Consider the following 85,090-nt stretch of genomic DNA (forward strand, 5'->3'; position numbering starts at 1 on the left):
TGTTCCGGCTTGCCCCGGCTCGTCCCGTTCCGGCTTGCCCCGGCTCGTCCCGTTCCGGCTTGCCCCGGCTCGTCCCGTTCCGGCTTGCCCCGGCTCGTCCCGTTCCGGCTTGCCCCGGCTCGTCCCGTTCCGGCCTGCCCCGGCTCGCCCCGCCTCGCCCCCCGCCCGCGTCACCCCGGGCGATTCCCGGTCGTGCCTGCGCCTGGCTGCGCGAAGCGCAGGAGTGCGCCGCCGACGCCTTTTGTGGATGTTGGGCGGGGGAGCCGGCTCTGGGCGGCTTGGTGGCCCGAGGTCTGTGACGGCGGTCCGCGGCGGCGGTGGCAGATAGAACGTTCGTTCTCCCGGCACTGTGTCGTGGGCGTGCGGCGGGGAATGTCAGAGGGGCCGGGCAGAATGTTCGGCGATGGCAGGTAAGGGGACGCGCAGCGAGCGGGAGCCGGCGGAGCGGCTGCCCGTGGCACGTGTCTGTGTGGATGTGGCGCTGCCGCATCTGGATCGGCCGTTCGACTATCTGGTGTCGGCTACCGATGACGAGGCGGCGCAGCCCGGTGTGCGGGTCAAGGTGCGGTTCGCCGGGCAGCTGGTGAGTGGGTTCCTGCTGGAGCGGGTGGAGAGCTCGGAGCACGGCGGGAAACTGGCCTACCTGGAGAAGGTGGTGTCGCCCGAGCAGGTGCTCGACCCCGAGGTGGCCCGGCTGGCGCGGGCGGTGGCGGATCGTTATGCCGGAAATCTGTCTGATGTGCTGCGGCTTGCGGTGCCGCCCCGGCATGCGCGGGTGGAGTCGCAGACCGTGGCGCCAGGGCGAGAGGACGCTGAGGCGGGTCCCGAGGAGGGGGTCCGGGCCGGCGTCGATGCGGGGATCCGGGCCGGCTCTGGGGACGGGGTTCGGGTCGGCTCCGGGGACGGGATTCAGGCGGGCTCCGGGGACGGGGTTCAGGCGGGCGTCGAGGAGGGGGTCCAGGCCGGGCCCGAGGCGGGGGTTCGGGGCGGCTCCGAGGCGGGGGTTCGGGGCGGCTCCGAGGCGGGGGTTCGGGGCGGGGCTGAGGCGGGGGTTCGGGGCGGGGCTGAGGTTGGGGGGTGGGACTCCTATGAGGCGGGGACCGCGTTTCTGCGGGCGATCGAGGAGGGGCGGCCCGCTCGGGGTGTCTGGTCGGCGCTGCCGGGGGAGGAGTGGCCTCGGCGGATTGCTGAGGCGGCGGCTGCCGCGGTGCGCGGGGGGCGGGGCGTTGTCGTCGTCGTTGCTGACGCGCGGGATCTGGGGCGGGTGGACCGGGCGCTGGGGGAGGTGCTGGGGGAGGGCCGTCATGTCGCTCTGAACGCGGCTCTGGGGCCCGCCGAGCGATATCGGCGGTTTCTGGCCGCCAGCCGTCACCGGGTGCCGGTGGTGGTGGGGACCCGGGCGGCGATGTGGGCGCCGGTGCCCAAGGTCGGGCTGGTGATGATCTGGGACGACGGTGACGACCTGCACGCTGAGCCGCGCTCGCCGTACCCGCATGCCCGCGACGTGCTGCTGACACGGGCGCAGCTGGCCGATTGCGCGGCGCTGGTGGGTGGGTTCGCGCGGACCGGTGAGGCGCAGCTGCTGCTGGAGACCGGGTGGGCCCGGGAGATCGTGGCGGCGCGGGTGACGTTGCGGCGGCGGGCGCCGGCCATCGCGCCGACCGGGGACGATCCGCAGCTGGCGCGGGACCCGGGTGCGGTGAGTGCGCGGCTGCCGAGTCTGGCGTGGCAGGCGGCGCGGCAGGCGCTGCAGGCCGGTGCCCCGGTGCTGGTGCAGGTGCCGCGACGGGGCTATCTGCCGTCGGTGGCGTGTGCTGAGTGCCGCACTCCGGCGCGGTGTCCGCACTGTTCGGGGCCGCTGGGCCTGCAGGGCGCCCGGGACGTCCCGATTTGTCACTGGTGCGGCCGAGCGAGTGCCGCGTACACATGCCCTGCCTGTGGCGAACGCAGGCTGCGCGCCTCGGTGACCGGGGCCAAACGCACGGCTGAGGAGCTCGGGCGGGCGTTCGCCGGTGTGCCGGTGCGCACATCCGGCCGGGACGAGATCTTGGACACGGTTCCGGCGGAGGCTGCACTGGTGGTGGCGACGCCGGGGGCCGAGCCGGTCGCCGAGGGTGGGTTTGGCGCGGTGCTGCTGCTCGACACGTGGGCGCTGCTGAGCCGGGCCGACCTGCGCGCCGCCGAGGAGACGATGCGCCGCTGGCTGAACGCCGCCGCGCTGGCCCGGAGCGCGCCCGACGGTGGCCGGGTGATCGTGGTCGCGGACGGCGGGCTGGCGCCGGTGCAGGCGCTGCTGCGCTGGGATCCCGGCTGGTTCGCCGCTCGTGAGCTGGCCGAACGCCGCGAACTCGGGTTCCCGCCGGCCGCGCGGATGGCGAGCGTCACCGGGCAGGCCGCCGCCGTCGCCGAGCTGTTGTCGCTGGCCCGGCTGCCGGACGGGGTGGAGGTGCTCGGCCCGGTGCCGGCCGCCGACGAGCAGGAGCGGATGCTGTTGCGAGTGTCGCGTTCCGGCGCTCACGCCCTGGCCAAGGCGCTGCATGAGGCCGCCGGGGTGCGCAGCGCGCGCAAGGCCCCGCTGACCGTGCGTGTCCAAGTGGATCCGGCCGACCTTTTCTGAGGATCGGCACTCCGTAAACTGGTCGTGTGCCGTTCACCAGAGTCAGGAGTACCACCGCGTGACCGTCCAGCCCATCCGTCTGTTCGGCGACCCGGTTCTGCGTACGCCCGCCGATTCCGTCACCGACTTCGACAAGGAACTGCGCAACCTCGTCAAGGATCTGATCGAGACCATGCAGGACGAGGGCGGCGCCGGACTCGCCGCGCCGCAGCTCGGCGTCGGTCTGCGGGTCTTCACGTTCGACGTGGACGACGTGGTCGGGCACATCGTGAACCCGACGCTCTCCTTCCCGGACGACGAGGAGCAGGACGGGCCGGAGGGCTGTCTCTCCATCCCCGGCATCTACATCGACACGAAACGCCGGCAGAACGTCGTCGCCAACGGCTTCAACGAGCACGGCGACCCGATCCAGCTGGTCGGCACGGGTCTGATGGCGCGCTGTGTGCAGCACGAGACCGACCACCTGGACGGGGTGCTCTTCCTGGACCGGCTGGACGCCGCCGCCCGCAAGGACGCGATGAAGCAGATCCGCACCGCGGAGTGGTACGACGCTGCCAAGCCGCCCACCGTCAAGGAGAGCCCGCACGGCCGGGGCATCTTCGGGCTGGGCCGGTGAGGGCATGCGCCTGATCTTCGCCGGTACACCCGCGGTTGCCGTGCCGAGCCTGGACGCGATCGCCGCCTCCGGGCACGAGCTGGTGGCCGTCGTGACCCGCCCGGACGCCCCGGCCGGTCGCGGGCGCCGGCTGGTCCGCTCGCCCGCCGGGGCGTGGGCCGACGAGCGCGGCATCGAGGTGCTCACCCCGGAGAAGCCGCGCGACCCCGAGTTCCAGGAGCGGCTGCGCGAGCTCGCGCCCGACTGTGTGCCCGTGGTCGCGTACGGTGCTCTGGTCCCGCCCGCGGCGCTGGAGATCCCGAAACACGGCTGGGTGAACCTGCACTTCTCGCTGCTGCCCGCCTGGCGTGGTGCCGCACCCGTGCAGCACGCCGTCCTGCACGGCGACGAGGTGACCGGCGCCAGCGTCTTCGAGCTGGAGGCGGGGCTGGACACCGGACCGGTCTACGGCACGCTCACCGATCAGATCCGGTTCAACGACACGTCCGGCGACCTCCTCGACCGGCTCGCCGTCGAGGGCGCGGGCCTGCTCGTGGCGGTGCTCGACGCGATCGAGGCGGGCACCGCGCGGGCGCACACGCAGCCGGCCGACGGTGTCACGTTCGCGCCGAAACTGACCGTCGACGACGCCCGGGTCCGGTGGGACGATCCGGCGTTCGCGGTGGACCGGCGGATCCGAGCCTGCACCCCGGCGCCGGGCGCGTGGACGACGTTGCGTGACGAGCGGCTCAAGCTGGGCCCGGTGCGGCCGGTGGCGAACGCGCCGCAGCTGAAGCCGGGCGAGCTGCTCGTGGAGCGCAAGCAGGTGCTGGCCGGCACGGCGACCACCCCGGTGCAGCTGGGTGAGGTGCGTGCGGCGGGAAAGAAACCGATGTCGGCGACCGACTGGGCGCGTGGCATGCGGATCGAGGCTGGGGAGAAGCTTTCTTGACTGAGCACAGGGCCTCGCGGCCGCACGGTGGCCGGCCGAGCCGGCCGAGCGGCCCGGGACACCCCCGCGACGGGCGGAGTGGGCGGGCTCCGCGGGGCGGTCGCCCGCCGTCGGATCCGGCACGGCAGGCGGCGTACGAGGCGATCGCCGCGGTGCATCGCGATGACGCGTACGCGAACCTCGTCCTCGGCGACATCCTGGGCGGGATGGGTCTGAGCGGCCGGGACGCGGCGTTCGCGACCGAGCTGACGTACGGGACGCTGCGTGCACTCGGCACCCTCGACCTGATCGTCGGGGCGGCCGCCGGTCGGGAGGTGGCGCGGATCGACCCGCCGGCCCGGGACGCGCTGCGCCTCGGGGCGTACCAGTTGCTCTACACCCGGGTGCCCGCGCACGCCGCGGTGAACCAGACGGTCGACCTGGTCCGTTCGGTGGCGCCGGGCGCGGCCGGGTTCGCCAACGCGGTGATGCGGACGATCTCCGAGACGCCGCTGGACGCGTGGCTGACGCGGGTGGCGCCGGACTACGAGACCGACGCGGTCGGCAACCTGGCCGTGGTCCACCACCACCCCGAATGGGTGATTCGCGCGTTCTCCGAGGCGCTCGGCGGCGACCTGGAGGACACCGCCCGGCTGCTGATCGAGGACAACCAGCCGCCCGTCGTGCACCTGTGCGCGCGACCGGGCCGGGCCGAGGCCGTGGACCTGGCCGACGAGGTGGACGGCGTGCCCGGCGCGTTCTCGCCGTACGCCGTCTATCTGAACGGCGGCGCGCCGCGCGATCTGGCCGCGATCCGGCAGGGTCGCGCACACGTGCAGGACGAGGGCTCGCAGCTGGTGGCGGCCGCGCTGCTGGCCGCGCCGATCGAGGGCCGGGACACCCGCTGGCTGGACCTGTGCGCCGGGCCGGGCGGCAAGACCGGCCTCATGGGTGCGATCGCCGCGGGCCGTGGCGCCGAGGTGACCGCGGTCGAGGTGGCCGAGCACCGGGCCCGGCTGGTCGAGCAGGCCACCGAGGGGATGCCGGTGACGGTGTTCCCGATGGACGGCCGGTCCGTCGGCCGCGACCCGGACCTGCCGGAGGAGTCCTTCGACCGGGTGCTCGTCGACGCGCCCTGCACCGGCCTGGGCTCGCTGCGGCGGCGCCCCGAGTCGCGCTGGCGCCGGACGCCGGCCGACCTGCCGCCGCTGACCCGCCTGCAGCGCGAGCTGCTGGTCGCGGCGCTGCGCGCGGTACGGCCGGGCGGTGTGGTGGCGTATGTGACGTGTTCCCCGCACATGGTGGAGACGCAGGTGACGGTCAGCGAGGGGTCCCGGCGCAGCGGCGTCGAGGTGGACTTCGTGGACGCCCGCCCGCTGCTGCCGCCGGGCATGCCGGGGCTGGGCCCGGGTCCGACGGTGCAGCTGTGGCCGCACCGCCACGGCACCGACGCCATGTTCCTGGCGGTGTTGCGCCGCACCAGCTGAGTCGATCCGGCTGGCGTTCACACAGGTTCCGTCCCCTGCCCACTTGCGCGAATGCCAGCCGGCTCTGGTCGGCCGGCGGTGAGGCAGGTCTGGTGGGGTGGAGGGCTGCGTGGGCGCCGGCCGGGTTCGGTGGCTGGCGGTGAGGCCGGTTTGGTGGGGCCGGGGCTGTGTGGGTGCCGGCCGGGTGTGTACCTCGTCTCGGGTTCGCGGGACAGGTCATAGACTCGCAGCGTGGAACGATCGCCGATCATCGCGCCGAGCATCCTCGCCTCCGACTTCTCGCGGCTTGCGGAGGAGGTGCACGCCATCGAGGGGTCAGCCGACTGGGTGCACGTGGATGTCATGGACAACCACTTCGTGCCTAATCTGACGCTCGGGCTGCCGATCGTGCAGAGCCTGCGGAAGGCGACCACGATCCCGTTCGACGTGCATCTGATGATCACGGACCCGCAGCGGTGGGCGCCGGGTTACGCGGAGGCGGGCGCCTACAACGTCACGTTCCACGCGGAGGCCTGCGACGACCCGGTGGCGCTCGCCAAGACGCTGCGTGCCGCCGGTTCCAAGGCCGGCCTGGCGATCGACCGGGACACCCCCGTCGAGCCGTACCTGGAGCTCCTGCCCTATGTCGACACGATCCTGATCATGACGATCAAGGCCGGTTTCGGCGGGCAGGCCTTCATGCCGGAGATGCTCGGCAAGGTGCGTGACGTGCGCCGCCGGATCTCGGTCAACGAGCTGGAGGTACGGGTCGAGGTGGACGGCGGCATCGCGGCGGACACCATCGAGCAGGCCGCCGAGGCGGGCGCCGACGCGTTCGTCGCGGGCACCGCTGTCTACGGCGCCGCCGACCCGGCCGAGGCGATCCGGAACCTGCGGGCGCTCGCTGCGGCGAAAATGGGGGTGGCGTGAGACGGTCTCGCGGGACCATCATCGAGATTCATGACACGGCGTAGTCCAGGAAGGTGCGATGAGCACGGCTGAGTCGCGACCCGAGATCGACCCTCTGGAGCTGGAACCGGAGACCGGCCCCGACCTGATCATGGTGGTCGACGACGACAAGGACATAGCCGGCTTCGTCGAGTTCAACCTCAAGATCGAGGGGTTCGAGGTGATCCGGGCCGGCAACGGCCAGGAGGCGCTCGACCTCATGGAGACGCACCGGCCCGACCTGGCGATCGTCGACTGGATGATGCCGCGGATGGACGGGGTCGAGCTGATCCGGCAGTTGCGCGCGGAGCCGCTGACGTCGGCGCTGCCGGTGATCATGTTGACCGCCAAGTCGATGACCGCGGACAAGGTCTACGGTCTGAAGGCGGGTGCCGACGACTACCTGGTCAAGCCGTTCGACACGTCCGAGCTGATCACCCGGGTCACCACCACGCTGCGCCGCAACAAGGAGTTCCGCGAGGTGTCGCCGCTGACCGGGCTGCCCGGCAACGCCCGGGTCCGCCGGGAGATCGGCGACCGGATGCGCGGTGGCGGCGAATACTCGGTGGGTTACATCGACATCGACCGGTTCAAGAGCGTCAACGACGTGTACGGGTTCGACCGCGGCGACGAGTTCATCCAGGCTCTGGCCCGGAGCCTGCAGCGGGCCGCCGGCGAGACCGGCAAACCGTCGATCTTCCTGGGCCACATCGGCGGCGACGACTTCGTGTTCATCTGCGCGCCGGAGCAGGTGCTGCCGCTGACCAAGCGGACTGTCACCGACTTCGAGCAGGTCGCCGACCGGCTGTATGAGTCGAAGGACGCGCAACGCGGCTACATCGAGGTGCCGGACCGGCGCGGCAACAAGCAGAAGGCCGCGCTGGTGACGCTCTCCATCGGGGTGGCGCAGACGACCGCGGACGGGCGGCGGTTCACCGACCCTCGGGTGGTGATCGCGGTGGCCTCGGAGATGAAGAAGGTCGCGAAGTCGCAGCCTGGTTCTTACGTGGCGATCGACCGGCGCCGGAGCGACTCCGAGTAGATGGACTACCGGGGGTACCTGGTCGACGTCTTCGGCACGCTGATCGAGGACGATGAGTCCCGCGTTCTGGCCGCCTGCAAACACATTTCGGAAATGTCAGAAATGTCGTTGGAGGCGGTGGTCGAGGACTGGGAGAACAGGATCTGGGCGGCGGCCGAGGAGGCGCACGGCCCCCGGTTCCGCTCGCTCGCCGAACTGACCGTCCGGAGTGTCGCGGAGACCGCGGCGCACTTCGGTGTGCGGATGGACGCGCGGGCGGTGTGGGCGCAGGGGCGAACGGCGCGTGCGTTCGAGGACGGCCTGCGGTTCCTGGAGACTGTCGACGCTCCGGTCTGCCTCGTGTCCGACGTGGACCGCGGAGATCTGGAACGGGTGCTGCTCCACCACCGGATCGTGGTGGAGGGTGTGGTGACGAGCGAGGACGCACGTGCCTACAAGCCGAGGCCCGAGCCGTTCCTGATGGCGCTGAACAAGCTCGGGATGGACCCCGGCGACGTCCTCCACGTCGGCGACTCCGTCGACGCCGACCTGGCCGGCGCCACCGCCCTTGAGATCGACACCGCCTTCGTCGACCGCCGGGGCCGCGGCCTTCCGGCCGGCGTCACCGCCACCTACGTGGTGCGGTCCCTGGATGAGTTGGCGTAGGCCGGCACATACTGCTGACCGGTCAGCCCCTGGATCCGGGAGATCAGTTCATCGGTCAGAGCGCGGATCGAAGCCGGCGCGCTGTCCGCGGCCGGCGGATCGATGGCCGGGCCGAAGGTGATGGAGACCGGTCGCAGGAGTGGGCCGCCCGGGGAGGTGCCGCGGATGCCGACCGGGACCAGTGGCACGCCGACCTGTGCGGCCAGGCGGACCGCGCCGGTGCGGCCGCGGTAGAGGCGGCCGTCCGGCGAGCGGGTTCCCTCCGGGAAGACGGCGACCAGGCCGCCGGCGCGGAGGATCGGGGCCGCTGCGTCGAAGGCGGTCAGGACGGCGCGGCCGCCGGCTCGCTCGACCGGGATGGCGCCCAGGCCGGTGACGATGCGGCGGGTGAGGGCGCCGCGTGGTCCGGTGGCGCGGAAGTACTCCGCCTTCGCCCAGAAGGCAATGTGGCGTGGCGTGGTGACGCCGAGGAAGAGCTGGTCGCCGACGGAGAGGTGGTTCGGGCAGAGGATGGCGCCGCCGGACGGCAGGTGTTCCAGCCCGCTGACGGCAGGCCGCCAGATCGTCCGGACCAGGGCGCCGAGCGTGTGGTTGGTGAACTCGTACAGGGTCATCCGGTGCCTCCCAGGTGGGCGTCGAGGATGGCGGCCAGGAACGGGGCGGGGTCGGAGGCGCCGGTGGCCAGCTGCAGCGTGCCCCAGTTGCGAAGCTGGGCCATGCCGTGCAGGGCGGACCAGAGCGCGCCGGCGGTCACCTCGGGCGCCCGGGGCAGGTCCGGCCGTGCCTCGGAGACCAGGTCCACCAGCAGCCGGAACAGTGGCAGGCTGGACTCGCGCAGGCCCAGGTATCCGCTCTGCAGCAGGTCGTGGCGGAACATCAGCTCGAACATGCTCCGGTTGGCGTCGGCGAAGCGCACATACGCCCCGGCCAGCGCGGTGATCCGCGCACGAGGCTCGGCGGGGCAGAGCGCCAGGGCGCCGGTGATCTCCCGGGACAGGTCGGCGAACCCCGAGCGGGCGATCGCGGAGAGCAGCGAGAGGTGGGTGGGGAAGTAGCGGCGCGGTGCGCCGTGCGAGACGCCGGCGCGGCGGGCGATCTCGCGCAAGGACAGGGACCCGGCATTTTCGGTACGCAGAAGCTCCGCACCCACGCGGACGAGCCGAGCCCGTAAGTCGTCGTCAGTGGGCATAGACACTGTCTACCAGCCCAGCGTAGACAGTGTCTACCCGGCCGGGTGTGGCAGGGTGCGGATATGGATGTCGACGCTCTGCGGGCGATCACGCCCGGCTGCAAGCACCGGATCCACCTCAACAACGCCGGCGCGGCCCTGATGTCGCAGCCCACCCTCGACGCGATGACCGCGCACCTGCGGGCCGAGGCCGAGGGCGGTGGTTACGAGGCGGCGGACGCGGCCCGTGACCGGATCGGCGACGCCTATGCGGCGCTGGCCGACCTGCTCGGCGGCCGGCCCGACGAGATCGCCCTCTTCGACAACGCGAGCCATGCCTGGCAGGCGGCTTTCTACTCGCTGCCGCTGAGTGCGGGCGACCGGATCCTGACCAGCCGTGCCGAGTACGGCAGCAACGTCCTCGCCTACCTCCAGGCCGCGCGGCGGACCGGGGCAGAGGTGGTGGTCGTCCCGAACGACGAGGACGGCCAGATCGACACCGCCGAGCTCGCGCGGCTGATCGACGACCGGACCCGCCTGATCGGCCTCACCCACGTGCCCACCTCCGGCGGCCTGGTCAACCCGGCGGCCGAGGTGGGCCGGATCGCGCGGGCGGCCGGCGTGCCGTACCTGCTGGACGCCACCCAGTCGGCGGGCCAGTTCCCGGTGGACGTCGAGGAGATCGGGTGCGACGCGCTCTGCGGCACCGGGCGCAAGTTCCTGCGTGGCCCGCGCGGCACCGGCTTCCTCTGGATCCGGGAGTCGTTCCTGGACAGTCTCGATCCGCACGTCGCCGAGATCCGGTCGGCTACGTGGGACGGCGCTCGGGGCTTCACGTGGGTGAAAGGCGCGCGGCGCTTCGAGACGTGGGAGAACAGCTATGTCAACACGATCGGGCTCGCGGTCGCCGTACGCCAAGCGCTTGATCTTGGTCTTGAAGAGATCGGAAAGCGAGCCTTCCAGCTCGGTGCCCGGCTGCGTGCCCTGCTCGACGACATCCCCGGTGTCACCACGCACGACCTGGGAAGCACGCGGTGCGCGATCGTGACCGCGAAGCTGGACGGGGTGGACTCGGCGGACGTGGTGACCAGGCTGGCTGCGGCCGGCGTCAACGTGACGGCGACCGAGCCGCTGGACAACCAGTTCGACAACGAGTTCCGCGACGTGCATCCGATGGTCCGGTTCTCGCCGCACTACTACAACACCGACGACGAGCTGGAGTACGCCGCCGCGCTGGTCCGGGATGTGAAGTAGCTCGCCTGGGAGATGGCAAATCCGCCGTCTCGTGCAAGACTCGGGGTTGACCCACCACGCGCTGGCGGGACTCGGTGAAATTCCGAACCGGCGGTGATCCGACGCGTTGCGTCGGTAAGCCCGCGACCCGGACGCCTTCCACAGGCGGACGGTGGACCTGGTGAGACTCCAGGGCCGACGGTTGATCAGGCGGTCGCCTGATCAGACAGTCCGGATGGGAGACAGCGCGCGGAATCGGACGGGTCGTGCCCTCGTGGCGCGATTCTCGCCGGGGTGCGCGAAGCGTACCCTGCTGTCCGATTCCCGGCGTTATCTCCCGAACCCTCCGCGCGTGATCGTGCCGCGCGAGAGGAAGAGCACCGATGGTGACCGAGGACGAGGCGATGCGCCGCGCGATCGCGCTGGCCGGCCGTGGCCTCGGCACGACCAGCCCCAACCCGGTCGTCGGCTGCCTCCTGCTCTCCGCGGACGGCGAGGTGGTCGGTGAGGGTTTCCACGCCTATGCGGGCGGGCCGCACGCCGAGATCGTCGCCCTGGCGCAGGCCGGTGAGCGGGCCCGCGGCGGTGTCTGCGTGGTCACCCTGGAGCCGTGCAACCACACCGGGCGCACCGGTCCGTGCTCGGAGGCGCTGATCGGGGCCGGGGTGCGCCGCGTGGTGATCGCGGTCGACGACCCGACGCCGGTCGCGGCCGGCGGGGCGGCCACGTTGCGGGCCGCGGGGATCCAGGTGGCCACGGGGGTACGCCGGGCGGAGGCCGAACTCGGCAACGTCGCCTGGCTGACCGCCGTGCGGCGGGGCCGCCCCTATGTGACCTGGAAGTTCGCGGCGACCCTCGACGGGCGATCGGCCGCCGCCGACAGCACGAGCCAGTGGATCTCGTCGGCCGAGTCGCGCACCGACGTGCACGTCCTGCGCAGCACGGTGGACGCGATCGTGGTGGGCGTCGGCACGGTCCTCGCCGACGACCCGCAACTCACTGTCCGGGACCTGCGCGACGGCACTCTCGCGATCAAACAACCGCTCCGCGTGGTGGTCGACTCGTTTGCCCGTACCCCCGAAAACGCCCGCGTGCGCGACGCGGCCGCACCCACCTGGATCGTCACCGCGGCCGCCGCCGGCGCCGGACCGGACGGCCGCGTCGATCTGAACGCGCTGCTCACCGGGCTGTATGCGCGAGGCGTGCGCAACGTCCTGCTGGAGGGCGGCCCGACGCTGGCCGGCGCGTTCCTGGAGGCCGGCCTGGTCGACCGGGTGATCGGTTACATCGCGCCCAAACTGCTCGGCGCCGGCCGCGCCGCACTGATCGAGGCCGGCGTGGGAACGATCGCCGACGCGATCGAGCTGGACCTGACCGACATCGCGCAGATCGGCGGAGACCTGCGTTTCACAGCATCCCTGAAGAACAACAAGGAGAGCTGAATGTTCACGGGCATCGTGGAAGAGCTCGGCGAGGTCGTCCGCCTCACCGGGGGCAGCGAGGATTCGGCGGTCATCGCGGTGCGCGGGCCGCTGGTCACCTCGGACGCGAAGGACGGTGACTCGATCTCGGTCAACGGCGTCTGTCTCACCGTGATCGACAACGTGGACGGCGTCTTCACCGCGGACGTGATGGGGGAGACGCTGCGCCGCTCCTCACTCGGTGTGCTCCGGACCGGCAGCAACGTGAACCTGGAGCGCGCCGCCACCGTCGGCAGCCGGCTCGGCGGTCACCTGGTGCAGGGTCACGTCGACGGCGTCGGCAAGGTCGTCGGCCGCGAACCGGCCGACCAGTGGGAGGTGGTCACCTTCTCGCTTCCCGCCGAACTCGCGAAATACGTGGTGGAGAAGGGTTCGATCACCGTGGACGGGGTGTCGCTGACCGTCATGGCGGTCACCGCGGACACCTTCTCGGTCGGGATGATCCCGGCCACCTCCAAGCACACCGTGCTGGGCAGCAAGGACATCGGCGAGCCGGTCAACCTCGAGGTGGACGTGATCGCCAAGTACGTCGAGAAGATGCTGGGGAGCCGCAATGTCTGAGAGCATCGAGCGCGCGATCGCCGAGATCAAGGCTGGCCGGCCGGTGATCGTGGTGGACGACGAGGACCGCGAGAACGAGGGAGACCTGATCTTCGCGGCCGAGCACGCCACGCCGGAGCTGGTCGCGTTCATGGTTCGCTACACGTCCGGGTACATCTGCGTGCCGATCACGGAGGACGAGGCCGACCGCCTCGACCTGCCTCCGATGTACCACACCAATCAGGACCAGCGGGGGACCGCGTACGCGGTGGCCGTCGACGCCCGGACCGGGGTCAGCACCGGCATCTCCGCCGCCGACCGCGCCCGGACGATCCGTCTGCTCGCCTCCGCCGACACGCAGCCGGGCGACCTGTCCCGCCCGGGACACGTCGTGCCGCTGCGGGCGAAGAAGGGCGGCGTGCTGCGCCGGCCGGGTCACACCGAGGCCGCCATCGACCTGGCCGAGCTGGCGGGTCTCCGCCCGGCCGGGGTCCTCTGCGAGATGGTCAACGACGACGGCACCATGCAGCGCCGCCCGGACCTGGAGAAGTTCGCCGCCGAGCACGACCTCGTGCTGATCACGATCGCTGAGCTGGTCACCTACCTGCGCGAGAGCCAGGAGCGCCGCCAGGTGCAGCGGGTCGTGGAGACCGCCCTGCCGACCGAGCACGGCGTCTTCACCGCCGTCGGCTACCGCACCGAGGCGGACAGCGGCGAGCACGTCGCGCTGGTCTACGGCGACCTCGGCGACGGCGAGGACGTGCTGGTCCGGGTGCACTCCGAGTGCCTGACCGGAGACGTCTTCGGCTCCAAGCGCTGCGACTGCGGCCCGCAGCTCGACGCGGCTCTGGAACGGGTCGCGGCGGCCGGGCGCGGGGTGGTGCTCTACATGCGCGGGCACGAGGGTCGCGGTATCGGGCTGCTGCACAAGCTTCAGGCGTACCAGCTGCAGGACCGCGGGTTCGACACGGTCGACGCGAACCTGGAGCTGGGTCTGCCGGCCGACGCCCGTGACTACGGCACCGGCGCGCAGATCCTCTACGACCTGGGCGTGCGGTCCATGCGGCTGCTGACGAACAATCCGGCCAAGAGGGCCGGGCTGGAGGGGTACGGGCTGCGCGTCACCGGCCGGGAGTCGCTGCCGGTCCGGCTGCACCCGGAGAACGTCCGGTACCTGCGGACGAAGCGGGACCGGATGGGTCACCTCTTCGAGGCGTTGGGCTGACCAAGTCCCCATTTCAGGGGAAAATAACGAAAAAGGGGGACTTACATGGCCGGCTTCGGTGATCCGCACATGCAGACCGTCGACGCGGCCGGGCTCACGCTCGGCATCGTCGGCTCCCGCTGGCACAACGACCTGGTCGAGCACATGATCGACCGGGCGAAGGCGGCGGCCGAGGCCTGCGGTGTCCGGGAGGTGTTCGTGGCCCGCGTGGCCGGGTCCGTCGAACTTCCGGTGGTCGCGCAGGCGATGGCCCGCAAGTACGACGCGGTGGTCGCCCTGGGTGTTGTGATCAAGGGCGAGACACAGCACTTCGAGTACGTGTGCGACGCCGTCACCAGCGGCCTCACCCGCGTGTCGCTGGACGAGAGCACGCCCGTCGCCCACGGCGTGCTCACCGTGCAGAGCCTCGGGCAGGCCCGGGACCGGGCCGGTCTGGAGGACTCGATCGAGGACAAGGGCTGGCAGAGCGCGGTCGCTGTGCTGGACGCGGCCCTGGCTCTCCGCGAGGTCGAGAAGGCGTAGGGGAATCGTCGTACCCCGGGTCTACGCTCCCGGGCATGCTCAGCATCGACACCGATCCCACCGGCGGCGCGTGGGAGTCGCCCACCGACGGGCTCCGGCTCGGCCCGGCGCCGGAACCCGGCTGGTGGGCCACCCTGCGCGCCCAGCACGAGCGCACCGGATGGTGGCCGCTGCTGCTCGGCGCCCTTTCCGAGCGTGACCCCGGCCGGCCCTGGCGCGACCCCGGCGACCTGCACCCCGGGCAGATCAAGTCCCGGCCGGAGGATCACTATCCCGGCGCGCTCCTCGGCGGCTGGGCCGGTGACGACTGGTCCGGGCTGGCCAGTCCCGGGATCCTCCAGGAGGATCCCGGTGAGCGCGCCGATCGGCTCGCCGACGAGATTCTGGCCCAGCGCTGCCTCGCCCTGCCGCGCATCGGCCTGATCCGCTCCGGCCGCGGCGCCGACACGATCACGGACGTCGCGTGGACCGGCCCCACCAACTTCGAGAACGACACCGCCAAGATCTCGGCCGTGCTGCGGAACTGGGAGGACCGGTTCGGCGCGCGGCTGATCGGGGTCGGCTTCGATGTTCTCTACCTCTCCGTCGCCGCGCCGCCCGTCGATGCCGGGCACGCCCTGGCCGTGGCCGCCGAGCACTACGCGTTCTGCCCCGACAACGTCGACCAGGGCTCCGGCGACCTGGAGGAATATGCGTCGGACCTCCTGGACGCCCCGGTCTGGAGCTTCTGGTGGGACTGACCCGGGACCGTACGATGTGGACATGAAGGGACGGATTCTCCGCGACCTGACCCTGTCCGATCTCACCATGGTCGGCCCGTTGATTCTGGCGGTGCCGGCCTTCGCGCGGGCCGCGTGGGCGGATGACGCCCTTGCCCGCTGGGCGTGGATCGCCGTTGGCGTGACCATGCTGGTCGTGTGCGGGACCTATCTGATCTGGGCCTGGCGGCGCCGGCATCAGCTTCAGGAGGAGACCCAGCGGTAGATCTGGCCGTCCCGCAGCTCGTGCTCAGCGGCCGGCGCGGGTGGAGGGCCCGCGGCGAGGCGGGCGAAGACGTTGTTGCGGCCGCGGATGGTTCGGCCACCCTCGGTCCAATGCAGGTAGGGATGCAGCAGCTGAATCAGGGCTGCCCGGTCGTCTCGCTCCGCCGCCGCCAGCACCTCCGCCACGATGTCCACGATCCACCCCTCGTCATCGCGCCGCCGCACCGGCGGGAGCTGTCAACGTCCACAATCCGCCGGTTGCCCGGCGCTCTCCTAGATCTTGGGCGCCCAGACCGCTCCGGACCGGTTGCGGTGGTCAAGGTTGCGTGGCGGTGCTGGATCTTGGGCGTTCGGGCCGTCCAGCGGTGGCTTCGGCGCCCACGATCCTGCCGAGCGGGGCGCGAAAGGGGGCGGGGAGGTGCGGAGGGTGCGGCGTGGAGGTGAGTGTGCGGACGCGAGGGGTGGACACCGGGTGGGGAATGCGGGGTGTGCGACCTGTGGGGTGTGGGTGGGCCGCCGGCTGGAGGGCCGGCGGCCCGGGAGGTCAGGCGCCGCGGAGGACGGCTCCGAAGCGGGAGGCGGTGACGGCCACGGCGGCGTCGCGGGCGGCGATCGTCTCCTCGGAGGTCAGGGTGCGGTCCGGGGCGCGGAACGTCAGCTTGTAGGCCAGCGAGCGTTTGCCCTCGCCGAGTTGCGACGACTCGTACACGTCGAACAGGGCGACCGATTCCAGTAGAGATCCGGCGCCCTCCGAGAGCGCCGCCTGCACCTCGGCCGCGGGGACCGTCGCGGGAAGGACCAGCGCCACGTCGATCAGGGCCGGCGGGAACGTGGAGATCCGGGGCGCGTCGACGACCGGGACGGACGGGAGCGCGTCGAGGTTCAGTTCGGCGGCGGCGGTTCGCTTCGGGAGATCGAAGGCGGCGATCACGGCCGGGTGGAGCTCGCCCGCGTGGCCGGTGACCTGGCCGTCGACCAGGATCTCGGCGCAGCGGCCCGGGTGCCACGGGGCGTGTTCGGTTGCGCGTACGGTAATCCGGTCTTCGGGAATTCCCGCCGCGGAAAGCGTGACGCGCGCCGCCTCGATGGCGTCCGCCCAGCTCGCGGGACGGCCCTCGCCCCACCACCCGGCCGGCTCGACGTCGCCGGCCAGCACCACCGCGAGATGCCACGGCTGCGCCGGGACGATCGTGTTCGCCGCGGCCCACTCGTCGTCGGTGGGACGCCGGTCGACGCCCAGAACCGGCGGCGCGGCAGCGGTCAGGTGCGGCAGGAACACCGTGCCGGTCTCGAAGAGCGCGACGTCACGGCGTCCCCGGCCCAGGTTGCGCTTGAGCGTGCCGAGCAGCGGCGCGAGGAGGCTGGTCCGCAGCAGCGGCTCCTCCTCGGAGAGCGGGTTGGTGAGACGCACCGCGCTGCGCCGAGGGTCCGAAGGCGGCAGGCCGAGGTCGTCGGCGACGGACGGGGCGACGAAGGGGTACGAGAGGACCTCGACGTATCCGTTCTCGGCGAGGGCCCGGCCGATCGACCGGCGGCGCTTCTGTGCCGCGGTGAGCCCGTTGCTGCTGCCGGCGGGCGGTAGCACGCTCGGGATGTCGTTGTAGCCGCCGAGCCGCGCCACCTCCTCGACCAGGTCGATCGGGGCGAGCAGGTCGGGACGCCAGCTGGGCGGCACCACGGTCTCGCCGTCGACCGAACAACCGATCTTGGCGAGGAGGGAAGCCACCCGGGCCGGTGAGTAGGGCAGCCCGATGATCCGCGAGGGCAGGTCAGAGGGCAGCGTGATCGGCGCGGGCGGGACCACGTGGTTGATGTCCAGAACCCGCTCGTCGACGGTGCCGCCGGCGTGCTCGACCAGGATCTGGACCGCGCGCTCCAGGGCCGGCAGCGCGGCCTGCGGGTCCACGCCGCGCTCCCAGCGCTTGGCGGCCTCGGAGAACAGCCGGTGCCGCCGCGCGGTGCGGCCGACCATGATCGGGTCCCAGTGCGCGGCCTCCAGGAGCACGTCCACCGTGCCCGGCTGCCACTCGCTGGTCTCGCCGCCCATCACCGCCGCGAGGGAGATCGGCCCGGTCTCGTCGCAGATCACCATGTCCTCGGCGTCGAGCACGCGGGCCACGCCGTCCAGGGTGGTCAGTTTCTCGCCGGGGTGGGCGCGGCGCACCACGAGGCCACCGCGGAGCCGGTCCAGGTCGAAGACGTGCATCGGCTGGCCGTACTCGAGCATCAGGTAGTTCGTGATGTCGACCGGCAGCGAGATGGTCCGGATGCCGGCCGCGACGAGCCGCCGCTGCATCCACTCGGGAGAGGCCGCGGCGGGGTCGATGCCACGGACGACGCGGGCAGCGAACCGGTCACAGCCGACGGTGTCCTCCACCGTCACATCCCAGGGATCCCCGCCTGACAAGTCCGAAATAACCGGAATAACGGGATCGGTGAACGGCACGTCGAAGTGCACGGCGAGCTCCCGGGCGATGCCCCGGACACTCATCTCGTAGCCCCGGTCCGGGGTGATCTCGACCTCGATCAGCACGTCGTCGAGCCCGACGACGGGACGAGCGTCCTCACCAGGTGTCCCCGAGGGGAGCACGATGATCCCCGCGTGGTCACCCGAGAGCCCGAGCTCGGCGGCCGAGCAGATCATGCCGTTCGAGTTGTGACCGTACGTCTTCCGCGCCCCGATCTTGAACCCGCCCGGCAGCTCGCCCCCGGGCAGGATCACCACGACCAGGTCGCCCTCGGCGAAGTTCGTCGCACCACAGACGATCTCCTGCGGAGCGTCACGGCCGACGTCCACCGTGCAGAACCGGATCGGCTTCTTGAACCCGGTCAGCTCCTCGATCGTCAGCACCCGGCCGACCACCAGGTCACCGAGGACCGTGGCGGCCTGGTCGACGATGCCCTCGACCTCCATGCCGAGGTTGGTCAGCGCCGTGTCCAGCTCCGAAGCGGTGATCCCCGCGGGCAGCTCGACGTACTCGCGCAGCCACGACAGTGACGTCTTCATCGCTTCAGGACTCCATTCCGAAGTTCGTGGTGAACCGCACGTCGCCCTCGACCATGTCGCGCATGTCGGAGACGCCGTTGCGGAACATCAGGGTCCGCTCGACGCCCATGCCGAATGCGAAGCCCGAGTAGCGCGCGGGGTCGATGCCGCAGGCGACCAGCACCCGCGGGTTGACCATGCCGCAGCCGCCCCACTCGACCCAGCGCGGGCCGTCGCGGTGCTGGGCGAACCACACGTCGAACTCGGCGGACGGCTCGGTGAACGGGAAGTAGTGGGGACGCCAGCGGGTCCGCGCGTCCGGCCCGAACATCGCCTTGGCGAAGTGGTCCAGGGTGCCGCGCAGGTGGGCCATCGTGATGCCCTCGTCGATGACCAGGCCCTCGATCTGGTGGAAGACTGGGCTGTGGGTGGCGTCGAGTTCGTCGGTCCGGTACGCCCGGCCGGGGCTCACCACGTAGATGGGCGGCTGCCGGTCGAGCATCGTGCGCACCTGGCCGGGCGACGTGTGCGTGCGCATGACCAGCCCGGGTACGTCCACGAAGAACGTGTCCGAGGAGCCGCGCACCGGGTTGTCCGGCCCGATGTTGAGCGCGTCGAAGTTGGCCCACTCCAGCTCCAGCTGGGGACCGTCGACGATGTCGTAGCCCATGCCGATGAACACGTCGCCCATGTGCTCCATGAGCGTGGTCAGCGGGTGCCGGGCGCCGCGCGGGCGGCGGGACCACGGCATGGTGACGTCGACGCGCTCCTCGACCAGGACACGGGCGGCGCGGTCGGCCGTGAGCTCCGCCTGACGGGCGTCGTAGGCGGCCTGCACGGCCTGCCGGGCGACGTTGACCCGTTTGCCGGCGTCGGACTTGGCGGCCGGCGGCAGCGAGCCGATCTCGCGGCGGGCCAGCGAGACGGGCGAGCGGTCACCCAGGTGCGCCGGTTTCAGGACGAAGAGGGCGTCGAGGTCACCGGCAGCGGCGAACGCCTTCTCGGCGTCGGCCACGGCGGCTTCGAGAGCCTCGGGCGCGAGCAGGGCGGCCTGCTTCGGATCGTACGGATCGTTGCGGTAGGACATGGTCGGGCTTACTCCCTAACACCGGATGGCCATCGGGCAGTCTACGGAGGCACGGCTGGGCCGTAGCCCGCCGGTCAGGGAGTTGCGCGCAGAAGTGTCAGATCCGCGGCCCGCGACCAGCGGGCCGTATAAACAGGTGACCTGACATGCGGCCCAGCATACCGTCAGCGCTGGGCGCGGGCCGACGCATATAGGCACACCGCGGCGGCCGCGGCCAGGTTGAGGCTCTCCGCTCCGCCGTAGATCGGGACACGTACGCGCCGATCAGCCGCTTCCAGCGCGGAGGAAGGCAGTCCGTGGGCCTCCGAGCCGAAGAGCCAGGCGGTCGGTTCGGCGAGGAGACCGCCGTCGAGCAGCGAGTCCACGTCGTCCTCGCCGGTGCCGCTGGTGGCGAGGACCTGCAGGCCGTTGTCGCGCAGGAGGTCGAGGACGGACAGTGAGGCGCGGACCACGTCGACATGGAACAGTGAGCCGGCTGAGGCGCGTACACATTTGCCGTTGTAGGGATCCACGGCGTCGCCGGCAAAGATCACCGCGCTCGCACCCGCCGCGTCGGCCGTGCGCAGCACGGTGCCGGCGTTACCCGGATCCCGGATCTCCGCCACCACCGCGACCAGCCGCGGGCTTTTCGCCAGCGCGTCGCCGAGCGGCACGTCGATCTGCTCGCAGAGCGCCACCAGTCCCTGCGGGTGGACGGTCTCGGCGAGCGCCGCGAGGGCGTCGTCGGTGATCGGCGAGACCTCCGGAGCCTGCGTGGCGAGGTCGGCGTAGCGGTCCAGCGCGGCGCCGGTGCCGAACAGTTCCAGCACCGCGCCGGCGGCGAGCGCCTCGCGAACGGCCTGCGGCCCTTCGGCGAGGAAGCGGCCACTCTGATCGCGATCCTTACGGCGTTGCAGGCGCCGGGCCGCGACGATTCTGGGGGTACGAGGTGTGAACATCAGCTCCGACTCCGCGAAAAGCGAACGCCCCCCGGCTCGTGCCGGGAGGCGTCCGTGAACGTGCTACGCGATATCAGGCAGCCTGAGCGGCGGCGCCGCCGGTGCCCTCGGCCGCGACAGCCGCGCGGGCGATCTCGACGATGCCCGCGAAGGCGGCCGGGTCGTTGACCGCGAGGTCGGCCAGGATCTTGCGGTCGACCTCCACCTCAGCCAGCTTCAGGCCCTGGATGAGGCGGTTGTAGGTCATGCCGTTGGCCCGGGAGGCCGCGTTGATACGCGTGATCCACAGCTGGCGGAAGTCGCCCTTGCGGTCACGGCGGTCGCGGTACGAGTACTGCATCGAGTGCAGCACCTGCTCCTTGGCCTTGCGGTACAGGCGGGAACGCTGGCCGCGGTAGCCGCTCGCGGTCTCGAGCAGGGTGCGGCGCTTCTTCTGGGCGTTTACCGCCCGCTTGACGCGTGCCATTTCAAGTACTCCTTAGGGGAACTGGTCAGGCGCGCGTCAGCGGCCCAGAAGCTTCTTCACTCGCGGGGTGTCGGCCTTGGCCACGGTGACCGTGCCGGTCATCCGGCGGGTGACGTGGGAGCTCTTGTGCTCCAGCAGGTGACGCTTGCCGGCCTGCTCGCGCACGATCTTGCCCTTGCCGGTGACCTTCACCCGCTTACCCATGCCGGTGTGGCTCTTCATCTTCGGCACTTGACGCCTCTTTCTGATCTTTTCCCCGCGACCGGGGGGACGCGGGGAAAAAGCTGTCTACTCTGCTGCGGTGTTCTCGGCTACTGGGGCCGGGGCCTCGGCAACGTCGCCTTCACGCGGTTCCCGCGGCGGGCGTGCGTTGGCGGCGACCGTCGCTGCCGCCGCGGCCTTCGTGGCCCGGTGCGGAGCGAGCACCATGATCATGTTCCGGCCGTCCTGCTTCGGGCTGGCCTCGACGAAACCGAGTTCGGAGATCTCCTCGCTGAGTCGTCGCAGAAGCCGGAACCCCAGCTCGGGGCGGCTCTGCTCGCGACCGCGGAACATGATCGTCACCTTGACCTTGTCGCCCGCCTTGAGGAACCGCACCACGTGACCCTTCTTGGTCTCGTAGTCGTGCGGATCGATCTTCGGGCGGAGCTTCATCTCCTTGATGACGGTCTGCTGCTGGTTGCGCCGAGCTTCGCGGGCCTTGAGTGCGCTCTCGTACTTGAACTTGCCGAAGTCCATGAGCTTGCACACCGGCGGCCGCGCCATCGGAGCAACCTCGACCAGGTCCAGATCGACGTCCGCGGCCAGCTGGAGAGCACGCTCGAGCGGCACGATGCCGACCTGCTCACCCTCCGGACCGACCAGGCGGACCTCACGAGCCCGGATCTGTTCGTTCACGCGTGGTTCGACGCTGATGGGGCCTCCTCAGAACGTTTCCCTCACCCGCCAGGCGGCGGGTGATGCCAATGTCGGTCGGCCCCGAGTGTCCCGCCGGCCAGGGGCCGTGGGACGCCGGGAAAGCAGAAGGCCCCGGCATGCCGGGGCCCGCTCGACCGGTCATCGGCGCCCAGGAGGACGCACGCCCAGCAACAGCTGGGGAGACCGGACCCGGACGCAAATGCGACTCGGGTGGGAACCTAGCGGGCTCCTCTTTCGCGCCGGCGCAGAGCGCAGGCGTGGTCGACTGCCCGCAAGTCTATCAGGCGTCGTGAGCGGCCGAATGCAAGGCCCTGAGCGTACGGACTCCGTCCACCGCATAGTCCTTGTCGACCGCCTGCAACGCGTGGATCGCCACCTGCTCGTCGTCGTGCAGCTCGAGGTGGGCCCACGCCGAGTTGCGGTCGAACCGGACCGCGCGCACCACCGACCAGGGCAGGTCGTAACCACCCACCACGTTGCGGATGTGCACGCCCGCCTCGTCGGCGTCCACGCGCGGGCGGCAGAACGCCAGGATGCCGAGGCCGAGCAGGACACCCAGCCCGATCATGGCGATCTGGTCGCCGCGCTGGAAGCTCATCCGGGCGTCCTGGAAGCCGGCGTTGCCCTGGAGGCCGAAGCTGAGCACGGTGAACAGAACGGCGACGGCCACCGCGGCCGGTATCGCCACGGCACGGATCTTCTTGGGCCGGAACGTCATGATCACAACCTGCAGTTGGCGATGTCGGTAACCAGGATCGCACGGGCGCCGAGCTCGTACAGCTCGTCCATGACGCGGTGCACGCTGCTGCGCTGGACCATGGCCTGCACGGCCACCCAGCCCTCGCGGTGCAGCGGGGAGACGGTCGGGGACTCGATGCCGGGAGTGAGGCTGGTGGCCTGGTCGAGCAGGTCGGCGCGTACGTCGTACGCAAGCATGACGAAATTGCGCGCGACAAGAACGCCCTGCAGGCGCCGCAGCAGCTGGGAAGCGCCGTTAGGCGCCTCTTCCCCCCGCCCGATCAGGATCGCCGAGGACCGCATGATCGGCTCGCCGATCGTGATGAGACCCGCCTGGCGCAGCGTCGCGCCGGTCTCCACGACGTCGGCGATGAGGTCGGCGACACCGAGCCGGACCGCGTTCTCCACCGCGCCGTCGAGCCGGACCACATCGGCCTTGAGCTCGTTCTCGTTCAGGTAGCGACTCACCACACCGGGGTACGCGGTGGCGATCCGCCGCCCGCCGATCTCCTCCGCGGACGTCAGCGTCCCGGCCGGAGCGGCCCAGCGGAAGGTGGCGCCGCCGAAGTTCAGGTCGAGCAGCTCGTTGGCCGGCACCCCGGAGTCGACCAGCAGATCCCGGCCGGTGATGCCGAGGTCGAGATCGCCGGAGCCGACGTACGTCGCGATGTCGCGCGGCCGCAGGTAGAAGAACTCCACGTTGTTGGCTTCGTCACGGCAGATCAGATCTTTGGGGTCGGTGCGCTGGCGGTAACCGGCATCTCGCAACATCTGTGAAGCGGGACCGGACAGGGTGCCTTTGTTCGGAATGGCGATGCGCAGCATCGGACGTGCTCCTTCGATCGAGAAACGGGTCGGGGGCGCACGTCACAGATGTCGGTAGACGTCCTTCAACTCGAGCCCGGTCGCGATCATCAGCACCTGAGCCTGGTAGAGCAGCTGGGAGATCTCCTCGGCGGCGCGCTCGGGGCCTTCGTGCTCGGCCGCCATCCACGACTCGGCCGCCTCCTCGACGACCTTCTTGCCGATGAAGTGGACTCCGCGTTCGAGCGCCTCGACGGTGCCCGAACCGGGTGTCTGTTCCGCCGCCTTGCGTTGCAACTCGGCAAACAGTTCTTCGAACGTCTTCACGAGCAACGATTGTGGCAGCTCATCACGTCTTGACGACGAACGCCCCCAGCGGTTGGGACGTCTTCTAAGCTGCCCGGCATGGTCAGCCGATTCACCCCCGTGGCGCTGGGCGGCGTCGCGATGCTCTTCGCCGCCGTCACCGCCTGCTCTCCCGTCGAGGACGACACCACCACCGCGGGCACGTCCGCATCGGCCTCCGCCGACGCCTGTGCGCCCGGCCAGCTCGCCACGAAGACGGCGGGCAAGCTCACGATCGGAACCGACAACCCGGCGTACGAGCCATGGTTCAGCGACAACAAGCCCGACAACGGCAAGGGCTTCGAGTCCGCGGTCGCGTACGCGGTGGCGGAACGGCTCGGCTACCAGACCGCCAACGTGGTCTGGACCTCGGTGACCTTCAACAACGCGATCGCGCCGGGCCCCAAGGCGTTCGACGTGGACATCAACCAGTTCTCGATCACCGACGAGCGCAAGGCCGCGGTCGACTTCTCCTCGCCGTACTACCTGGTGCGGCAGACGGTGATCACCACCAAGGGCTCCAAGATCGAGGGTAAGAAGACGCTGGCGGAGCTTGCGGACGCCAAGCTCGGCGCCCAGGTCGGCACCACCAGCTACCAGGCGATCACCGACGTGATCAAGCCCACCGCCAAGCCGTCGGTGTTCAACAACAACGACGACGCCAAGAAGGCGCTGGAGAACGGCACCGTCGACGGCATCGTGGTGGACCTGCCGACCGCGTTCTACATGACCGCGGCCGAGCTGAAGGACGGCCTGATCGTCGGGCAGCTGCCGCAGGTCGGTGTTCCCGAGCAGTTCGGCCTCGTGCTGGACAAGGGCTCGCCGCTGACCGGCTGCGTCAGCAAGGCGGTCGACCAGCTGCGCCAGGACGGCACCCTCGCCGTGCTGGAGAAGACCTGGCTCGCCGACACCGCCGGTGCCCCCGAACTGCAGTGAGCCACGTTCCATCAGCGCGGCAACAGGAGCGGATCGCCTACCGGCGCCGGCAGGCGGTCCGTTCCGTTCTCCTCGCGGCACTCTCCACGGCGGTCGTCGGGACCGCGCTCACCGTTCTGATCACCGGCGCGCCCGGCTGGGAGCGGGTCAAGTCGTCGTTCTTCGACGCCGAGGTGGCCCGTAAGTACCTGCCGGACATCCTGGACGGACTCTGGCTCAACGTCCGCCTTCTGGTGGTCTGCGCTTCGCTGGCGCTCGCGCTGGGACTTCTGGTTGCGGTCCTGCGCACGTTGCGCGGTCCGGTCTTTTTTCCGGTACGCGCAATCGCGACCGGTTACACCTATTCGTTCCGTGGGCTGCCGCTGATCATCGTGATCTACCTGTTCGCCTTCGGCATTCCCGGTCTCCGCCTGCAGGGCACGCCCGACGTCCTGGTCCTCGGCGCCGCCGCGATCACCATCACGTACGGCGCCTACCTGGCCGAGGTGTTCCGCGCGGGCATCGAGTCGGTGCATCCCAGCCAGATCGCCGCCGCCCGCTCGCTGGGTCTGACCTACCGGCAGGCGATGCGCCACGTGGTGCTGCCTCAGGCGGTCCGCCGGGTCGCGCCGCCCCTGCTCAACGACACCGTGGCGCTGCAGAAGGACGTCGGCCTGATCTCCCTGGCCGGCCCGATCGACGCCATCCGGGCCGCGCAGATCGGGGTCGCCCAGGAGGCCAACTTCACCCCGTACGTGGTGGCCGGCGTGCTGTTCGTCCTGCTCGCCCTGCCGCTGATCGCCGTCACCGACTGGGTGACGCTGCGCGCGGCCCGCCGCCAGAACGCGGGGTCCTGACCATGGTCCTGTCCGTTGCGAACGTCCGGAAGGCGTTCGGCGACCACGTCATCCTCGACGACCTCACGCTGGACGTGGCCGAGCACGAGGTGGTCGCTCTGATCGGCGCGTCCGGCTCGGGCAAGTCGACGCTGCTGCGCTGCGTGAACCTCCTCGAGCAGATCGACGACGGCACGATCCACCTGGACGGTGCGGAGATCACCGATCCGCGTACCGATCCGGACCAGGTCCGGCGGCGGATCGGGATCGTCTTCCAGGCGTACAACCTGTTCCCGCACATGACCGTTCTGGACAACATCACGCTCGCGCCGGTGCGGGTACACAAGCGGCCCGCCGCCTCTTCAAAAGAGCAGGCGATGACCTGGCTGGAGCGAGTGGGTCTGGCGGAGAAGGCGAACGCCTATCCGGACCGGCTGTCCGGCGGTCAGCAGCAGCGGGTGGCGATCGTCCGGGCACTGGTCAACAGCCCCCGCCTGCTCCTGCTGGACGAGGTGACCTCGGCCCTCGACCCGGAGCTGGTCGGCGAGGTGCTCACGATGATCCGTGACCTCAAGGGCGAGGGCATGACGATGGTGCTGGCCACCCACGAGATGGGTTTCGCCAAGCAGGTCGCCGACCGGGTGGCGTTCCTGGACGGCGGCCGGGTCCTGGAGCAGGGGCCGCCGGCGCAGGTGCTCGGTGACCCCACCGAGGCGCGTACCCGTCAGTTCCTGGCCCGGATCATCGAGGCCGGGCGGCTCTGATTCACAGCCAGCCGATCTCCTTGGCGCGGATCGCCAACTCGAAGCGGGAGCCCGCGCCGAGCCGGGTCATCAGGTCGGCCACGGTGCGCCGGACCGTGCGCACCGACTGGCCGATCTGCCGTGCCACCGCCTCGTCCTTCGCGCCGGTGGCCAGCAGCCGCAGCACCGTCCGCTCGGCGTCGGTGCAGCCGTCCTCTCCCACGCCGGGCGGCCGCAACTCGTCACCGCGCTCCCAGTACGACTCGAAGAGCGCGACCAGCGCCGCCACCGCACCCGCGTGACGGATCAGCAGGCCGCCGTCGCTGCCCGCGTCCGGGCGGCGGGGCACGATGGCGGTGGTCGCGTCCACCGCGATCAGCCGCATCGGCAGCGAGGGCGCCAGCCGGACCTCACCACCGGCGGCGACCAGGGCGTCCGCGTACTCCCGGGCGCCCTCGGCGTGCATCGCCGACGCGGAGTAGACCGTCCGCATGCGCACGCCACGTTCCAGCACCGCGAAGTCGAGGGGCTTGCTGGCGGCCTTGGCGGCGGCCGGGTTGCCCGCCCGCGGTGAGAAGGCGACCACCTCGACGCGTGCCGAGACGGCCAGCTCCTCCAGCCGCCGCCGTACGGCCGGCAGGTCGTCGAGCTGCTCCGCGATCGGTGCCGGGTCGGCGGCCACCTCCGCCTCGCCGGCCACATAGCCGGTCAGCACCTGGGAGAGCGTGCTGTAACCCTGCTGCAGGAAGGCCTGCCGTTCGGCGAGCATCTGCTGCTCGCGTGCCATCAGCTGCTGCATGGCCAGCACCGGGCTCGCGGCGACCAGGCTGCCGTTCTCGCTCGGCCGCCGGTGCAGCAGAGCCAGGTCCACCATCCGGTCCAGCAGGCGGCGGGCCTCGTCACGCGACCGGCCGACGCGGGTGGCGAACTCGTCGAGGTCCAGGCCGGGCTCGCGGAGCAGCAACGCATACGAAGTGGCGATCTCGTCCTCGACCGTGGCTGCTCCCTCCCCCGAAACGAACAGCATCGAGCAGCGTACCCGAGGGATCACCCACAGTGGATTAACGCACGCTGAGACATCGCTGGATGGCAGGGAAGTGCCATGGCAGTTTGTGCAGGCCCGCGCCCTACTGACAGCGCCTCGTCCATGCCGGATGGTGAATGCATCGCCGCGAACGACGCGGCCACCGAACCGGGGGACACACCATCATGAGCCGCACCGACCTTGCCCGACTGGCCGGATTCTTCCTGCTGTTGCCCGCCGCCCTGGGCGCCGTGACCCTGAGCACGGGCGACGGGATCGAGCCCGTTCCCGCGCCCACTCTCACCCCCACGACCGGGACGACGTTCGAGGGCGAGGGCGACCCGGGCACCTTCGAGTGGGGCGGCAAGCCGAACTGAAGCCCCGGTCATGTACGCCGTTGAGCTGAGCTTCTCCGGCCGGGAGACAGAGATCGACCGGGAGCTCAGCCGGGCGGCCGAGACCATCGGCTTCCCCGTCCAGCACATCACCACCTCAGGCCCGCTCACCGCCGTCGTGTTCCTCACCGCGGCGGACCGGGCGGAGGCCGAGACCACCACGCACCTATTGGGCGTCGCCGTTCTGGCGCAGGTCCCCGGGCTGCTGACATACCGCTTCACCATCTGGCCCTCGCAGTAAATCCCGCACGCCGTCACCCGGCCGTCTGGTCGGGCGATGACCCCTGCCCTCTTCCGGGCGAAAAATCATTGGAAAGGACCGAAAATGAGTACGAAGTCCCGCCTCCTCTCGGCGGTACTCACACTGGCCGCGGGCGTGACGCTGGCGGTCGCCCCGGCCGCCTCGGCGACGGCGGCTCCGGCCACCCCGTCGTTCCCGGCTGCGATTGACGACTACGCCAAGAACGTGGCGCAGAGCACCTGTGACCCGACGGCCAAGCCTGGGGCGCTCGCCCTTCGCGACCTGTTCAACGACGCCTACGGCGACCACGACGGCTGGATCGGCCGGGAGTGCAGCGCCGTCGGTGTCAGCGAGCACAAGGAGGGTCGCGCCCTCGACTACATGCTGAACGTCAACGACACCGGGCAGCGGGCGATCGCCGACGACATCAACAACTGGCTGCTGGCCACCGACCGTCACGGCAACAAGCACGCCAACATGCGCCGGCTCGGTGTCATGTACATCATCTGGAACCGCCGGATCATCTCGGCCGAGCGGATCAACGAGGGCTGGCGGCCGTACACCGAGTCGAATCCGCACACCGACCACATCCACATCAGTCTCAGCTGGGCCGGCGCTTACCAGCAGACCAGTTGGTGGACGGGCGCGGCGCGGACCAACCCCGACCTCAACGGTGACGGTTTCTCGGACCTGTGGGCGCTGAACACCAGCGACATCCAGCTGGTCTACCCGAACAAGGCCGACCGGACCGGCACGTTCTGGTCGTCGCGTGAGCGTGGCAACGCCGGGTTCCGCCTTGCGGACCTCGGTGATGTCGACGGCAACGGCAGTGCAGACCTCTACGCGGTCACCAACGACCACGATCAGCTCTGGTATCCGAACAAGGGCGGCAACGCCATGGAGTTCTGGTCCGCCCGCAACAACGGTCCGGCACCTGGCTTCCGGCTCATGACCCTCGGCGACCTCAACGCGGACGGGTTCGCCGACATCGTCGCCGTCTACCAGAGCAACGAACTCGTCCTCTACATGAACAAGGCAGACGGCTCGGGCACCTTCTACTCGGCCAAGCAGATCGGTATCGCACCCGGCTTCAAGCTCATGGACCTGGGTGACTTCACCGGCGACGGCTATGCCGACCTTTACGCGGTGACCACCGAGGGGCAGCAACTGTCCTATGTCAACCGTGGCGCCGGAGGCAACGACGTCGACCGGTTCTGGTCGAGTCGTGAGCTCGGTTACGCCAACTTCCGGGCGGCGCAGCTCGGCAACCTCGACGGCGACAAGTACGCGGATCTGTACGGCATCACCGGCGACGGGACCAACCAGCAGATCGTCTACATGAACCGCGCGACCAAGGGCAACGACACCGCGCGCTTCTGGTCCGGCACCGGCATCGGCGCCGCTCCCGGCATCAAGATCCCGGCACTGTGACCACCGGCCCCGAGAGGACATCCGTCATGCGACTACGCACCCTTCTCGCCTCGGCCGTTCTGGCCACCACCGCCGCGATCGGCGGCCTGACCACTCCCGCCTACGCCGCGACGTTCGCCCCTTGCGTCGCGGGCGGCCCGACAGCCGCGGATGCCAGTCTGGCCAGCTCGCTCAACCCGACCCTGACCGCGAAGATGCGTAACCACCTCAACGACTACCGGATCTCCTGCGCCCGGCGGGTCGTCGAGACCGTGCAGATCCGCGGGCTCGACAAGCGGGCGGCGGTCATCGCCGTCACCACAACCATCGTCGAGACGTCGATCCAGAACTACTCGTCGATGGAGGACCACGACAGCCTGGGCCTGTTCCAGCAGCGGGCGAGCTGGGGCAGCGCGGCCGACCGGATCGACCCGCCCTGGGCGACCAACAAGTTCCTCGACAAGATGCTGGCGCTCTACCCGAACAACGCGTGGATGCAGGGGAGCATCGGCCCGATCTGCCAGGCCGTGCAGGTCTCCGCGTATCCGGACCGCTACCAGGTGGAGGCCGCGGACGCCCAGCGCATCGTGGACGCCCTCTGGGGTTCCGGCCGTCGCGCGCCGGATCTGAACGGTGACGGTTACTCGGACCTGTGGGCGCTGAACACCAGCGACATCCAGCTGGTCTACCCGAACAAGGCCGACGGCTCGGGCACGTTCTGGTCATCGCGTGAGCGCGGCAACGCCGGTTTCCGCCTCGCTGACCTCGGTGACGTCGACGGCAACGGCAGCGCTGATCTTTACGCGGTGACCAACGATCACGATCAGCTCTGGTATCCGAACAGGGGCGGCAACGGGATGGAGTTCTGGTCCGCACGTGACAACGGGCCGGCGCCCGGGTTCAGGCTGATGAGCCTGGGCGATCTCAACGCGGACGGGTTCGCCGACATCGTGGCGGTGTATCAGACCAACGAGCTGGTCCTGTACATGAACAGGGCCGACGGCAGTGGCACGTTCTGGTCCGCGAAGAAGATCGGTATCGCGCCCGGGTTCAGGATGATGGACCTCGGTGACCTGACCGGTGACGGTTACGCCGACCTCTACGCCGTGACCAACGACGGTCAGCAACTGTCCTATGTCAACCGTGGTGGCGACGGCAACGACGTCGACCGGTTCTGGTCCGGTCGTGAGCTCGGTTACGCCAACTTCCGGGCCGCTCAGCTGGGCAATCTCGACGGCGACAAGTACGCCGATCTGTACGGCATCACCGGCGACGGCACGAACCAGCAGATCGTCTACATGAACCGCGCGACCAAGGGCACGGACACCGCGCGCTTCTGGTCCGGCAATGCCATCGGCGCCGCCCCCGGCATCAAGATCCCGTCCCTCTGAAGCACCAAGCCGTGAAATGACGGTGGCCGGCCCTGGCTCGGGGCCGGCCACCGTCAGAGCAGCGCCCGGTGCCCAAGATCTGATGCCGCCGGATGCCGCGAACCGCGCCCCCGCGCTAGTCCATGGTGTGGCCGCCGTTCACGGTGATCCGCTCGCCGGTCACGAAGCGCGCGGCATCCGACGCCACAAAAGCCACCACGTCCGCGATGTCCCCCGGCGTTCCGATTCGCCCAAGGGGGACTTCAGCGACATATCCGGATATGTCGGCAGCACCGTGTCGCTCAACCGGCACCCATCCCGGCGCCACCACGTTGACCGTCACGCCATGACGCCCCAGTTCACGGGCCCACGTCCGAGCCAACCCGATCTGCGCCCCCTTGGCCGCGTTATAGGCGGACGCACCAGGAAGCGCCCGCTCGAACGAATCAGACCCGATGTGGATGAACCGTCCCGACCCCAGCGCCTTCATCCCCGGCAGAACCGCCGCCAGCAGCAACGTAGGACTCTTCACGAAGAACGAGAGCTGATCGAGGTGCTGCTGCCACGACACCTCCTCAGCCGCCACCAACGGCTGCGGTCCCGTCGCGTTGGCCACCACGACCTGCACGGGACCGAGTTGGGCGGTTGCGGCGGCGACGAGTTCCCGTACAGATGTCTCGTCCGTGATGTCGGCGCGCAGAGCCGCAGCCTTCCCGCCCGCCTGGATGATCTCCTCGGCGACGCGCGCAGCGCCGTCGGCGTCTCCCCGATAGTTGACCGCAACCGGCCATCCGTCCGCAGCCAGCCGCCTCGCGATGTGCGCGCCGAGACCGCGCGACGCCCCGGTGACCAGAGCACTCCCCAAGATTGTCACGAGGCCAAGATTGTCACGAGGCCAAGGGCGTCACGAGGGTAGGAGTAGCACGTCCGCGATCACGGCCCCGTCGTCAGTCAGGCGGACGGCGGCCGGGCTGTCATAAACCACCAGAACCCGATCATCCCCGATCATGCTGAGTCCTTCGGCGTGGTCGTCGCCCTCGCCATAGGTCAGCTCCAGCTCCCGGGTGATCATCTTGTCGCGGACGATCGACGGGATCTCCGCGCGGCAGGCGTCGTGCCACCGGTAGATGCGCACCGGGCCGTCCAGGTCCATCGTCGGGCCGGCCAGTACCAGCAGGTCGTCGCCGTGCGGGCAGAGGTCGCGCACGCCGAGGCCGTGCAGGTCGAGTACGTGCTTGCGATACCGCCGCCCGTCCTCGAACGGACGCAGCTTGAGGCGTCCCGGCTCGTCCTCGTCCACGTAGGGGCGCAGCTCCAGCACGAACGCCCATCCGCGCAGCACCGGTCCGCGCAGGCCCAGGTAGACCCGGTCGCCGCTGACCGCGATGCCCTCGATGTCGAGGCCGTTGTCCTTGCCGGGGATGGGCAGGAACGGTCCGAGGTGCTCGTCGTCGCGCAGCAGCCGGCGCAGGTCGTCGCGTCCGCTCAGTGCCGCCGCCTGGTGCCGCTGGCCGTCGTCGCCGGTCACCTCGCGTACCGGGGTGGGCACGCCGTCCACGTCGGCGATCGGGAGGCGTACCAGAATCTGGCGGTTGGCCTGCCCCTCCACGCGCGCGAGGCGGCGCAGCGCCTTCTGGCCCTCGTGCCGGTCCTTGATCTGCTTGCGGCGCAGGCTGTGCGAGCCGATCGCCCAGAGGAACCGGCCGTTGCGTGCCAGGCCCTCGACGTCGGCCTCCTCGTCGGCGTCGACGCCGGGCAGGTCGACGAAATCGGCCAGCCGGAAGCGTGCCTCGTCGCCGAACTCGGTGGGCCGGTCCGGGTCGTCGGCGATCAGCCGCTCGACGGTGGAGGTCTCGTCGCCGGCGATCCAGAGCGCACGCCCGTCGAGCCGGATCGCGGAGAGGTTGGTGTGTGTTGCCGCCGCCTGCGAGTCGTCCGAGAATCGCAGCCGCACCGTGTAGTCGACCGTCATGGTCATGATGGTTTCACCGGCAAGCCACCTCCGGTCCGGATTGCCGGACGGACCGGTTGCCCGACCCGCCCGGCAGTACCATCCGATACTCCGATTGCTATCCGCGGGAGATGTACAGCCGGTGGCCGGTGGGGACGTATCCGACGCGTTCGTACACCCGCCAGGAGTCGTCGCCGCCGGCCTCCAGCCAGGCGATCTCCACCCCGCGACGGAAGAGCCGGTCGGTGATGCTCGCGGTGATCGCTGCGGCCAGGCCACGGCGGCGGAACGGTTCGCGTACCCCGATGCCGCCCACCTCGCTCACCTGATCATTCGGCGCCATCGCCTGTGCTCCGCCGACGCATTCCCGGGCGGCTGTCAGTGCCGCCAGCGCGATGCCGCCGCGTTCCTGCGTGCGGCGGACGCGAGCCACGTCGGACTCACTCGCCTGCGGCGGCTCACCGAAGGCTTCGTTGAGTGCCACGACCAGGTCGGCCCGGTCCGGGTCCGTGGCGGGTTCCGCCAGGTGCAATTCCGGGGGTACGGGGAAAGCGCACAGTTTTTCCGGTGTGCTGACCAGGTACTGGTGACGGGCCTCGACGGTGAAACCGGCCGCGATGAGCTCGTCCTCGAGCCCGGGTGAGCCGCTGGTCACGTACTCGAGGCGCGGTTTGCGGCCGGCCTGGGTGAACGCCGTGATCAGGGCACGGACGTCCGCAGCGGTGATCTTCTCGCCGGGCAGTGGTGAGGCGTAGTTGATGAAGGGGCTGTCGGAGTCCGGGTCGAGGCCGATCACAAACGGACCGCTCTCGACGACCTGCGGCCTGTTGCGGAGGTTGGACACGACGTAGCGCTGGATGCGCAGATCCATGGTGAAGTGAGCCTTTTCGAGAAAAAGTGAACAGGAAAGCGTCAGCTGCGGCCGAAGGGCCGGGCGGCAATCACAGGCGTCACTCTTTCGAAAAGCTCTGTTCCAGGAGTCAGCAGCGTAGCACTCAGCCGGGTAGCGGCGCGGCCGCCGGGCTGCGGTTGCCGGCCCTGTCGACGGCACGCACGCCGAACAGGACGTTGTCCTTGGAGATGTCGACGGTGACCGTGGTGACGTTGCCGACCTTGATGACGTGCTCCCAGTCGGGCGCGGTGGTCTCGCGCCACACCACCTCGTATCCGGCGAGGTCGGGCTCGGCGCCGGCCTGCCAGCGCAGGGTCGTCTCGTTGGTGAGCTGGGTGGTGTCGATGACGACGCCGCGCGGGGTGCCGGGTGCCTGCGACAGGGACCAGAGGGTGGCGGCGTTGACCCTGGCCACGCGGGCGATGTACGGGAAGTCGCAGAACTCGACGAGGTCGCCGTACTGCACGCCGTCGACGACGCGGACGTCCTGGTGCTCGTGCGCGAAGTTCTCCCGGGGCTCGGTGAACCGGGCGGCGGGGTAGCCGCGCAGCAGGAACGAGATGTGGTCGCTGCCGCGCAGGTAGCGGTCGCGGCGCCAGACGACACGTACGTCCATGCCGGTCTGCGGGTTCTCCGCGACCTCCTCCACGAACCGGCCCAGCTGGCGCGAGGGTCCGTCGTTCTCGCCGCCGACGCTGCGCCGGGTGTTGGCCTGCGCGGCGGTCTCCGAGGTGGGCACGCCCTCGACGAACAGCCGCACGGTGCGCGGGTCGGGCCTGGTGCCGTCGCCGGGATCGCCGGTGCCGACGATGTCGTTGCTGAACATGGCCTGGATGTCGGTGTTCGCGTCCCGGTAGGCCTGTGCCATGTGATCCGACCCGTACAGCCCCTGCTCCTCGCCGGCGACCGCGGCGAAGACCAGCGTGGCGTCGGGCTGCCGGGTGGCCAGCACGCGGGCCAGCTCCATGACCACGGCGACACCGGACGCGTCGTCGTCGGCGCCGGGGGCGTCGCTCGTGGCGTCCAGCACGTCGGTGGCACGGGAGTCGTAGTGGCCGGTGACGACGTAGACCCGCTCCGGGGTGACGCTGCCGCGCAGGGTGGCGATCACGTTGGTGATGGTGGTCGGCACCGGGATCCGCGGCGAGACGGGCTGCACGAACGACTGCAGCTCGACGGTCATCCGGCCGCCGGACGCGGCGGCGTATGACTGGAGCTCCTGGAAGATCCAGTCGCGGGCGGCGCCGATGCCGCGGACGGGGTCGGTCTGTGAGGAGAGCGTGTGTCGCGTACCGAATGAGGCCAGCTTGCGCACGACGGCCTCGACCCGGTCCGCGTCGATCTCCCGGAGGATGGCCCGCAGATCCGCACCCGGCGGGCGCTTGCGCGGGCCGGCCGCCTGCGCGGCCCGCGCAGGCGCGGCCAAGGGTGCCGCGGCAGCCACCGCAGCGGTGGCAGTGAGGAACGCACGCCGTCCAGCCATGGACCGCAGTCTATGTCACGGGATCCCGTTGAGGTACCGCTGAATCGTCGGCCCGATCCAGGCGACCGCCGCCTCGCGGTCGAGGCCGACGACCGGCGGCAGCTTGAGGATGAAGCGGCACAGCGCGAACCCGAGGATCTGCGTGGCCAGCAGCCCGGACCGGGCCGGCGCCTCGGCCGGGTCGGGCGCGACGCGGGCGACCAGCGGGCCGATCTGACCGGCGAAGATGGCGTGGATCCGCTCGGTCGCGGCCTGCTGGGTGACCGCCGCGCGCAGCAGGGCGATCAGCGTCTCGTCGCCCTCCCAGCGGTCCATGAAGTGGCCGGCCAGGACCGCACCCAGCCGGTCGGCGGGTGTGCCGCTGAGGTCGGGCAGGCGCAGGTCGAACTCGGCCGCCGCGGCGAACAGCTTCTCCTTGTTGCCGTAGTAGCGCATGACCATCGACGGGTCGATGTTCGCGTCGGCGGCGATCGCGCGGATGGTGGCGCGCTCGAATCCGTCGCTGGCGAAGCGCTCGCGGGCGGCGGCCAGGATCGCGGCGCGGGTGTGGTCGGAGCGTCTCATGCCAACAAGTGTAGGCCAACAGGTGTTGACTTCGATCTCCCGGTCGTTCTATGGTTTTGCCAACAAGCGTTGGCATTCACTCTCATCACTGAGGAGTCGTCATGGAGACCACTGTCGCGATCATCGGAGCCGGACCCACCGGGCTGCTTCTGGCCGGGGACCTGGCGCAGGCGGGCGTCGCGGTGACGCTCTACGAGCGCCGCTCCGGATCGTCGAATCTCACCCGCGCGTTCGGCGTCCACGCGCGGACCTTGGAGCTGCTGGACGCCCGCGGGCTGGCCGACCGGGTCGTCGCCACCGGGCAGCGGGTCGAGCGGCTGCGGCTGTTCGACCGGATCCGGGTGGACCTGAGCCGGCTGCCGTCGCGGTTCCCGTACCTGTTGATCACCCCGCAGTACCAGGTGGAGCAGGCCCTCGAGGAGCGCGCGGTCGCGCTCGGCGCCCGCATCGTCCGCGGTGCCGAACTCACCGGGCTCTCCCAGGACGCCGACCGGGTGACGCTGGAGTTCGGCGAGACCCGGGAGACGGCGTCCTGGGTGGTCGGCACCGACGGTGTGCACAGCGCGGTCCGGGGTGCTCTCGGGCTGCCCTTCCCCGGCCGCCAGGTGCTCACCTCGATCATGCTGGCCGACGTGCGGCTGGACCAGCCGCCGGAGGACGTGCTCGCGGTCAACGCCGTGGGGGACGCATTCGCGATGGTCGCGCCCTTCGGCGACGGGTGGTACAGGGTCTTCGCCTGGGACCGGCGCAAGCAGGTGGACGACCGGACCCCGGTCACGGTCGACGAGATCCGGGACGTGGTGCGGCGTGTGCACGGCACCGACTTCGGACTCTCCGAGTCGCGCTGGGTCTCGCGGTTCCACAGCGACGAGCGGCAGGCGCCCCGCTACCGCGTGGGGCGGGTCTTCCTGGCCGGGGACGCGGCACACGTCCACTCGCCGGCCGGCGGGCAGGGCATGAACACCGGCCTGCAGGACGCGGCGAACCTGTCCTGGAAGCTGGCGGCCGTCGCGCGCGGGTGGGCAGCGGCGTCGTTGCTGGAGACGTATGAGGCGGAGCGGCACCCGGTCGGCAGGATGGTGCTGCGTTCCAGCGGCACGCTGATCCGGATGGCGATGGTCCGGTCCCGGGCCGGGCGTGCGGTGCGCAACGCGGTGGGATCGGTGCTGATGGCGCTGCCGCCGGTGCGCAACCGGGCCGCCGGGATGATCTCCGGAGTGGGGATCTCCTACCCGTCGGCACCCCGTGCCGCCGACCAGGACGGGCGCCTGGCCGTGGCGTTGCGGGCCGGGAAGTACGTTCTGGTGGGTGAGCCGGTCGAGGGATACGAGGATCGCCTGGTCGTGCTCTCCCCGGCCGCGCCGACCGGCCAGGCCGAATTGATCCGGCCCGACGGCTACGTCGCATGGCGGGGACCGGCTTCGCGGGCCGCCTCGGTGCTGCCCCGGTTTTTGTCGGTGGGGGCCGCTAGGGTTTCGCCGTCCTGATCGAGCGAGGTCCCCTGGAGTTCGTTGTGTACCCGTCGGCGTGGAGTAAGCATGTGTTGCCGCGCCGGGCCGATGCCCGGGCCGTCCCGCCGGCCGGCCCGGATCGGCTCCGGGAGGCCGCCGAGAAGATCGAGCAGCACCGCGAGGGCGTCGAGGCCTGCCTGGCCAACCCCGGCACCGACCCCGCCCTCGTCGCCGCCGTCCGCGCCGGGTCGCCGCTCGGTGCGGCCGTGGAGGCGGTGGCGCTGCTCGGCAAGCGCGGCTGGCGCAACCCGTCGTGGCTCGAGGAGGCGCTGGCGGACACCTGGACGGCAGCACATGGGCCGGTCTTCGCCGCGGCCGCCTGCGCCGAGCTGTCCGAGCTGGCGCTCGGCGACTTCACCCGGCACCGTTCGATCATCCGGCGCGGCCACGCGGACGTCGAGAGCTTCGCTCTCGGGCTCGCCGTCCTGCTGCGGCCGCTGATCGTCTCCTCGGACTCCTACGACGAGATCGTCGCCGCCCTGGCCGTTCTGCGAGGCACCGGGCTCGTGCAGCGGGCCGTCATCTCGGTCATGGTGCCCGACGAGCGGGAGTGGGCCGAGGAGGTCTGCGCCGAGGCCGTCGCGGCACGGCGGGACGAGGCCTTCAACGGGCTCCTGCTCACGGTGGTGACCTCGGCGGACACCGCGCTCGCGCTGGCCGGGACGATCTCGCCGTGGTGGGTCGTGGAGCAGCCGGGCCTGCTCCACACGTTCGCCGCCGGTGCCGGGGCGGCCGCCGTGCCCGCGATCGAGCACTGGCTGGACCACGACTACATCGACGTGGAGACGAAGCAGAGGCTCTACGGGATTCTCGCCGGCATCCCGGCCGACGAGGCTGTGACCGCGCTGGTGGCCCGGCTCGACGAACCGCGCGTGCCGGGCGCCGTGATGGAGGCGGCCGGACATGACCCGGAGCGCGCCGTCCGGGTGCTCGCCGCGGCCGAGGGTGACCTGGCGGCCCGGATGCTGCGGACGCACCTGGCCAGCCATCCGTCGCTCTGGGACCACTCGCCTCGCGCCGCATCGGTGGCGGCTGAGTTCCGTCCCGATCCCGCCGGGGAGGCTCGTTCACTGCCGCCGATTCTTGCCACTCCGCCATGGACACGTGCCCGCAAGTCCCGCAAGCCTCTGGTGGCGACGGTGCCGGCGTGCGAGGAGGAGGCCGCCCTGGTGTGGGCGCCGGGGGAGCGGGAGGCGTGGATCAGTTCGCAGCAGGAGCGGTGGGGCGGGTCCGGGTGGCCCGACTGGCAGCAGACCGCCCGCATGGTCAACACCCGGCGAGTCAGTGTGTATGCCGAGGTCAGCTTCTTCTTGAGCGCTCCCGATGAGGTGGCCCGGCCGCTGATCGGCGGCTGGCGCCCGGAATATCTGTGGTGGGCCGGGGACTGGGGCAAGGGTGTGCTCGCCCGCTTCGAGACGGCCGCACTGCCCCTGCTTCTGCGGATCGTCCGGCAGGCGCCCGCGCAGATGGCGCCGGTGCTGGTGCCGGTCGCGTCACCCGAGGTGGCGCTGATGATGGCCGACTGGGCACAGCGCCTCAAGACGGTGCGGCCGGTGGCCATGGCCTGGTTCGCCCGGCATCCGGCCCTGGCCGCGCGGGCCCTGATTCCGGTGGCCGTGGGAAAGCGCGGGCCCGCGCGTGAGGCGGCCGAGCAGGCTCTGCGCCTGATCGATGCCGCCGTGGTGCGTGAGGCCGGTTCTCTCGCTGCTCCGGCGGTCGACGAGATCCTCTCCGTGGATCCGCTGACGGTGCTGCCCCGGACGCTGCCCGTGCCGCCGGGCTGGGCGAACCCGCTCCTGCTTCCGCGGGTCCGGCTCACCGGCGGCCGAGGTCACCTGCCGGTGTCCGCGGTGCGCGATCTGATCACGATGCTCGCGCTGTCCCGGCTGGATCGGCCGTACCCCGGGGTGGCCCTGGTCGCCGCCGAGTGCGAGCCGGGCGACCTCGCCGAGTTCGCGTGGGCGCTGTTCGACGAGTGGCGGTTCGCCGGGAGCCCCGCCAAGCAGAACTGGGCACTCGACGCGCTCGGCCTGCTCGGCGACGACGGCACGGTGCGGCGGCTCGCGCCGGTGATCCGCGCCTGGCCGGGCGAGGGCGGCCACGCCCGCGCGGTGACCGGGATCAACGTGCTCGCCGAGATCGGCACCGACGTGGCGCTGATGTACCTGAACGGCATCGCGCGGAAGGTCAAGTTCAAGGGCCTGAAGGAGCGCGCCGAGCAGAAGATCGCGGAGCTGGCGGCGGGACTCGGCCTGACCACCGAGGAACTGGCCGACCGTCTCGTGCCCGACCTGGGCCTGGACAGCTCCGGCGGGCTCACCCTCGGTGCGTATCGGGTGGGCTTCGACGAGCAGCTCAAGCCGTACGTGGAGGACGCGTCGGGCAAGCGCCTCAAGACCGTGCCGAAGGGGTTGCCGGAGTTCGCCGCGCTGAAGAAGGACGTGCGAGTGATCGCCGCCGACCAGATCGAGCGGCTCGAACACGCGATGGTCACCGGGCGGCGCTGGCGGGTGGCGGACTTCCGGCGGTTCCTCGTCGAGCACCCGCTGCTCTGGCACCTCGTGCGGCGGCTGGTCTGGATCAGTGGTGCCGGTGCGTTTCGGCTCGCGGAGGACCGTACCTTTGCCGACGTGCGCGACGAGCCGCTGAGCCCGGGTGACGACGATCTTGTCGGTGTGGCTCATCCGATTCAGCTGGGTGATCAACTGGCGGACTGGGCCGAGCTTTTCGCCGACTACGAGATTCTTCAGCCGTTCCCGCAGCTCGGCCGGAAGGTGTTCCGGCACGGCGACGTCGAGGTCGTGGGCGCCGTGGTGCCGACCGGCAGGCTCATCGGGCTGGAGCGCCGCGGGTGGAGCCGGGACGGCTCGGGTGACGGCGGCGTGCAGTGCGAGCTGGAGCGGCAGACTTCCGCCGGCTTGATCACCCTCGAGTTCGAGCCCGGCGTCGTGTTCGGCGCGTTCGACCCCGACACGCTGCAGAAGGTGAATGCGGTGTCCCGGCTCGACGGGTTGGATCCGATCACAGTTTCCGAAGTACTGCGCGAGCTCTCCGAGGTGATCCAGTGACCGATGTCCTGACCGGCGCGGCTGTGCAGCGGCCACCCGCCGAGGTCCGCTACGCCGGCGAGCTGACCCGGCTGCGCGCCTCCGACGAGGGCGCGCCCCGGCCGCCGGGCTGGGCGCTGAGCCTGCGTGCCGCCCGCGCCTTCATCGTCGGCGACGACGCGCTCGGGGTCACCCGCAAGTTCGTCGGCGACCCGTCGCTGATCGACCGGGCACTGGTCAGCCTCGCCACGAGCCGTGGACTGCTGCTGGTCGGCGAGCCCGGCACGGCCAAGTCGCTGCTCTCCGAGCTGCTCGCGGCGGCGGTCAGCGGCGACTCGACGCTGACCATCCAGGGCGGTGCCGCCACCACCGAGGACCAGATCAAGTACTCGTGGAACTACGCCCTCCTGGTCGCCGAGGGACCGAGCGAGCGCTCGCTCGTCCCGGCGCCCCTGCTGTGTGGCATGGCACAGGGCCGGACCGTGCGGTTCGAGGAGATCACCCGCTGCCCGCTCGAGGTTCAGGACTGCCTGCTCTCGCCGCTCTCCGACCGGGTCATGGCGGTGCCGGAGCTGCCCGGTGACGCCGGCATGGTGTTCGCCCGGGACGGTTTCAACATCATCGCCACGGCGAACACCCGTGACCGCGGCGTCAACGACATGAGCTCGGCCCTCAAGCGGCGGTTCAACTTCGAGACGGTCTTCCCGATCGCCGACTTCGACACCGAGCTGGCACTGGTCGAGTCCGAGGCCACCGCGCTGCTCGAGCGGTCGGGCGTGGCGGCGCCACCGCGGCGGGACGTGCTGGAGGTGCTGGTCACGACGTTCCGCGAGCTGCGCGACGGCCGGACCGCGCGGGGCGACGAGATGGAGCGGCTCTCCGCGGTGATGAGCACGGCGGAGGCGGTGTCGGTCGCGCACGCGGTCGGGCTGCGCGGGTGGTTCCTGAACGGGACGGCGGGCACCGCAGCCGACCTGGTCTCCTGCCTGGCCGGTACGGCGGCCAAGGACAACGCGGACGACCTGGCCAAGCTGCGGCGCTATCTGGAGCAGCAGACCTCTTGGCGCACCGGTGAGCAGTGGCGGGCGTTCCGGGACGCGCGGCGGGAACTGCCCGGCGGATGAACCTGACGGTCATCGGGGTCCGGCACCACAGTCCGGCCTGCGCGCGGCTCGCCTCGGCGGTGATCGCTGAGCTGCGCCCGGCGTACGTGCTGGTCGAGGGTCCGTCCGAGATGAACGACCGGATCGGCGAGCTGCTGCTCGGGCACGAGCTGCCGGTGGCGGTGTTCACCAGCTACGCGGACGGGGATCGGCGGCACGCGTCGTGGGCGCCGTTCTGTGCGTACTCGCCGGAGTGGGTGGCGATGCACGCGGGCCGGGAGGCCGGGGCGGAGCTGCGGTTCATCGACCTGCCGGCGTGGCACGAGGCGTTCGCGGACCGCAGCAACCGGTACGCGGACGCCGAACAGCGATATGCGGAAGCGGTTGAGCGGCTGTGCGCGGCGTTCGGGGTGGACAACACGGACGCGCTCTGGGACCACGTCGTCGAGATCTCCTCGCCGTCGCCGGCTTCGTTCTCGTCGCCGGCGTCTTCCTCGTCGTCGGCGTCATCCTCGTCGTCGGCTCTCGCGGGGCGGCTCGAGGCGTACTTCGACGTGATCCGGGGCGACGCTGCGGCGGGGGCTTCGGACGCGGCTCGGGAGGCGTACATGGCCCGCTGGATCCGTGCCGCCTGCGCGGACGCGGGGGAGCGGCCCGTGGTCGCGGTGGTCGGCGGCTTCCACCGGCCGGCGCTGGTCCGCCTGGCCGCGTCCGGGAGCACCGACTGGCCCGAGGTGCCGCGGCCTCCCGACGGCGCGACCGCCGGCAGCTATCTCGTGCCCTACTCGTTCCGGCGTCTGGACGCCTTCGGCGGATACCAGTCCGGGATGCCGTCGCCGGAGTACTACCAGCGGCTCTGGGAGGACGGCCCGGCGGCGGCCGCGCGCTACCTGATCACGGCGGTCGCCGGCCGTCTCCGCGGTCGCGGCCAGCCGGTCTCCACGGCCGACCTGATCGCCGCGCGGGCCAGTGCGGAGGCGCTCGCCCGGCTGCGCGGGCACGAGCACCTGTCCCGGGTCGACGTGCTGGACGGACTGGCGGCCGCGCTGGTCAACGAGGCATTGGACGTGCCGCTGCCCTGGTCGGTGCGAGGTTCGATCACGGCCGGGCAGCACCCGGCCGTGGTGGAGATGACCGCCGCGCTCAGCGGGGAACGGGTCGGCTGGCTGCACCCGGACACGCCGCTGCCGCCGCTCGTGCACTCGGTCACCGCGGACCTGGAACGTCACGGGCTGGACCGCTCCGGCGAGCATGACCTCGCCCTGCTCGAACCGGCGGGCCGGGAGCGCAGCCGCGTGCTGCACCGGTTGCGGGTCCTCGGCGTACCCGGATATCACCGGGCAGCCGGCCCCCGCGCCGGACTCGACCCGGTCCTGACCGAACGCTGGGCCGTCCACGACCACGAGCACCGCCTCGTCGCCCTGATCGAGGCGGGCGGGTACGGCGGGACGCTCTCCTCGGCCGCCGCGGCCCTCCTGGCCGAGCGCATCGAGGCGGCGGCCGGTGACCTCGGCGCGCTCGCCGACGCGCTGTTCGACTCCGCGCTCTGCGGCGTGACCGACCTCGTGGGCGACGTACCGGAACGCCTCGCCCGCGGGGTCGCCGCCGGCACCGACCTGGAAGGCCTGGGCCGGGTGCTGTCGGTGACCCTCGCGCTGTGGCGCCACGACCGCATGCTGGGCGTCTCGGGCAGCCCCGCCCTCGCCGGCGTCGTGGCGGCGGCGACCCATCGGATCCTGTGGCTTGCCGACGGCTGGCACGGCGCCGGTGCACCCGCCGACCTGGGCCGGATCCGAGCCGTCGTCGCTGTCCGGGACTCCGCCCTGCACGCACGCGGGGCCGGCGTCGACCGCGCGACGGTGGCCGAGGTCGCCGGCCGGATCTCCGCCGATCGAGCCGCACCACCCGACCTGCGCGGCGCTTTCTACGGCCTCACCCGAATCCTCGCCGAACAGGCCCCCACCCCGCCGGACCCGCCCGCTTCGCCGTCCTCGGCCGCGCCGGGTCGGTCCGCTTCGCTGGATTCCTCCCCCTCGTTGGCCGCGCCCTCCCCGCCCCTGGCCGCGGCGGGTCGGTCCGCTTCGCTGGATTCCTTCCCTTCGTTGGCCGCGCCCTCCCCGCCCCTGGCCGCGGCGGGTCCGTCCGCTTCGCTCGATTCCTCCCCTTCGTTGGCCGCGCTCTCCCCGCCCCTGGCCGCGGCGGGTCCGTCCGCTACGCCGGATTCCTCCCCTTCGTTGGCCGCGCCTTCCCCACCCCTGGTCGAGCCGGGTGTGGCGGTTCGGGGGGCGTTCGCGGCGGGGACGGCGGGGGACTGGCTGTCCGGGCTCTTCGCGGTTGCGCGGGAGGGGGTGCTCGCGCCCGGCGGCATCCTCGGGCTGCTGGACGAGCTCGTCGTCGGACTGGGTGCGGAGGAGTTCCTGCTGGCGCTGCCCGCGCTGCGGCAGGCGTTCGAGTTCTTTCCGCCGAGGGAGCGGGAGACCATCGCCGAGCAGCTCCTGGCCCGGCGCGGTCTTGCCGGTTCGGCGCGGGATCTGCTGCGGGCCACCGTGGCACCCGAGGTCGTGGCGGCCGGGTTCGCCCTGGACGAGGCGATCGAGGAACGTCTGGCGAGGGCCGGGCTGATCGAAGCGGGGGACAGCGCATGACCGACCCGGGACTGGAACGCTGGCGCCTGATCCTCGGCGAGCCCTCCGCGGGTGCCCTGGGTGGCCTCAGCGGGGACGCGGCCGAGCGGGACGCCGCGCTCGACTGGCTCTACGGCCGCGACGAGGGACTCGCCCGGCGCGACATCCGGCGGCACGGCGGCCGCGGCCCGTCCCAGCTGACCACGGTCGACTGGCTGGACGGGATCACCCGGCTGTTCCCGAAGGAGACCGTGGAGCGGCTCCAGCGCGACGCCGTCGAACGCTACGAGGTCAACGACATCGTCACCGACCCGGCCGTGCTGGAACGGGTCGAGCCGAACCCGTCGTTGCTGCGGGCGGTGCTGCGTACCAAGCACCTGATGAACCCCGAGGTCCTGCGCCTGGCGCGGCGCATCGTCGACGCGGTCGTCCGTGACCTGGTGGCCCGGCTCGCCACCGAGGTGCGGCAGAGCTTCTCCGGCGCGCGGGCCCGGCGGTCCACCCGCTTCAAGCAGGCCCGGGACTTCGACGCGCGGCGCACCATCCGGGCCAACCTGGGCCGGTACAACCCGGAGGACCAGCGGATCTACGTCGAGACGCCGTACTTCCTGTCCCGCTCCCGCCGGCACCTGGCCCAGTGGCAGGTGATCCTGCTGGTGGACCAGTCCGGCTCGATGGTCTCCTCGGTGATCCACTCAGCCGTCACCGCCGCCTGCCTGTGGGGCCTGCCCGGCGTCAAGACGCACCTGATCGCCTTCGACACCGCGGTCGTCGACCTCACCAGCGACGTCAGCGACCCCGTCGAACTGCTCATGAAGACCCAGCTGGGCGGCGGCACCGACATCGCCCGAGCCGTCCGCTACGCCGCGCAGCTCGTGGAACAGCCCCGGCGCGCGATCGTCGCCGTCGTCAGCGATTTCTTCGAGGGCGGCTCGGTCAACGACCTGGTCCGCTCCGTCGGCGCCCTGGTCGACCAGGGAACCATCGTGCTGGGCCTGGCCGCCCTCGACGAACAGGCCGACCCCGCCTACGACCGCGACTGCGCCCAGAAACTGGCCGACGCCGGCGCCACCATGGGCGCCATGACCCCCGGCGAACTGGCCGCCTTCGTAGCCGAACGAGTGGGCCGATGACCCCGCCGAGCGCTGCTTCCGCGCCGGGCGCTGCTTCCGCGCCGGGCGCTGCTTCCGCGCCGGGCGCTGCTTCCGCGCCGGGCGCTGCCTCCCTGCCGGCGCGGGCGGATCTGCTGGCGCTCGATGCCGACGCGCTGACCGCCCTGACCAACCGGGGCCTGGTCAAGCGCGCCGCCCGGGAGACCGACCGGGAGCCGCCACGGCTGTCGGGTGGTGCGGACGCGACCGTGGTCGCCGACTTCAGTGACGGAGTCCGGACGGAGCTGCCCCTCGGTGGGCTCGACCGGGCCGGCTGTTCCTGCGGCGCGGTCACCGTCTGCCGGCATGTGATCGGGCTGGTCTTCGCCTATCAGACGGGCATGGCGCCGGCGGCCGAGACCGAGGGCTCCGGTGACGCTGTCTCAGATCCACCCGTCGACCTCCTTCCTGCCGCGCCGGCTGGATCCCCCGGCGCCGCACCTCTCGGGCCGGATGGGGAGGAGGGCGCGGCCGGCTCCTGGTCACCGGGGGAGTTCAGTGACGAGGAGCTGGCGGCGCGGATCGGAGCGCGGCTGGTGGAGGCGGCTCGGCGGACGGCGCGGGCCGGGTACACGGCGCGGGTGCGGCGTGGCGTGACGCCGGTGGTCGAGTTGGCGTCGGCGAGCGTGCGGTTCCTGGTGCCGCGGGACCTCGGTTATGTGCACACAGACGCGCGCGCCGGCGTACGCGATGATGTTGTTGCTCTTGCGGTTTGGGCGTTTCGGGCCGCTGATGAGAGTGACCCCGACGCTGCCGAATGTGTTGTCGACGTCGGTGGTTCCCGGACTGAGCCGACGCGGGACGGCACCGGGCTGGAAGCGGTGGTCGAATTCGCCGGTGAGGTGCTGCGGGCCGGGGTGGTGCACGCCGGTGAAGGGCTGGCTGCCGCGGCGGCGGGACAGCTCAGTGGCCTGGAGAGGGCCGGGCTGCGGTGGCCGCTGGATGCGACGGCTGAGCTCGCCGATCAGCTGGGGGCCTATCGGGAGCGCAGTGCGCGCTATGCGCCGGAGACCGTTGCGGACCTGATCGCTGAGCTGTTCGCCAGGCACCGTGCGGCTGCGGCCGGGGGCGGCAACGGGGCGCGGGCCAGGGTGCTCGGTTCCGGCGAGGCGGCGGAGACGCCGTTGAGGAGGGTACGGCTGGACGGCCTCGGAGCCCGGGTCACCGCAGTCGACAACCAGCGCCGCGTCGAGATCTTCCACGCGCACGCGACGACGGGTGTCGTGCTCGTCTCCCACCGGCACTGGACGACCCAGGATGACGGTGCCGCGCTGGCCCGGCGCCGGTCGGGTGGTGCGACTGTCGGTGCGCTCGCCGGCGGTGTGCTGGTGACGGAGTCGGCCGTGCGCAGTGCCAGCCGTGTCGTTCGTGTCACTACGAGCCGGATCTCCCAGTCGACGGTCACGCTCACCGACAGTTCCTGGGAGAACCTGCCGCCCACGCTGTTGACACACGACTACGCCGAACTCGCCGGCGAACTGGACCGCATGCCCCCGCGCCCTGTTCGCGCCCGGGTCCGAGCCGAACTCGTCCGGGTCCTGGCCGTGGCCGAGGTCGGCGACATCGACTACTCGCCCGGATCCCAGCGTCTCACCGTGGAGATCCGCGACGCTCAGGGGCGCGCGGCGCTGGTGACGGCCACGCACGCCGCCGTCGCCCCGGGTCGCCTCGATGCGGTGGCGGCTGCTTTCGGTGGTCATCGGGGCGCAGTCAGGTATGTGGCCGGCAGCGTCCACCGGTCCGGCGGCATCCTGGTCATCGACCCCTGTGCGATCGCGGCCGACGGTCCCCCGATAGTCCCGGATCTGGCGGATCCGGGCTCGCTGCCGTCGCTGATCGCCGCGGCGTCCGTGCCCGGGTCGTGCACCGGTGATCTCGAGGACGGGGTTGGCACTGATCCGCTCGTCGACGCGGTGGGTGCGGCTCGGGAGGTGCTCGCGGAGTTCGCGCACTCGGGTCTGGCGCACCTGCCGCCGGCGGCGGTCGGGCGGTTGCGGCGGGCGCGGCAGGCGCTCGCGGAGGTCGGTCTGCACCGGGTGGCGGCTGCGTTGGACGGGCTTGCCGCTCAGCTCGGTCCTGACCCGGGAACGAAGGCGGTGATTGCTTGGGTCGACGCCTACCTGCGGGTGGGCCTGGCGGCAGAGCTCCTGTGATGGTCTGCGGCCGGGCTCTGTAAGGCGTGGGGGCAGAGCCGGTCAGTTCGTGTTTACGGCGGTTTCCACGCCGGTTTCGTGGCGGCCCAGGAATACGGGGTCGCGCTGGGAGAGGACGTCGGCGGCGGCTTTGACGGCTGCGCCCTGTTCGCGGAGTTCGCCGCGGAGCCAGACGGTGCGGTAGACGCGTACCGAGTCGTCGCCCACGCCGGTGGCGTCGATGCCGAGGGTCCGGCAGAGGGCTACGGCTCGGGGGAGGTGGAAGTTCTGGGTGACGACGATGGCCCTGTCGACGCCGAAGACGCGGTGGGCCCGCGAGCACGAGTCGTACGTGTCGAAGCCGGCGTGGTCGAGGACCACGCGTTCGGAGGGTACGCCGTGATCGACCAGCCAGCGGAGCATCGCGCCGGGCTCGTTGTAGCGCCATTCTCCGTGGTCGCCGGAGACCAGGATCGCCTTGATCTTTCCGGCTTCGAGGAGTTGGCGGGCGACCTCGAGGCGGGCGGCCAGGAACGGGGAGGGGCTGCCGTTCGGGTCGACCTGGGCGCCGAGGACCAGGGCCACGGGGGCGGGCGGTACCGAGTCGAGGTCGTGGACGTGACCGGCGGCGGTTTCGCGTACCCAATGATCTGAACCGGCCATGATCAGAACCGTGAGTGTCGCGCCCAGCGCGACCGACGTCGCCAGCCGGTTGATCACGGTGCGGAGAGAGGGAAGCTTCGGCACCGGCCCGAGGATGGCAGATTCGGTCAATGCGGCAGCATGACCCGGTGATCGAAAAAGACACGCTGATTCGTTGGGCTCTCGCCGCGCAGGACGCCCGGGTGTGGCGCCGGCCGGATGCGGTTGTGGTGGCTTGCCCGGACTTGTCGCATTGGGACCGGCTGGTGATGGGCGGCGATCCGGCGGCGCTGGCGGAGCTTGTCGGCGAGGTGCTGCCGGAGGTGGGTGGGAACTTCCGCCCGTTCGGGGATGAGGAGCTGGTCGCTGACGTGGTCGGGCGGGTTCCGGGGTTGGCGGTCAGCGCACGGTTCGCGTGGATGGAGACGCTGGAGCCGGTTGGTGCGGGAGTGCGGGGTGGGGTGTCGGCGGAGTGGCTGGGGGAGGACTCCTGGCCCGAGGTGAGTGCGCTGCTAGAGGAATCATTTCCGGACTCCTATGCGAAGCCGGGTGGTGCGGGGGTGCGCCGGTGGGCGGGGATCCGGGATGAGGGCGGGCGGTTGGTGGCGGTGCTCGCCGAGGCCTGGTCCACCGAGGAGATCGGGTTTCTGGCCGGGGTGACCACTCGGCCTGAGGTACGGGGGCGCGGGCTGGGGGCCGAATTGTGTGCTTTCGCGACCGATGAGCTACTCGGGAGCCGGGAGCGGGTGGCGCTGATCGTGGACTACTGGAATGTGGCGGCTGTCGCGACATATCGGAAGTTGGGGTTCAGCACCCGGCCGGTCGCCGCCGCCCGCCAACGCTGACCGGCGCGCACCGGCGAAGGGAGCACGATGCCGGGATGGGGCGGCGCGGGCCGGGACGAGGCGCGGGCCGGCAGGGGCGCGGGCCGGCGCACCGGGAGGAGCGTGCGGGCCGGCGCGGGGTCAGGGGAGTTGGGCGTCGGCCCAGGATTGCCAGGCGTCGAGCCAGTGGAGTTTGGCGGCGTTCAGGGATTCGATGCGGGCGTGTTCGCCCGGGCGTAGGCCCTGGCGGCGTAGCCAGGCGACCTGGGCGGGGCGGCTGGGGACGTCGGTGCTGAGGCCGGTGCAGAACAGCAGGGTCTCGTCGACAGCGCGGTTGCGGAGGGGCTCGTCGAGGCGGAACCAGGTGGCCTGGTGCTGCAGGTTCGTGAGCTGGTCGAGCATCATCCGGAGTAAGCGCTCGGCCTCGTGCTCAGGCTGGTCGGCCAGGTCGGCCTGGCGCAGGACGGCAGCGCGCCACAGCACGCCCCACTCCTGCGGGAGCCGGGGAGTGGCGTGTTCACGGTCGGCGCGCAGGAGTGCCTCCACCAGGAGCTTGTGGGGCTCACCGGGAAGCTCGGGAAGCGGGGGTGCGGGCTGCGGCGGGGGCGGAGGGGCGGGCACGGCCGAGATGAGCTGGTGGAGCTCGGGCTCGGTGAGGGTGTGCAGTGAGGCCGGGGAGTGCCAGTCGTGCGCCACGACGGTGATCTCCAGGTCGCGCAGCCAGCAGCGCAGTGCCCACCAGCGGTCGCCGGCGCGCAGGAGATGGCCCGCGACGGTGCGGCCGTCGACGGTCACGGTGCCGTCCTCGCCGGTCCATGCGACGGCGGAGAAACGGTCCTCGCGGGTCCGCATGTGGTGCTCGAGGGACTGGCGCAGCGGGGCGGCGGAGATCGTGGTGCCGCCCCAGCGCGTCGTCTCCACGGTGACCCAGGGACCGGGTGCGCCGGCGGCGCCGAACGTGATGGTGACCGAGTTGACCAGGCCGTTGGTCGCCTCCCAGCCGCCGAGCCGGCCGGCGGGAAGGTCATCGGCGCCCATCAGCACGGCGACCGGCAACGGCCGCACGCGTAACGCCCGGCGTAGCTCGTCGCGACTGTCCCTGATCAGGTTTTCGGGACTGCGCAACGGATCGAACTCCACGGGCGGGCACCTCCTCGGTCCGAGCCAGTCTGCCACTGTCCGGTTAGGACGCCGCGCAGCGAAACACCCGCCCGTTTTCAGCGATGTGCAGCCCGCGCGAGTGCCACACCGAACCACGACTGTGGATCTGTCCACCAATGTCGCAGCTCGAAGCCCGCTTCACTCAGTTCGGCCGTCAGTCCCTCGCGGCGGAACTTCGCGGATACTTCAGTGAGCATTTCCTCACCATCCGTGAAATCGACCGTCATGTCCAGTGCTGACACCCGCACGGTCTGTGCGACCCGGGACCGCAGCCGCATTTCGATCCACTCGGGACCGTCGGCCCAGACGGCGACGTGCTCGAACGCGGACTCATCGAAGTCGGCGTCCAGCTCCCGGTTGATGACCCGCAGCACGTTGCGGTTGAAGTCGGCGGTCACTCCGGCTGCGTCGTCGTACGCCGGAACCAGCACCCCAGGGTCTTTGACCAGGTCAGCCCCCAGAAGCAGCCACTCGCCGTCCCGCAGCACCGCCCGCAACCCGCTCAGGAACGCCGCCCGCTCGGCCGGCTCCAGATTGCCGATCGTCCCGCCGAGGAACGCCACCACCCGGTTGTCCCCGTCCGGCAGGTGCTGCAGGTGTCGCCCGAAGTCACCCACCACCCCGCTCACGCTGAGCCCCGGATAGGCGTGCCCGAGCGTCTCCACCGCCGCTTCGAGAGCCGCTTCCGAGACGTCCAGCGGTACGAACGCCCCGAGCGTCCCCCGCCCGACCATCGCGTCGAGCAGCAGCCGTGTCTTCTCCGACGAGCCGGACCCGAGTTCGACCAGCGTCTTCGCGTCGGTGATCCGCGCGATCTCGGGTGCCCGGAGGGTGAGGATCGCCCGTTCGGTACGGGTCGGGTAGTACTCCGGCAACCGCGTGATCTCCTCGAACAGCTCACTGCCGCGGGCGTCGTAGAACCACTTCGGCGGCAGCTGTTTCGGTGAGGCGGTCAGGCCGGCGCGCACGTCGGAGCGAAGCGACCGGGCGAGATCCCGGTCGTCGATCAGCTTGATCACGAAATCTCCTCGACAGAGAGGCTGGAGGCGGTGGCGACTACCAGCCGGTTGTCCGGAATTGATTGCCATGCGGGGTCGGCGTCGAGTGGCTCGGACGCGATCAGCACGGAGCCGCGGCGGGCACGTACCGACAGCGAGTGCCCGAGGGTGGTGGCCACGAGCTGGGCGCCGTCGGTCAGCAGCAGGTTGAGCCGGGAGCCGGGCGCGACGGCGAGCACCTCGGTGACGACGCCCGCAACGGCCTTCGCGGCCGGTTCACCGGAGCGCAGTTTCGCCAGCAGCAGGGCGAACAGGACCGCGGAGTCGGTGGGAGCGGGCAGGGTGAGCAGGTTCTTGACGGGAAGCTCGCCGGCGAGGCCGGTCAGAGAGCGGGGCCAGTCGCGCACCACCCCGTTGTGGCTGAAGAGCCATCGGCCGGAGACGAACGGTGCCGCCGCCGGCTCGGTCACCGGCATGCCCACGGTGGCTGATCGCACCGCCGCGAGCGCCGCACCCGCCGAGGTCACCGCGGCGAGTTGCGGCAGTGCCGGGTCACTCCAGACCGGCATGGCACTCGCATAGCGCACCGGCTCCGAGGCGGAGGGATACCAGCCGACACCGAAGCCGTCCGCGTTGATCGTGCCTCCGCCACGCATGTCGCGCGGGGCCCACGCCTGCGTCACCAACGCATGCGGCGGGTCCAGGAGAAGATCTTTCAACGGTACGGGAGGACCGAGATAGCCCAGGTGACGGCACATTCAGACGACGTCCCGCGCGCACCGGAAGCCGCTGAAGATCTGCCGCCGGATCGGGTGGTCCCAGTTACGGAACGTCCCTCGGCATGCGGCCGGATCCGTGCCGAACGAGCCACCGCGCAGCACCCGGTAGTCCCCGCCGAAGAACACTTCGGAGTACTCGCGATAGGGGAACGCCGAGAACCCCGGATATGCCTCGAACCCGGACGACACCCACTCCCAGACGTCACCGATGAGCTGGTGCACACCGAGCGGCGACGCGCCCTGAGGATAGGCCCCCGCGGGTGCGGGCCGCAGATGCCGCTGTCCGAGATTGGCATGCGCGGGCCCCGGCGACGAGTCACCCCACGGGTAGCGCCGGGACCGCCCGGTAGCCGGGTCCCAGCGGGCGGCCTTCTCCCACTCCGCCTCCGTGGGCAGCCGTTTGCCCGCCCACGCCGCATACGCCTCCGCCTCGAAGAAGCAGACGTGCACGACCGGTTCGTCCATGCGCAGGGCTTCCACGCGGCCGAAGACCCGGCTGAGCCAGGAGTCACCGTCGCGGATCCAGTGCAGCGGCGCGGCCAGCCCGGCCTCCTGGCGGTGCGCCCAGCCCCGGGCACTCCACCAGCGCGGGTCCCCATATCCCCCGGCGCTGACAAAATCGAGATAAGCCCGGTTTGTGACCAGCGCGGCGTCGAGGAAGAACGCGGGAACGTCGACAGTGTGCGCGGGCCGCTCGTTGTCCAGCGCCCACGCGTCGGTGTCGGTACCCATCGTGAACCGGCCGCCGGGAATGAACACCTCACCGCCGACGGGGACCTCCGGCGACGGCGGCGCGGGCGCGGTCAGCACCGGTGAGCCCAGGCGCAGCTGATGGGTGGCCAGCATGGTCTCGTCGTGCTGCTGCTCGTGCTGGACGATCATGCCGAACGCGAAGCCGCCGTCGACCAGCGGCCGGTTGTCGAATCGGACCCGGTCGAGCACGTCGAGGGCCTTGTCGCGTACCTGGGCGACGTAGGCGCGGGCCTCGCGAGGATCGAGCAGCGGCAGGGCCGGGCGGTCGCTGCGGGCGTGTTTGAAGGCGTCGTACAGCTCGTCGATGTCACGGCGTACCGGGTCGCGGCCGCCGACGTCACGGACCAGCCAGAGTTCCTCCTGGTTGCCGACGTGCGCCAGGTCCCAGACCAGCGGCGACATCAGCGGGGAGTGCTGGCGGGTCAGGTCGTCGTCGTCGACGGCGTCGGTGAGCAGCGCCGTACGCGCCCGCGTGCGCTCCAGTTCGGCGGCGATCGTGAGCCGCAAATCCTGGGTCATCGAGCTCCTTGATTCGAGGTGAAGGAAGACGTCATGAGGGGTCCGGAGTAGAGGCGCCGGGCGACGATCTCGGCCACGGCGTCACGGACCCCGGAGGGCAGTCCGGTCCGATCCAGATGGCGGCACGCCAGTTCCGCGAGCCCCACAGCGGAGGCCCGCACCGCGTGATCGGCCAGCCCACGCCGGGCCGCGGCGTGCCACCGGCCGGCCGAGGGCGCGGCGACGTCCCGGGCGCAGTCGGTCAGCGTCTCGTCGGAGAGCAGCGCGACGATCAGCGCGAACGGCGCGATCCACTCACCGCCCGGCTGGGTGTCGAGGTAGCGGACCTCCAGGTAGCCGCGCGGGCGTACCGGCGGGAAGAGGGTGCTCAGGTGGTATTCGAGGTCCGCCGTCGTCGGCGGCCGGTCGATCGGGCCGCCGAAGCGGGGCGAGCCGCGCAGGCGGGGCCCGATCCGCCGCAGGGACATTCGTCCGGTGCCGTGCGATCGGTGTTCGAGCCCGCCGGTCGCGATCCAGTCGGCGAACGTCGTGCCCGGCGGCGCGTCCCACCGGCCGCCGTCGCGGCGGACGCAGAGAAGCGGTGCGTCCAGCACGTATCGCGCCCAGGCCGCGACCGGGTCATCGGTGAGCGGCACCGGGCCGGTGCGCCGGCGGTCGATGCCGTACCAGGTGGCCATCCGCGCGGACGCCCAGCCGGTGTCGCGCCCGGCGTGGAACCGGGAGTTGGCGAAGAGGGCGACCAGGGCCGGTCCCCACTCCTGCAGCGCGGCCCAGCGGTGTGGGTCGGTGCCGTCGAGGCAGATCTGCAGGCCGGCGGTGCTGCCCATCATGGTGCGCCCGGCGCTGTCGAAGGCGCGCTCCATCGCCGCGTATCGCGGTGTGTCGAGGATGCGCCGTGGCGGCCGATGGGGGTCGATGCCCCGTTCGCCCAGGATGATCCGGGAGCGGGCCAGCAGCTCGGAGAGCGCGGCGTGGTCGGCGGTGACCGCGGCGTACAGGTCGGTCAGCGTCGCGGCCGGTGCCGAGGAGATCTCCACCTGGCCGCCGGGTTCGACGGTGACCGAGCCGCCGGACGGCAAAGGCACGGGTTGCGGGTTGCCGAGCGAGGTGGGTGCGTGCTCACCCAGCGCGGCGGTCAGCTGATCGGCCCGCAGGTACGCGGACGGGTCGGTAGCGTGGTGTGTGGTCCATTCCAGTTCGGCGCCGACGAGTCGCGGTGGGCCGGTCTTGAAGCAGATGCCGGAAATGTGCTCCAGCGCCTCGCTTGTCTCTCGAAGAATCACGCTCACTCCAAGTAATCGCTCAACCTCGATGAGTAGGGTCTCCGGGAGACCATACCGGCATCCGGGTAAATCCACCTCCCCGGACGGATGACGCGAGATCGACAAGTTCCGGAACCTATATGGGGTGCCGGAACCGGTTCCGTGCTGGAAGACTTCGAGCCGTTCGTGTTCAGCAGACCGGAGGCAACGCATGCCCGCAGACTTCCCGTATCAGGATTCTTCGCTCCCCGTCCAGGAGCGCGTGGAGGATCTGCTGGGCCGGATGTCCCTGCCTGAGAAGATCGGGCAGATGCTTCAGCTCGACGCACGCCAGGACATCTCGGAGATCGTTCTGGAGAAGCTCGCCGGCTCCATCCTGCACACCTCGCCGGCCAAGCTGATCGAGGCCGCGGCGCTGGTCGAGCGCACCCGGCTGCGCATCCCGCTGCTCACCGCCGAGGACTGCATCCACGGTCACGGCTTCTGGCCCGGCGCCACGGTCTTCCCGACCCAGCTGGGCATGGCGGCGAGCTGGGACCCGTCGCTGCTCGAGCGGGTCGCCCGGGTCACCGCGATCGAGGCCGCCGCCACCGGCATCCACTGGACCTTCTCGCCGGTGCTGTGCATCGCCCGGGACCTGCGGTGGGGCCGGGTCGACGAAACTTTCGGCGAGGACCCGTTCCTGCTCAGCGAGCTGGGTGCCGCGATGATCCGCGGCTACCAGGGTGACGGCCTGACCGACGAGACCGCGATCCTGGCCACCGCGAAGCACTTCGCCGGCTACTCGGAGACGCAGGGCGGCCGGGACGCCAGCGAGGCGGACATCAGCCGCCGGAAACTGCGCTCGTGGTTTCTGCCGCCGTTCGAGCGGGCCGCCCAGGAGGGCTGCCGGGTGTTCATGCTCGGCTACCAGTCGATGGACGGTGTGCCGATCACGGCCAACAAGTGGCTGCTCAACGACGTGCTCAAGGGCGAGTGGGGCTTCACCGGCACGCTCGTCACCGACTGGGACAACGTCGGGCGGATGGTCTGGGAGCAGAAGGTCTGCGCCGATTACGCGGAGGCGGCGTCGGTCGCGGTCAAGGCCGGCAACGACGTGGTGATGACCACTCCGGGCTTCTTCGAGGGGGCCCAGGAGGCGATTCGGCGCGGCCTCCTGACGGAGGAAGAGATCAATGCGGGGGTACGCCGGATCCTGCGCCTGAAGTTCGAGTTGGGCCTGTTCGAGAACCCGCGCACCCCCGACGCCGAGCGGCAGCGGGCGGTGATCGGCCGCCCGGAGCACACCGCGCTGAACCTGGAGGTGTCCCGGCGCTCGCTCGTGCTGCTCCGTAACGACGGGACGCTGCCGCTGCCCGCCGCGGAGTCGAAGCGCATCGCCGTGCTCGGGCCGAACGCGCACAACGTCTCGGCGCAGCTCGGTGACTGGGCGGGCGACTCCGGCCAGGTCGACTGGATGCCGGACGGCCACCCGCGCGAGCTGACCACCACGGTGCTCGACGGGCTGCGCTCGCTGGTGCCCGCCGGGTGGGAGGTCACGTACGAGCAGGGCGCCGAGATCGTGCGCCTCGTGCCGGACCCGGACGGCGAGACGTTCCCGGACGGCCAGCCGCGCCCGCCGATCGCCGAGCCCATCCCGGCCTCGCCGGACGCGATCGCCGCCGCCGTCGCCGCGGCGCAGGATGCCGACTACGCGGTCGTGGTCGTCGGTGACACGGTCGAGCTGACCGGCGAGGGCAAATCCACCGCCACCCTCGACCTGCTCGGCGGCCAGATCGAACTGCTCGACGCGGTCGTCGGCACGGGCACCCCGACGGTCGTCGTGCTGATCAACTCGAAGCCGCTGGTCCTGCCGCCGTCGGCGCTGGAGGCGTCCGCGATCATCCAGGCGTTCAACCCGGGCATGTGGGGCGGCCAGGCCATCGCCGAGCTGCTCCTGGGTGTGATCGAGCCGACCGGCCGGCTGCCCATCTCGGCGGCCCGGCACGCCGGCCAGCAGCCGACGTACTACAACCAGCTGCGCGGCCAGCACGGCACGCGGTACGCGGACCTGACCCAGGATCCGCTGTTCGCGTTCGGCGAGGGCCTCAACTACACCACGATCGTGTACGACGGTCTGACCATCGGCGAGCCGGACGTCTCGGCGGACGGCGTGGTGCGTGCCAGTGTGCGGCTCACCAACACCGGTTCACGGCCGGCGCTGGAGACCGTGCAGGTGTACGTTAGCGACCTGGTCACGAGCGTGACCTGGGCCTCGCGGGAGCTGAAGGCGTACAAGCAGGTGCACGTGTCCGCGGGTGAGAGCGTGACGGTGGAGATCGAGGTGCCGGCGAGCGTGTGCACGCTGGTCGACGCCGAGGGCCACCGCGTCGTCGAGGCGGGCGACTTCGAGCTGCTGGTCGGGCCGAACTCGCGGCCGGAGGCGCTGCACTCGGCGAAGTTCCGGATCAGCTGAGAATCGCGCGACCACACACTCTCCGCCCGGCGCTCGCGGCGCCGGGCGGGAGTGGGCAGGCTGGTCGCGGTGAGTCAGCGGGGCGTGTGATCTTCCGTACGATATGAAGGTCTTGGAACCGACGCGAAGGCCGACTGTCTGAACCAAGCCGGCACCGCGCGGCGCAGGTCTTCCGGGCCCGAGAAAGTGAGCTCGCCCGAGCGCAGCGCGGAGGCCCACGTCCGCTCGCCGCGCCAGACGTCGGTGAGGCAGCGCAGATCAGCGGTGACCAGCACGTCCACGTCGTGACCCGGATCGACGTCGCAGATGTCCACCTCGTCCGGGGTGATCACGAGCCACCAGTCGCGGACCCGGGCCGGCGCCGTGGGGAAGCTGAAGCGCAGCACCGTGCGCCGCGACGGCACCGCGCCGTGATCGACCTCCCGGTGCATGTCCCAGAGCAGCAGCTTCGGATCGAGATCGCGGTCGCCCAGCTCGGGGACCCAGCGGGCGCCCCAGGCACCGAGCGCGCGCACGATCGGCTCGAGCTCCTTGCCGGCGGGCGTCATCGTGTATTCCACCTCGGCGCCGAACCGCTGTCGCTCGATCAGGCCGGCCGCGGTGAGCTGCTGGAGGCGCCGGGAGAGCAGCGACGGTGACATCCGTGGCAGGCCGCGGCGCAGGTCGTTGAAGCGGCGGCTGCCGGAGAGCAGCTCGCGGATGATCAGCATGGTCCAGCGCTCGTCGAGCAGCTCCATCGCCTTGGCCACCGGGCAGAACTGGCCGTAAGAGGCTCCCATGCTCGTCAACCGTAAGGGTTCCGACAGTGGCAGTACAGATCGTGTACTAGGCGCGCCCGGCGAGACTTTATTACGTTCAGTTACATGACTGACACGTTGAAGGACAAGCATCGTGCGATGTGGGCGTCCGGGGACTATCCGTCTCTCGCGTCGGAGATCGTGGCGCCACTCGGGCCGGTCCTGGTTGCCGCGGCTGGGATCGGTCCTGGGGATCGGGTGCTGGATGTGGGAGCGGGTACCGGGAACGCGGCGATCCCCGCTGCGCTGACGGGGGCAGCGGTTACCGCCAGTGATCTGACGCCGGCATTGCTCGCCGCTGGGGAGAAGCTTGCGGCTGAGCAGGACGCGAAATTGGAGTGGCGGGAAGCGGACGCCGAGGCGCTGCCGTTCTCGGACGGTGAGTTCGACACGGTCATCTCGTGCATCGGGGTGATGTTCGCTCCGCACCACGCCGAGGCGGCCGGGGAGCTGCTGCGGGTGTGCCGTCCGGGCGGGACTCTCGGGCTCGCCAACTGGACGCCGTCCGGGTTCATCGGGCAGATGTTCGCGACCATGAAGCCGTTCGCGGCGCCGCCGCCTCCGGGGGCCTCACCGCCGCCGCTGTGGGGGGATCCCGCGCATCTGGACTCGCTGTTCTCCGGCGGTGTGGTCGACGTCTCCGTGGAACGGCGGGTGCTGCGGGTGTCGAGGTTCGGCTCGGCCGAGGAGTTCCGGGACTACTTCAAGGCCGTGTATGGCCCGACCATCGCCGTATATAAGAACATTTCGGAGGATTCGTCCAGGGTGGCCGCGCTGGATGCCGAGCTGGTGGAGCTGGGGCGGCGCTTCGACCAGGGTGGCGGCGTCATGGACTGGGAGTACCTGCTGTACACCGCTCGCCGCGCCTGAAGTCCCGAACTTCCGTGTGTGGATTACGGCCCACCCACGCACCCGTAATCCACACGCGCCGAACTTGCTTGCTCCCGCGCGATGCGAGTTGATACGGTGCTCTGCATAGTCATGCGGAGGTAGGTATGGGAATCCGGGTCGCGGTTGCGGGAGCGAGTGGTTACGCGGGGGGTGAGTTGCTCCGCCTGCTCGCCGGGCACCCCGAGTTCGAGCTCGTGGCGGCGACCGCGCACAGCCAGGCGGGCTCCGCGGTCAGTGCCGTCCACCCGCAGCTCGCCGGTCTGGACCTGACGCTCGGCTCCACCGACGCCGAGTCGCTCAGCGGTGCTGACCTGGTGTTCCTCGCGCTGCCGCACGGGCAGTCCGCGGCCGTGGCGGCACAGCTGCCGTCCGGTGTGAGGGTGGTGGATCTCGGCGCCGACTTCCGGCTGGAGAGCGCCGAGCAGTGGACCCGCTACTACGGTGGCGGGCACGCCGGCACCTGGACCTACGGACTGCCCGAGCTGCCCGGCGCGCGGTCGGCGATCGCGGCCTCCGACCGGGTCGCCAACACGGGTTGTTATGCGGCCACGATCACCCTGGCGCTCGCCCCGCTGATCGCCGCCGGCGTCGCCGACCCCGAGGACGTTGTGGTGGTCGCCAGCTCGGGCACGTCCGGTGCCGGGCGCAACGCCAGGGTGAGCCTGCTGGCCAGCGAGATCATGGGCGACCTCTCGCCGTACAAGGTGGGGGCCCACCAGCACGTCGCCGAGATCAAGCAGGCCACCGGGGCGAGCACGCTGTCGATGACGCCGATCCTGGCGCCGATGCCGCGCGGCATCCTGGCCACCGTGACCGCCCGGCGGCTCAACGGCGGCGACCCGCGCGAGGCGCTGCTGGCGGCGTACGAGACCGAGCCCTTCGTGCACGTGCTGCCCGAGGGCACCTGGCCGCACACCGCCGCGACCTCCGGTTCCAACTCGTGCCACCTGCAGGCCACGGTCGACATCGACTCGGGCCGCATCATCGTGGTGAGTGCGCTGGACAACCTCGGCAAGGGTGCCGCGGGGCAGGCCGTGCAGGTCGCCAACATCATGTTCGGTCTGCCCGAGACCACGGGCCTGTCGGTGTTCGGAGTCGCCCCGTGACCGTTACCCAGCCGAGGGGCTTCCGGGCCTCGGGCGTCGCCGCCGGTCTCAAGGCCAGCGGCAACGCCGACGTCGCCCTGGTCGTCAACGACGGTCCCGACTACACGGCGGCCGCTGTCTTCACCGGCAACCGGGTGAAGGCCGCGCCGGTGCTCTGGAGCCAGCAGGTGCTCAAGGGCGGCATCGTCCGCGCGGTCGTGCTGAACTCGGGTGGCGCCAACGCGTGCACGGGTTCGCAGGGTTTCCGTGACACCCACGCGACCGCCGAGCACACCGCTTCGGTGCTACGAGGCGGCGCCAAGCCGATGATGATCGGCGCGGGTGACGTGGCGGTCTGCTCGACCGGTCTGATCGGCGAGCTGCTGCCGATGGACAGGTTGCTGCCGGGCGTCAACGCGGCCGCCAAGGCGCTGGCCGTCGATGGCGGCGGTAAAGCGGCCGAGGCGATCATGACCACCGACACGGTTGCCAAGAACGCGGTGGCCCAGCGCGACGGCTGGTCGGTCGGCGGGATCGCCAAGGGCGCGGGCATGCTCGCGCCGGCGCTCGCCACCATGCTCGTGGTGATCACCACGGACGCCTCGGCCGACAACGAGACCCTCGACGCGGCGCTGCGCGAGGCCACCCGCCTCACGTTCGACCGGATCGACGCGGACGGCTGCATGTCGACCAACGACACGGTCCTGCTGCTCGCCAGCGGCGCCTCCGACCGGCAGCCGTCGCTCGCCGAGCTGACCGAGGCGGTCACCGACGTCTGCCACGACCTGGCCCAGCAGCTGATCGGCGACGCCGAGGGCGCGACCAAGCACATCGCCATCGAGGTGGCGGGCGCGGCAAGCGAGGCCGACGCGGTGCAGGTCGGGCGCACGGTGGCCCGCAACAACCTGGTGAAGACGGCGCTGTTCGGCAACGACCCGAACTGGGGGCGCATCCTCGCCGCGGTCGGCACCACGAGCGCGGCGTTCGAGCCCGACCGGGTCGACGTGGCGGTGAACAACGTGTGGGTGTGCCGGGGCGGCGCGGCAGCCGAGGGCCGGTCGAAGGTCGACCTGTCCGGGCGGGACGTGACCATCACCGTGCACCTGCACGAGGGCGAGATGGGCGCGACGATCTGGACCACCGATCTGTCGCACGCGTACGTCCACGAGAACTCGGCGTACTCGTCGTGACCACGCCGGGGGAGAAGGCCGCGATCCTGATCGAGGCGCTGCCGTGGCTGGAGCGTTTCCACGGCACCACGGTCGTGATCAAGTACGGCGGCAACGCCATGATCGACCCGGAGCTGCAGAGCGCGTTCGCCGCCGACATGGTCTTCCTGCGCCACGTCGGCATCAAGCCGGTCGTGGTGCACGGCGGCGGCCCGCAGATCAGCCGGATGCTCAAGCGGCTCGGCATCTCCTCGGAATTCCGCGGCGGGCTGCGCGTCACCACCCCGGAGGCGATGGACGTCGTCCGGATGGTGCTCACCGGGCAGGTCGGCCGCGAGCTGGTCGGCCTGATCAACCAGCACGGGCCGTACGCGGTAGGCCTCTCCGGCGAGGACGCGGGCCTGTTCACTGCGGTACGCCGGCAGGCGGTGATCGACGGCGAGCCGGTCGACATCGGGCAGGTCGGCGACGTCGACCAGGTGCACACCTCGGCGGTGGACGACCTGATCGCCGCCGGCCGGATCCCGGTGATCGCCACGGTGGCGCCGGACGCCGACGGTGTGCTGCACAACGTCAACGCGGACACCGCCGCGTCGGCCCTCGCGGTGGCGCTCGGCGCCCGCAAGCTCGTCGTGCTCACCGACGTGCCCGGTCTCTACACGAACTGGCCGGACACCTCGTCGCTGACCACCGAGATCGACGCCGACGCGCTGGAGAAGCTGCTCCCCGGACTGGAGTCCGGGATGGCGCCCAAGATGGAGGCCTGCCTGCGCGCGGTCCGCGGGGGAGTGCCAGCCGCGCACGTCGTCGACGGCCGGGTCGCCCACTCGACCCTGCTCGAAGTCTTCACGGAAGAAGGATTCGGAACCATGGTGGTCCCCTCATGAGCCTCGTGGAACGCTGGCAGGCGTCCATGATGAACAACTACGGCACGCCGGCGATCGGCCTGGTCAAGGGCGAGGGCGCGGTGCTCACCGCGGAGGACGGCAAGCAGTACGTCGACTTCCTCGGCGGCATCGCGGTCAACGCCCTCGGTCACGCGCACCCCGCCGTGGTCGCCGCGGTCACCCATCAGATCCAGCAGCTGGGGCACGTCTCCAACCTCTACATCTCCGAGCCGCCGGTCGCCCTCGCCGACCTGCTGCTGGCGCTGGCCGGGCGCTCCGGGCGGGTGCTGTTCTGCAACTCCGGCGCCGAGGCCAACGAGGCCGCTTTCAAGATCTCCCGGCTGACCGGGCGGACCCACGTGGTGGCGACCGACGGCGCGTTCCACGGACGGACGATGGGAGCGCTCGCGCTGACCGGGCAGCCGGCCAAGGCGGACCCGTTCCGGCCGCTGCCACCCGAGGTCACCCATATCGCGTACGGGGATGTCGCCGCACTGGAGGCCGCGGTCACCGACGAGACGGCCATGGTGATCCTGGAGCCCATCCAGGGTGAGAACGGCGTCGTCGTCCCGCCCGCCGGTTACCTGGCCGCGGCCCGCGAGATCTGCACGCGGCACGGCGCGCTGCTCGCCCTCGACGAGGTGCAGACCGGCATCGGGCGCACCGGGCACTGGTTCCACCACCAGAGCGAGGGCGTCGAGCCGGACATCGTGACGCTCGCCAAGGGTCTCGGCGGTGGCCTGCCGCTGGGCGCCTGCATCGGGTTCGGCCCGGCCGCCGACCTGCTCCAGCCCGGGTCGCACGGCACCACGTTCGGCGGCAACCCGGTCTCCTGCGCCGCCGGTCTCGCGGTGATCCGCACGATCGCCGGCGAGGGCCTGCTCGACCACGTCAAGCGGATCGGCGAGCAGCTGCGCCGGGGCATCGAGGGTCTCGGCCACCCGCTGATCGACCACGTGCGCGGTGCCGGCCTGCTGCTCGGCATCGTGCTCAGCGAGCCGGTCTCCGCCGACCTGGCCGCGAAGCTGCGCGACGCCGGTTTCCTGGTCAACCCGGCCAAGCCGGACGTCATCCGGCTCGCACCGCCCCTGATCATCTCCTCCGATCAGGCGGACGCCCTGATCGCTGCCCTGGACGGTTTCCGTTGACCCTGCGCCACTTCCTCCGCGACGACGACCTCACCCCGCAGGAGCAGTCGGACATCCTCGACCTGGCCGCCGAGATGAAGGCGAACCGGTTCGGGTACACACCTCTCGCGGGTCCCCGCTCGGTCGCCGTCTTCTTCGACAAGGCCAGCCTGCGCACCCGGCTCTCGTTCGAGGCCGGCATCGCCGAGCTGGGCGGTCAGCCGATCATCGTCGACTCGCAGAACACGCACTTCGGCCGTGGTGAGAGCCTCGCCGACGCCGGCCGGGTGGTCTCGCGGTACGTGGCCGCCATGGTCTACCGCACCCACGGCGACGAGCGGCTCGCCGAGCTGGCCACCGGGGTGGGTGTTCCGGTGATCAACGCGCTCAGCGACGGGTACCACCCGTGTCAGCTTCTCGCCGACCTGCTCACGATCCGCGAGCGGTTCGGCGGGACGGCCGGGCGGACGCTGGCGTACGTGGGCGACGCCGCCAACAACATGGCCCACTCCTACCTGATCGCCGGTGCGATGGCCGGCATGCACGTCCGGGTGGCCGGGCCGTCCGGGTTCGACCCGGCGCCGGCCGTGGTGGGACGTGCCGCCGAGATCGCGGCGTGGACCGGCGGCTCGGTCGAGATGCTGCGCGACCCCCGCGAGGCGGCCGACGGCGCGCACGTGGTGGCGACCGACACCTGGACGTCGATGGGCCAGGAGGACGACGGCAAGGACCGGCTCACCCCGTTCTGGCCGTACCAGGTGAACAAGGACCTGCTGGCCGTCGCGGCACCGGACGCGATCGTGCTGCACTGCCTGCCGGCGCACCGCAACGAGGAGATCACCGACGAGGTGATCGACGGGCAGCAGAGCGCCGTCTTCGACCAGGCCGAGAACCGGCTGCACGCGCAGAAGGCGCTGCTCACCTGGCTCCTGGCGGCGAACGAACGATGAGCTCCCCGGTCACCCGCGCCGGACGGCACGCCCGTCTCGTCGACCTGATCCGCAGCCGGCGGGTCCGGTCGCAGACCGAGCTGGCCGACATCCTCGCCAACGAGGGCGTGCAGGTCACTCAGGCGACGCTCTCCCGGGACCTGGAGGAGCTGAACGCGGTCAAGGTGAGCGGGATCTACTACATCCCCGAGGACGGGCACCGGCCGCTGCGGGAGACCACCGGCCAGGGCCCGGCGCGGCTGATCCGGCTGCTGCGGGAGCTGCTCACCGGGGTGGACTCGAGCGGGAACATCGCCGTTCTGCGTACGCCACCGGGCGCCGCGCAGTTCCTGGCGAGTGCGCTGGACCGGTCCGGCCTGTCGGACGTCGTGGGCACGATAGCCGGTGACGACACGATATTCGTGGTGGCGCGGGACGCCGGGCCCGACTCGGGCGCGGCACTGGCCGAGAAACTCGGCAACTGGAGCAGGTCGGACACCGAACATCGTGAGGAGAGCCGCTGATGACCTTCACACCCGCGGTGGAGTCCCGGTTCCCGGACTTCGCCGACCACACCGGCACGCTGGTCGGACACGGGGTGGAGTTCTTCCTCGCCTCCAACGAGACGCTGCGCCCGCACCTCAACGAGAAGCCGTACGGCCATCCGCTCACCTGGCTCGACTTCACCGACACCGCGGAGAAGGACTGGTCGATCCGGGAGTTCCTCAACCACTTCAACGTGATCAACGGCATCGCGTTCGGTGACCGGGGCATCCCGATGCCGCAGTGGGTGATGGTCGACCTGATCCTGATGCCGGCCGCCGCCCTGATCGCGAGCCTGCCGCAGGACGAGTTCGCCGCGATGGTCGAGCGGTCCACGTTCCGCTTCGACACCGACGTGAAGCAGCTGCTGCGCAAGGTGCAGGCCGACATGCGGGCCAGTGGATACCGCGGGCCGGTGCCGGTCGGCGGCTACTGCGCGGCGCCCTCGGCCGAGCCCGGCCGCTGGGTCGGCTGGTCGCTGTGGTCGCTGATGCCGGCCGTCGGCCTCGGCAAGGCGGCCAAGGCACTGGCACTCTCCGCCTACCGCGCGCAGAAACTGGACGGCATCACGCAGTACGACAACAGCGCGCTCAAGGTGCACACCGAGTTCGGCGCGCTGAAGATCCTGGTCGCCACCGTCCCGTTCCACACCTCGCCGGGCTCGTTCGTCTATCAGAGCGACCTCACCCTGCCCGCCGGGGGTGAGCTGCCCGAGCCGACCTTCCTGCTCGATCCGTTCGACTACGATCGCCAGCGGGCGATGCAGAAGGACATCGAGGCGGGTCGCTGCGACTTCCATGTCCTGCCGCCCGGTCACGTGAAGGACGGCAAGACGTATGTGCCGATCCTCGAGACCCCACGCTCCCGTTAGGAAATCCCGCAATGACCAAGCGCAAGATCGTTCTCGCCTTCTCCGGCGGGCTGGACACCTCGTACCTCCTGGTCTCGTTCCGTGAGCAGGGCTGGGACGTGGTGACCGCGAACATCGACACCGGCGGCCTGCACAGCGGCGAGGGCGAGGCCGTCCGGGCACGGGCCGAGGAGCTGGGCGCGGTCGAGCACCACGTCGTCGACGCGCGCGCGGAGCTGTACGAGCGCGTGATCACGTACGCGATCAAGGCGAACTACCTGCGCAACGGCGCCTACCCGTCGTGCGTGGGCGCGGAGCGGCTGATCCAGGCGGAGAAGGTCGTCGAGGTGGCCCTGGAGGTCGGCGCGGACGCGATCGCGCACGGCTCGACCGGCGCCGGTGCCGACCACGTCCGCTACGACGCGGTGATCCGCGCGCTGGCGCCCCAGCTGGAGATCGTCACGCCGGTCCGCGACGAACGGCGGACCCGCGAGGAGGAGACCGACTTCCTGCGCGAGCGCGGCTACCAGGTCAGCGAGAAGATCAAGAAGTACTCGATCAACGAGGGACTGATCGGCACGTCGATCGGCGGCGAGGAGACGTACGGCTCCTGGGAGTACCTGCCCGAGGAGGCCTGGACGTACACGAAGTCGATCGACGCGGCTCCGGAGAAGGGCGTCGAGCTGCTGCTCTCGTTCTCCAAGGGCGAGGTCGTCTCGGCCACGACGGCGGCCGGCGACCCGATCTCCGGCACGGGCGACGGCGCGCCGAACTACGCGATCCTGCGGGCGCTCAACGTGCTCGGCGGCGAGCACGGGATCGGGCGCGGCATCCACATGGGCTCGACCATGGTCGGCAACCTGGCCCGGGTGGGTTTCGAGGCGCCCGGCATGCTGATCCTCATCGCGGCCCACCGCGAGCTGGAGAAGCTGGTGCTCTCCAACCGGCAGCAGGCGACCAAGGCGACGCTCGGGAACACGTACGGCGACCTGCTCCACGAGGCCGTCTACTTCGACCCGATCATGGACGACTTCCGGGCGTTCCTGGACTCCAGCCAGTCCCGGGTGACCGGCACCGTGCGCGTGCTGCTGCACAAGGGCAACATCGTGCCGCTGGGCAGCAAGAGCCCGTTCAGCCTGCTGGACGCCGCGACCCGGTCCGGTGTCGTCTACGGACACGGGTCGTCGCTCTGGACGGGCGAGCAGGCCCGGGCGTTCGCGCACATGTACGCGACGCCCGGCACGATCGCCCGCGAGGCCGCGCGCTAGCTCAGCCAGGACCGGAGGACCCGCAGCGACTGGCGGATCTCGGGGACCGGCACGTGCTCACCGTCGGTGTGCGCGAGCAGCGGGTCCCCGGGCCCGTAGTTCACCGCGGGGATGCCCAGGCCGGCGAACCGGGCGACGTCGGTCCAGCCGAGCTTGGGCTGCGGAGTCCGGCCGACCAGGTCGACGAACTCCTTGGCGGCCGGCTGGTCGAGGCCGGGCCGGGCGCCGGGAGCGGCGTCCACCACCTCCAGGTCGAAGCCGGCGAAGACCTCGCGCAGGTGTGCCTCGGCGGTGGCGACGTCTCGGTCGGGCGCGAAGCGGTGGTTGACGTAGACGGTGCACAGGTCCGGGATGACGTTGCCGGCGATGCCGCCCTCGATCTTCACGGCGTTGAGGCCCTCGTGGTAGCGCAGGCCCTCGACGACCGGCTGCCGCGGCTCGTACGCCCGGAGCACGTCGAGCACGGCGCCGGCGCTGTGGATGGCGTTGCTGCCCCGCCACGAGCGGGCGGCGTGCGCGGCCACACCGGGCACCGTGATCTTCACGCGCATGGTGCCCTGGCAGCCGCCCTCGACAGTGCCGTCGGAGGGTTCGCCGAGGATCGCGAAGTCCCCGGCCAGCCAGTCGGGGTGGTTGCGCACGAGACGGCCGAGGCCGTTGAGGCGCGCGGCCACCTCCTCGTGGTCGTAGAAGACATAGGTGACGTCGTAGCGGGAGGAGGTCAGCGTGGCGGCGAGGTGCAGCATGACGGCCACTCCGGCCTTCATGTCGACGGTGCCTCGGCCGTGCATGACCTCGTCGTCGCCGGACCCGGTCGTGGTGACCGGCAGATTGTCGGCGATCGGCACGGTGTCCAGGTGCCCGGCCAGCACCACCCGGGTGCCCCGGCCGAGACGGGTGCGCGCCACGACCGCGTCGCCGTCGCGGAGCACCTCGAGGTGGGCGTGCTCGCGCAGGGCCGCCTCGACCTCGTCCGCCAGCCGCTTCTCGTTCCCGCTGACCGAGGGGATGTCACAGATGGCACGGGTGAGGTGGACGACGTCGCCGGTGAGGTCAAGGCTGCTCATGCAAACGACCCTATCCGGGTCGAATCAGGGGTTTGAAGAAGAGTGACCGGACCGAAGATAGGGTGCGAAGGGTGAGTAGCGAAGTGACTGAGGAGCCAACCCGGCTGTGGGGCGGACGGTTTGCCGGCGGCCCGGCGGAGGCGCTGGCCCGGCTGAGCGTCAGCGTGCAGTTCGACTGGCGCCTCGCGCCCTACGACCTGCTCGCGTCGCGGGCGCACGCCCGCGTGCTGGCGAACGCGGGGCTGCTCGACGCGGACGAGCTCGGCCGGATCCTGGCCGCCCTCGACGACCTGGCGTCGGCCTGCGCGGCTGGTGAGTTCCGGCCGACGATCGAGGACGAGGACGTGCACACCGCGCTGGAGCGGGGTCTGCTGGAGCGTCTCGGCGCGCTGGGCGGCAAGCTGCGCGCCGGCCGGTCCCGCAACGACCAGGTTGCCACCGACCTACGCCTCTACCTGCGGGATCACGCTCGCGGCGTGGCCGTCGCACTGATCGAACTGGCGGATGCGCTCACCGAGCAGGCCGCCCGCAACGTCGACACCCCGGCGCCGGGCATGACCCACGTGCAGCACGCGCAGCCGGTCAGTTTCGGTCATTGGCTGCTCGCCCACGTGCAGCCGCTGCTGCGTGATCTGGAGCGCCTGCGCGACTGGGACACCCGGACCGCGATCAGCCCCCTGGGCAGTGGCGCGCTCGCCGGTTCGTCGCTGCCGCTGGACCCGGCGGCGGTCGCGAAGGAACTGGGCTTCACCGCGCCGGCGCCGAACTCGATGGACGCGGTCGCCGACCGGGACTTCGTGGCCGAGTTCCTCTTCGTCACCGCGCTGGTCGGTGTGCACCTGTCCCGCCTCGGCGAGGAGGTCGTGCTCTGGACCTCCACCGAGTTCGGCTGGGTGGAGCTGGACGACGCGTTCGCCACCGGTTCGTCGATCATGCCGCAGAAGAAGAACGCGGACATCGCCGAGCTGGCCCGGGGCAAGAGCGGCCGGCTGGTCGGCGGCCTGGTCGCGGTGCTGACCATGCTCAAGGGACTCCCGCTCACCTACGACCGGGACATGCAGGAGGACAAGGAGCCGGCCTTCGACGCGGTGGACACCTTGGAGCTTTTGCTGCCGGCTTTGGCCGGCATGATCTCCACAATGACCGTACGCGTGGACCGGCTCGCGGCCGCGGCACCAGTGGGTTTCTCGCTCGCCACTGAGGTCGCCGACTGGCTCGTCCGCAAGGGTGTGCCGTTCCGTGACGCCCACGAGATCACCGGCAAGCTGGTGGCGCTCTGCTCCGCGCGCGAGTGCGAGCTGGAGGACGTCACCGACGACGACCTGAAGACGATCAGCGAACACCTCGACCCGTCGGTCCGGCAGGTCCTCTCGGTGTCCTCGGCGCTCGCGGCCCGCACGACGCCGGGTTCGACCGGCCCGGGTCCGGTGCAGGAGCAGCTGGCCACCGTCCAGCACAAGCTCGACAACTGGCGCCAGTGGGCGGTCGAGAAGGTCGTGCCCCGCTGACCTCGAAAGTGTCTTAGCCGGGCGATAACCTGCCGCCCATGTCGTTCGTGCTCCCCGAGCCCTGGTCATCCCAGCTGCACCCGCGCCGTGGCGGCGCGGGTGCCCGGCCGGTGACGCCCGACCCACGGGCGCGGGAGGTCGTCGACGGGCTTCTGCGGGCCATCCCCGGCTTCGTGCCGGGCGTGATCTTCAGCGAGTTCACCGACCCGGCCGTGCGCGAGGCGGCAATCGCGTGGTGGGGCCGCGACCCGGCGGCCCCACCGGCCGGCGCGGCCGCCGTCGCCCTGGCCGCCCAGCTGATGGACTGGCAGACGACGGTGAACCATCCCTGGTCCGCCGACCTCTGGCTGGCCGAGCGGGGTGTGCTGTTCGCCGCCGAGGCGGCCGTCGAGTTGTTCTCCCTGGCCCTGGTCGCCGAGGGCAACCGCGAACTGCACCGGGCCATCCGTCGCGACGGCACCGAGACAGTCGGCGTGCGACACCGGCGCCTGGGCGAGACCCGCGGGATGGCACCGTTCTTCGACCCCGCCCTGCTGGTGCTCCTGCGCGTGCGCGCGGCCCTCGCCACGGTCACCGACGATGTGCACGCTGACGTCGTGGCCGCCCTCGCCACCTACCGTGACGCCGGCGTCTACCAGCGATGCGCCACCTCCCTGCTTGCGCCGTCGGAGCGGGACTGGGTGGCACACGACTGGACCGAGGCGCTCACCGAGCCCGATTCCGGCCGAGCGTCCCGCCTGCTGGCAGCGATCGGCACACCCGAGCAGGCCGAGGCCGCGCGAGCTGCGGGCGGGTCGCTGGCTGTCGACTGGCCCGGCCTGAGTGCCACCGTTGTCGACGGCGTCGGGCCGGCGGCCGCGACCGGCCTGCTACTGGACTGGATGGACCGGGTCCCGGCCACCCGGGCGGACCGGCGGCGCGAGCTGCTGTCCCTGATCACGGTCCTCCCGGAGGACGCGGCGATGCGCGGGCTGATCGAGCGACTCAGCCACCGGCACGTCCGGCCCGCGTTGATCGAGATGGCCGAGCGGTTCCCGGCCCGCGGGCTGCGGCTGCTTGCGACCTCGGCCGAGCGGCCGGGAGTGAGCGATCTGCTGCGGGCGCGGGTGCTGGCCGACACGTCGCTCGCCGCTCAAGTCCTGCCCGAGCTCGACGGTGCCGCGGCAGCCCGGATCCGGGAGATCCTCGATCTCGGCACCACGTTGACTTTCGCGCCGACGGAGGCGTTGCCGCCGCTACTCGTGGATCCGCCGTGGCGGCGTCGCCGGAAGCCGGTCCCGCCACCCGTGATCCCGCTGACCCCGCTTCCGGTTCCGGTCGCGGTGGAGTGGGCGGAGGGCGAGCGCGAGGCGTGGGACGCGGTCGGCTTCAGTCCGTACGGTGCCGGGGACTGGACACGGGCCGCCGAGCGGCTGCGGCACGGCGAGCCCAAGGGCGCCCGGGAGTCGGTGGAGTTCTTCGTCGGCGCGCCGGAGGATCTGGCCGGTCCGCTGCTCGCCGGCTGGCAGCCGGGCACCTCCTGGGACTGCGGCCGCTGGATGCGCAGGATCGCCGCCCGCTTCGGGGCGGATGCGCTGCCGCCGCTGCTGACGCTCGCCCCACGTGCTCCGGCCGAGGTCGCGGAGCTGCTCCAGCCGTTCACGGCGCCGGAGATCCCGGTGCTGATGGCCGAGTGGCTGGGCCGCCTCAAGCGCGCCCGGGCAGCCGCGCTCGCCTGGTTCGACCGTCATCCGGCCGCGGCGGCGCGAGTGCTGGTGCCGCGCGCCCTCGGCCCGGCGGGCGCATCACGCCAGCAGGCGGAGGCCGCGCTGCTCGCCCTGGTTACGGCCGGCCACGGCGAGGCACTGTCCGAAGCAGCGAAGGAATACGGCCCAGCCGCCGCCGCGGTGATCGAGACCCTGGCGGCAACCGACCCGCTGGAAATCCTGCCGGCCCGGGTGCCGGCGCTGCCCGAGTGGGTGGACCCGGGGCTGCTGCCTCCGGTCCGGCTGCGTGGCGGTGGTGTGCTGCCGCCGGATGCGATCCGGGATCTGGCGATGGTGTTCGCGCTGGGGAGGCCGGGGGAGCCCTATCCCGGTGTTGATGTCGTGCGGGCGGCGTTCGAACCGGCAGATCTGGCGAGGTTCGGGTGGGGGCTGTTCGAGGGCTGGCTGGCCGACGGTGCCGAGGGGAAGCACGGCTGGGTGCTGGACGTGCTGGGGCTGGTCGGTGATGACGAGACGGTGCGGCGGCTGACGCCTCGGATTCTGGCGTGGCCGGGTGAGGGCGGGAGTGCGCGGGCGGTCACCGGCGTGCGGGTGCTCGCCGAGATCGGCACCGACGTGGCGCTGATGCAACTCAGCGGGATCGCGGAGCGTTCGAAGTTCAAGACGCTCAAGGCCGCCGCCCGCGAGACCGTCACCGAGGTGGCCGCCGGGCTGGGGCTCACCGCCGAGCAGCTCGCCGACCGGCTGGTGCCCGACTTCGGGCTGTCGGTGGACGGCGCCCTGACGCTGGACTACGGGCGGCGCTCGTTCGTGGTGAGCTTCGACGAGCAGTTGCGGCCGTTCGTGACCGACGCGGCGGGCAAGCGGCTGAAAGCGCTGCCGAAGCCAGGAGTGCAGGACGATCCCGTTCTGGCATCGGCCGCCCACCAGCGTTTCGCGGCGCTCAAGAAAGAGGTGCGCTCGGTCGCCGGCGATCAGATCCGCCGGCTGGAACGGGCCATGGTGACCGGGCGGCGCTGGACACCGGCCGAGTTCGAGCGCTTCTTCATGACGCAGCCGCTGGTCCGCAACCTGTCGCGGCGTCTGCTCTGGGGCCGGTTCGACACGGCCGGCGCACTGGTCGGCGCGATGCGGGTGGCCGAGGACGGCACGCTCGCCGATGTGGACGACGAGACCGTCTCGCTGCCCGGCGGCGCGGTGGTCGGACTGGTGCATCCGTTGCACCTGGGCGAGGACCGGCACGCCTGGTCCGAGGTCTTCGCCGACTATCAGATCCTGCAACCGTTTCCGCAGCTGGGCCGCGAGACGGCGGCGCTGACCGAGGCGGAGGCGTCCGGTTCGGAGCTCACCCGCGTCCGGGACCGGGTCGTGCCGGCCAGTGCGGTGCTCGGCCTGGAGGGCAGGGGCTGGCGGCGGGAGTCCCCACAGGACGGTGGAGTGCAGGGGCGGGTCTCGACGACGCCGGTGGACGGTGTGGAGATCTCGCTGGGGCTGGATCCGGGCATCGTGGTCGGCGAGCCGGACTTCTTTCCCGAGCAGCGCCTCGACGTCGTGACCCTGCACGGCACCACCCGCACGTTCGGCGAGCTAGACCCCGTCGTTGCTTCCGAACTCCTGCGTGATCTGAACCGGCTGGTCGGCTGAGCGGTAAGAGGCATGCAGACCATGCCAACTCCTTCTGTAGTTGGTGAAAGAAGTTGCAAGCGGCGCGCATCACCCTGATGATGTTCTTCCGCGAGCCGGGGCGGTTCCTGCAACTACTTCCATGACGGATGCGTTGCAAGCCTGCGTCCTGCGCGCGTCTCAAGGTCACAGAACGGCAGCTAGCGGGCCATTTGCCGCCCGCTTAGTCCGGATCGTTCGCGTTCCTCCGGCGGTCCTGTTGCAAGTTGGTTCGCAAGGGGTTTCTAAGCAAGAAACTTCTTGCTAATGTCCGCCCGATACCCCAGCAGGTCATCAAGGAGCGCAACATGCGTCGCATAACCAAGGGAATCGCCGCCCTGGCCGCCGTGACTCTCGCCTTCTCCGTCGCCGCCTGCGGTGGCGACAAGAAGGAGGAGAACACCGAGGCGGCCAAGGTCGACCCGGCCTCCCTCTCCGCCGAACTCACGTGGTGGGACACCTCGGACGCCAAGAACGAGGGCCCGGCGTTCAAGGAACTGATCACCAAGTTCAACCAGACGTATCCGAACGTCAAGATCAACTACCAGTCGGTGCCGTTCGCTGACGCGCAGAACAAGTTCAAGACCGCCGCGCAGGCCAAGACCGGTGCGCCCGACATCCTGCGCGCCGAGGTCGCCTGGGTGCCGGAGTTCGCGTCCCTGGGTCACCTGTACGCGCTGGACGGCTCCGAGCTGCTCGCGGACGAGGCCGACTACCTCGAGGCGCCGCTCGCCTCCAACAAGTTCGACGGCAAGACGTACGGCGTACCGCAGGTCACCGACAGCCTCGCCCTGCTCTACAACAAGGAGCTCGTGGAGAAGGCCGGTGTGGCGGTGCCGAAGACCTGGGCCGAGCTGAAGACGGCCGCACAGACCGTCAAGTCGAAGACCGGCGTGGACGGCCTCTACGTCAACGCCGCCGGCTACTTCACGCTGCCGTTCATGTACGGCGAGGGCGGCGACCTGGTCGACACGGCGAGCAAGAAGATCACCGTCAACTCCGAGCAGAACGTCGCCGGTCTGAAGATCGCCAAGGACCTGATCGACAGTGGCGCCTCGGTGAAGCCGTCGGCGACCGACTCGTACGGCACGATGATGACCCTCTTCAAGGAGAAGAAGGTCGCCTTCATCATCAACGGCCCGTGGGAGGTCAACAACATCAAGTCCGCCCCGACCTTCGGCGGCATCGAGAACCTCGGCATCGCGGCGGTCCCGGCCGGCTCCGCCAAGGCGGCCGCGCCGATCGGCGGCCACAACTACGTGATCTGGTCCGGCGTCCCGCAGGAGAAGGCACCGGCCGCCGTCGCGTTCGTGAAGTACCTCAACTCCGCAGAGTCGCAGGCGTTCCTCGCCGAGAAGCTGGGCCTGCTCCCCACCCGCAAGTCGGCGTACGAGCTGGACGCGGTCAAGAACAACGCGGTCGTGTCGGCGTTCAAGCCGGTGGCCGAGGCCGCCGCGAGCCGCCCGTGGATCCCGGAGGGCGGCCAGTTCTTCGGCCCGCTCGACCAGATGGCCACCGAGGTTCTGATCCAGAACAAGGACCCGAAGGCGTCGCTCGACGCGGTCGCTGAGAAGTACAAGACCGAGGTCGTCCCGGCGTACTCCGCCTCCTGACGCGTCTGCGGGCGCCGGCTCCGGCCGGCGCCCGCCCCTCTCCTGGAGCCTCACAGATGACCACTGTCACACCCATGTTGCCCAGGCTGCGGCGTAGCTGGGACAAGCACTGGTCCGCCTGGGCGATGGTCGTGCCCGTCGTCGTCGTGATGGCGGTCCTGATCTTCTATCCCCTGGTCAACGGCGTCTGGCTGTCGTTCACCAACCAGACCGAGGCCAACCAGCTGGCCGAGATCTGCACCAAGTCCATCACCGGCGGCGAGGTCTGCAAGGACAACCCGAACGCCTGGTCGTTCGTCGGGCTGGACAACTACGTCAGCGTGCTGACCGGCAAGGTCGGCGAGTTCTGGATGTGGGCGAGCAACACCCTGATCTGGACCGTGGCCGGCGTGACGTTCCACTACGGCCTCGGGCTCGGACTGGCCGTCATGCTGCACCGGCAGTTCCGGTTCCGCGGCCTCTACCGGGTGCTGCTCGTGCTGCCGTGGGCGGTGCCCGCCTTCATCAGCGCGTTCGCCTGGAAGTTCCTCTTCAACGAGCGCCTCGGCCTGGTCAACTCGGTCCTCAACGCGGTCGGCCTCGATTCGGTCGCCTGGTTCTCGGACCGGTGGTCGGCGCTGTTCGTCGCCACGCTCACCAACATCTGGCTGGGCGTCCCGTTCATGATGGTGGCCATTCTCGGCGGCCTGCAGGCCATTCCCGAGGAGCTCTACGAGTCGGCCGAGATCGACGGCGCGACGCCGTGGCAGCGGTTCCGCGCCATCACCCTGCCGGGCCTGCGCCCGGTCAGCATGACGGTGATCCTGCTCGGGACGATCTGGACCTTCAACATGTTCCCGATCATCTTCCTGGTGACCGAGGGCCAGCCGGCCGGGCAGACCGAGATCCTGGTGACCGGCGCGTTCCGGGCAGCCTTCGAGGGCCTCCGGAACTACTCGCTCGCCTCCACGTACGGCGTGCTGATCCTGTCGATCCTGCTCATCTTCTCGGTGTTCTACCGGCGGGTGCTGCGCAAGCAAGGCGAGGTGTGGTGACGTGACCCAGATGGCTCTGGCAGAGGCCGCCCCGGTGGTCCCCGACCGTCCGGCGCGGGTCAACAAGCCGCGCCGCGGCCAGCGGTCGATCGGCATGTCGGTGCTGCTGCACGGCACGCTCATCGTGGCGTCGCTGATCGCGATCGGGCCGATCGTCTGGGTGCTGCTCTCCTCGTTCAAGCCCGGGTACGCCGTGCAGAGCACCGAGATCACGCTGGTCAAGGACCCGACGCTGGCCAACTACGAGTACGTGCTGTTCGAGACGAACTTCCCGACCTGGTTCCTGAACTCGGTGATCGTTGCGGCGCTGACCATGGTGATCGGCATCTTCTGCTCGGCCACCACCGGGTACGCGCTGTCCCGGTTCAACTTCCCGGGACGCCGCCCGCTGATGATGGTCTTCCTGGTCACCCAGATGTTCCCGGTGGCCATCCTGATCGTCCCGATCTACACGATCATGGCTGGCCTGGGCCTGGTCAACACGCTGCCGGCGCTGGTGATCGCGTACCTGACCATCGCGGTGCCGTTCTGCGCCTGGATGCTGAAGGGGTACTTCGACTCGATCCCGACCTCGCTCGACGAGGCGGCGTCGCTGGACGGCTGCGGTCCGTTCCGCACGTTCTACCGGGTGGTGCTGCCGCTGGCGCGGCCGGCCATCGCGGTGACCGGGTTCTACACCTTCCTGACCGCCTGGGGTGAGGTGGCGTACGCCTCCGCACTGATCCAGACCGACAACAGGTTCACCCTGGCGTACGGCCTGCAGCAGTTCGTGCCGCAGTTCAATCCGCAGTGGGAATATCTCACCGCGGCCGCCGTGCTCGTCACCGTCCCGGCCGGAATCGTATTCCTTTTCGCCCAGCGGCATCTCGTCTCCGGGCTTACCGCGGGCGGCACCAAGGGCTGAATTAAAAGAACTGCTCCGGAATCCGTTCACGAACGGATTCCGGGGTTTTTTCATGCCTGTGCTCGTGCACAGAGAACGCTCTCTCAATGGGCGGCCCGAGCCGGGCCGCCCATTACGAGTTCGTCAGGCGGCGGGTGTGGCGACCGGGACGCCGGTGCGCACCGGAGCGATCGCCGTGGAGTTACGGACCACCAACTCGGGATGGAAAAGGTATTCCGAGTGCGGCGCGCCGTGCCCGTTGATCTCGTCGACCAGGGAGCGGACGGCGGCCACGGCCATCGAGGTGACCGGCTGGCGCAGCGTGGTCAGCGGCGGGTCGGTGAACGGGATCAGCGCGGAGTCGTCGAAGCCGATCACCGAGACGTCCTCGGGAACCCGCAGCCCACGGCGCCGGGCGGCCCGGATCGCGCCCAGCGCCATCATGTCGGAGGCGCAGATCATGCCGGTGACGCCCCGGGCGAGCAGCCGTTCCGCGGCCACCTCGCCGCCCTCCACACCGAACAGCGTGAGCGAGGTCCAGTCGTCCAGATCGGCGTCGCCGGCACCGGTCTCGCGGCGCATGGCGGCGCGGTAGCCCTCCAGCTTGCGCTGGGTGTTGATGAACCGGTTGGGGCCGGAGATCAGGCCGATCCGGCGGTGGCCGAGCGCGACCAGGTGCGTGACGGCCAGGTCGCCGGCGAGCCGGTCGTCGCAGGAGACGAAAGGCGCTTCCAGTCCTGCCGCATATCCGTTCACCAGCACGATCGGCAGCGGCCGGTCGAGCAGCCGCTGGTAACGCGAGCGGTCGGAGGTGGTGTCGGCGGCGAGGGAGGAGATGAAGACGATGCCGGAGACCTGGCGGTCGAGGAGCATCTCCACGTACTCGTCCTCGGTGACACCGCCGGGTGACTGGGTGCAGAGCACCGGCGTGTAGCCGTGCTGCGCCAGGCTCGACTCGATGACCTGGGCAAACGCGGGGAAGATCGGGTTGTCGAGCTCGGGGACGACCAGGCCGACGAGGCCGGCGCTGCGCTTGCGCAACCGTTCCGGTCGTTCGTAACCGAGGACGTCGAGTGCGGTCAGGACCGCCTGCCTCGTTTCGGCGGAGACACCGGGGCGGTCATTAATGACACGCGACACCGTCGCCTCACTGACTTGAGCCTGTTTGGCGATGTCGGCCATTCGCGCACGCATGGTTCTCACTCTAGTTGGTCGGTTGTACGGTCGGCATGGTACTGAAAGGTCTTCCATTCCATGGAAGTCCTTGCTAACGTCCCGGCAACAGGGACGATACAACCGATCTTCGATGGTGGCGCCCTTCGATGGCACCCCAGTCGGAGTTTTTTCCGGTTCCCCGATCACTAGACATATACCACACTCGATTTCCGCCGATACCACCGAATCGGAGGGGTGCACCCCGTGGCACCGAGCAAACCCCTACACCGTCATCGGAGGCTGGGCGCCGCGCTGCTCAGCCTCTTCCTGCCATTGATCGCGGTGCCGGCCGCCGCTCCGGCCGCCGCGGCGCCGAGCGAGCCCTCCGCCGCGGTCATCGCGAAGTGGGGCTCCGACGAGCCGGCCAAGAACGAGCAGTTCTACTTCGTCCTGCCGGACCGGTTCGCCAACGGCGACACCCGCAACGACAAGGGCGGGCTCTCCGGCGACCGGCTGTCCACCGGGCACGACCCGGCGGACAAGGGCTTCTATCACGGCGGCGACCTGAAGGGCGTGATCGACCGCCTGGACTACATCCAGGGTCTGGGCACCACGGCCATCTGGCTCGCGCCGGTCTTCAAGAACCGCCCGGTGCAGGGCACCGGCAGTGACGTCTCGGCCGGTTACCACGGCTACTGGATCACCGACTTCACCCAGGTGGACCCGCACTTCGGCACGAACGCGGACCTGAAGAGGCTGGTCAAGCTCGCGCACCAGCGCGGCCTCAAGATCTACCTGGACATCATCGTCAACCACACCGCGGACGTCATCAAGTACGCGGAGGATGAGTACACTTATATCGATAAGTCGGACTCGCCCTATGTGGACACCGACGGGCAGCCGTTCGAGGACCGCAACTACGCGTCGTCCTCCGACTTCCCGTCCACGAACGCCAGCTCCTACCCCTACACACCGACTTTCAATGAAAAATCGGACAAGTCGGTTAAGGTGCCTGGCTGGCTGAACGACGTGAACATGTACCACAACCGAGGCGACTCCACGTTCGCCGGTGAGAACAGCGAGTACGGCGACTTCTTCGGCCTCGACGACCTGTTCACCGAGCGTCCCGAGGTCGTGCGCGGCATGACCGAGATCTACGCCGACTGGATCAGGGACACCGGCATCGACGGGTACCGCCTGGACACCGTCAAGCACTCCAACCTGGAGTTCTGGCAGCAGTGGGCGCCCGGCATCGAGAAGGCCGCCGACCGGGCCGGCAAGGACGACTTCTTCATGTTCGGCGAGGTCTACAGCGCCGACCAGGAGATCCAGTCCACATACGTACGCCGTGGCGGCCTCCCCGCCACCCTGGACTTCTCCTTCCAGGAGGCCGCGCGAGGCTTCGTCACCGGAAACAGCCCGGCCTCGGCGCTCTCCGCCCTGTACGCCAAGGACGACCTCTACACCGCCCGGGACACCGGCGCCGACCGCCTGCCGACGTTCCTCGGCAACCACGACATGGGCCGCATCGGCTCGTTCATCGCTGCCGCGGCCACCGCCGACACCCAGCTCAAGCGTGACCAGCTCGCGCACGAGCTGATGTTCCTGACCCGCGGCCAGCCGGTCGTCTACTCCGGTGACGAGCAGGGCTTCACCGGTCCGGGCGGCGACAAGGACGCCCGCCAGGACCTGTTCGCCAGCAAGTCCGCGGACTACCTGGACGACGACCTGATCGGCACCGACAGCACCCACGCGGTGGACAACTACAACACGTCCCACCCGGTCTACCGGACCGTCGCCGCCCTGGCGAAGCTCCGGAAGGCGAACCCGGCGCTGGTCAACGGCGTGCAGGTGACCCGGTACGGCGCCGAGGGCCAGGGTGTCTTCGCGGCGTCCCGGATCGACACGAAGTCCCGCACCGAGTACGTGGTGGCGGTGAACAACGCGACCACGCCGCAGACTGTCACGTTCCCGGTCTCGTCGGCCGCCGCCTTCACCGGTATCTACGGTGTTACCGGGGCGGTCACGCCGGTCGACGGCAAGGTCACCGTCACGGTGCCCGCTTTGTCGGCCACGGTCTACAAAGGCGGTACAATTCCGGCGTCGGCGACAAATCCCTCCGTGAAGATCAGCACGCCGGCAACGGCCGCCACGCGCGTCGAGGTCACTGCGGAAACGACCGGAGACCCGCTCTCCACGGTCACCTTCGCGGCGCAGGCCGGAAACGGCGAGTGGAAGCTGCTCGGCACCGCCGACAAGGCGCCCTACCGGGTCTACCACGACCTGACCGGGCTGGCCGGAAACACTCAGGTGCGGTACAAGGCAGTAGTGCGCGACAGCAAGGGACGACTCGCGTCCTCGACCTCGACGACCACCGTCGCCACGCCGGAGGCCACCTCGAGCGCCGGTTACGCGGTCGTGCACTACCAGCGGCCGGCCGGCGGTTACGACGACTGGGGCCTCTACGTCTGGGGTGACGTCGACCCGTCGATGACGACCACGTGGCCGAACGGGCAGCCGTTCGTGGGTGAGGACCCCTACGGCCGGTTCGCGTACGTGAAGCTCAAGCCGGGCGCGAAGAGTGTCGGGTTCATCGTGGTGAACAAGGACGGTGTCAAGGACGTCGACGCCGACCGGACGATCAACGTGACCGACAACCCGGAGATCTGGCTCAAGCAGGGCGACGCGAAGGTCTACCCGACGCGGCAGGCTGCCACCGGCGAGCCCGACCCGGCGCAGGACCCGAACAAGGCGGTCATCCACTGGCGCAAGGCCGACGGGAACTACGACGGCTGGGGCCTGCACGTCTGGGAGGGCGCCGCCAACCCGACCGACTGGGCGAGCCCGCTGCTTCCGGCGCGGATCGACTCGTACGGCGCGGTGTTCGAGGTGCCGCTCAGGGAGGGCGCGACGTCGCTGAGCTACATCATCCACAACGGTGACACCAAGGACCTGCCCGCCGACCAGTCGCTCGACTTCGGCAAGGCCGGCCGCGAGGTGTGGCTGCTCGCGGGTCAGGAGACCCGTCTGCTGCCGCTGGTGAAGACCGCGGCCGGGGTGGGCGAGATCGACGTGGCCAAGTCGCGGGCGGTCTGGATCGACCGCGGCACGGTGGCCTGGAAGACCGGTGTGGGCAGCACGCTCGAGCCGGTCGGTGCGGGCACCGACGGCAAGGTCTACGACCTGGTCCACTCCCCGGACGGCGGGATCGGTGTCGCGAACGGCGAGTTGACCGGCGACTACACGTCCGTGCGGCTCGACGCCCGGCGCACCGGTCTCACCGAGGCCCAGCGGGAGAAGTTCCCGCACCTGTGGCAGTACAACGCGTTCGGGCTCACCTCCGGCAACGTCAAGGACATCCTGCGCGGTCAGGTCGTCGTGACCGAGCGGGACGCCACCGGCAAGCTTCTCGCCGCCACCGGTGTCCAGCTCTCCGGCGTGCTCGACGACGTCTACTCGGCGGCCACCGGGGCGACGCTCGGGCCGGTCGGCAACCGGGTGTCGGTCTGGGCGCCCACCGCGCGCGACGTCGAGCTGGAGGTCTACGCGGCCGGCACCGGCGGGACCGCGACGGTGAGCGGCATGACCCGCGACGACCGGACCGGCGTCTGGTCCTCCACCAGGGTCAAGAAGGGCGAGTTCTACAAGTTCCGGGTCACCGCGTGGCAGCCGGCCGCGCAGAAGGTCGTCACGGCGTCGGTGACCGACCCGTACTCGGTCGCGCTCGCCGCCGACTCCACCCGTAGCCAGTTCGCCGACCTGGGCGACGCGGCACTGAAGCCGGCCGGCTGGGACGGGCTGCGCAAGCCCGCCGCAACGGCCCCGGCGAAGATCCAGATCTCGGAGCTGTCGGTCCGGGACTTCTCCATCGCCGACGCGACAGTGCCGGCCGCGAAACGCGGCACGTTCAGCGCGTTCGAGGAGAAGAACGGCGCCGGGATGAAGCACCTGGCCGAGCTCGCCGGCGCCGGTGTCACCCACCTGCACCTGCTGCCGGCGTTCGACTTCGCCACCATCCCGGAGAAGCGCGCCGACCAGCAGCAGCCCCCGTGCGACCTGGCCTCGTTCCCGGCCGACTCGGACCAGCAGCAGGCGTGCGTCGAGAAGGTGGCCGCGACCGACGGCTACAACTGGGGATACGACCCGCTGCACTACACGGTCCCCGAGGGCGGTTACGCGGCCGACCCGGCCAAGCGCACCAGCGAATTCCGCTCGATGGTCGCCGGGGTCAACCAGGCGGGCCTGCGCGTGGTGATGGACGTCGTCTACAACCACACGTCGGCCGCCGGTACCGATGCCAAGTCGGTGCTCGACCAGGTCGTGCCGGGTTACTACCAGCGGTTGCTCGAGGACGGCACGGTCGCCAACTCCACCTGCTGCTCCAACACCGCGCCGGAGAACGCGATGATGGGCAAGCTCGTGGTCGACTCGATCGTCACGTGGGCGAAGGCGTACAAGGTCGACGGTTTCCGCTTCGACCTGATGGGCCACCACCCGAAGGAGAACATCCTGGCGGTGCGCAAGGCGCTGGACAGGCTCACGCTCGCCAAGGACGGCGTCGACGGCAAGAACATCTATGTGTACGGCGAGGGCTGGAACTTCGGCGAGGTCGCGAACAACGCGCGCTTCGTCCAGGCCACCCAGGCCAACATGGCGGGCACCGGGATCGGCACGTTCAACGACCGGCTCCGGGACGCGGTTCGCGGTGGTGGGCCGTTCGACGAGAACCCGCGGATCCAGGGCTTCGCGTCCGGTCTGGCCGGCGCGCCCAACGGTGACGCGGTCAACGGGACCGAGGCGGAGCAGAGGGCGCGCCTGCTGCACTACCAGGACCTGATCAAGGTGGGCCTGACCGGCAACCTGGCCGGTTACACCTTCACCGACTCGTCGGGCAACGTCGTGACCGGCTCCCAGGTCGACTACAACGGCTCACCGGCCGGCTACAACGCGGCTCCGGGCGAGGCGATCACCTACGTCGACGCGCACGACAACGAGATCCTGTACGACTCGCTGGCGTTCAAGCTGCCGCAGGCCACCACGGCCGCGGACCGGGCGCGGGCACAGTCGGTGGCGCTGGCCACCACGGTGCTCGGCCAGGGCGTGGGCTTTGTGACCACGGGCAGTGAGCGGCTGCGGTCGAAGTCGCTGGACCGCAACTCGTACAACTCGGGTGACTGGTTCAACGAGATCATCTGGGACTGCGCGCGGGGCAACGGCTTCGGCAAGGGCCTGCCGCCGAAGGCGGACAACGAGTCGAAGTACCCGTACGCGAAGCCCCTGCTCGCCGACAAGTCCCTGGTCCCCGACTGTGCCGCGATCAACGGCACGGACAACCGGTACCGGGAGCTGCTCAGGATCCGGAAGTCGACAGCGGCGTTCGGCCTGCCGACGGCGGCGCAGGTGCAGCAGCGGCTGTCGTTCCCGCTCTCCGGGGCGAACGAGACGGCCGGCGTGATCACCATGACGATCGACGCGCGTGGCATCGACCCGAAGTGGAAGTCGGTGACGGTGGTCTTCAACGCCACCCCGTCGACGGCCACTCAGAAGGTGACCGCGCTCGCCGGCAAGAGGGTGGCGCTGCACCCGATCCAGCAGGCGTCGGCCGACGCGCCGACCCGTACGGCGTCGTTCTCCACGGCGACCGGCACTTTCACCGTCCCTGCCCGTACAGTCTCGGTGTTCGTCCAAAGCTGAGGCGCACTCCTGAACGCGGCCACCGCTCACCCGATCAGCCCGGGTGGGCGGTGGCCGTTCCCATCTCAGACCAGGACCGGCTCCGGCAGCGTGGAGCGCCCGAGCACCCGGGCGCCGACCACCGTCAACGGCGCGAACAGGCTCGTGAAGACCACTCCGTACACCAGGGTCAGGCTCACCGGGACGGTGAACATGCCGACCAGGGCGACCACATAGACGCCCGTCGCCCACCAGCCGAGGACACCGGCCCGGGCCAGCCCGATGTAGAGCAGCAGCAACCCGAGGAAACCGAGCATCGCCACGTCCCGCCACGGGCTGAGCAGCGCGCTGTTGTCGACCGCGTCGGAGATCCGGACCGCGACGTCCATCGGCACCGTGTTGCCGATCACCATGCGCCACCAGTCGTCCTTGATCGCGCCGGAGATGTTCAGCATGGTGAGCACGGCGGCGAGGGTGCCGATCAGGGTCAGCAGGCGGCCCTTCGCGCCGCGGACCAGCAGCGGCACCACCAGCAGGCCGAGACCGGTGAGCATGTTCGAGTAGTGCAGCAGCATCGCCGACACCTGGGTCATCGTCTCGTCCCGGGCCAGCGAGGCGATGTAGTCGGCGGTGCCCGGCCCGTCCTGCGAGGGGCTGGTGAGCATGCCTGCGAAGGTGAGGGCCGGACCGGTGATCAGAAGGCCGCCGGCGAGGCGGTAGAGGAAGGTCTCGTTCGTCATGCCGGAAACCCTGCCGCCGGGACCGGTGCCGCCGAGTCCGCCGTCGCGCACTGACCGGGTCCGTCTTTCGGCGGACTCGCCACCGGCATCGTGCCTCGTAGCATCCCGGGCATGAGGGTCTCCGCCCGCGCCCTTCCGGTGCTGCTCGGCCCGGTCGTGGGCCTGCTGGCGGTCGTCGAGGCGCACCTCGACGCGGCCTTCGCGGCGCGCGCGGTCACCGTCTGGGCGCCCGGCCTGCTGCTCGGCGCCGGCATCGCGCTGGCCGCGTGGTTCCCGGTCGCCGGCGCGCTGGCCGCGGTGGCCTGCTTCCCGCTCGGGCTGCTGGTCGGCGCGCCCGACATCGGCGGCGCCGGCCTGATCGGGCTCATCGGCATCACCGCCTGGGCGGGCTGGCGGCTGCCCCGGCCCCGCTCGCTGCTCGTGCTGGGCGCCGCCGTCGCGGCCGGTGTGGTCACCTCGCTGCTGGCCGGGCAGTCACTCTGGGAGGCGATCTTTCAGCCGGCCATCCTGCTGCCCGGTTACCTGCTGGGCGTGCTGAGCAGGACCAACGGCGAGCGGGCGGCTGAGCTCACGAGGCTTGCCGCGGCCTTGGACGCGGAGCGTGAGCGTACGGCGTACGCAGCCGTGGCCGCCGAACGCACCAGGATCGCCCGCGAGGTGCACGACGCCGTGGCGCACTCGGTCAGCGTGATCACCCTGCAGCTCGGCGGGCTGCGCCGGCAGCTGAGCGACCCCCTGCACCGCGATGTCGTGCTGAACCTGGAACGACTCGGCCGCCGGTCGGTGGCCGAGATGCGCGGGCTGGTCGGCATCCTGCGGGACAACGCGAACACCGGCACTCCGGCGCCCGAACCCTCACTGGCCCGGGTGCACGAGCTGATCGCCGAGGTGGGCGCCGCCGGCCTCCCGGTCAGGCTGGACGTGACCGGTGAGCGCGGTGAGGTGCCCCGGCTGCTGGACGCCTCGGCGTACCGGGTGTTGCAGGAGGCACTGACCAACGTCCTGCGCCACAACGGGCCGGCGCCGACCACGGTCACGGTCGGCTACGCGGCCGAGCGGGTGACCGTGGAGGTGGTCAACGAGGCGGGCCTGGCCGCGGACGACACGAGCGGTGGCGGTCACGGCATCATCGGGATGCGCGAGCGGGTGTCCCTGTTCCGGGGCACGCTGCTCGCCGGGCCGGAGCCGGGTGGCGGCTTCGGGGTGCGGGCCACCTTCCCGATCAGCGACGTGGTGACCTCGTGATCCGGGTGGCACTGGTCGACGACGAGGCCATGATCCGGGTCGGGCTGCGGATGGTGCTCAGCGGCGAACCCGGCATCGAGGTGGTCGGCGAGGCCTCCGACGGCGACCAGGCGGCGGCGCTCGTCGCGGGCACCCGCCCGGACGTCGTCCTGATGGACGTCCGGATGGCCCGGGTGGACGGTCTCACCGCGGCCCGCCGGATCGTCGCCGACTTCCCGGAGAGCAGAGTGATCGTGCTGACCACCTTCGACGAGGACGAGTACGTCGCCGAGGCGCTGCGTGCCGGGGTGAGCGGCTTCCTCCTCAAGGTCGCGCCTCCCGAGCAGCTGATCGAGGCGGTCCGCACGGTCGCGGCCGGCCACGGCCTGCTCGATCCGGCCGTGACGCTGCGGGTGATCGCGGCTTTCGCCGGCACCGAGCCGCCGGCACCCGCCGACCCCGGCCTGGAACAGCTCACACCCCGCGAGCGGGAGGTGCTGCGCCTGCTCGCCGACGGCCTGACCAACGCCGAGATCGCCGCCCGGATGTACCTGGGCGAGGCCACCGTGAAGACACACCTCTCCCGGGTCCTGATGAAGCTGGGCCTGCGCACCCGAGTCCAGGCCGTCGTCTACGCCTACCGCACCGGCCTTGCCGGCAGCTGACCCAACCCCGTGTGTTGAGTTGGGGTGCGTGGGTGGGCCGTACTCCACACGATGGATGACCTTCCCCCCGCAGTCCGGACACCCATGGTGTGGGGTCAACGGTCGTGATCAGACGGGGTGTGGAGCTGTTCGAAGTCGACTGGGCTATGCA

The 85,090-nt window shown here is 70.7% G+C and carries 74 protein-coding genes and 1 riboswitch; of the genes, 46 read left to right on the forward strand and 28 right to left on the reverse strand.

Features of this window, described 5'->3' with window-relative positions:
• The first annotated feature begins 469 nt into the window (after nt 1-469).
• The 7 genes from AB0M02_RS20270 (at nt 470) to AB0M02_RS20300 (ending at nt 8,244) form a co-directional block, all read left to right on the forward strand.
• Nucleotides 470-2,617 carry a primosomal protein N' gene (locus AB0M02_RS20270; protein ID WP_364228969.1) on the forward strand — a complete coding sequence of 716 codons (2,148 nt, stop codon included), beginning with the start codon at nt 470-472 and terminating at the stop codon, nt 2,615-2,617.
• A gap of 58 nt (nt 2,618-2,675) precedes the next feature.
• On the forward strand, nt 2,676-3,233 hold the full coding sequence (gene def, locus AB0M02_RS20275) for a peptide deformylase (protein WP_364228814.1): 558 nt from the start codon (nt 2,676-2,678) through the stop codon (nt 3,231-3,233).
• A 4-nt stretch (nt 3,234-3,237) separates the two neighbouring features.
• The gene (gene fmt, locus AB0M02_RS20280; RefSeq protein WP_364228815.1) at nt 3,238-4,164 is read left to right on the forward strand and encodes a methionyl-tRNA formyltransferase; all 927 of its coding nucleotides are present in this window, start codon (nt 3,238-3,240) and stop codon (nt 4,162-4,164) included.
• Nucleotides 4,161-5,630, forward strand: coding sequence for a transcription antitermination factor NusB (locus AB0M02_RS20285; protein ID WP_364228816.1), 1,470 nt, complete (start codon nt 4,161-4,163; stop codon nt 5,628-5,630). The genes fmt and AB0M02_RS20285 overlap by 4 nt, the downstream gene beginning before the upstream one ends.
• A gap of 231 nt (nt 5,631-5,861) precedes the next feature.
• Complete coding sequence (gene rpe / locus AB0M02_RS20290; protein WP_364228818.1) at nt 5,862-6,539, forward strand: ribulose-phosphate 3-epimerase; 678 nt, start codon at nt 5,862-5,864, stop codon at nt 6,537-6,539.
• A 130-nt stretch (nt 6,540-6,669) separates the two neighbouring features.
• Nucleotides 6,670-7,599 carry a response regulator gene (locus AB0M02_RS20295; RefSeq protein ID WP_364228971.1) on the forward strand — a complete coding sequence of 310 codons (930 nt, stop codon included), beginning with the start codon at nt 6,670-6,672 and terminating at the stop codon, nt 7,597-7,599.
• Nucleotides 7,600-8,244, forward strand: a complete 645-nt coding sequence (locus tag AB0M02_RS20300) for an HAD family hydrolase (RefSeq protein WP_364228820.1) — start codon at nt 7,600-7,602, stop codon at nt 8,242-8,244.
• Here AB0M02_RS20300 and AB0M02_RS20305 read toward each other — a convergent pair.
• Both AB0M02_RS20305 and AB0M02_RS20310 read right to left on the reverse strand, forming a co-directional pair.
• Entirely contained in the window at nt 8,211-8,858 is a 648-nt protein-coding gene (locus tag AB0M02_RS20305) for a lysophospholipid acyltransferase family protein (RefSeq protein ID WP_364228822.1), read from the reverse strand. The genes AB0M02_RS20300 and AB0M02_RS20305 overlap by 34 nt on opposite strands.
• Nucleotides 8,855-9,433, reverse strand: a complete 579-nt coding sequence (locus tag AB0M02_RS20310) for a TetR/AcrR family transcriptional regulator (protein WP_364228823.1) — start codon at nt 9,431-9,433, stop codon at nt 8,855-8,857. Before AB0M02_RS20310 ends, AB0M02_RS20305 begins: the two co-directional genes overlap by 4 nt.
• Nucleotides 9,434-9,496: 63 nt before the next feature.
• On the opposite strand from AB0M02_RS20310, the gene AB0M02_RS20315 reads away from it, so the two are divergent.
• The 7 genes from AB0M02_RS20315 (at nt 9,497) to AB0M02_RS20345 (ending at nt 15,397) form a co-directional block, all read left to right on the forward strand.
• Complete coding sequence (locus tag AB0M02_RS20315; RefSeq protein ID WP_364228825.1) at nt 9,497-10,666, forward strand: aminotransferase class V-fold PLP-dependent enzyme; 1,170 nt, start codon at nt 9,497-9,499, stop codon at nt 10,664-10,666.
• Between the two features lie 56 nt (nt 10,667-10,722).
• Nucleotides 10,723-10,896, forward strand: a riboswitch (FMN riboswitch).
• A 132-nt stretch (nt 10,897-11,028) separates the two neighbouring features.
• Nucleotides 11,029-12,087 carry a bifunctional diaminohydroxyphosphoribosylaminopyrimidine deaminase/5-amino-6-(5-phosphoribosylamino)uracil reductase RibD gene (ribD, locus tag AB0M02_RS20320; protein WP_364228827.1) on the forward strand — a complete coding sequence of 353 codons (1,059 nt, stop codon included), beginning with the start codon at nt 11,029-11,031 and terminating at the stop codon, nt 12,085-12,087.
• The gene (locus AB0M02_RS20325; protein WP_364228828.1) at nt 12,088-12,687 is read left to right on the forward strand and encodes a riboflavin synthase; all 600 of its coding nucleotides are present in this window, start codon (nt 12,088-12,090) and stop codon (nt 12,685-12,687) included.
• Nucleotides 12,680-13,891, forward strand: a complete 1,212-nt coding sequence (locus tag AB0M02_RS20330; RefSeq protein WP_364228829.1) for a bifunctional 3,4-dihydroxy-2-butanone-4-phosphate synthase/GTP cyclohydrolase II — start codon at nt 12,680-12,682, stop codon at nt 13,889-13,891. The genes AB0M02_RS20325 and AB0M02_RS20330 overlap by 8 nt, the downstream gene beginning before the upstream one ends.
• Before the next feature lie 45 nt (nt 13,892-13,936).
• Nucleotides 13,937-14,413 carry a 6,7-dimethyl-8-ribityllumazine synthase gene (ribH, locus tag AB0M02_RS20335; protein WP_364228830.1) on the forward strand — a complete coding sequence of 159 codons (477 nt, stop codon included), beginning with the start codon at nt 13,937-13,939 and terminating at the stop codon, nt 14,411-14,413.
• Nucleotides 14,414-14,448: 35 nt separating this feature from the next.
• Nucleotides 14,449-15,153 carry a DUF4253 domain-containing protein gene (locus AB0M02_RS20340; protein ID WP_364228831.1) on the forward strand — a complete coding sequence of 235 codons (705 nt, stop codon included), beginning with the start codon at nt 14,449-14,451 and terminating at the stop codon, nt 15,151-15,153.
• Nucleotides 15,154-15,175: 22 nt separating this feature from the next.
• Nucleotides 15,176-15,397, forward strand: a complete 222-nt coding sequence (locus AB0M02_RS20345; RefSeq protein WP_364228832.1) for a hypothetical protein — start codon at nt 15,176-15,178, stop codon at nt 15,395-15,397.
• On the opposite strand, the gene AB0M02_RS20350 is transcribed toward AB0M02_RS20345, so the two are convergent.
• From AB0M02_RS20350 to AB0M02_RS20395, 10 genes are all read right to left on the reverse strand, one after another.
• A complete protein-coding gene (locus tag AB0M02_RS20350; protein WP_364228833.1) occupies nt 15,376-15,591 on the reverse strand; it encodes a nuclear transport factor 2 family protein in 216 nt (71 codons plus the stop codon). The genes AB0M02_RS20345 and AB0M02_RS20350 overlap by 22 nt on opposite strands.
• A 349-nt stretch (nt 15,592-15,940) precedes the next feature.
• The gene (gene pheT, locus AB0M02_RS20355; RefSeq protein WP_364228834.1) at nt 15,941-18,403 is read right to left on the reverse strand and encodes a phenylalanine--tRNA ligase subunit beta; all 2,463 of its coding nucleotides are present in this window, start codon (nt 18,401-18,403) and stop codon (nt 15,941-15,943) included.
• Between the two features lie 4 nt (nt 18,404-18,407).
• Nucleotides 18,408-19,469, reverse strand: coding sequence for a phenylalanine--tRNA ligase subunit alpha (pheS, locus tag AB0M02_RS20360; RefSeq protein WP_364228835.1), 1,062 nt, complete (start codon nt 19,467-19,469; stop codon nt 18,408-18,410).
• Nucleotides 19,470-19,633: 164 nt separating this feature from the next.
• Nucleotides 19,634-20,407 carry an RNA methyltransferase gene (locus AB0M02_RS20365; protein WP_364228837.1) on the reverse strand — a complete coding sequence of 258 codons (774 nt, stop codon included), beginning with the start codon at nt 20,405-20,407 and terminating at the stop codon, nt 19,634-19,636.
• Nucleotides 20,408-20,480: 73 nt separating this feature from the next.
• Nucleotides 20,481-20,873, reverse strand: coding sequence for a 50S ribosomal protein L20 (gene rplT / locus AB0M02_RS20370; RefSeq protein ID WP_364228839.1), 393 nt, complete (start codon nt 20,871-20,873; stop codon nt 20,481-20,483).
• A 36-nt stretch (nt 20,874-20,909) separates the two neighbouring features.
• Entirely contained in the window at nt 20,910-21,104 is a 195-nt protein-coding gene (rpmI, locus tag AB0M02_RS20375) for a 50S ribosomal protein L35 (RefSeq protein WP_361022612.1), read from the reverse strand.
• Nucleotides 21,105-21,161: 57 nt separating this feature from the next.
• On the reverse strand, nt 21,162-21,770 hold the full coding sequence (gene infC, locus AB0M02_RS20380; RefSeq protein ID WP_364228841.1) for a translation initiation factor IF-3: 609 nt from the start codon (nt 21,768-21,770) through the stop codon (nt 21,162-21,164).
• 301 nt (nt 21,771-22,071) lie between these two features.
• Nucleotides 22,072-22,509 carry a PH domain-containing protein gene (locus AB0M02_RS20385; protein ID WP_364228843.1) on the reverse strand — a complete coding sequence of 146 codons (438 nt, stop codon included), beginning with the start codon at nt 22,507-22,509 and terminating at the stop codon, nt 22,072-22,074.
• 2 nt (nt 22,510-22,511) lie between these two features.
• A complete protein-coding gene (hisG, locus tag AB0M02_RS20390; RefSeq protein ID WP_364228845.1) occupies nt 22,512-23,354 on the reverse strand; it encodes an ATP phosphoribosyltransferase in 843 nt (280 codons plus the stop codon).
• A 42-nt stretch (nt 23,355-23,396) separates the two neighbouring features.
• On the reverse strand, nt 23,397-23,666 hold the full coding sequence (locus tag AB0M02_RS20395) for a phosphoribosyl-ATP diphosphatase (protein WP_229072420.1): 270 nt from the start codon (nt 23,664-23,666) through the stop codon (nt 23,397-23,399).
• A 72-nt stretch (nt 23,667-23,738) separates the two neighbouring features.
• On the opposite strand from AB0M02_RS20395, the gene AB0M02_RS20400 reads away from it, so the two are divergent.
• The 3 genes from AB0M02_RS20400 to AB0M02_RS20410 are packed head-to-tail and all read left to right on the forward strand — an operon-like array spanning nt 23,739 to nt 26,193.
• Entirely contained in the window at nt 23,739-24,614 is an 876-nt protein-coding gene (locus AB0M02_RS20400; protein WP_364228847.1) for an ABC transporter substrate-binding protein, read from the forward strand.
• Nucleotides 24,611-25,450, forward strand: coding sequence for an amino acid ABC transporter permease (locus AB0M02_RS20405; RefSeq protein WP_364228849.1), 840 nt, complete (start codon nt 24,611-24,613; stop codon nt 25,448-25,450). Before AB0M02_RS20400 ends, AB0M02_RS20405 begins: the two co-directional genes overlap by 4 nt.
• Before the next feature lie 2 nt (nt 25,451-25,452).
• Nucleotides 25,453-26,193: an amino acid ABC transporter ATP-binding protein gene (locus tag AB0M02_RS20410; protein WP_364228851.1), complete on the forward strand. Its 741-nt coding sequence runs from the start codon at nt 25,453-25,455 to the stop codon at nt 26,191-26,193.
• 1 nt (nt 26,194) lies between these two features.
• Here the strand turns inward: AB0M02_RS20410 and AB0M02_RS20415 are convergent, their stop codons facing one another.
• Complete coding sequence (locus tag AB0M02_RS20415; RefSeq protein ID WP_364228853.1) at nt 26,195-27,199, reverse strand: helix-turn-helix transcriptional regulator; 1,005 nt, start codon at nt 27,197-27,199, stop codon at nt 26,195-26,197.
• Between the two features lie 182 nt (nt 27,200-27,381).
• On the opposite strand from AB0M02_RS20415, the gene AB0M02_RS20420 reads away from it, so the two are divergent.
• The 4 genes from AB0M02_RS20420 (at nt 27,382) to AB0M02_RS20435 (ending at nt 30,633) form a co-directional block, all read left to right on the forward strand.
• The gene (locus tag AB0M02_RS20420) at nt 27,382-27,573 is read left to right on the forward strand and encodes a hypothetical protein (protein ID WP_364228855.1); all 192 of its coding nucleotides are present in this window, start codon (nt 27,382-27,384) and stop codon (nt 27,571-27,573) included.
• 10 nt (nt 27,574-27,583) lie between these two features.
• Nucleotides 27,584-27,832, forward strand: a complete 249-nt coding sequence (locus AB0M02_RS20425) for a hypothetical protein (protein WP_364228857.1) — start codon at nt 27,584-27,586, stop codon at nt 27,830-27,832.
• Between the two features lie 84 nt (nt 27,833-27,916).
• A complete protein-coding gene (locus tag AB0M02_RS20430; protein WP_364228859.1) occupies nt 27,917-29,263 on the forward strand; it encodes a VCBS repeat-containing protein in 1,347 nt (448 codons plus the stop codon).
• A gap of 26 nt (nt 29,264-29,289) precedes the next feature.
• A complete protein-coding gene (locus tag AB0M02_RS20435) occupies nt 29,290-30,633 on the forward strand; it encodes a VCBS repeat-containing protein (RefSeq protein WP_364228861.1) in 1,344 nt (447 codons plus the stop codon).
• 115 nt (nt 30,634-30,748) lie between these two features.
• On the opposite strand, the gene AB0M02_RS20440 is transcribed toward AB0M02_RS20435, so the two are convergent.
• The 5 genes from AB0M02_RS20440 to AB0M02_RS20460 form a co-directional block, all read right to left on the reverse strand.
• The gene (locus AB0M02_RS20440) at nt 30,749-31,486 is read right to left on the reverse strand and encodes an SDR family oxidoreductase (RefSeq protein WP_364228863.1); all 738 of its coding nucleotides are present in this window, start codon (nt 31,484-31,486) and stop codon (nt 30,749-30,751) included.
• A 30-nt stretch (nt 31,487-31,516) separates the two neighbouring features.
• Nucleotides 31,517-32,584 carry a DUF3616 domain-containing protein gene (locus AB0M02_RS20445; protein WP_364228865.1) on the reverse strand — a complete coding sequence of 356 codons (1,068 nt, stop codon included), beginning with the start codon at nt 32,582-32,584 and terminating at the stop codon, nt 31,517-31,519.
• A gap of 97 nt (nt 32,585-32,681) precedes the next feature.
• Nucleotides 32,682-33,434: a GNAT family N-acetyltransferase gene (locus AB0M02_RS20450; protein ID WP_364228867.1), complete on the reverse strand. Its 753-nt coding sequence runs from the start codon at nt 33,432-33,434 to the stop codon at nt 32,682-32,684.
• 124 nt (nt 33,435-33,558) lie between these two features.
• Complete coding sequence (locus tag AB0M02_RS20455) at nt 33,559-34,938, reverse strand: M20/M25/M40 family metallo-hydrolase (protein WP_364228869.1); 1,380 nt, start codon at nt 34,936-34,938, stop codon at nt 33,559-33,561.
• Nucleotides 34,939-34,953: 15 nt separating this feature from the next.
• Nucleotides 34,954-35,502, reverse strand: coding sequence for a TetR family transcriptional regulator (locus AB0M02_RS20460; RefSeq protein WP_364228871.1), 549 nt, complete (start codon nt 35,500-35,502; stop codon nt 34,954-34,956).
• A 101-nt stretch (nt 35,503-35,603) separates the two neighbouring features.
• Between AB0M02_RS20460 and AB0M02_RS20465 the strand changes: the two genes are divergently transcribed.
• The 6 genes from AB0M02_RS20465 to AB0M02_RS20490 are packed head-to-tail and all read left to right on the forward strand — an operon-like array spanning nt 35,604 to nt 47,091.
• Nucleotides 35,604-36,989, forward strand: coding sequence for an FAD-dependent monooxygenase (locus AB0M02_RS20465; RefSeq protein ID WP_364228873.1), 1,386 nt, complete (start codon nt 35,604-35,606; stop codon nt 36,987-36,989).
• 53 nt (nt 36,990-37,042) lie between these two features.
• The gene (locus AB0M02_RS20470; RefSeq protein ID WP_364228875.1) at nt 37,043-40,081 is read left to right on the forward strand and encodes a DUF4132 domain-containing protein; all 3,039 of its coding nucleotides are present in this window, start codon (nt 37,043-37,045) and stop codon (nt 40,079-40,081) included.
• A complete protein-coding gene (locus tag AB0M02_RS20475) occupies nt 40,078-41,184 on the forward strand; it encodes an AAA family ATPase (protein WP_364228877.1) in 1,107 nt (368 codons plus the stop codon). Before AB0M02_RS20470 ends, AB0M02_RS20475 begins: the two co-directional genes overlap by 4 nt.
• Nucleotides 41,181-43,808, forward strand: a complete 2,628-nt coding sequence (locus AB0M02_RS20480) for a DUF5682 family protein (RefSeq protein ID WP_364228879.1) — start codon at nt 41,181-41,183, stop codon at nt 43,806-43,808. Before AB0M02_RS20475 ends, AB0M02_RS20480 begins: the two co-directional genes overlap by 4 nt.
• Nucleotides 43,805-44,920: a VWA domain-containing protein gene (locus AB0M02_RS20485; RefSeq protein ID WP_364228880.1), complete on the forward strand. Its 1,116-nt coding sequence runs from the start codon at nt 43,805-43,807 to the stop codon at nt 44,918-44,920. Before AB0M02_RS20480 ends, AB0M02_RS20485 begins: the two co-directional genes overlap by 4 nt.
• Nucleotides 44,917-47,091 (forward strand): hypothetical protein, encoded by a 2,175-nt coding sequence (locus tag AB0M02_RS20490; protein ID WP_364228882.1) that lies wholly within the window; start codon nt 44,917-44,919, stop codon nt 47,089-47,091. Before AB0M02_RS20485 ends, AB0M02_RS20490 begins: the two co-directional genes overlap by 4 nt.
• A gap of 42 nt (nt 47,092-47,133) precedes the next feature.
• Here the strand turns inward: AB0M02_RS20490 and AB0M02_RS20495 are convergent, their stop codons facing one another.
• Complete coding sequence (locus AB0M02_RS20495; RefSeq protein WP_364228884.1) at nt 47,134-47,844, reverse strand: ElyC/SanA/YdcF family protein; 711 nt, start codon at nt 47,842-47,844, stop codon at nt 47,134-47,136.
• A 17-nt stretch (nt 47,845-47,861) separates the two neighbouring features.
• Between AB0M02_RS20495 and AB0M02_RS20500 the strand changes: the two genes are divergently transcribed.
• Nucleotides 47,862-48,557 (forward strand): GNAT family N-acetyltransferase, encoded by a 696-nt coding sequence (locus AB0M02_RS20500; RefSeq protein ID WP_364228886.1) that lies wholly within the window; start codon nt 47,862-47,864, stop codon nt 48,555-48,557.
• Between the two features lie 120 nt (nt 48,558-48,677).
• Here AB0M02_RS20500 and AB0M02_RS20505 read toward each other — a convergent pair whose 3' ends face one another.
• The 5 genes from AB0M02_RS20505 to AB0M02_RS20525 all read right to left on the reverse strand — a co-directional run bounded on the left by AB0M02_RS20505 (nt 48,678) and on the right by AB0M02_RS20525 (nt 54,029).
• Nucleotides 48,678-49,676, reverse strand: a complete 999-nt coding sequence (locus AB0M02_RS20505) for a hypothetical protein (RefSeq protein ID WP_364228888.1) — start codon at nt 49,674-49,676, stop codon at nt 48,678-48,680.
• A 77-nt stretch (nt 49,677-49,753) separates the two neighbouring features.
• The gene (egtD, locus tag AB0M02_RS20510) at nt 49,754-50,716 is read right to left on the reverse strand and encodes an L-histidine N(alpha)-methyltransferase (protein ID WP_364228890.1); all 963 of its coding nucleotides are present in this window, start codon (nt 50,714-50,716) and stop codon (nt 49,754-49,756) included.
• Nucleotides 50,713-51,453, reverse strand: coding sequence for an ergothioneine biosynthesis protein EgtC (gene egtC / locus AB0M02_RS20515; protein WP_364228892.1), 741 nt, complete (start codon nt 51,451-51,453; stop codon nt 50,713-50,715). The genes egtD and egtC overlap by 4 nt, the downstream gene beginning before the upstream one ends.
• A complete protein-coding gene (gene egtB / locus AB0M02_RS20520) occupies nt 51,454-52,746 on the reverse strand; it encodes an ergothioneine biosynthesis protein EgtB (protein WP_364228894.1) in 1,293 nt (430 codons plus the stop codon).
• The gene (locus tag AB0M02_RS20525; RefSeq protein WP_364228896.1) at nt 52,743-54,029 is read right to left on the reverse strand and encodes a glutamate-cysteine ligase family protein; all 1,287 of its coding nucleotides are present in this window, start codon (nt 54,027-54,029) and stop codon (nt 52,743-52,745) included. Before AB0M02_RS20525 ends, egtB begins: the two co-directional genes overlap by 4 nt.
• A gap of 190 nt (nt 54,030-54,219) precedes the next feature.
• Here AB0M02_RS20525 and AB0M02_RS20530 point away from each other — a divergent pair, with 190 nt between their 5' ends.
• On the forward strand, nt 54,220-56,463 hold the full coding sequence (locus AB0M02_RS20530; protein ID WP_364228898.1) for a glycoside hydrolase family 3 N-terminal domain-containing protein: 2,244 nt from the start codon (nt 54,220-54,222) through the stop codon (nt 56,461-56,463).
• Between the two features lie 74 nt (nt 56,464-56,537).
• On the opposite strand, the gene AB0M02_RS20535 is transcribed toward AB0M02_RS20530, so the two are convergent.
• Entirely contained in the window at nt 56,538-57,242 is a 705-nt protein-coding gene (locus tag AB0M02_RS20535; RefSeq protein ID WP_364228899.1) for a helix-turn-helix domain-containing protein, read from the reverse strand.
• An 84-nt stretch (nt 57,243-57,326) separates the two neighbouring features.
• On the opposite strand from AB0M02_RS20535, the gene AB0M02_RS20540 reads away from it, so the two are divergent.
• The 9 genes from AB0M02_RS20540 (at nt 57,327) to argG (ending at nt 66,009) form a co-directional block, all read left to right on the forward strand.
• Nucleotides 57,327-58,130, forward strand: coding sequence for a class I SAM-dependent methyltransferase (locus AB0M02_RS20540; RefSeq protein ID WP_364228900.1), 804 nt, complete (start codon nt 57,327-57,329; stop codon nt 58,128-58,130).
• Between the two features lie 125 nt (nt 58,131-58,255).
• Entirely contained in the window at nt 58,256-59,257 is a 1,002-nt protein-coding gene (gene argC, locus AB0M02_RS20545; protein ID WP_364228902.1) for an N-acetyl-gamma-glutamyl-phosphate reductase, read from the forward strand.
• Nucleotides 59,254-60,426: a bifunctional glutamate N-acetyltransferase/amino-acid acetyltransferase ArgJ gene (gene argJ / locus AB0M02_RS20550; protein WP_364228904.1), complete on the forward strand. Its 1,173-nt coding sequence runs from the start codon at nt 59,254-59,256 to the stop codon at nt 60,424-60,426. The genes argC and argJ overlap by 4 nt, the downstream gene beginning before the upstream one ends.
• Nucleotides 60,423-61,292, forward strand: a complete 870-nt coding sequence (gene argB / locus AB0M02_RS20555; protein WP_364228906.1) for an acetylglutamate kinase — start codon at nt 60,423-60,425, stop codon at nt 61,290-61,292. Before argJ ends, argB begins: the two co-directional genes overlap by 4 nt.
• Complete coding sequence (locus tag AB0M02_RS20560; protein WP_364228908.1) at nt 61,289-62,440, forward strand: acetylornithine transaminase; 1,152 nt, start codon at nt 61,289-61,291, stop codon at nt 62,438-62,440. The genes argB and AB0M02_RS20560 overlap by 4 nt, the downstream gene beginning before the upstream one ends.
• A complete protein-coding gene (gene argF, locus AB0M02_RS20565; protein WP_364228910.1) occupies nt 62,437-63,369 on the forward strand; it encodes an ornithine carbamoyltransferase in 933 nt (310 codons plus the stop codon). The genes AB0M02_RS20560 and argF overlap by 4 nt, the downstream gene beginning before the upstream one ends.
• On the forward strand, nt 63,366-63,872 hold the full coding sequence (locus tag AB0M02_RS20570; protein ID WP_364228912.1) for an arginine repressor: 507 nt from the start codon (nt 63,366-63,368) through the stop codon (nt 63,870-63,872). The genes argF and AB0M02_RS20570 overlap by 4 nt, the downstream gene beginning before the upstream one ends.
• The gene (locus AB0M02_RS20575) at nt 63,872-64,762 is read left to right on the forward strand and encodes a hypothetical protein (RefSeq protein WP_364228914.1); all 891 of its coding nucleotides are present in this window, start codon (nt 63,872-63,874) and stop codon (nt 64,760-64,762) included. The genes AB0M02_RS20570 and AB0M02_RS20575 overlap by 1 nt, the downstream gene beginning before the upstream one ends.
• Before the next feature lie 11 nt (nt 64,763-64,773).
• Nucleotides 64,774-66,009: an argininosuccinate synthase gene (argG, locus tag AB0M02_RS20580; RefSeq protein WP_364228916.1), complete on the forward strand. Its 1,236-nt coding sequence runs from the start codon at nt 64,774-64,776 to the stop codon at nt 66,007-66,009.
• Here the strand turns inward: argG and dapE are convergent.
• Complete coding sequence (dapE, locus tag AB0M02_RS20585) at nt 66,006-67,076, reverse strand: succinyl-diaminopimelate desuccinylase (RefSeq protein ID WP_364228918.1); 1,071 nt, start codon at nt 67,074-67,076, stop codon at nt 66,006-66,008. The genes argG and dapE overlap by 4 nt on opposite strands.
• Before the next feature lie 71 nt (nt 67,077-67,147).
• On the opposite strand from dapE, the gene argH reads away from it, so the two are divergent.
• The 5 genes from argH to AB0M02_RS20610 all read left to right on the forward strand — a co-directional run bounded on the left by argH (nt 67,148) and on the right by AB0M02_RS20610 (nt 75,503).
• A complete protein-coding gene (gene argH / locus AB0M02_RS20590) occupies nt 67,148-68,584 on the forward strand; it encodes an argininosuccinate lyase (protein ID WP_364228920.1) in 1,437 nt (478 codons plus the stop codon).
• Nucleotides 68,585-68,622: 38 nt separating this feature from the next.
• Nucleotides 68,623-71,934: a DUF4132 domain-containing protein gene (locus AB0M02_RS20595; protein ID WP_364228922.1), complete on the forward strand. Its 3,312-nt coding sequence runs from the start codon at nt 68,623-68,625 to the stop codon at nt 71,932-71,934.
• A gap of 326 nt (nt 71,935-72,260) precedes the next feature.
• Complete coding sequence (locus tag AB0M02_RS20600) at nt 72,261-73,565, forward strand: extracellular solute-binding protein (protein WP_364228923.1); 1,305 nt, start codon at nt 72,261-72,263, stop codon at nt 73,563-73,565.
• Nucleotides 73,566-73,639: 74 nt separating this feature from the next.
• On the forward strand, nt 73,640-74,599 hold the full coding sequence (locus AB0M02_RS20605; RefSeq protein WP_364228925.1) for a sugar ABC transporter permease: 960 nt from the start codon (nt 73,640-73,642) through the stop codon (nt 74,597-74,599).
• Nucleotides 74,600-74,693: 94 nt separating this feature from the next.
• Entirely contained in the window at nt 74,694-75,503 is an 810-nt protein-coding gene (locus AB0M02_RS20610) for a sugar ABC transporter permease (RefSeq protein WP_364228972.1), read from the forward strand.
• Nucleotides 75,504-75,626: 123 nt separating this feature from the next.
• Here the strand turns inward: AB0M02_RS20610 and AB0M02_RS20615 are convergent, their stop codons facing one another.
• Entirely contained in the window at nt 75,627-76,676 is a 1,050-nt protein-coding gene (locus AB0M02_RS20615; RefSeq protein ID WP_364228927.1) for a LacI family DNA-binding transcriptional regulator, read from the reverse strand.
• Nucleotides 76,677-76,901: 225 nt separating this feature from the next.
• Between AB0M02_RS20615 and pulA the strand changes: the two genes are divergently transcribed.
• Nucleotides 76,902-82,331 (forward strand): pullulanase-type alpha-1,6-glucosidase, encoded by a 5,430-nt coding sequence (pulA, locus tag AB0M02_RS20620; RefSeq protein ID WP_364228929.1) that lies wholly within the window; start codon nt 76,902-76,904, stop codon nt 82,329-82,331.
• A gap of 65 nt (nt 82,332-82,396) precedes the next feature.
• Here pulA and AB0M02_RS20625 read toward each other — a convergent pair whose 3' ends face one another.
• A complete protein-coding gene (locus AB0M02_RS20625; protein ID WP_364228931.1) occupies nt 82,397-83,050 on the reverse strand; it encodes a hypothetical protein in 654 nt (217 codons plus the stop codon).
• 111 nt (nt 83,051-83,161) lie between these two features.
• On the opposite strand from AB0M02_RS20625, the gene AB0M02_RS20630 reads away from it, so the two are divergent.
• The gene (locus AB0M02_RS20630) at nt 83,162-84,295 is read left to right on the forward strand and encodes a histidine kinase (protein ID WP_364228933.1); all 1,134 of its coding nucleotides are present in this window, start codon (nt 83,162-83,164) and stop codon (nt 84,293-84,295) included.
• Nucleotides 84,292-84,939 (forward strand): response regulator transcription factor, encoded by a 648-nt coding sequence (locus tag AB0M02_RS20635; protein WP_364228935.1) that lies wholly within the window; start codon nt 84,292-84,294, stop codon nt 84,937-84,939. The genes AB0M02_RS20630 and AB0M02_RS20635 overlap by 4 nt, the downstream gene beginning before the upstream one ends.
• The last annotated feature ends 151 nt before the right edge of the window (nt 84,940-85,090 follow it).

Source organism: Actinoplanes sp. NPDC051861, assembly GCF_040681145.1.
Classification (GTDB): Bacteria; Actinomycetota; Actinomycetes; order Mycobacteriales; family Micromonosporaceae; genus Actinoplanes.

Coding starts and splice junctions, on each gene's coding strand:
- AB0M02_RS20480 (WP_364228879.1), top strand. CDS start 41,181: ATGAACCTGACGGTCATCGGGGTCCGGCACCACAGTCCGGCCTGCGCG.
- AB0M02_RS20575 (WP_364228914.1), top strand. CDS start 63,872: ATGACCTTCACACCCGCGGTGGAGTCCCGGTTCCCGGACTTCGCCGAC.
- AB0M02_RS20325 (WP_364228828.1), top strand. CDS start 12,088: ATGTTCACGGGCATCGTGGAAGAGCTCGGCGAGGTCGTCCGCCTCACC.
- AB0M02_RS20540 (WP_364228900.1), top strand. CDS start 57,327: ATGACTGACACGTTGAAGGACAAGCATCGTGCGATGTGGGCGTCCGGG.
- dapE (WP_364228918.1), bottom strand. CDS start 67,076: ATGAGCAGCCTTGACCTCACCGGCGACGTCGTCCACCTCACCCGTGCC.
- AB0M02_RS20410 (WP_364228851.1), top strand. CDS start 25,453: ATGGTCCTGTCCGTTGCGAACGTCCGGAAGGCGTTCGGCGACCACGTC.
- AB0M02_RS20460 (WP_364228871.1), bottom strand. CDS start 35,502: ATGAGACGCTCCGACCACACCCGCGCCGCGATCCTGGCCGCCGCCCGC.
- AB0M02_RS20415 (WP_364228853.1), bottom strand. CDS start 27,199: ATGCTGTTCGTTTCGGGGGAGGGAGCAGCCACGGTCGAGGACGAGATC.
- AB0M02_RS20465 (WP_364228873.1), top strand. CDS start 35,604: ATGGAGACCACTGTCGCGATCATCGGAGCCGGACCCACCGGGCTGCTT.
- AB0M02_RS20600 (WP_364228923.1), top strand. CDS start 72,261: ATGCGTCGCATAACCAAGGGAATCGCCGCCCTGGCCGCCGTGACTCTC.
- fmt (WP_364228815.1), top strand. CDS start 3,238: ATGCGCCTGATCTTCGCCGGTACACCCGCGGTTGCCGTGCCGAGCCTG.
- rplT (WP_364228839.1), bottom strand. CDS start 20,873: ATGGCACGCGTCAAGCGGGCGGTAAACGCCCAGAAGAAGCGCCGCACC.
- AB0M02_RS20425 (WP_364228857.1), top strand. CDS start 27,584: ATGTACGCCGTTGAGCTGAGCTTCTCCGGCCGGGAGACAGAGATCGAC.
- AB0M02_RS20625 (WP_364228931.1), bottom strand. CDS start 83,050: ATGACGAACGAGACCTTCCTCTACCGCCTCGCCGGCGGCCTTCTGATC.
- hisG (WP_364228845.1), bottom strand. CDS start 23,354: ATGCTGCGCATCGCCATTCCGAACAAAGGCACCCTGTCCGGTCCCGCT.
- AB0M02_RS20345 (WP_364228832.1), top strand. CDS start 15,176: ATGAAGGGACGGATTCTCCGCGACCTGACCCTGTCCGATCTCACCATG.
- pheS (WP_364228835.1), bottom strand. CDS start 19,469: ATGTCCTACCGCAACGATCCGTACGATCCGAAGCAGGCCGCCCTGCTC.
- egtC (WP_364228892.1), bottom strand. CDS start 51,453: ATGTGCCGTCACCTGGGCTATCTCGGTCCTCCCGTACCGTTGAAAGAT.
- AB0M02_RS20445 (WP_364228865.1), bottom strand. CDS start 32,584: ATGACGGTCGACTACACGGTGCGGCTGCGATTCTCGGACGACTCGCAG.
- AB0M02_RS20330 (WP_364228829.1), top strand. CDS start 12,680: ATGTCTGAGAGCATCGAGCGCGCGATCGCCGAGATCAAGGCTGGCCGG.
- AB0M02_RS20310 (WP_364228823.1), bottom strand. CDS start 9,433: ATGCCCACTGACGACGACTTACGGGCTCGGCTCGTCCGCGTGGGTGCG.
- AB0M02_RS20420 (WP_364228855.1), top strand. CDS start 27,382: ATGAGCCGCACCGACCTTGCCCGACTGGCCGGATTCTTCCTGCTGTTG.
- AB0M02_RS20560 (WP_364228908.1), top strand. CDS start 61,289: ATGAGCCTCGTGGAACGCTGGCAGGCGTCCATGATGAACAACTACGGC.
- AB0M02_RS20455 (WP_364228869.1), bottom strand. CDS start 34,938: ATGGCTGGACGGCGTGCGTTCCTCACTGCCACCGCTGCGGTGGCTGCC.
- AB0M02_RS20305 (WP_364228822.1), bottom strand. CDS start 8,858: ATGACCCTGTACGAGTTCACCAACCACACGCTCGGCGCCCTGGTCCGG.
- AB0M02_RS20400 (WP_364228847.1), top strand. CDS start 23,739: ATGGTCAGCCGATTCACCCCCGTGGCGCTGGGCGGCGTCGCGATGCTC.
- AB0M02_RS20430 (WP_364228859.1), top strand. CDS start 27,917: ATGAGTACGAAGTCCCGCCTCCTCTCGGCGGTACTCACACTGGCCGCG.
- argC (WP_364228902.1), top strand. CDS start 58,256: ATGGGAATCCGGGTCGCGGTTGCGGGAGCGAGTGGTTACGCGGGGGGT.
- AB0M02_RS20615 (WP_364228927.1), bottom strand. CDS start 76,676: ATGCGTGCGCGAATGGCCGACATCGCCAAACAGGCTCAAGTCAGTGAG.
- AB0M02_RS20570 (WP_364228912.1), top strand. CDS start 63,366: ATGAGCTCCCCGGTCACCCGCGCCGGACGGCACGCCCGTCTCGTCGAC.
- egtB (WP_364228894.1), bottom strand. CDS start 52,746: ATGACCCAGGATTTGCGGCTCACGATCGCCGCCGAACTGGAGCGCACG.
- AB0M02_RS20295 (WP_364228971.1), top strand. CDS start 6,670: ATGGTGGTCGACGACGACAAGGACATAGCCGGCTTCGTCGAGTTCAAC.
- ribH (WP_364228830.1), top strand. CDS start 13,937: ATGGCCGGCTTCGGTGATCCGCACATGCAGACCGTCGACGCGGCCGGG.
- AB0M02_RS20630 (WP_364228933.1), top strand. CDS start 83,162: ATGAGGGTCTCCGCCCGCGCCCTTCCGGTGCTGCTCGGCCCGGTCGTG.
- AB0M02_RS20605 (WP_364228925.1), top strand. CDS start 73,640: ATGTTGCCCAGGCTGCGGCGTAGCTGGGACAAGCACTGGTCCGCCTGG.
- argG (WP_364228916.1), top strand. CDS start 64,774: ATGACCAAGCGCAAGATCGTTCTCGCCTTCTCCGGCGGGCTGGACACC.
- AB0M02_RS20535 (WP_364228899.1), bottom strand. CDS start 57,242: ATGGGAGCCTCTTACGGCCAGTTCTGCCCGGTGGCCAAGGCGATGGAG.
- AB0M02_RS20340 (WP_364228831.1), top strand. CDS start 14,449: ATGCTCAGCATCGACACCGATCCCACCGGCGGCGCGTGGGAGTCGCCC.
- AB0M02_RS20530 (WP_364228898.1), top strand. CDS start 54,220: ATGCCCGCAGACTTCCCGTATCAGGATTCTTCGCTCCCCGTCCAGGAG.
- AB0M02_RS20300 (WP_364228820.1), top strand. CDS start 7,600: ATGGACTACCGGGGGTACCTGGTCGACGTCTTCGGCACGCTGATCGAG.
- AB0M02_RS20315 (WP_364228825.1), top strand. CDS start 9,497: ATGGATGTCGACGCTCTGCGGGCGATCACGCCCGGCTGCAAGCACCGG.
- ribD (WP_364228827.1), top strand. CDS start 11,029: ATGGTGACCGAGGACGAGGCGATGCGCCGCGCGATCGCGCTGGCCGGC.
- AB0M02_RS20435 (WP_364228861.1), top strand. CDS start 29,290: ATGCGACTACGCACCCTTCTCGCCTCGGCCGTTCTGGCCACCACCGCC.
- AB0M02_RS20595 (WP_364228922.1), top strand. CDS start 68,623: ATGTCGTTCGTGCTCCCCGAGCCCTGGTCATCCCAGCTGCACCCGCGC.
- AB0M02_RS20450 (WP_364228867.1), bottom strand. CDS start 33,434: ATGGATCTGCGCATCCAGCGCTACGTCGTGTCCAACCTCCGCAACAGG.
- AB0M02_RS20610 (WP_364228972.1), top strand. CDS start 74,694: ATGTCGGTGCTGCTGCACGGCACGCTCATCGTGGCGTCGCTGATCGCG.
- AB0M02_RS20365 (WP_364228837.1), bottom strand. CDS start 20,407: ATGTTCACACCTCGTACCCCCAGAATCGTCGCGGCCCGGCGCCTGCAA.
- AB0M02_RS20385 (WP_364228843.1), bottom strand. CDS start 22,509: ATGACGTTCCGGCCCAAGAAGATCCGTGCCGTGGCGATACCGGCCGCG.
- AB0M02_RS20485 (WP_364228880.1), top strand. CDS start 43,805: ATGACCGACCCGGGACTGGAACGCTGGCGCCTGATCCTCGGCGAGCCC.
- pheT (WP_364228834.1), bottom strand. CDS start 18,403: ATGAAGACGTCACTGTCGTGGCTGCGCGAGTACGTCGAGCTGCCCGCG.
- AB0M02_RS20490 (WP_364228882.1), top strand. CDS start 44,917: ATGACCCCGCCGAGCGCTGCTTCCGCGCCGGGCGCTGCTTCCGCGCCG.